The sequence below is a fragment of the Sphingomonas arabinosi genome, assembly GCF_036663715.1.
Lineage (GTDB): Bacteria > Pseudomonadota > Alphaproteobacteria > Sphingomonadales > Sphingomonadaceae > Sphingomonas.
Window position 1 is genome coordinate 57,672 of sequence record NZ_JAXOJN010000007.1, and the last position, 114,028, is coordinate 171,699.

101 protein-coding genes and 2 tRNA genes (2 of these 103 only partly in view) are annotated in these 114,028 nt (G+C 66.3%); 50 read left to right on the forward strand and 53 right to left on the reverse strand.

Annotated features, from left to right (window positions below):
- The 7 genes from U1708_RS12870 to eda all read left to right on the forward strand — a co-directional run.
- Positions 1-39, forward strand: the 3' portion of a protein-coding gene (locus U1708_RS12870; RefSeq protein WP_332746269.1) for an SH3 domain-containing protein. Its footprint begins 351 nt before the window's first position; only the last 39 of its 390 coding nucleotides appear in the window; its start codon lies off the left edge, out of view; its stop codon occupies positions 37-39.
- Positions 36-959 carry an N-acetyl-gamma-glutamyl-phosphate reductase gene (gene argC / locus U1708_RS12875; protein WP_332746270.1) on the forward strand — a complete coding sequence of 308 codons (924 nt, stop codon included), beginning with the start codon at positions 36-38 and terminating at the stop codon, positions 957-959. Before U1708_RS12870 ends, argC begins: the two co-directional genes overlap by 4 nt.
- A 23-nt stretch (positions 960-982) precedes the next feature.
- The gene (gene zwf, locus U1708_RS12880) at positions 983-2,446 is read left to right on the forward strand and encodes a glucose-6-phosphate dehydrogenase (RefSeq protein WP_332746271.1); all 1,464 of its coding nucleotides are present in this window, start codon (positions 983-985) and stop codon (positions 2,444-2,446) included.
- Positions 2,447-2,618: 172 nt separating this feature from the next.
- Positions 2,619-3,323: a 6-phosphogluconolactonase gene (gene pgl, locus U1708_RS12885; RefSeq protein WP_132739130.1), complete on the forward strand. Its 705-nt coding sequence runs from the start codon at positions 2,619-2,621 to the stop codon at positions 3,321-3,323.
- 2 nt (positions 3,324-3,325) lie between these two features.
- Entirely contained in the window at positions 3,326-5,140 is a 1,815-nt protein-coding gene (edd, locus tag U1708_RS12890) for a phosphogluconate dehydratase (RefSeq protein ID WP_332746272.1), read from the forward strand.
- 147 nt (positions 5,141-5,287) lie between these two features.
- Positions 5,288-6,256, forward strand: coding sequence for a glucokinase (gene glk, locus U1708_RS12895; protein ID WP_093399288.1), 969 nt, complete (start codon positions 5,288-5,290; stop codon positions 6,254-6,256).
- Positions 6,253-6,861: a bifunctional 4-hydroxy-2-oxoglutarate aldolase/2-dehydro-3-deoxy-phosphogluconate aldolase gene (eda, locus tag U1708_RS12900; protein ID WP_332746273.1), complete on the forward strand. Its 609-nt coding sequence runs from the start codon at positions 6,253-6,255 to the stop codon at positions 6,859-6,861. The genes glk and eda overlap by 4 nt, the downstream gene beginning before the upstream one ends.
- Before the next feature lie 163 nt (positions 6,862-7,024).
- On the opposite strand, the gene mltG is transcribed toward eda, so the two are convergent.
- The 6 genes from mltG to fabD all read right to left on the reverse strand — a co-directional run bounded on the left by mltG (position 7,025) and on the right by fabD (position 11,961).
- Positions 7,025-7,993: an endolytic transglycosylase MltG gene (gene mltG, locus U1708_RS12905; RefSeq protein ID WP_332746274.1), complete on the reverse strand. Its 969-nt coding sequence runs from the start codon at positions 7,991-7,993 to the stop codon at positions 7,025-7,027.
- A gap of 98 nt (positions 7,994-8,091) precedes the next feature.
- Entirely contained in the window at positions 8,092-9,354 is a 1,263-nt protein-coding gene (fabF, locus tag U1708_RS12910) for a beta-ketoacyl-ACP synthase II (protein ID WP_132739146.1), read from the reverse strand.
- 121 nt (positions 9,355-9,475) lie between these two features.
- A complete protein-coding gene (locus U1708_RS12915) occupies positions 9,476-9,712 on the reverse strand; it encodes an acyl carrier protein (RefSeq protein WP_031393971.1) in 237 nt (78 codons plus the stop codon).
- A gap of 77 nt (positions 9,713-9,789) precedes the next feature.
- Positions 9,790-10,530, reverse strand: a complete 741-nt coding sequence (gene fabG / locus U1708_RS12920; RefSeq protein WP_332746275.1) for a 3-oxoacyl-[acyl-carrier-protein] reductase — start codon at positions 10,528-10,530, stop codon at positions 9,790-9,792.
- Between the two features lie 14 nt (positions 10,531-10,544).
- On the reverse strand, positions 10,545-10,967 hold the full coding sequence (locus tag U1708_RS12925) for a GxxExxY protein (RefSeq protein WP_332746276.1): 423 nt from the start codon (positions 10,965-10,967) through the stop codon (positions 10,545-10,547).
- Positions 10,968-11,001: 34 nt separating this feature from the next.
- Positions 11,002-11,961: an ACP S-malonyltransferase gene (gene fabD, locus U1708_RS12930; RefSeq protein WP_332746277.1), complete on the reverse strand. Its 960-nt coding sequence runs from the start codon at positions 11,959-11,961 to the stop codon at positions 11,002-11,004.
- A 209-nt stretch (positions 11,962-12,170) separates the two neighbouring features.
- Between fabD and U1708_RS12935 the strand changes: the two genes are divergently transcribed.
- The 4 genes from U1708_RS12935 to rplI all read left to right on the forward strand — a co-directional run bounded on the left by U1708_RS12935 (position 12,171) and on the right by rplI (position 13,976).
- The gene (locus U1708_RS12935; protein ID WP_332746278.1) at positions 12,171-12,530 is read left to right on the forward strand and encodes an RcnB family protein; all 360 of its coding nucleotides are present in this window, start codon (positions 12,171-12,173) and stop codon (positions 12,528-12,530) included.
- Positions 12,531-12,705: 175 nt separating this feature from the next.
- A complete protein-coding gene (gene rpsF, locus U1708_RS12940; RefSeq protein ID WP_132739164.1) occupies positions 12,706-13,140 on the forward strand; it encodes a 30S ribosomal protein S6 in 435 nt (144 codons plus the stop codon).
- Positions 13,141-13,142: 2 nt separating this feature from the next.
- A complete protein-coding gene (gene rpsR / locus U1708_RS12945) occupies positions 13,143-13,367 on the forward strand; it encodes a 30S ribosomal protein S18 (RefSeq protein ID WP_031393978.1) in 225 nt (74 codons plus the stop codon).
- A gap of 12 nt (positions 13,368-13,379) precedes the next feature.
- Positions 13,380-13,976 carry a 50S ribosomal protein L9 gene (gene rplI / locus U1708_RS12950; protein WP_307084114.1) on the forward strand — a complete coding sequence of 199 codons (597 nt, stop codon included), beginning with the start codon at positions 13,380-13,382 and terminating at the stop codon, positions 13,974-13,976.
- Positions 13,977-14,378: 402 nt separating this feature from the next.
- On the opposite strand, the gene U1708_RS12955 is transcribed toward rplI, so the two are convergent.
- The 3 genes from U1708_RS12955 to recR all read right to left on the reverse strand — a co-directional run bounded on the left by U1708_RS12955 (position 14,379) and on the right by recR (position 17,426).
- Complete coding sequence (locus U1708_RS12955) at positions 14,379-15,821, reverse strand: DNA recombination protein RmuC (RefSeq protein ID WP_332746279.1); 1,443 nt, start codon at positions 15,819-15,821, stop codon at positions 14,379-14,381.
- 450 nt (positions 15,822-16,271) lie between these two features.
- The gene (gene def, locus U1708_RS12960) at positions 16,272-16,796 is read right to left on the reverse strand and encodes a peptide deformylase (RefSeq protein ID WP_332746280.1); all 525 of its coding nucleotides are present in this window, start codon (positions 16,794-16,796) and stop codon (positions 16,272-16,274) included.
- Between the two features lie 33 nt (positions 16,797-16,829).
- A complete protein-coding gene (gene recR, locus U1708_RS12965) occupies positions 16,830-17,426 on the reverse strand; it encodes a recombination mediator RecR (RefSeq protein WP_056420182.1) in 597 nt (198 codons plus the stop codon).
- Between the two features lie 54 nt (positions 17,427-17,480).
- Between recR and fmt the strand changes: the two genes are divergently transcribed.
- Both fmt and truA read left to right on the forward strand, forming a co-directional pair.
- A complete protein-coding gene (gene fmt, locus U1708_RS12970; protein ID WP_332746281.1) occupies positions 17,481-18,407 on the forward strand; it encodes a methionyl-tRNA formyltransferase in 927 nt (308 codons plus the stop codon).
- Positions 18,404-19,162, forward strand: coding sequence for a tRNA pseudouridine(38-40) synthase TruA (gene truA / locus U1708_RS12975; protein WP_332746282.1), 759 nt, complete (start codon positions 18,404-18,406; stop codon positions 19,160-19,162). Before fmt ends, truA begins: the two co-directional genes overlap by 4 nt.
- A gap of 55 nt (positions 19,163-19,217) precedes the next feature.
- On the opposite strand, the gene U1708_RS12980 is transcribed toward truA, so the two are convergent.
- The 11 genes from U1708_RS12980 to dapA all read right to left on the reverse strand — a co-directional run bounded on the left by U1708_RS12980 (position 19,218) and on the right by dapA (position 34,116).
- Positions 19,218-20,432 (reverse strand): class I SAM-dependent RNA methyltransferase, encoded by a 1,215-nt coding sequence (locus U1708_RS12980; RefSeq protein WP_332746283.1) that lies wholly within the window; start codon positions 20,430-20,432, stop codon positions 19,218-19,220.
- Positions 20,429-21,913: an NAD(P)H-hydrate dehydratase gene (locus U1708_RS12985; RefSeq protein WP_332746284.1), complete on the reverse strand. Its 1,485-nt coding sequence runs from the start codon at positions 21,911-21,913 to the stop codon at positions 20,429-20,431. Before U1708_RS12985 ends, U1708_RS12980 begins: the two co-directional genes overlap by 4 nt.
- A complete protein-coding gene (locus U1708_RS12990; protein WP_332746285.1) occupies positions 21,910-22,227 on the reverse strand; it encodes a hypothetical protein in 318 nt (105 codons plus the stop codon). The genes U1708_RS12985 and U1708_RS12990 overlap by 4 nt, the downstream gene beginning before the upstream one ends.
- Positions 22,228-22,246: 19 nt before the next feature.
- Positions 22,247-23,968: a dihydroxy-acid dehydratase gene (gene ilvD, locus U1708_RS12995; protein WP_332746286.1), complete on the reverse strand. Its 1,722-nt coding sequence runs from the start codon at positions 23,966-23,968 to the stop codon at positions 22,247-22,249.
- A 299-nt stretch (positions 23,969-24,267) separates the two neighbouring features.
- Positions 24,268-24,618 (reverse strand): response regulator, encoded by a 351-nt coding sequence (locus U1708_RS13000; protein ID WP_056062573.1) that lies wholly within the window; start codon positions 24,616-24,618, stop codon positions 24,268-24,270.
- Between the two features lie 59 nt (positions 24,619-24,677).
- Entirely contained in the window at positions 24,678-27,059 is a 2,382-nt protein-coding gene (locus U1708_RS13005) for a hybrid sensor histidine kinase/response regulator (RefSeq protein ID WP_332746287.1), read from the reverse strand.
- 490 nt (positions 27,060-27,549) lie between these two features.
- Positions 27,550-29,598, reverse strand: coding sequence for a M13 family metallopeptidase (locus U1708_RS13010; protein WP_332746288.1), 2,049 nt, complete (start codon positions 29,596-29,598; stop codon positions 27,550-27,552).
- 142 nt (positions 29,599-29,740) lie between these two features.
- The gene (locus U1708_RS13015; RefSeq protein ID WP_332746289.1) at positions 29,741-31,828 is read right to left on the reverse strand and encodes a M13 family metallopeptidase; all 2,088 of its coding nucleotides are present in this window, start codon (positions 31,826-31,828) and stop codon (positions 29,741-29,743) included.
- A gap of 93 nt (positions 31,829-31,921) precedes the next feature.
- Positions 31,922-32,461, reverse strand: coding sequence for a DUF2062 domain-containing protein (locus tag U1708_RS13020; RefSeq protein ID WP_443030050.1), 540 nt, complete (start codon positions 32,459-32,461; stop codon positions 31,922-31,924).
- A gap of 24 nt (positions 32,462-32,485) precedes the next feature.
- Entirely contained in the window at positions 32,486-32,968 is a 483-nt protein-coding gene (smpB, locus tag U1708_RS13025) for an SsrA-binding protein SmpB (RefSeq protein WP_055879372.1), read from the reverse strand.
- A gap of 263 nt (positions 32,969-33,231) precedes the next feature.
- Positions 33,232-34,116 (reverse strand): 4-hydroxy-tetrahydrodipicolinate synthase, encoded by an 885-nt coding sequence (dapA, locus tag U1708_RS13030; protein ID WP_332746290.1) that lies wholly within the window; start codon positions 34,114-34,116, stop codon positions 33,232-33,234.
- Positions 34,117-34,227: 111 nt separating this feature from the next.
- Between dapA and U1708_RS13035 the strand changes: the two genes are divergently transcribed.
- The 4 genes from U1708_RS13035 (at position 34,228) to U1708_RS13050 (ending at position 38,009) form a co-directional block, all read left to right on the forward strand.
- Positions 34,228-36,225, forward strand: coding sequence for a lytic transglycosylase domain-containing protein (locus U1708_RS13035; protein WP_332746291.1), 1,998 nt, complete (start codon positions 34,228-34,230; stop codon positions 36,223-36,225).
- A 24-nt stretch (positions 36,226-36,249) separates the two neighbouring features.
- On the forward strand, positions 36,250-36,726 hold the full coding sequence (gene greB, locus U1708_RS13040) for a transcription elongation factor GreB (protein WP_332746292.1): 477 nt from the start codon (positions 36,250-36,252) through the stop codon (positions 36,724-36,726).
- Between the two features lie 88 nt (positions 36,727-36,814).
- A complete protein-coding gene (locus tag U1708_RS13045; RefSeq protein ID WP_443030046.1) occupies positions 36,815-37,234 on the forward strand; it encodes a DoxX family protein in 420 nt (139 codons plus the stop codon).
- A gap of 10 nt (positions 37,235-37,244) precedes the next feature.
- Positions 37,245-38,009, forward strand: coding sequence for an NYN domain-containing protein (locus tag U1708_RS13050; RefSeq protein WP_332746293.1), 765 nt, complete (start codon positions 37,245-37,247; stop codon positions 38,007-38,009).
- 126 nt (positions 38,010-38,135) lie between these two features.
- On the opposite strand, the gene U1708_RS13055 is transcribed toward U1708_RS13050, so the two are convergent.
- The 6 genes from U1708_RS13055 to U1708_RS13080 form a co-directional block, all read right to left on the reverse strand.
- Positions 38,136-39,650, reverse strand: coding sequence for an MATE family efflux transporter (locus tag U1708_RS13055; protein ID WP_443030047.1), 1,515 nt, complete (start codon positions 39,648-39,650; stop codon positions 38,136-38,138).
- Positions 39,651-39,943: 293 nt separating this feature from the next.
- Positions 39,944-42,751: a valine--tRNA ligase gene (locus U1708_RS13060; protein WP_332746294.1), complete on the reverse strand. Its 2,808-nt coding sequence runs from the start codon at positions 42,749-42,751 to the stop codon at positions 39,944-39,946.
- Positions 42,752-42,887: 136 nt separating this feature from the next.
- Positions 42,888-43,463: a DUF2497 domain-containing protein gene (locus U1708_RS13065; RefSeq protein ID WP_332746295.1), complete on the reverse strand. Its 576-nt coding sequence runs from the start codon at positions 43,461-43,463 to the stop codon at positions 42,888-42,890.
- A 35-nt stretch (positions 43,464-43,498) separates the two neighbouring features.
- Entirely contained in the window at positions 43,499-45,028 is a 1,530-nt protein-coding gene (locus U1708_RS13070; protein ID WP_332746296.1) for a TolC family outer membrane protein, read from the reverse strand.
- Between the two features lie 8 nt (positions 45,029-45,036).
- The gene (locus U1708_RS13075) at positions 45,037-45,672 is read right to left on the reverse strand and encodes a protein-L-isoaspartate O-methyltransferase family protein (RefSeq protein ID WP_332746417.1); all 636 of its coding nucleotides are present in this window, start codon (positions 45,670-45,672) and stop codon (positions 45,037-45,039) included.
- A gap of 359 nt (positions 45,673-46,031) precedes the next feature.
- The gene (locus U1708_RS13080) at positions 46,032-47,069 is read right to left on the reverse strand and encodes a helix-turn-helix domain-containing protein (protein WP_332746297.1); all 1,038 of its coding nucleotides are present in this window, start codon (positions 47,067-47,069) and stop codon (positions 46,032-46,034) included.
- Between the two features lie 220 nt (positions 47,070-47,289).
- Here U1708_RS13080 and U1708_RS13085 point away from each other — a divergent pair.
- Positions 47,290-47,363, forward strand: a tRNA-Cys gene (locus U1708_RS13085).
- A 261-nt stretch (positions 47,364-47,624) separates the two neighbouring features.
- Here the strand turns inward: U1708_RS13085 and U1708_RS13090 are convergent.
- Positions 47,625-47,966, reverse strand: a complete 342-nt coding sequence (locus tag U1708_RS13090; protein ID WP_332746298.1) for a hypothetical protein — start codon at positions 47,964-47,966, stop codon at positions 47,625-47,627.
- A gap of 500 nt (positions 47,967-48,466) precedes the next feature.
- Between U1708_RS13090 and U1708_RS13095 the strand changes: the two genes are divergently transcribed.
- Positions 48,467-48,790: a hypothetical protein gene (locus U1708_RS13095; protein ID WP_307084071.1), complete on the forward strand. Its 324-nt coding sequence runs from the start codon at positions 48,467-48,469 to the stop codon at positions 48,788-48,790.
- A gap of 373 nt (positions 48,791-49,163) precedes the next feature.
- On the opposite strand, the gene U1708_RS13100 is transcribed toward U1708_RS13095, so the two are convergent.
- Positions 49,164-49,604, reverse strand: a complete 441-nt coding sequence (locus U1708_RS13100) for a (deoxy)nucleoside triphosphate pyrophosphohydrolase (RefSeq protein WP_332746299.1) — start codon at positions 49,602-49,604, stop codon at positions 49,164-49,166.
- 31 nt (positions 49,605-49,635) lie between these two features.
- On the opposite strand from U1708_RS13100, the gene U1708_RS13105 reads away from it, so the two are divergent.
- Both U1708_RS13105 and U1708_RS13110 read left to right on the forward strand, forming a co-directional pair.
- The gene (locus U1708_RS13105; RefSeq protein ID WP_332746300.1) at positions 49,636-49,842 is read left to right on the forward strand and encodes a Flp family type IVb pilin; all 207 of its coding nucleotides are present in this window, start codon (positions 49,636-49,638) and stop codon (positions 49,840-49,842) included.
- A gap of 126 nt (positions 49,843-49,968) precedes the next feature.
- Positions 49,969-50,142, forward strand: coding sequence for a Flp family type IVb pilin (locus U1708_RS13110; protein ID WP_332746301.1), 174 nt, complete (start codon positions 49,969-49,971; stop codon positions 50,140-50,142).
- A gap of 66 nt (positions 50,143-50,208) precedes the next feature.
- On the opposite strand, the gene U1708_RS13115 is transcribed toward U1708_RS13110, so the two are convergent.
- Genes U1708_RS13115 through U1708_RS13130 form a run of 4 tightly spaced genes read right to left on the reverse strand, consistent with a single transcriptional unit; the run spans position 50,209 to position 54,037 of the window.
- The gene (locus U1708_RS13115) at positions 50,209-51,156 is read right to left on the reverse strand and encodes an acetyl-CoA carboxylase carboxyltransferase subunit alpha (protein ID WP_332746302.1); all 948 of its coding nucleotides are present in this window, start codon (positions 51,154-51,156) and stop codon (positions 50,209-50,211) included.
- A gap of 31 nt (positions 51,157-51,187) precedes the next feature.
- Entirely contained in the window at positions 51,188-52,087 is a 900-nt protein-coding gene (locus tag U1708_RS13120) for a tyrosine-type recombinase/integrase (protein ID WP_332746303.1), read from the reverse strand.
- The gene (locus U1708_RS13125; protein WP_332746304.1) at positions 52,084-53,919 is read right to left on the reverse strand and encodes a hypothetical protein; all 1,836 of its coding nucleotides are present in this window, start codon (positions 53,917-53,919) and stop codon (positions 52,084-52,086) included. The genes U1708_RS13120 and U1708_RS13125 overlap by 4 nt, the downstream gene beginning before the upstream one ends.
- The gene (locus U1708_RS13130; RefSeq protein ID WP_267904487.1) at positions 53,903-54,037 is read right to left on the reverse strand and encodes a hypothetical protein; all 135 of its coding nucleotides are present in this window, start codon (positions 54,035-54,037) and stop codon (positions 53,903-53,905) included. Before U1708_RS13130 ends, U1708_RS13125 begins: the two co-directional genes overlap by 17 nt.
- Positions 54,038-54,117: 80 nt before the next feature.
- On the opposite strand from U1708_RS13130, the gene U1708_RS13135 reads away from it, so the two are divergent.
- From U1708_RS13135 to U1708_RS13145, 3 genes are read left to right on the forward strand one after another with little or no spacing between them, the layout of a single operon-like run.
- A complete protein-coding gene (locus tag U1708_RS13135) occupies positions 54,118-54,681 on the forward strand; it encodes a shikimate kinase (protein WP_332746305.1) in 564 nt (187 codons plus the stop codon).
- Complete coding sequence (gene aroB / locus U1708_RS13140; protein ID WP_332746306.1) at positions 54,678-55,778, forward strand: 3-dehydroquinate synthase; 1,101 nt, start codon at positions 54,678-54,680, stop codon at positions 55,776-55,778. Before U1708_RS13135 ends, aroB begins: the two co-directional genes overlap by 4 nt.
- A complete protein-coding gene (locus U1708_RS13145) occupies positions 55,778-55,918 on the forward strand; it encodes a DUF2256 domain-containing protein (RefSeq protein ID WP_082444318.1) in 141 nt (46 codons plus the stop codon). The genes aroB and U1708_RS13145 overlap by 1 nt, the downstream gene beginning before the upstream one ends.
- Positions 55,919-55,947: 29 nt before the next feature.
- Here the strand turns inward: U1708_RS13145 and U1708_RS13150 are convergent, their stop codons facing one another.
- From U1708_RS13150 to radA, 7 genes are all read right to left on the reverse strand, one after another.
- On the reverse strand, positions 55,948-56,277 hold the full coding sequence (locus U1708_RS13150; RefSeq protein ID WP_332746307.1) for a DUF423 domain-containing protein: 330 nt from the start codon (positions 56,275-56,277) through the stop codon (positions 55,948-55,950).
- Positions 56,274-58,037: a cation:proton antiporter domain-containing protein gene (locus U1708_RS13155; RefSeq protein ID WP_332746308.1), complete on the reverse strand. Its 1,764-nt coding sequence runs from the start codon at positions 58,035-58,037 to the stop codon at positions 56,274-56,276. Before U1708_RS13155 ends, U1708_RS13150 begins: the two co-directional genes overlap by 4 nt.
- A complete protein-coding gene (locus U1708_RS13160; RefSeq protein ID WP_332746309.1) occupies positions 58,037-58,468 on the reverse strand; it encodes an iron-sulfur cluster assembly scaffold protein in 432 nt (143 codons plus the stop codon). The genes U1708_RS13155 and U1708_RS13160 overlap by 1 nt, the downstream gene beginning before the upstream one ends.
- Positions 58,465-59,031 (reverse strand): CvpA family protein, encoded by a 567-nt coding sequence (locus tag U1708_RS13165; RefSeq protein ID WP_332746310.1) that lies wholly within the window; start codon positions 59,029-59,031, stop codon positions 58,465-58,467. Before U1708_RS13165 ends, U1708_RS13160 begins: the two co-directional genes overlap by 4 nt.
- 56 nt (positions 59,032-59,087) lie before the next feature.
- On the reverse strand, positions 59,088-59,648 hold the full coding sequence (locus tag U1708_RS13170; protein WP_332746418.1) for a YkgJ family cysteine cluster protein: 561 nt from the start codon (positions 59,646-59,648) through the stop codon (positions 59,088-59,090).
- 48 nt (positions 59,649-59,696) lie between these two features.
- Positions 59,697-60,017, reverse strand: coding sequence for a hypothetical protein (locus U1708_RS13175; protein WP_332746311.1), 321 nt, complete (start codon positions 60,015-60,017; stop codon positions 59,697-59,699).
- Positions 60,018-60,493: 476 nt separating this feature from the next.
- Positions 60,494-61,864: a DNA repair protein RadA gene (radA, locus tag U1708_RS13180; protein WP_307084044.1), complete on the reverse strand. Its 1,371-nt coding sequence runs from the start codon at positions 61,862-61,864 to the stop codon at positions 60,494-60,496.
- A 103-nt stretch (positions 61,865-61,967) separates the two neighbouring features.
- Here radA and U1708_RS13185 point away from each other — a divergent pair, with 103 nt between their 5' ends.
- Positions 61,968-63,119 carry a glycosyltransferase family 4 protein gene (locus U1708_RS13185; protein ID WP_332746419.1) on the forward strand — a complete coding sequence of 384 codons (1,152 nt, stop codon included), beginning with the start codon at positions 61,968-61,970 and terminating at the stop codon, positions 63,117-63,119.
- 132 nt (positions 63,120-63,251) lie between these two features.
- Here U1708_RS13185 and U1708_RS13190 read toward each other — a convergent pair whose 3' ends face one another.
- The gene (locus tag U1708_RS13190) at positions 63,252-63,542 is read right to left on the reverse strand and encodes a DUF2218 domain-containing protein (RefSeq protein ID WP_332746312.1); all 291 of its coding nucleotides are present in this window, start codon (positions 63,540-63,542) and stop codon (positions 63,252-63,254) included.
- Positions 63,539-64,123, reverse strand: coding sequence for a PadR family transcriptional regulator (locus tag U1708_RS13195; protein ID WP_332746313.1), 585 nt, complete (start codon positions 64,121-64,123; stop codon positions 63,539-63,541). The genes U1708_RS13190 and U1708_RS13195 overlap by 4 nt, the downstream gene beginning before the upstream one ends.
- 299 nt (positions 64,124-64,422) lie before the next feature.
- Here U1708_RS13195 and U1708_RS13200 point away from each other — a divergent pair, with 299 nt between their 5' ends.
- The 3 genes from U1708_RS13200 (at position 64,423) to U1708_RS13210 (ending at position 66,724) form a co-directional block, all read left to right on the forward strand.
- Positions 64,423-65,742 carry a replication-associated recombination protein A gene (locus U1708_RS13200; protein WP_332746314.1) on the forward strand — a complete coding sequence of 440 codons (1,320 nt, stop codon included), beginning with the start codon at positions 64,423-64,425 and terminating at the stop codon, positions 65,740-65,742.
- Complete coding sequence (locus U1708_RS13205; protein ID WP_332746315.1) at positions 65,735-66,607, forward strand: hypothetical protein; 873 nt, start codon at positions 65,735-65,737, stop codon at positions 66,605-66,607. Before U1708_RS13200 ends, U1708_RS13205 begins: the two co-directional genes overlap by 8 nt.
- 41 nt (positions 66,608-66,648) lie before the next feature.
- Positions 66,649-66,724, forward strand: a tRNA-Thr gene (locus U1708_RS13210).
- Between the two features lie 174 nt (positions 66,725-66,898).
- Here the strand turns inward: U1708_RS13210 and U1708_RS13215 are convergent.
- Complete coding sequence (locus U1708_RS13215; RefSeq protein WP_332746316.1) at positions 66,899-69,970, reverse strand: TonB-dependent receptor domain-containing protein; 3,072 nt, start codon at positions 69,968-69,970, stop codon at positions 66,899-66,901.
- A gap of 198 nt (positions 69,971-70,168) precedes the next feature.
- Between U1708_RS13215 and U1708_RS13220 the strand changes: the two genes are divergently transcribed.
- The 6 genes from U1708_RS13220 (at position 70,169) to nagE (ending at position 78,579) form a co-directional block, all read left to right on the forward strand.
- Positions 70,169-71,191, forward strand: a complete 1,023-nt coding sequence (locus U1708_RS13220) for a glycosylasparaginase (protein WP_332746317.1) — start codon at positions 70,169-70,171, stop codon at positions 71,189-71,191.
- Positions 71,188-71,988, forward strand: coding sequence for a copper homeostasis protein CutC (locus tag U1708_RS13225; RefSeq protein ID WP_332746318.1), 801 nt, complete (start codon positions 71,188-71,190; stop codon positions 71,986-71,988). Before U1708_RS13220 ends, U1708_RS13225 begins: the two co-directional genes overlap by 4 nt.
- A 141-nt stretch (positions 71,989-72,129) precedes the next feature.
- Positions 72,130-73,146 carry an SIS domain-containing protein gene (locus tag U1708_RS13230; RefSeq protein WP_332746319.1) on the forward strand — a complete coding sequence of 339 codons (1,017 nt, stop codon included), beginning with the start codon at positions 72,130-72,132 and terminating at the stop codon, positions 73,144-73,146.
- On the forward strand, positions 73,143-74,285 hold the full coding sequence (gene nagA / locus U1708_RS13235; RefSeq protein WP_443030048.1) for an N-acetylglucosamine-6-phosphate deacetylase: 1,143 nt from the start codon (positions 73,143-73,145) through the stop codon (positions 74,283-74,285). Before U1708_RS13230 ends, nagA begins: the two co-directional genes overlap by 4 nt.
- A 98-nt stretch (positions 74,286-74,383) precedes the next feature.
- A complete protein-coding gene (gene ptsP, locus U1708_RS13240; protein WP_332746321.1) occupies positions 74,384-76,879 on the forward strand; it encodes a phosphoenolpyruvate--protein phosphotransferase in 2,496 nt (831 codons plus the stop codon).
- Entirely contained in the window at positions 76,876-78,579 is a 1,704-nt protein-coding gene (gene nagE, locus U1708_RS13245) for an N-acetylglucosamine-specific PTS transporter subunit IIBC (protein ID WP_332746322.1), read from the forward strand. Before ptsP ends, nagE begins: the two co-directional genes overlap by 4 nt.
- A 48-nt stretch (positions 78,580-78,627) precedes the next feature.
- Here the strand turns inward: nagE and galA are convergent, their stop codons facing one another.
- Positions 78,628-81,540 carry a beta-galactosidase GalA gene (gene galA, locus U1708_RS13250; RefSeq protein WP_332746323.1) on the reverse strand — a complete coding sequence of 971 codons (2,913 nt, stop codon included), beginning with the start codon at positions 81,538-81,540 and terminating at the stop codon, positions 78,628-78,630.
- Between the two features lie 22 nt (positions 81,541-81,562).
- On the reverse strand, positions 81,563-82,300 hold the full coding sequence (locus tag U1708_RS13255) for a GntR family transcriptional regulator (protein WP_307084017.1): 738 nt from the start codon (positions 82,298-82,300) through the stop codon (positions 81,563-81,565).
- A gap of 251 nt (positions 82,301-82,551) precedes the next feature.
- On the opposite strand from U1708_RS13255, the gene U1708_RS13260 reads away from it, so the two are divergent.
- The 9 genes from U1708_RS13260 to U1708_RS13300 all read left to right on the forward strand — a co-directional run bounded on the left by U1708_RS13260 (position 82,552) and on the right by U1708_RS13300 (position 97,062).
- Positions 82,552-84,873, forward strand: coding sequence for a beta-N-acetylhexosaminidase (locus U1708_RS13260; RefSeq protein ID WP_332746324.1), 2,322 nt, complete (start codon positions 82,552-82,554; stop codon positions 84,871-84,873).
- Positions 84,873-87,458, forward strand: a complete 2,586-nt coding sequence (locus U1708_RS13265) for a beta-mannosidase (protein WP_332746325.1) — start codon at positions 84,873-84,875, stop codon at positions 87,456-87,458. The genes U1708_RS13260 and U1708_RS13265 overlap by 1 nt, the downstream gene beginning before the upstream one ends.
- A complete protein-coding gene (locus tag U1708_RS13270) occupies positions 87,455-89,989 on the forward strand; it encodes a glycoside hydrolase family 3 C-terminal domain-containing protein (protein ID WP_332746326.1) in 2,535 nt (844 codons plus the stop codon). The genes U1708_RS13265 and U1708_RS13270 overlap by 4 nt, the downstream gene beginning before the upstream one ends.
- An 11-nt stretch (positions 89,990-90,000) precedes the next feature.
- Positions 90,001-91,431 carry a glycoside hydrolase family 125 protein gene (locus tag U1708_RS13275; protein ID WP_332746420.1) on the forward strand — a complete coding sequence of 477 codons (1,431 nt, stop codon included), beginning with the start codon at positions 90,001-90,003 and terminating at the stop codon, positions 91,429-91,431.
- Complete coding sequence (locus tag U1708_RS13280) at positions 91,428-93,725, forward strand: GH92 family glycosyl hydrolase (RefSeq protein WP_332746327.1); 2,298 nt, start codon at positions 91,428-91,430, stop codon at positions 93,723-93,725. Before U1708_RS13275 ends, U1708_RS13280 begins: the two co-directional genes overlap by 4 nt.
- A gap of 19 nt (positions 93,726-93,744) precedes the next feature.
- Positions 93,745-95,667 carry an alpha-L-fucosidase gene (locus U1708_RS13285; RefSeq protein ID WP_332746328.1) on the forward strand — a complete coding sequence of 641 codons (1,923 nt, stop codon included), beginning with the start codon at positions 93,745-93,747 and terminating at the stop codon, positions 95,665-95,667.
- A 52-nt stretch (positions 95,668-95,719) separates the two neighbouring features.
- On the forward strand, positions 95,720-96,013 hold the full coding sequence (locus tag U1708_RS13290; protein ID WP_332746329.1) for a DUF1330 domain-containing protein: 294 nt from the start codon (positions 95,720-95,722) through the stop codon (positions 96,011-96,013).
- 128 nt (positions 96,014-96,141) lie between these two features.
- On the forward strand, positions 96,142-96,432 hold the full coding sequence (locus U1708_RS13295) for a hypothetical protein (RefSeq protein ID WP_332746330.1): 291 nt from the start codon (positions 96,142-96,144) through the stop codon (positions 96,430-96,432).
- Positions 96,433-96,510: 78 nt separating this feature from the next.
- Positions 96,511-97,062 carry a glycine zipper 2TM domain-containing protein gene (locus tag U1708_RS13300; protein ID WP_332746331.1) on the forward strand — a complete coding sequence of 184 codons (552 nt, stop codon included), beginning with the start codon at positions 96,511-96,513 and terminating at the stop codon, positions 97,060-97,062.
- Between the two features lie 111 nt (positions 97,063-97,173).
- Here the strand turns inward: U1708_RS13300 and U1708_RS13305 are convergent, their stop codons facing one another.
- On the reverse strand, positions 97,174-99,303 hold the full coding sequence (locus U1708_RS13305; RefSeq protein WP_332746332.1) for a prolyl oligopeptidase family serine peptidase: 2,130 nt from the start codon (positions 99,301-99,303) through the stop codon (positions 97,174-97,176).
- Between the two features lie 57 nt (positions 99,304-99,360).
- Between U1708_RS13305 and U1708_RS13310 the strand changes: the two genes are divergently transcribed.
- Positions 99,361-100,776, forward strand: coding sequence for an MFS transporter (locus U1708_RS13310; RefSeq protein WP_332746333.1), 1,416 nt, complete (start codon positions 99,361-99,363; stop codon positions 100,774-100,776).
- Positions 100,777-101,157: 381 nt separating this feature from the next.
- On the opposite strand, the gene U1708_RS13315 is transcribed toward U1708_RS13310, so the two are convergent.
- Positions 101,158-102,897: a DUF885 domain-containing protein gene (locus U1708_RS13315; RefSeq protein WP_332746334.1), complete on the reverse strand. Its 1,740-nt coding sequence runs from the start codon at positions 102,895-102,897 to the stop codon at positions 101,158-101,160.
- 125 nt (positions 102,898-103,022) lie between these two features.
- Here U1708_RS13315 and U1708_RS13320 point away from each other — a divergent pair, with 125 nt between their 5' ends.
- Positions 103,023-103,847: an alpha/beta fold hydrolase gene (locus tag U1708_RS13320; RefSeq protein WP_332746335.1), complete on the forward strand. Its 825-nt coding sequence runs from the start codon at positions 103,023-103,025 to the stop codon at positions 103,845-103,847.
- A gap of 177 nt (positions 103,848-104,024) precedes the next feature.
- On the opposite strand, the gene U1708_RS13325 is transcribed toward U1708_RS13320, so the two are convergent.
- Both U1708_RS13325 and eno read right to left on the reverse strand, forming a co-directional pair.
- A complete protein-coding gene (locus tag U1708_RS13325) occupies positions 104,025-104,309 on the reverse strand; it encodes an FtsB family cell division protein (protein ID WP_332746421.1) in 285 nt (94 codons plus the stop codon).
- A gap of 246 nt (positions 104,310-104,555) precedes the next feature.
- Positions 104,556-105,836 (reverse strand): phosphopyruvate hydratase, encoded by a 1,281-nt coding sequence (gene eno, locus U1708_RS13330; RefSeq protein ID WP_332746336.1) that lies wholly within the window; start codon positions 105,834-105,836, stop codon positions 104,556-104,558.
- Positions 105,837-106,023: 187 nt separating this feature from the next.
- On the opposite strand from eno, the gene U1708_RS13335 reads away from it, so the two are divergent.
- From U1708_RS13335 to U1708_RS13355, 5 genes are all read left to right on the forward strand, one after another.
- Positions 106,024-106,503: a hypothetical protein gene (locus U1708_RS13335; protein ID WP_332746337.1), complete on the forward strand. Its 480-nt coding sequence runs from the start codon at positions 106,024-106,026 to the stop codon at positions 106,501-106,503.
- A gap of 4 nt (positions 106,504-106,507) precedes the next feature.
- On the forward strand, positions 106,508-106,861 hold the full coding sequence (locus tag U1708_RS13340) for a phage holin family protein (RefSeq protein WP_332746338.1): 354 nt from the start codon (positions 106,508-106,510) through the stop codon (positions 106,859-106,861).
- A complete protein-coding gene (locus tag U1708_RS13345; RefSeq protein ID WP_332746339.1) occupies positions 106,858-107,130 on the forward strand; it encodes a phosphatase in 273 nt (90 codons plus the stop codon). The genes U1708_RS13340 and U1708_RS13345 overlap by 4 nt, the downstream gene beginning before the upstream one ends.
- Positions 107,131-107,197: 67 nt before the next feature.
- Positions 107,198-107,677, forward strand: a complete 480-nt coding sequence (locus tag U1708_RS13350) for a hypothetical protein (protein WP_332746340.1) — start codon at positions 107,198-107,200, stop codon at positions 107,675-107,677.
- An 81-nt stretch (positions 107,678-107,758) separates the two neighbouring features.
- Complete coding sequence (locus U1708_RS13355) at positions 107,759-107,989, forward strand: DUF4170 domain-containing protein (RefSeq protein WP_332746341.1); 231 nt, start codon at positions 107,759-107,761, stop codon at positions 107,987-107,989.
- A gap of 546 nt (positions 107,990-108,535) precedes the next feature.
- Here U1708_RS13355 and U1708_RS13360 read toward each other — a convergent pair.
- From U1708_RS13360 to U1708_RS13380, 5 genes are all read right to left on the reverse strand, one after another.
- Positions 108,536-109,186 carry a rhomboid family intramembrane serine protease gene (locus tag U1708_RS13360; protein WP_332746342.1) on the reverse strand — a complete coding sequence of 217 codons (651 nt, stop codon included), beginning with the start codon at positions 109,184-109,186 and terminating at the stop codon, positions 108,536-108,538.
- Positions 109,187-109,190: 4 nt separating this feature from the next.
- Positions 109,191-109,667, reverse strand: coding sequence for a transcription elongation factor GreA (gene greA / locus U1708_RS13365; protein ID WP_056052861.1), 477 nt, complete (start codon positions 109,665-109,667; stop codon positions 109,191-109,193).
- Positions 109,668-109,742: 75 nt separating this feature from the next.
- Positions 109,743-113,075, reverse strand: a complete 3,333-nt coding sequence (gene carB / locus U1708_RS13370) for a carbamoyl-phosphate synthase large subunit (protein ID WP_332746343.1) — start codon at positions 113,073-113,075, stop codon at positions 109,743-109,745.
- A complete protein-coding gene (locus tag U1708_RS13375) occupies positions 113,075-113,902 on the reverse strand; it encodes a hypothetical protein (RefSeq protein WP_332746344.1) in 828 nt (275 codons plus the stop codon). The genes carB and U1708_RS13375 overlap by 1 nt, the downstream gene beginning before the upstream one ends.
- On the reverse strand, positions 113,903-114,028 hold the final stretch of the coding sequence (locus U1708_RS13380) for a carbamoyl phosphate synthase small subunit (RefSeq protein WP_332746345.1). Its footprint extends 1,197 nt past the window's final position; the window shows 126 of its 1,323 coding nt (coding positions 1,198-1,323); its start codon lies beyond the right edge, outside the window; its stop codon occupies positions 113,903-113,905.

A 114,028-nucleotide genomic window follows, 5' to 3' on the forward strand; every position in this document is an offset into this window, starting at 1 on the left:
GCGGCGGCACTCGATCTTTCGACGACGGACGCAGCATGACCACGGTCTTCATCGATGGTGCGGTCGGCACCACCGGCCTCGAGATCCGGGACCGGCTTGCCGGTCGGACCGACATCACGCTGGCGTTGCTGCCGGAGGATCGGCGCAAGGATCCGGCAGCGCGGCGCGAGGCGCTGAACGACGCCGATTTCGTGATCCTATGCCTGCCCGACGACGCGTCGCGCGAGGCGGTGACCCTGATCGACAATGTCCGCACGCGAGTCATCGATGCCTCGAGCGCGCACCGCGTCGCCGCTGGCTGGACCTACGGCTTCCCCGAATTGCCAGGTCAGGCGGAGAAGGTGGCGACCGCGATGCGCGTTTCGAACCCAGGCTGCTACCCGACCGGCTTCCTCGCGCTCGTCGCGCCCTTGGTCAGCGCCGGGCTCATCCCCGCCGACCTCCCGCTCAGCGTCAACGCGACCTCGGGCTACTCAGGTGGCGGCAAGGCGATGATCGCCGCGTTCGAGAATGGCGAGCCCGCGACGGCCTTCCGCGCCTACGCGCTCGGCCTCGCGCACAAGCATATCGCCGAGATGACGCAGCATGCGGGCCTCGCCCACGCACCGATCTTCGCGCCCGCGGTGGCCAACGCCTATCGCGGCATGGTCGTCGAGGTGCCTCTGCATCTCCACGCCCTGCCCGGCCGCCCGACCCTCGCGGCGATCGAGGACGTCTTGCGCGCGGCGTTCGATGGCTCGACGCTCGTGACGGTGGCACCGGGCGACATTGGCGCGGTCGATATCGAGGAGAATGCGGGGACCGACCGGCTGACGCTGCGAGTCTGCGGCAACGATGCGGTCGGCCATGCACGGCTGGTCGCGACGCTCGACAATCTGGGCAAGGGTGCCGGCGGCGCCGCGGTCCAGAACCTCAACATCATGGCCGGGGTCGACCCGGTCGCCGGCCTGGTTTTCTGAACCGGCCAGTTCCAGGAGCTTTCATGCACCGTAATCCCGTAGCCAAGCTGCTCCTGTTCGGCGCGACCGGCGATCTCGCACAGCGCATGCTGCTGCCGTCGCTCTATGGCCTGCACGCCGATGGGTTGCTGCCCGAGGACCTGACGATCACCGGTGCTGCGCGTCACGAGCACGACGACAAGGATTACCGCAAGTTCGCAAAGAAGGCGCTCGACGAGTTCCTCCCTGAGGATCGCAAGGACGAGAGCGCGATCGGATCGTTCCTCGACCGGCTGTTCTATCAGGCGACCGACCTGTCGGACCCGGCCGCGTTCCAGCCGCTGGCGGACAAGATCGGCGATATCTCCGGCGGGCTGGCGATCTACCTCTCGACCGCACCGTCGCTGTTCGAATCGGCGATCGAGGGGCTGCACAAGGTTGGCCTCGCCGGCGAGACGGTCCGCGTAGGGCTGGAAAAGCCGCTCGGCTACGACCTGGACACCAGCCGCGAGATCAACGACGCGGTGGCGAAGGCCTTCCCCGAGGACCGGACCTATCGGATCGATCATTATCTCGGCAAGGAAACCGTCCAGAACATCCTCGCGCTGCGCTTCGGCAACTCGTTCTTCGAGCCGGTCTGGAATGCGCAGGGGATCGACAACGTCCAGATCACGATTTCGGAGACCGTCGGCCTGGAGGAGCGCGCAGGCTATTACGAGAGCGCCGGCGCGCTGCGCGACATGGTCCAGAACCATATGCTGCAACTGCTCGCGCTGATCGCGATGGAGCCGCCCGCGCGCTTCGAGGGCACCGACGTCCGCGACGAAAAGTCGAAGGTGTTCCGCTCGCTGCGCCTGATCAAGCCCGAGGAAGTGCCCAACGTCACGGTCACCGGCCAGTACGGCGAAGGCGCGGTGAAGGGGAAGTTCGTCAAGAGCTACTCCGCCGAACTCGGCGAGGCCTCGAACACCGAAACGTTCGTCGCGATCAAGGCGCATGTCGACAATTGGCGCTGGCGCGGCGTGCCGTTCTATCTGCGCACCGGCAAGCGCATGGCCGCGCGCCGCAGCGAGATCGCGATCCAGTTCAAGTCGGTGCCGCATTCGATGTTCGCCGGGCGCGGCGGGTTGTTGCAGCCCAACATGCTGATCATCCGCCTCCAGCCGGAGGAATATGTCCAGCTGCTGGTGATGGCGAAGGAGCCGGGTCTCGACCGCGACGGCGTCCGCCTGCGCGAAGTGCCGTTGAACCTCAGCATGGACGCCGAGTTCGCCGGCACGCGTCGCCGGATCGCGTATGAACGCCTGCTGCTTGACCTGATCGAGGGCGACCAGACCTTGTTCGTGCGCCGCGACGAGGTCGAGGCGCAATGGACCTGGATCGACGCGATCCGCGAGGGCTGGAAGGCCAATGCGATGAAGCCCAAGAGTTATGCCTCGGGTAGCTGGGGTCCGTCCGCGGCGATCGCGTTGACCGAGCGCGACGGCGTGACCTGGCAGGACGACTGAGTTTGTTTTCGTCCGTTCGTCCCGAGTAGCCTTCGAGCGAAGTCGAGAAGGCGTATCGAGGGATCGGCCCGATTGTGGCATTGTACCTCGATACGGGATCTCGACTTCGCTCGATCCCTACTCGGCACGAACGGCATTTTTTGACAGCAATTTTCTGAGTGAGTTCAAGTTTATGACCGAAATCGAATGGTGGGATTACGAGGATTCCGACGAGCTCGCCAACGCAGTCGCGGGTGATATCCAGTTCGTCATCGAGAGTGCGCTCGACGCGCGCGGCTCGGCGGTGATCGCGCTCGCGGGCGGCAAGACGCCGTTCGCCGCGTATGAAAAGCTCGCGCAGGCCAAGCTCGACTGGAAGAAGGTCACGATCATTCCCGGCGACGAGCGGATCGTGAAGCTCGGCGATCCGCTGTCCAACGTGACCGCGCTGGCGAAGATCTTCCTCCCCAAGGGCGCGCGCGTTAAGCCGATCGTTCCCGAGGCGATGTCGGACTACAAGGCGGCGGGTCGCTCGGCGGATGCGCTGATGCAGGACCTGCACTGGCCGCTCGACTTCTGCCTGCTCGGCATGGGCGGCGACGGGCATACCGCGTCGATCTTCCCAGGCCCCGATTACGACGAGGCGCTGAGCGGTCCCAAGGAGCGCCGTGCGCTTGGCGTGATGCCCGATCCGCTGCCGCCCGAAGCGCCGCTGGCGCGCGTGACGCTGTCGGCTGCCGCCATCGCTTCGTCGAAGGCGCTGATGATCATGATTACCGGCGACGCTAAGAAGAAGGTGCTCGAACAGGCGATCGAACAGGGGCCGTCCTCGTCCTACCCGATCGGCCGTGTGCTCGCCGAAGTCGAGCTGCCGGTCGACGTGCACTGGGCGCCGTGACGATGCTCAACGCCGTCGTCTCCGCGGTCACCGACCGGATCATCGAGCGGTCTCGCGACAGCCGCGCCGCCTACCTCGCGCTGATCGAGCGCGAGGCGGCGGCGCAGGTCCGACGTCCGGGTCTGGGCTGTGCGAACCTCGCGCATGCCTATGCCGGGACCGAGGAAGATCGCGACGCGATGAAGGCCGATGCCGGCATGAACATCGGCATCGTCACCGCGTATAACGACATGCTGTCGGCACACGCGGTCTATTATCGCTACCCGGAACTGATGAAGGTCTGGGCGCGCGAAGCGGGGGCAACCGCGCAGGTCGCGGGCGGCGTGCCGGCGATGTGCGACGGCGTGACGCAGGGCTATCCGGGGATGGAGTTGTCGCTGTTCAGCCGCGACACGATCGCGTTGAGCACGGCGATTGCGCTGAGCCACGGCACGTTCGAGGGCGCGGCGCTGCTCGGCATCTGTGACAAGATCGTCCCCGGCCTGCTGATGGGCGCGTTGCGCTTCGGCCATTTGCCGATGGTGCTGATCCCCGGCGGCCCGATGCCGACCGGCTTGCCCAACAAGGCCAAGGCCGCCGTCCGCGAGAAATTCGCGGAAGGGCTGGTCGGACGCGAGGAACTGCTCGAGGCCGAGATCGGCGCGTATCATTCGAAGGGCACGTGCACCTTTTACGGCACTGCCAACACCAACCAGATGATGATGGAGGTGATGGGCCTCCACATGCCGGGCGCGGCGTTCGTCAATCCGGGCACGAAGCTGCGCCAGGAATTGACGCGGGCAGCGGTGCACCGGCTGGCGAAGATCGGCGCGCGCGGCGATTCGTACCGGCCGCTCGGGCATTGCGTCGACGAGAAGGCGATCGTGAACGCCGCGGTCGGCCTGCTCGCGACGGGCGGCTCGACCAACCATCTGCTCCACGTTCCGGCGATCGCTCGCGCGGCAGGGATCATCATCGACTGGGAGGATTTCGACCGCCTCTCCTGCGCGGTCCCGCTGATCGCACGCGTGTATCCCAACGGCTCGGCCGACGTGAACGCGTTCGAAGCTGCCGGCGGCATGCCCTATGTGATCCGCGAACTGCTCGGCGAAGGCCTGTTGCACGGCGATATCATGACGATCGGCGGCGAGGACCTGTCGGCCTATGCGAAGACCGCGGTCGTCGAAGGCGACACGCTCGCCTGGCGCGATACGCCGGATAGCGGCGACGAGACGATCCTGCGCCCGGCCACCGCGCCGTTCTCGCCGGATGGGGGGATGCGGATTCTCGCCGGGAATATCGGTCGCGCCTGCATCAAGGTATCGGCGGTCGAGCGCGAGCGGTGGATCGTTGAGGCGCCTGCAGTGGTGTTCAATGACCAGTTGGACGTGATCGAGGCGTTCAAGCGGGGCGAGCTGGAGAAGGACGTCGTCGTCGTCGTCCGGTTCCAGGGGCCGCGCGCGAACGGGATGCCGGAACTGCACAAGCTCACGCCGCCTCTGGGGGTGTTGCAGAACCGCGGGTTCAAGGTGGCGCTGGTCACCGACGGGCGCATGTCGGGCGCGAGCGGGAAAGTGCCGTGCGCGATCCATTGCTCGCCAGAAGCGCTGCTCGATGGCGCAATCGGGTTGATCCGCGATGGCGACATGATCCGGGTGGATGCGGTCAACGGAACGCTGGAGGCGCTGGTCGATGCGGATGTATGGGCCACGCGCCAGATGGAGGCGACGCCGCCACCGGTGAGCGGCATGGGCCGTGAGCTGTTCGGGATGTTCCGCGGGCTTGCCGACGAGGCCGAGAAGGGTGCGTCGGCGATGCTGGCGGGCGCTGGGCTTTAGAACGTCACACACGCCGCCGTCACTTCGGCCACACCCCCGTCATCCCGGCGAAAGCCGGGACCTCGCGCCACGGGGACGGACTATGCGGCCTGAGATCCCAGCTTTCGCTGGGATGACGGGGGACAATAATAATAGACGGAGGATGACATGGAAATCGTAGCGGCAGATATCGGCGGGACGCACGCGCGCTTCGCGATCGCCGAGGTCGAGAATGGCCGCGTCGTGTCGCTCGGCGAGCCGGCGACGCTGAAGACCGCGGACCACGCGTCGCTCCAGACCGCGTATCAGGCGTTCGAGGCGGGGCTCGGTCGCCCCCTCCCCCGCGCGCTGGCGATCGCGGTGGCGTCGCCGGTCGCGAACGACGTCATCCGGCTCACCAACAACCCGTGGATCATCCGCAAGTCGTTGATCACCGAACGGTTGAAGGCGGACCAGTGGGTGGTCGTCAACGATTTCGGTGCGGTCGGCCATGCCGTCGCGCAGGTGCCGAGCAGCGACTTTATCCACCTCTGCGGCCCCGATACGCCGCTGCCCTCAGAGGGCATCACGACGATCTGCGGCCCTGGTACGGGGCTTGGCGTCGCGCAGTTGCTGCGGCGCAAGGACGGCTATCAGGTCCTCGAAACCGAGGGCGGGCATATGGACTTCGCCCCACTCGACGGGATCGAGGACGCGTTGCTCAAGCGTCTGCGCAAGACGTTCACGCGCGTCTCGGCGGAGCGAGTCGTCGCCGGGCCCGGCATCGTCGCGATCTACGAGACGCTTGCCGCGCTGGAGGGCCGCGCGGTTCCCAGCCATGACGACAAGACGATCTGGACCGAGGCGATCGACGGCACCGATTCGATCGCGCTCGCCGCGCTCGACCGGTTCTGCCTCGCGCTCGGCGCGGTCGCGGGCGATCTTGCGCTGGCGCAGGGCGCGAAGGCGGTCGTGATCGCCGGTGGCCTGGGCTTCCGGATCAAGGATCGGCTCATCCGCTCGGGCTTCGACCAACGGTTCGTCGCCAAGGGTCGCTTCCAGACGATGATGGCAGCGATGCCCGTCAAGCTCATCACCCATCCCCAGCCCGGCCTGTTCGGCGCCGCGGCCGCCTTCGCACAGGAACACACCCAATGACCGCAACCATCACAGACATCATGCAGACCAGCGCCGTCATCCCGGTGCTGGTGATCGAGGACGCGGCGCTCGCCCGCCCGCTTGCCGAGGCGCTCGTCGCCGGTGGCCTGCGCGTGCTCGAGGTGACGTTGCGCACCGGTGCCGCGCTCGAAGCCATCGCCGAGATGAAGAAGGTGCCGGGCGCGATCGTCGGCGCGGGTACCGTCGTCAACACGCAGCAGTTCGCACAGGTTCGCGACGCGGGGGCGGAATTCATCGTTTCGCCGGGGCTGACCGAACGCCTCGCCATGCCGATCATCGAGAGCGGCATTCCGTTCCTGCCGGGGATCGCGAATGCGGCGGATATCATGACCGGGCTCGACCTGGGGCTGACGCACTTCAAGTTCTTCCCGGCCGAGGCAAATGGCGGGTTGAAGGCGCTCAAGGCCCTGGCCGCGCCGTTCTATCAGTGCAGCTTCTGCCCGACCGGCGGGATCACCGAGGCGAGCGCACCCGAGTGGCTGGCGTTCAAGCCGGTGCTCTGTGTTGGCGGGAGCTGGGTAACCGGCGGGACGATGGCCGAGATCGAGATCAAGGCGCGCGCGGCGAACGCTTTGCGGGGGTAATTCCTCCCCGTTCCGGGGAGGGGGACCGCGACGCGTAGCGGCGGGGTGGAGGGGGAGTGCCACGAGCGTCCCGCCTGCGGGATCCCGCCCCACTGACGGTACGCTCGCGGTGAGCCCCCTCCACCATCCTGCGGATGGTCCCCCTTCCCCGTTCCGGGGAGGATTACATCTCGCCGCGGGCTTTGCGGATGGCGTACCATTTCTTCACGTTGGCGTTGTGTTCTTCCAGCGTGTTCGCGAACACGTGGCCGCCGGTGCCGTCCGCTACGAAATAGAGCGCCTGGGTCTGCGCCGGATCGAGCACCGCGTCGATCGAGGCACGGCCGGGATTGGCGATCGGGCCGACCGGCAGGCCCGCCTCGGCATAGGTGTTGTAGCCGTTCTTCGCGTGCAGTTCGGAGCGCAGGATACGGCGGCCTAGCGGGCGGCCCTTGGTGATCGGGTAGATCACGGTCGGGTCCGCCTGGAGCGGCATGCCGTTACGCAGGCGGTTGCCATAGACCGCGGCGACGGTGCGGCGTTCGGAGGGCTTGCCGGTTTCCTTCTCGACGATCGAGGCGAGGATGATCGCCTGTTCTGGCGAGCTCACCGCGATACCGGGTTTGCGCGCCGCCCAGGCCTTGGCGAGGTAAGTCTTCATCGCCGACTGCATCCGCACGACGACCGCCGCGCGCGTGTCGCCGCGCTCGAACGCATAGCTGTCGGGCAAGATCGAACCTTCTGCGGGGATCGGTACGGTGCCGGTGAGGCCTTCCGCCTTCATCAGAGCGTCGTGGACCAAGACAGAGGGATAGCCCTCGGGCACCACTACCAGCCGCTGGACGACCTTGCCGCCCTGCATGAGTTTTAGGATGTCGGACGGGCTGGCGTGTGCGGGGATCTGGTATTCGCCCGCCTTGATCGGGTCGCCCGAGCCGAACACGCGCGCGTAGAGGCGGAACCGGGTGGCGGACCCGATCGCGCCGGCCTTTTGGAGTTCGACCGCTGCGGCTGCCAAACTCGAACCTTGGGGAACCTGGACCGACAATGCGCGCGGCGCTGGCCCCGCGCCGCCCCAGCCTTGGACGATTAGGAACAGGGCAACGACCGCCACCAAGCCTAAGACGAGTCCGAAACAGCCGACCTTGCGCACTATAGTTCCCCGGCGGAGGCCGGGGCCCAGTTGGGCAGGCCCTCCGATAAATCACACCAATCACCCAACTGGACCCCGGCCTTCGCCGGGGAACAGGATTACTGGACCTTCGTCATCACCAGCGACGCATTCGTGCCGCCGAAGCCGAACGAGTTGTTCAGCACCGCGCGGACTTCACGCTTCTTGGCCACGTGCGGAACGAGGTCGACCCCCACGCAGCTGTCACTCGGATTGTCGAGGTTCAGCGTCGGGGGCACGATCTGGTCGCGCAGCGCGAGGATGCAGAAGATGCTCTCGACCGCGCCGGCACCGCCGAGCAAATGGCCGATCGCGGACTTGGTCGACGACATCGACAGCCCCGAGATCGCATCGCCGAACAGGCGGCGGACCGCACCGAGTTCGAGCTCGTCACCCAAAGGCGTCGAGGTGCCGTGCGCGTTGATGTAATCGATGTCCTCGAGCGCGAGGCCTGACTTCTTGATCGCCATCTGCATCGAGCGGAACGCGCCGTCGCCTTCGGGATGCGGCGCGGTCACGTGGTACGCGTCGCCCGAAAGGCCATAGCCGATCACTTCGGCATACATCTTCGCGCCGCGCGCCTTGGCGTGCTCATATTCCTCGAGCACCAGCACACCAGCGCCCTCGCCCATCACGAAGCCGTCGCGGTCCTTGTCGTAAGGGCGCGAGGCCTTCTCGGGCGAATCGTTGAAGTTGGTCGACAGCGCGCGCGCCTGAGCGAACCCGGCGATGCCGAGCGGGCAGACTGTGCCCTCCGCGCCGCCCGCGAGCATCACGTCGGCGTCGTCCATCGCGATCATCCGCGCGGCATCGCCGATCGCGTGCGCGCCGGTCGAGCAGGCGGTTACGACCGCGTGATTCGGACCGCGCAGGCCGTATTTGATCGAGACCTGACCCGAGATCAGGTTGATCAGCCGACCATGGACGAAGTGCGGCGAGACGCGACGCGGGCCCTTGGTATGGAGTACGATCGATTCGCTCTCGATCCCCGGAAGCCCGCCGATGCCCGAGCCGATCGATACGCCGGCACGCCAGCTCTCCTCGAGCGTCATCTCGGTCAGCCCGGCGTCTTCGAGCGCCTGACCGGCCGCGTCGATGCCATAGATGATGAACGGATCGACCTGGCGCTGGACCTTGTGGTCGACGCGCTTGCCGGGATCGAAGCCGTACTCGTGGTCGGCGGGCTTCACCTCGCAGGCGATGCGGCACACCTGATCCGACGCGTCGAAGCGCGTGATCGGGCCCGCGCCCGACTTGCCGGCGAGGATATTCGCCCAGGCCGTTTCAACATCCGCCCCCAGGGGGGTGACCAGGCCTAGCCCGGTTACGACGACACGCCGCATGGCTTCAAACTCCGTCTTCTCTCAAAACGAAACGGCTCCCCGCCCTCTTTGCCCAAGGACGGGGAGCCGCTCAAATCACACCCTTCAGGGCAGGTCCAAAGGTTTGAACCCTAGACCCTGATCAGGCCTTGTGCTCGTCGATATAGGTGATCGCATCCTTGACGGTTGCGATCTTCTCGGCGGCATCATCGGGGATCTCGACGCCGAATTCTTCCTCGAACGCCATGACGAGTTCGACAATGTCGAGGCTGTCTGCGCCCAGGTCGTCGATGAAGCTCGCGTCCTCGGTCACCTTGTCGGCTTCGACGCCGAGATGCTCGACGACGATCTTCTTCACGCGGTCAGCGGTCTCGCTCATGGTAGTTCCCTCTTCAAATCTGGGGGTTTTCGGTATTTCCTGAACGCACCTAGAACGCGGCAGTTCAGCGCGCAAGTTCAGATCATCGCCATCCCGCCGTTCACGTGCACGGTTTGTCCCGTGACGTAGCCGGCTTCACGGCTTGCGAGATACACGATCGCCGCACCGATGTCTGCGCCTTCGCCGAGGCGACCGGCGGGAATCTTCGCGGTGAGCGCGGTCTTCTGCGCGTCGGGCAACGCGTCGGTCATCGGCGACGTGATGAAGCCGGGCGCGACGCAGTTGACGGTGATGCCGCGGCTGGCGAGCTCCTGCGCCATCGATTTCGACATGCCGATCAGGCCGGCCTTCGACGCGGCGTAGTTCGCCTGGCCGGGATTGCCGGTGACGCCGACGATCGAGGTAACCGAGATCATCCGGCCGAACCTTGCCTTCATCATCGGCTTGGCGGCGGCGCGCATGAGACGGAACGCGGCTTCGAGATTGACGCGGATGACGCTGTCCCACTCGTCGTCCTTCATCCGCATCGCAAGGTTGTCGCGGGTGACGCCGGCGTTGTTGACGAGGATGTCGAGCTTGCCACCGAGCGCTTCGACGGCCTGGGGGACGAGTGCGTCGACGGCGGCTGCGTCGGAGAGGTTGCAGGGGAGCGCGACGTGGTCGCCTTTCAGGGTGGCGCGGAAGGCTTCGAGCTTGTCGGCGTTGGAGCCGGATACGGCGAGGCGCGCGCCTTGGGCGGCTAGGGCCTTGGCGATCTCGGACCCGATCCCGCCGGATGCCCCGGTGACGAGGGCGGTCATGCCTGTGAGGTCGAACATTTTGGTCTCCAGATTTAAGAAATTTGTTCGCGCAGAGGCGCGGAGGACGCGGAGGGGCGGTAGTTGTTGACGAGGCGGCGGACGCCCTCTTTCAGGGTGGCGCCGCCGAAATTGATGAGCAGCCCGACGGGCTGTTTGGTCAACCTGAGATAGGTCAGCAGTTGCTTGGCGTGGACGGGGAGAAGTCGCTCGACCGACTTGATCTCGACGACCAATCGGTCGTCAACAAGCAGATCGATCCGGAACGCTGCCTCGAAGCGCAAGCCTTCGAACTCGATATCGATCGGTCGCTGCCGCGCCACAGTGTAGCCCATTGCAACCAATCGACCGGCAAGGACCGCTTCATAAACGCTTTCCAGCAGCCCCGGCCCAAGATCTCGATGCAGTCGCAGAGCGACATCCAGGACGTCACCGCTGACCACATCGATATCTTTCATGGGCTCTGCGTCCTCAGCGCCTCTGCGCGAAAATCTACAGTACCTTAATCAACGCCTCGATGTCGTCCATCGTGATGACGCTGGTGGTCTCCACGTCGGGGGTGATGCGCTTGACCATGGGACTGAGGACCTTGCCGCCGAATTCGACGAAATGCTCGACGCCCGCAGCGTGCATCGCCAACACCGATTCGCGCCAGCGGACCATGCCGGTGACCTGTTGCACCAGCAGATGACGGATCGCGCCGGGGTCGGCGACGGCGGTGGCGTCTACGTTGGCGAAGACCGGGACCAAAGGCGCGCGGAGGTCGGCGTCCATGAGGGCGGCTTCCATCGCTTCGGCGGCCGGTTGCATCAGGGGGCAGTGGAAGGGGGCGGAGACGGGCAACAATACCGCGCGCTTGGCGCCTAGGTCCTTGGCTAGCGCGATCGCTTTTTCGATGGCGAGGCGGTGGCCGGAGATGACGACTTGCGAGGGGTCGTTGTCGTTGGCGACGGTGCAGATCAGTTCGGGGCCGCCTTCCGCGAGGATCGCGTCGACCGCTGCGCCGGCGATGACCTGCGCCTTTTCGAGGTCGGTGCCGAGCAGCGCGGCCATGGCACCCTCCCCTACCGGTACCGCGGCCTGCATCGCGCGACCGCGGAGTTTCAGGAGGCGGGCGGTGGTCGACAGGTCTAGCGCACCGGCGGCGCACAAGGCGGTGTATTCACCGAGGCTGTGGCCGGCGACATAATCGGCCTTGTCGGCGAGGCGGAGGCCGCCTTCCTTCTCGGCGACGCGCAAGGTGGCGATCGCGTTCGCCATGATCGCGGGCTGCGCGTTCTCGGTGAGGAGCAGGTCGTCCGCCGGACCTTCGCTCATCAGGCGGAACAGGTGCTGGCCGAGCGCCTCGTCGACTTCGGCGAAGACCTCGCGGGCGGCGGCACTGGCGTCGGCGAGCGCCTTGCCCATGCCGACAGACTGGCTCCCCTGACCGGGGAAGATGAACGCGCGCATGACCTCTCCTCTGTGTTCGGTCTTCGTTTGAGCGCGGGGCCTATAAAGGTGCGGGCTGAGTTGCAACTCCGCGAACCTGAACGAACCTGCCAGCTTTGCGACAAATGGCGACCATTTCGCGACCGATGCGACAAGCGCCTGCGACAATCCGGTCCCAGATTAGGGATGACGCCGCACAACGGCGCCGTGTTTCAAACGGGAGATTACCCATGAAGAAGTTCATCCTCAGCGCACTTGCCGCTACCCTCGTCGCCAGCCCGCTGCTCGCCGCAGCCCCCGCCGAGGCACAGCAGCGTCGCGAAGTGACCACCGTGCGCCAGAACAACAATGGCCGCACCGTCGTCACCAAGAAGACCGTCGTCCGCCCGAACCAGTATCGCAACTGGCGCGCCGGCCAGCGCTTCGATCGCCGCTATGCGCAGAACTACCGGGTGATCACGACGTATCGCAACTATCGCCTCGCCGCCCCGCCGCGTGGCAGCCAGTGGGTCCGCTCGGGCAACGATGCGCTCCTGATCAACGGTCGCGGCAACGTGGTCCAGGTTCGTGGCGGCGCTTTCCGCCGGTAACACCCACACCAACCTTGCCTTTGCCGGGTAATCGGCTAAGGCGCTCTGCAACCGGGGTGAGAGATTCGCGTCTCTCGCCCCTGTTTGCATTCTAGACGCCGTTTTCTAAGACGACAGCCGGAGGGGTGCACGCATGGGGCGTGTATCAGCGATCGGCCAAGACGAAGGACAAGACATGGCTCTTTACGAGCACGTGTTCCTTGCGCGCCAGGATCTGGCACAAGCGCAGGTGGACGCACTGGCGGAAATCGCCACCAAGATCGTGAACGACAACGAAGGTCGGGTCGTAAAGACCGAGAACTGGGGCCTGCGTTCGCTGGCGTACAAGATCGCCAAGAACCGCAAGGCGCACTATGTCATGCTCGAGATCGATGCCCCGGGCAGCGTGATCGCAGAGCTGGAACGCCAGACCCAGATCAACGAAGACATCATCCGTTACATGACGGTCAAGGTCGACACCCTCGAAGAGGGCCCGACCGTGATGATGCGCAAGCAAGATCGTGACCGCGAGCGTCGTGGCGACCGTGAGGGTGGCCGTGGCGACCGTCCGGATCGTGGCGATCGGCCCGATCGTGGCCCGCGCCGCGACCGTGAAGAGGGAGCAGAATAACCATGGCACGTCCATTCTTCCGCCGCCGCAAGAGCTGCCCGTTCTCTGCTAAAGACGCTCCCCGGATAGACTATAAGGACGTCCGGTTGCTGCAGGGCTTTGTGTCCGAGCGTGGCAAGATCGTCCCTTCGCGTATCACTTCGGTGGCCGCGAAGAAGCAGCGCGAACTGGCCCAGGCCATCAAGCGTGCGCGTCATCTGGGCCTGCTGCCCTACATCGTTAAGTAAGGAGGGCTCCCCATGGACGTCATTCTGCTGGAACGCGTCGAGAAGCTCGGCGCCATCGGCGACGTGGTTAAGGTCAAGGACGGCTATGCCCGTAACTTCCTTCTCCCGAACAAGAAGGCACTTCGTTCGAACGACGCGAACCGCAAGGTATTCGAGTCAAACCGTGCGAAGATCGAATCGGACAACGCATCGCGTCGCAGCGATGCCGAGACCGAAGCGAAGACCTTCAACGACGCGACCGTGACCCTGATCCGTCAGGCGTCGAACACCGGTCAGCTCTACGGTTCGGTCGCGGTTCGCGATCTGGTCGATGCGCTGGTGGCCGACGGTCACAAGGTCGGCAAGTCGGCGATCGTCCTCGATCGTCCGATCAAGGCGATCGGCGTGTATACCGTGAAGGTTGCTTTGCATCCTGAAGTGTCGGTGTCCGTCAAGGTCAACGTCGCACGCTCGCCTGAAGAGGCCGAGATGCAGGCTTCGGGCGTCGACGTGATGTCGTCGATGTTCGAGCGCGACGAGGCCGGCTTCGTCGAGGATTACGATCCGAACGCAGAGCCCGGCGCGACCGCCGAAGCACCGCGCGACCAGGAGGAAGAGGCGCAGGGTTAATCCCTTCGCTTCCCTTCTAGCCGATACAGAAAGGCCCGCCCGGAGCGATCCGGGCGGGCCTTTTCTTTTGTGCTTTCGAGACGGGGATCAGGGGCAGGTGACGCAGGCGCCGATCATGGCGGCGAAGGGGATCAGGGCGCAGAGGACGGGGAGTAGGGATTTCATGGCCGGGTGACTCTTCGAGGGGGTGTTGCCGAGGTTAATGCGCGGGGTCGGGAAAGGTTTCCGGGAGGTGAACGAATTTTGTACCGATCGGTTTTCGATGCTAAATAACGCTACTTCCCTACCACCCCGGCGGAGGCCGGGGCCCAATTGGGAAAGCTGGAGTGACGGATCGCAGCGTCCATCATTCGCGTCCTCCAATTGGGCCCCGGCCTTCGCCGGGGTGGTGATACTGGGAGGTCAGCTTTCGACGTTTTCCGGCTTCTCGATCAGCGCTGGCCCCTCGCCTAGCGCTAGCGCGTCCACCGACGATACGTCCTCCAAGTCCCTCGCGCCGGTCTCGATGTTCAGGTCGCGGAACTTCCGGCCGGTCACCATCAGGCGGCCGTTGAACGAGTTGGTGAAGCCGTTGAAGTTCTTCACCGCGCTGTTGAGGCCGACTCCAACCTTGCGCAGGTCGTCGGCGACCTTCGCGAGGCGATCGTGCATTTCCTTGCCGAGTTCGCCGATCTTGCGTGCTTCGTTGGCGAGCTTTTCCTGGCGCCAGACCGCGGCGACCGTGCGGACGATCGCGATCAGATTGGTCGGGGTTGCCAGCAGCACGCGCTTTTCGAACGCGAAATCCCAGAGTGTCGGGTCGTGTTCGAGCGCGGCTGACAGGAAATGCTCGCCGGGGACGAACATGATGACATAGTCGGGAGTGTCAGCGAACTGGCTCCAATAGGCCTTGTTGCCGAGGCCGTTGACGTGCGCGCGCATCGACGCCGCGTGGGCGGCTAGGCCGATCAAGCGTTCGGAATCGTCGACTGCGCCGAACGCGTCCTGGTACGCGTTGAGCGAGACCTTTGCGTCGATGACGAGCGCCCGGCCGCCGGGCACGCGGATGATCGCGTCGGGGCGGAGGCGGGCGCCGTCGTCGCCTACCGCGACCGAGACCTCCGTCTGGAAGTCGGTGTGTTCGCTGAGGCCGCAGGTTTCGAGGACGTTCTTGAGCTGCTGCTCGCCCCAGCGGCCGCGCGACTTGGGGGCGTTGCGCAAGGAATTGACGAGCTTTGCGGCTTCGGTGGAGACCTTCTCCTGGCCAAGGCGCATCTGTTCGATTTGCCCCTTGAGGTCGCCGAACGCGTCGCGGCGCTCGGCTTCGACCTTGGCGACGCCTTCCTCGTAGCGTTGCAGGCGGTCGCTGACCGGCTGGAGCATCGACTTCAGGTTGAGGCCGGCGGATTCCTCCGACTGGCGGAAGCGGGCGTCGGCGCGTTCGAGGAAGGTCTTCTGCGCGTCGCTGAGCAGCTTGTTGGCGACGTCGCCGAACTGCGCGGCCATGACGTCTTTCGCCTCGCGAAGACGTACTTCGAACGCTTCGCCTTGAGCCTTGAGAGTAGCATTCTCGGTGCGCGCCGCGTCACGATCTTTGCGAATAGCTTCCAAATCTAAGCGGAGGCGATCGGTGTCGGTGGCGCGCTCGGCGTTCTGCGCGCGGAGCGTGGCGAGGTCCTGCATCGCGGCGTTGCGTTCGCGTTCGACGGCGTCGCGCGCGGTGCGGATGATTTCGGCGTCGGCGACCTTGGTCTGCGCGACGGCGAGCTCGCTGGCTAGGGTTGCGGCGCGGCGGGAGGCCAGGAGCCAGCCGAGGAGGATGCCAGCGGCTAGCGCGAGGACGGCGATGATGGCGAACTCAGCCATTTTGCGCGGCCGGAATGGGAGTGAAGTATAGGAAGTATAGACGCTGGCGAAGCATTTCCTGGGGGGGAGATGGGCGCGTTAGCGAGCGGGTTTGGGAGGGGGATGGAGACGTCATGCGTGGAACATACGTCGAACGGTTGATGTAGGACAGGGGGTAAATACGCCGCCCGTTCTCCCGCGAAGGCGGGAGTCCAAGTTACGCGAGATGCGCTTGTGGTCCTGGGCCCCCGCCTTCGCGGGGGAACTAGAGGGGGCGGGTCGACAACTCTGGAGAGTTTGCACCTGCTCAAATAATACCACCCCGGCGAAGGCCGGGGCCCAATTGGAAAGGTCGCAGTAACGAGGGACTGCGCTCAGTTGGCGACGTCCCCCAATTGGGCCCCGGCCTTCGCCGGGGTGGTGCCTAGCTAAGCGCGCGGGTGGCTACACAATCGCATTACCCACGTCCCCTCACCCCAGCTTGCGCTGCTTCGCCAGTTTCTTCAGCACCATGTCGCGCTTGAGGCGGCTGATGTGGTCGATGAACAGCACGCCATCGAGATGGTCGATCTCGTGCTGCATGCACGTCGACAGCAACCCGTCGAAATCCTCCTCGTGCGCCGCACCGGTCTCGTCGAGCCACTTCACGCGGCAACGCGCCGGCCGCGCGACTTCCGCATATTGCTCGGGGATCGAGAGGCAGCCCTCGTTGTAGGTGGAGACTTCGTCGCTGACCGACAGGATCTCGGCGTTGATATACGCCTTAGGGTTCTTGATCGGCTTGTCTTCCTCGTCCTTCTCCTCCTGGAGATCGATGACGAGGACACGCTTCTGCACGCCGACCTGGGTCGCGGCGAGGCCGATGCCGTTGAAGTCGTACATCGTCTCGATCATGTCGGCGACGAGCGTGCGGATGGAGTCGTCGACCGTCTCCACCGGCTCGGCGACGAGGCGCAGGCGGGGATCGGGGACTTCGAGAACGGTCATGACGGTCATAGCGCGTCCGCTAAGGTACGCGTGCCGGGTGCGTCAAGCCATTGGCCTTCTGGCCCTTAGTGCCTGCGCCAGCGTGCCCTCGTCGAGATAGTCGAGTTCGCCGCCGACCGGCAGGCCGTGCGCGAGCTGCGTGACGCGGACGGGGAAGCGTTCGATGCGCTCGGCGATGTAATGCGCGGTGGTCTGGCCTTCGAGCGTGGCGTTCATCGCGAGGACGACCTCGTCGATGCCGCCGGCTTCGATGCGACGGACGAGGCTGTCGATGCTGAGGTCCTCGGGGCGAATACCTTCGAGCGCGGAAAGGCGCCCGCCGAGGACGTGGAAGCGGCCGGGGAACAGCCGCGAGCGGTCGAGTGCCCAGAGATCGGCGACTTCCTCGACCACGCAGAGCGAGCGCTGATCGCGGCGCGGGTCGGCGCAGATCGCGCAGGGGTTGGTGGTGTCGACGTTGCCGCAGGTGGTGCAGTTCTCCAGCCGCTCGTCGACCGCGGTCAGCGCCTCGCGAAGCGGACCCAGCGCCGCGTCGCGCTTCTTGAGCAGATGCAGCACGGCGCGACGTGCGGACCGGGGGCCGAGGCCGGGGAGCCGGGCCAGCGCCTGCGTCAGCGCCTCGATCTCGGGGGATGCCATACCGGAACAGATAGGGGGTTGCGTCGCTCCCCGCCAGCGTGTTCGAGAGGGGCCATGCGGATCATCTTCATGGGAACGCCGGACTTCGCGGTACCGGTGCTGGAGGCCCTCGTGGCGGCGGGGCATGACGTGGTGGCGGCGTATTGCCAGCCTGCCCGGCCGGGCGGGCGGCGCGGGCGCGAACTGGTGCCGTCGCCGGTGCAGGTTCGGGCGGAAGCGCTCGGGATCGAGATGCGGACGCCGGTGTCGTTCAAGGCATCTTTGCCGGAGGGGCTGGAGGCTCGTGAGGCATTTGCGGCGTTGGACGCGGATGTGGCGGTGGTTGCGGCGTATGGTCTTATTCTGCCGCGCGCGGTGCTGGTAGCGCCCCGGTTCGGGTGCCTCAACGTGCATGGTTCGCTGTTGCCGCGGTGGCGCGGGGCGGCGCCGGTGCAGCGGGCGATCCTCGCGGGCGATGCCGAGACGGGGGTCGGGATCATGCAGATGGAGGCCGGGCTGGATACCGGGCCGGTGCGGCTCGAGGGGCGGACACCTATCGTCGGCAAGACTGCGGGGGACCTGACCGCCGAGCTGTCGGCGATGGGCGCGCGGCTGATGGTCGAGGTGCTGGGCGATCTCGACGCCTACCCTGCCCGGCCGCAGCCCGAGGAGGGCGTCACCTATGCGGCCAAGATCGAGAAGGCGGAGGCACGGATCGATTTCGAGCGGTCGGCGGTCGAGGTCGAGCGGCTGGTGCGGGCGATGAACCCGGCGCCTGGGGCGTGGTTCGAGCATGCGGGCGAGCGCGTGAAGGTGCTGGCGGCTGACGTGTTGCCGTTCTCGTTTCTTGGGTGCGAGGGGCTGACGGTCAATGCCGAGCTGACGATCGGGTGTGGCGACGGGGCGATCCGGCCGACCTTGGTGCAGCGGGCGGGACGCGGCGTGACGTCGGCGGAGGAATTGCTGCGCGGGTTTCCGATCCGCTCGGGGACGCAGCTTTGACGCGGTTCGCGTTGACGGTGGAATTCGACGGGCGGCCGTTCATGGGCTGGCAGCGGCAGAAGCACGGGCCGAGCGTGCAGGCGGCGCTGGAGGCGGCGGTGCTGAAGATGACCGGCGAGACCGCGTCGGTGCAGGCGGCGGGGCGGACCGATGCGGGGGTCCATGGGATCGCGATGCGCGCGCATGTCGATATCGAAAAGCCGGTCGCGGCGTTTCGGTTGATGGAGGGGCTGAACGCGCTGGTGAAGCCGGCGCCGGTGTCGGTGCTGGCGTGCGAAATGGTCGACGACGATTGGCATGCGCGGTTTTCGTGTATCGGGCGGTCGTACGAGTACCGGATCGTCAACCGGCGCGCGCCGCTGACGTTCGAGGCGGGGCTGGCGTGGCAGGTTCCTCAGCCGTTGGATGCGGGGGCGATGACGGAGGCTGCGCGGGTGCTGATCGGGCGGCATGATTTTACGACGTTTCGCTCGGCGCATTGCCAGGCGGACAGTCCGGTACGGACTTTGGATCGGCTTGAGGTGGTGCGTGAGGGGGAGCGTCTGTTTGTTTATGCGGCGGCGCGATCGTTCCTGCATCATCAGGTGCGGTCGATGGTTGGGTGTCTTGCGCTGGTGGGTATGGGGCGCTGGGCGGTTGGCGATGTGGCGGCTGCGTTGGCGGCGAAGGATCGGGCGATGCTGGGGCTGAATGCGCCGCCGGATGGGTTGTTCTTCGTGAGTGCGGTTTACCCTTCTTCGTCATCCCGGACTTGATCCGGGACCCAGAGTAACGGGGCGCAGCGTTCGGTACCCTGGATCCTGACTTTCGTCAGGATGACGGTTGGGGAGTGTCGCGGACGAACTTCGCGGCGAGCTCGACATGCGTCGACCACCGGAACTGGCCGACCGGCTGGACCCAGTCGATCCGCCAGCCGGCATCGCACAGCTCCTTCGCATCACGCGCGAAGCTGGCCGGGTTGCAGGATACGTAGACGATCACCGGCACCTTGCACTCGGCGAGCGCGGTCGCCTGTTCGCGTGCCCCCGAGCGAGGCGGATCGACTACCACCGCGTCGAAGCGGTCGAGTTCAGCCACCGTCAGCGGGCGACGATAGAGATCGCGGTGCTCCGGGTAGACCGGGCGCTGGGTGCGGTGCGCAGCGGCTTTCAGCGAGCCGAGCGCGTCGCGGGCGCCTTCGGCCGCGTAGACCTTTGCGGGGATCGCGAGCGTGAAAGTGCCGAGGCCGGCGAACAGGTCGGCGACCGTCGCGGGCTTGCCGATCGCTTCGAGAACTGCGGCGGTGAGTGCGGCTTCACCATCCGGAGTAGCCTGCAGGAACGAGGCGGGCGGGAGCGGCACGGGAACGCCGCCCAAGGTGATCGTGACCGAGTCGGGCTCCCAGCGCGTCTCGGGGCCGAGACCGTCGTCGAACGCGACCCGGGCGATCTTGTGGTCCTCGCAAAATTTCGTGAGCGCTTCGGCGGCGGGGAGGCCTTCGGGGGCGAATCCCGTGATCAGGATGTCCGCGCCCTGGTCCGCGAGCGTCAGGTGGATGTCGGCGCGACGGCGGAAATTGAGGCGCTTGAGCAGCTGGCGCAAGGGCTGGACGAGCGCGAACAGGCGCGGATCGAGAATCCAGCATTCCTTGATGTCGACGATCGTGTGCGCCTTTTCGGCGGTGAAGCCGAGCGTGATCTTGCCCCCCTTGCCTTCGGCGTGGAGCGTCGCGCGGCGGCGGCTGCGTTCGGGCGAGATGTGCGGGGTGCGGATCGACGCGGACAGGTCCTGGCCGTCGAGCGCGGAGGCGATGCGGTCGGTGACGAACTCGGCATAGGCCTGGTCGTCGAGATGCTGGAGCTGGCAGCCGCCGCAGGTCGGGAAATGCACGCAGGGGGGCGTCTGGTGGTGCGGGCCGGGGATCACGGTGCCGTCGGCGGTAAGCGTGTCGCCCGGTGCGGCGAAGGCGGCGTGGCGTCCGTCGGCGGTCATGCCGTCGCCGCGGGCTGCGACGCGGATGATGGTGTTAGGTGTGTCGGAGGTCATAGCGCCCCTCTGGCGGACCGAAGCGCTTCCGCCAAGTCGTCGGCGATGAACGCGGGCCCCAATCGGCGGGCAGCGTCACCGTGGAGCCACACTCCGGCGCAGGCTGCATCGAGCGGATCGAGCTTTGCGGCGAGCATCGCGCCGATCGCGCCGGCGAGGACGTCGCCGGTGCCGGCGGTGGAGAGCCAGTCGCTGGCGTCTTGTGCGATGCGGACGCGACCGTCGGGCGCAGCGATGACGGTGTCCGCGCCCTTGAAGACTACGATGGCGTTGGCGCGGGAGGCGGCTTTGCGGGCGCGGGTGATCTTGTCGGCATCCGACTTGCCGAAGAGCGCGTCGAACTCGCCAGCGTGGGGGGTGAGGATGACGGGGACCTTCAGCGCCTTGATCCGATCGGGGTCGAGGAGGCGCAGTGCGTCGCCGTCGATGATCAGCGGGTGGCCGGAATTCAGCGCAGCTTCGAGGCGGACTTTGGCGAGGTCGTCGCGGCCGAGGCCGGGGCCGATCACGAGTGCGCCTATCCGGTCGTTGGCGAGGGCTTGGTCGGAGAATGGCGTGCGGACGAGCGCGTGCGGCGGGCCTTGGCTGTCGCCGAGCAGGGTCACGTAGCCGGCGCCGGCGCGCATCGCGGCGAGCGCGGCAAGGTCGGACGCGCCGGACATGGTGCCGGCGATGATCGCGACCATGCCGCGGGTGTATTTATGCGAGTCCGGGCCGGGGTTTGGGAGGCTCGGGGTTTTGATGACTTCGGCTTGGCTGGTGGTGGGGACGCCGATGTCGAGGAGGCGGATCTGGCCGCAGTAGCGGGTTGCGGGTTGGAGGAGGTGGGCGGGTTTTACCGCGCCGAGGGCTAAGGTGAGGTTGAATACTGGGGGTTGGCTGAGGGCTTGGCCGGAGTCGGTGGCGAGGCCACTTGGAAGGTCGACGGCGATGCTGAGCTGCGCGGCGTTGGCGAGGAAATGGAGGCGCCCGACAACAGACTGTTCCCCCGCGGACGCGGAGGCACAGAGTAAGCCGTCCGGAGAGCCCTTGGAACTCAGCTGGGCCCCCGCGTCCGCGGGGGAACGGCCTGGAGCTGGGGCGGGCTCGGCATCGAGCGGGCGCGTCAGGCCGGTGCCGAACAGCGCGTCCACTAGGATTGGGGTGGGCTTTGCCTCCGCCAGCGTTTCGATGGGGCCGGACCACCCTGCCCTTGCCGACTTTGCCGCGTTCGTCTTCGGTTCCGACAGCGCCGCGACGCGGACCGCCGCGCCCATCTCCGTCAGCACCCGTGCTGCGACGTACCCGTCGCCGCCGTTGTTGCCGGGGCCGCAGAGGATCAGCACCTCGTTCACACCCGCCAACCGGCGGACCGCGTGCGCGATCGCGGTGCCGGCGCGGTCCATCAGCGTTTCGACCGAGACGCCGCCGGCGATCACTGCGTCTTCCGCTGCGCGCATTTCGGCGGCGGTGAGGATGGGCTGGGCTTCGATGTCGATCATGACGTCTTGATGGTCGCGGGAAGGCGGTAGCGGCCGCCGCCCAGCGCGACCTCGGCGCCGTCCGCTGCGATCACTCCGCGACAGTCCTGCGTCACCAGCAACCGACGGAACGCACCGTCGGGATGGCGGACCGTCGAGACCAGGCCGTCGCTCCCTTGCGCCTGCTCGACCGTGCACATGGAAGCGAACGCGGCGTCCCCGTGTGCGCAGGCGATCCGGATGTCGCTCGTGATTTCGCTGCGTTGCTGCGTCTCGACCTGCTCGCTGTTCGGCTGCCCTACCCCACATGCTACCAGCGGGAGCGAGAGAAGCACGGCAAGCGTCAGTATTCGCTTAGATATCCGCGTAGACATGGGTTTCGGCTGCGGCTCCGGGGTGCGTGACGGCACCCTTGTAGGCCGGGCCGACGGTCTTCGCATAGCGCCACAATGCGCCTGAGCCATAATCGTTGGCGCGCGGCACCCACGCAGCACGGCGCGCCGCCATCACGTCCTCGGGAACGTCGAGGTCGATCGTGCCGGCCTCGGCGTCGATGTGGATGATGTCGCCATTCTCGACCAAGGCGATCGGGCCGCCGTCTGCCGCTTCGGGGCCGACATGGCCGATGCAGAAGCCGCGCGTGCCGCCCGAAAAGCGGCCGTCGGTGATCAGCGCGACGCTCTCGCCCATCCCGAGGCCGTAGAGCGCGGCCGTGGTCGACAGCATCTCGCGCATGCCGGGGCCGCCCTTGGGGCCCTCGTAGCGGATGACGATGACTTCGCCTTCGTTGATCTCGCGGTTTTCGACGGCGGCGAAGGTGTCCTCCTCGCAGTCGAACACGCGCGCTGGCCCTGAGAACTGAAGGCGGTGCATGCCCGCGACCTTCACGATCGCGCCGTCGGGGGCGAGACTGCCGCGCAGCCCGACGACGCCGCCGGTGGGGGTCAGCGGGGTCTTAATGTCGTAGATGACCTTCTGGTCGGGGTTCCACGTCACCTGGTCGATGTTCTCGCCGAGCGACTTACCGGTCACGGTGAGGCAATCGCCGTTCAAGAAACCGCCCGCGAGCATGGTCTTCATCAGCATGTAGACGCCGCCGGCCTCGTACATGTCCTTGGCGACGTACTTACCACCGGGTTTGAGGTCCGCGATGTAAGGCGTTGTCTTGAATATCTCGGCAACGTCGAACAGGTCGAACTCGATGCCGGCTTCGGACGCCATCGCAGGGAGATGCAGAGCGGCGTTGGTCGAGCCGCCGGTCGCGGCGACGACGCGCGCGGCGTTGATGAACGCTTCTCGCGTGCAGATGTCGCGCGGGCGGATGTTGTCGGCGAGGCACTCCATGACTTGCGCGCCGGCCGCCACGGCTATCTGTTCGCGCGTGGTGTAAGGTGCGGGCACCATGTTGCTGTTCGGGATCGACAAACCGATCGCCTCGGCGACGCAGGCCATCGTGTTGGCGGTGTATTGCCCGCCGCACGCGCCGTGACCGGGACAAGCGACCTTCTCGATCGCGTGGACTTCGGAGAGCGGGCATGCGCCGGCGGCGTATTTGCCGACGATCTCGAACACGTCGACGACGGTGACGTCGCGGTCCTGATAGCGGCCGGGGAGGATCGAGCCGCCATAGACGAACACCGACGGGATATTGAGGCGGAGCATCGCCATCATCATACCCGGGAGCGACTTGTCGCAACCGGCGAATCCGACGAGCGCGTCGTAGCAATGGCCGCGGACCGAGAGTTCGACCGAGTCGGCGATGACTTCGCGGCTGACGAGGCTTGCCTTCATCCCCTGATGGCCCATCGCGATGCCGTCGGTGACGGTGATCGTGTTGAACCGGCGCGGCATGCCGCCGCCCTGGATGACGCCGGCCTGCGCGGCGTCGGCCTGTGCATCGAGCGTGGTGTTGCAGGGCGCGGAGTTGTTGCCGGCAGAGGCGAGCGCGACGAACGGCCGCGCGATCTGCTCCTCGTCGAGGCCCATCGCATAGTAATAGCTGCGGTGCGGGGCGCGTTCGGGGCCGACGGAGACGTGGCGGCTCGGCAGGCGCGATTTATCGAATGTGCGGGTCATGGCGAACGCCTATGTCGCGGGAGAGGGTATTTGCGCAAGAGAGTTGCGTTTAATTTTGGGAGTGGGAGCGTCGCAATGAAGCGCATCCACGCGAAGGCAGGTATCCAGAAGGGCGATGGGCGGCGGTCTTGTCAGTGAGATCCGCCGGTATGGATTGTCACCTCCGCGGGAATGACTGGAGATGCTCCCCTCCCTGGAAGGGAGGGGTTTGGGGGTGGGTCGGCCTATTGGCTGACGTCATCCCCCCCAAGCGGCCGACCCACCCCCGGCCCCTCCCTTTCAGGGAGGGGGGGAAGAAGTCAGAGGCCTTCGAGGGCCTTTGCTACGCCGTCCATGGTGAAGGGCTTTTGCAGGCGCGGGCGGTCGCGGAATTCTGGTGCTACGCCGTCGTCGCCGCCGCCGGTGGCGAAGACGAACGGGACGCCCCTGGCGGCGAGCGCTTCGGCGACGGCCGTGCTCTTTTCACCGCCGCGCAGGTTCACGTCGAGGATCGCGCCGTCTACGCCGCCCTCCTCGATCCGCTTCAACGCGTCGGCCACGGTGTCGACGGAGCCCGCGACTCCCTTGTCCAATACCTCAAGAAAATCCTCGAGCATCATGGCGATCAACGGTTCGTCCTCGACGATGAGGATCTGCTGGGTAGCGGTCATGCCTCACGCATAGTCGGGATTGTTACGACTTGCCAACATCTTGTTCGAGTCCCCCTGGCCTAGTCTCGGCGCGCTGCCAGCACGTCTCGTGCCGCTTCGGCAAGTTCCTGAACCGAGAAGGGTTTGGGCAGGAACGCGACGTTGTCGAGGTCGATCGACTTGCGCAGTTGCTCCTCGGCATAGCCCGACATGAACAGGATCGGCAGGTCGGGGAATTTATCGCGCGCATGCCGCACCATCGTCGGGCCGTCCATATGCGGCATCACGACGTCGCTGATGAGCAGATCGGGGCGGCCGTGCCTCTCCAGCACGTCCAATGCGTTCTCGCCGTTTTCGGCCGTTAGCACCGTGTAGCCCTGGCGCGTGAGCGCACGTTCGGCGACGGCGCGGACCATGTCCTCGTCCTCGACCAGCAGGATCGTGCCCGTACCCCAGAGGTCGACGGGCTTCGGCGTCGGCTTGACGGCCAAGGGACGGGTCGCGGCGGGGGCCGAATGGACCGGCAGGTACATCGAGAAGGTCGCGCCCTGCCCCGGCTTGCTGTCCGCAAAGATGTAGCCGCCGGACTGTTTGACGATGCCGTAGACGGTCGAGAGGCCGAGCCCGGTGCCCTTGCCGAATTCCTTCGTCGTGAAGAACGGCTCGAAGATCTTGGGCAGGACGTCGGGCGGGATGCCGGTGCCGGTGTCCTGAACGATCAGCGCGGTATAGTCCGCGACGGGCAGGATATCGGACGCCATCTCGCGCACTTCGGATGCGGGCACCGCGCGGGTGGTGATCGTGAGCACGCCGCCGCCGCGCGCGTTCGCCGAGACGATCGCGTCGCGCGCATTGACCGCGAGGTTGACGACGACCTGCTCGAGCTGGCCGGGATCGGCACGGACGGGGCCCAGGTTGCGACCGTGCGTCATGTCGAGACGGACGTTCTCGCCCATCAGGCGTTTGAGAAGGTTCGAGACTTCGGAGACGACGTCGGGGAGCTGCAGTATCTGCGGGCGGAGCGTTTGCTGGCGCGAGAAGGCCAGCAACTGGCGTGTCAGGCTGGCGGCGCGGTTCGAATTGGTGCGGACCTGCTGGATGTCGTCGTAATCGCTGTCGCCGGGCGAATGGCGCATCAGCATCAGGTCGCAGTGGCCAATGATCGCGGTCAGGATGTTGTTGAAATCATGCGCGACACCGCCGGCGAGCTGGCCGACCGCCTGCATCTTGGTGGCCTGCGCGACCTCACGCTTGAGGCGGCTTTCCTCGCTGTTGTTCTTGAGGCTGAGCAGGACGGCCGCGTCGCCGAGCCCGCGCGCGCCGGCAATGGTGAGCGCGACCGGTTCGTCGGGGTGATCCTTGAGGCGGACCGCCATGTCGGCCGAGTGCGTCGCGCCGTTCGCGAACTTGCGGATCGCGTCGGCGACCGCTGCCTTGTCCTCGCGGACGACGAGATCGCCCGGATAGAGCGGCGGCGCGACCGAATTGACCCCCGCCGCGCGCAGGAACGAATCGTTCATCTGGAGGAAGCGGCCGTCGCGGTCGACCAACGCCATCCCGAACGGCATCATGCTGACCAGGCTGCGGACGTGTGCCGAAGCACTGGCGCCGAGCGCGGGGGCGTTCTCCTCCTCGTCGAGCAGCGCGATCAGCACGGGCGCGTCGTCGCCGTCGAGGAACGGGATCTGGAGAACGCGCAGCGGCGTGCCTTCGAGTCCTTCGCGTTCGAAGCGGACCAGGCCGCGGCTGTCGGTGATCAGGAAGCGCGCGAAGTCGCGGCCTTCGATCGAGTCGTATTCGTCGCCGCACGCCCTGGCGCGCAGCACGCGGTTGGCGGTGTGGATGCGGCCGTCGGGCGACAGCAACGCGGCCATGATGCCGCTGCCGCCGAGCCGGTCTCCGGTCGGGCCGGTCAGCAGCGCGGCGAGCGTCTCGGCGAGGTCGTGCTCCTGCGCTGTGCCGAAGCGCCAGACGAGCATGTCGGCATCGTCGCCGGCGCGGGCGATCTGCGCGGAGAGGCAGAGGTTGCGGGCGTTGAGGCGATCGACCTGCGCGCCGCCGTCGCGCCAGGCCGCGCGGCCGGCGTCGGCGAGTGCTGCGTTGCCGGCCTCGTCGAGCGGCAGGCCGGGGGGCGTGGGAAAGCCTTCGAACAGCGCTTCGTAGGCATCGTTGGCGCAGACGAGCCGCCCGGCGCGGTCGGTGATCGCGAGTGCGTCGGTACCGGCTTCGGCGACGGTGCGGGTGAGGTCCCAGTCGACAGGGCGGAGCACGTCCTTGGCGACGGGATTGAGCAGGCGCCAGGCGATCAGCGCGCCAATGACGATGACGGCGGCGGCGAAGAAACCGGCGGCGGCGATCCAGCTGCCGACGAGCAACAGCACGATCGCGGCGGCGGCGATCCCCGAGGTGGCGGCGACGAGTGCCGCGTTGCGGGCGGGGGCGGGTAAAGCGAACGATGCCATCGCGGAGGGTCATCCGCTGTTGTGGGGTTAGGCGTCAAGCGGGATGCGGTGGTGTTGGGGAGTGCGTCTGTCATTGCACCACCCCGGCGAAGGCCGGGGCCCAATTGGAAAGGTAGTCGTAACGAAGCGCCGTCCGTCCTCAGCAACGTCCCCCAACTGGGCCCCGACCTTCGCCGGGGTGGCTGGCTTCGATACGTGCACCTCACCCCCCTCCTGTTCCCCCGCGGAGGCGGGGGTCCAGGGTTACGGGCGATAGCGTTCGTGATTCCTGCCCCCCGCTTTCGCGGGGGAACCTAGGCGTCGGCGCTAAGCGATCCACTGCAAATTCTTCTGCTCCCCTCCCTGGAAGGGAGGGGTTGGGGGTGGGTCGGCTTGTTGGCGGACGTCGTGCTTCCCAAGCGGCCTACCCACCCCCTGCCCCTCCCTTTCAGGGAGGGGAGACCGTTGGGGTTGGGCGGACTTGGGCGCATTCCTCCAGTTCGCGAATGGTTTACCAGATCCGAACGCGTTGCTCCAGGGTAAGGTACAGCTTCTGCCCAGCGGTCGGCTTGTACGCCGCGTACCAGGGGTCGAGGTTCCGCACGACCCACGCGCGCTGCTGCGACGGGGAGTGAGGATCGGTCAGCAAGCGGTTGCGAAGGTTGGCTTCGCGGTAGTTGCGGCGCCAGACCTGCGCCCAGCCGAGGTAGAAGCGCTGGTCGCCGGTGAAGCCGTCGATCACCGGTGCCGCCTTGCCGCCGAGCGCGGTGTGGTACGCATCGTACGCCACCGTCAGACCCGCGAGATCGGCGATGTTCTCGCCCATCGTGAGCTGGCCCTTCACGTGCATGCCGGGGAGCGGTTCGTAGGCATCATATTGCGCGCCGAGCTTGCCGGTGAGTGCGTTGAAGCCGGCGATGTCCTTCACCGTCCACCAGTCGGTGAGCTGACCCTTGGCGTCGTATTTCGAGCCCTGGTCGTCGAAATGATGGCTCAGCTCGTGGCCGATCACCGCGCCGATACCGCCGTAATTGACCGCGTCGTCGGCCTTCGGATCGAAGAACGGCGGCTGAAGGATCGCGGCGGGGAAGACGATCTCGACCATGCCGAAATTGGCGTAGGCGTTCACCGTCATCGGTGTCATGCCCCATTCCCAGCGCTGCAACGGCTTGCCGAGCTTGGAAATATTGTCCTGGTGCTGCCATTCGTTCGCGCGCCATTCGTTGCCGAACGCATCGCCGCTCGTGATTTCCAGGCCTGAGAAATCCCTCCACTGGCTGGGATAGCCGATCTTGGGCGTGAACGCGGCGAGCTTGGCGTGCGCCTTGACCTTCGTCTCGGGCGCCATCCATTCGAGCTTGTCGATCCGGCGACCCATCGCGGCGAGCACGTTCTTGACCAGCGTGTCCGCCGCAGCCTTGGTCTCGGGCGGGAAATACTGCGCGACGTAGAGCTTGCTGACCTCATCATCGAGCGCGCCGCTGGTGAACTGCACGCCCCGCTTCCAGCGCGCCTCCTGCTCGGGCGTGCCGCCAAGGACGGTGCCGTAGAACGCGAACTGCTCGGCATCGAACGCCTTGGGGAGGACGTCGGCATAGCCGTCGAGCGAGCGCAGGATCAGCTGGTCCTTGAGCACACCGATCGGCGCGGTCGAGACGAGCTTGGCGATGCCGGTGATCGCCGAGGGCTGGGCGACGATGACGGTCGGGACGGGCGTGCCGATCCCCTTGAAATAGGCGACGAAATCGAAGCCGGGCGCGCGCTTGGCGAGATCGGCGACGGTCATCTTGTTGTAGGTTTTGGTGGCGTCGCGGCTGTCGACGCGGGTCCAGCTGACCTTGGCGATCTCGGTCTCGAATGCGAGCAAGGCGGTGGCGCGGGCCTCGGCATTGGGTTCGCCGGCGAGCGTCAGCATCTTGACGATGTGCGCGCGGTAGGCGTTCCGCGCCTCGACCAGTTTCGCGTCCGCGCTGAGGTAATAATCGCGGTCGGGGAGGCCGAGGCCGGACTGGCCTAGCGAGAGCGCGTATTGCTCAGGGGACTTGTCGTCCTGGCCGACGCCGCCGCCGAACGGACCGCGGATGCCGGCGCGGTCGGCTTCGGCGAGCAGCGACGGGTATTGCGCGCGGTTGGTCATCGCGGCGATCTTCTTGAGCCAGGGACGGATCGGCGCGAGACCCTTGGCCTCGATCGTGCCGGTGTCGAGATAGGTCGCGTAGGCGCGGCCGATCTTCGAGTTCGGGTCCTTGGCGGCGGTGTCGAGGATGCCGCGGGTGCGGCTCTCGGACAGGTCGGAGAGGAGGTTGAACGAGCCGTAGTTCGACTTGTCGGCAGGGATCGGGGTGGTCTTGGACCAGTTGCCGTTGGCGTAAGTGTAGAAGTCGTTGCCGGGCTGGACGGACTTGTCCATGCCCTTCTCGTCGAAGCCGAAGGTGCCGAATTGGGCGCCGGTCGAGCTGGCGGGCGCTGGCGGGGTCGGCTCAGCCGTTTGCGAGATGGCGGCGGTGACGCCGGTGATGGCGGTTGCGGCGAGAAGGCCGGCGACGATGAACGACTTCATGGGGTTCTCCGGGAGAAGCTTAGTCAAACACTATACCGTTCGCCGATGCCGTTCCCCTGCGAAAGCAGGGCCCCAGGGTCACGCACGGCGTCTTTCGTGACCCTAGGCTCCCGCTTTCGCGGGAGAACGGTAGGGGCGTCCGTTACCAGATACGGACTCGGTTGGCGGGGGCTAGGTAGCTGGCCTCGCCGGGCTTGGCGCCGAACGCGGCGTACCACGGGTCGAGGTTGCGGACCGTGAGGACGCGCTGGTGGCCCGGCGAATGCGGGTCGGACAACAAAGTCTGCTGGAGCGCGGCGTCGCGGAACTTGGTGCGCCAGACGCCGGCCCAGCCGTAATAGAAGCGCTGGTCGCCGGTCGTGCCGTCGATGATCGGTGCGGGCTTGCCGCCGAGCGACTTGTGATACGCGTCGTACGCCACCGTGAGGCCGGCGAGATCGGCGATGTTCTCGCCGAGCGTCAGGCCGCCCTGGATGTGCTGACCGGGCAGCGGTTCGTACGCGTCGTACTGCTTCACGAGCGCATCGGTGAACACCTTGAAGCGGGCGACGTCCTGCGGCGTCCACCAGTCGGTGAGCTTGCCGTTGAGGTCGTATTTGCGGCCTTGATCGTCGAAGTGGTGGCTGATCTCGTGACCGATCACCGCGCCGATGCCGCCGTAATTGACCGCCGGGTCGGCCTTCGGATCGAAGAACGGCGGCTGGAGGATCGCGGCCGGGAAGACGACCTCGTTCATCGTCGGGTTGGCGTAGGCGTTGATCGTCATCGGCGTCATGAACCATTCGCCGCGATCGATCGGCTGGCCGAGCTTCTTGAGGTCGCGATCATATTCGAATGCGTTGGCGCGCGACACGTTACCGACGAGATCGCCACGCTGGATCTGAAGCGCGTAATAATCGCGCCACTTGTCCGGATAACCGATCTTCGGGGTGAAGGCGGCCAGCTTGGCGAGCGCCTTGGTCTTGGTTTCGGGCGCCATCCATTCGAGGTTTTTGAGGCGCTCGCCCATCGCCGCGATGACGTTCTTGACGAGGTCGTCGGCGGCGGCCTTCGACGCTGGCGGGAAATACTTCGCGACGTATTGCTGGCCGATCGCCTCGCCCATCGCGCCCGACACGGTCGACACGCCACGCTTCCAGCGGACCTGCTGCTCGGGCGTGCCGGAAAGTGTGGTGCCGTAGAAGGCGAAGTTGGTCTTGTCGAAATCGCTCGACAGATACGGCGCGTACGACCGCAGCACCTTGAGCATCGCATAGTCCTGCAGGACGTTGATCGGCGTATCGGCGAACACCTTCGCCTCGCCGGTCAGCGCGCTCGGCTGTGCGACGAGGTAAAACGGACGGCCGGTGACGCCCATCGCGGTCATGTACTGCGCCCAAGGGAAGCCCGGTGCCTTCGCGGCGAAATCGGCGGCGGTCCACTTGTTGTAGGTCTTGTCGGCGTCGCGGCTCTCGATCCGGGTCCAGTGCGCGGTGGCGAGGCCCTTCTCCATATTGAAGACGGCAGCGGCGCGGGTTGCTGCGTTGGGCTCGCCGGCCAGCGTCAGCATCCGCGTCAGATACGCCTGATACGCGGTGCGGATCGTCGCGAGCTTCGCGTCGTCCTTCAGGTAATAATCGCGATCGGGGAGGCCGATGCCGCTCTGGCCGAGACCAACGACATAGGTGGTCGGGTCCTTGTCGTCCTGCTGCACGCCGACGCCGACGAGGCCGCCGACGCCCTGGCGCTGGAGCTTGGCGATCTCGGTGACGAGCGCGGTCTTATCCTTGGTCGCCTTGATCGCGGCGAGCATCGGCTTGACCGGCGTGGCGCCCTTCGCGTTCACCGCCGCCTCGTCCATGAAGCTGGTGTAGAACTCGCCGACCTTGTCGCCCGGGGTCTTCGCGGCGCCGTCGAGGATCGTGCGGGTGCGCTCGAGCGACAGGTCCTGGAGGACGTGGAACATCCCGTAGGACGAGCGATCGGCGGGGATCGGCGTGTTCTTCACCCAGCCGCCGTTGGCGTAATCGAAGAAGTCGGTGCCCGGCGTCACGCTGGTATCGCGGCCTGCCATGTCGAAGCCGAAATCGCCGATCTGCGGCTTGTTGGCATCCTTGGGCGCGACGGGGCCTTTGGCGGCCTTGGCCAGCGCCGGCGACGGGGCAGCTTGGTTCGGGCCGGTCTGATTGGTCTGGGCGATGGCCGAAGCGGCGGACGCGAGCAGGATCACGGTAACAATCGACTTACGCATCTAAAAAACCTCGGGAAGGACTTCAGGATGCCGCGTGTTCTACGCCGATAGGACGGTCCGTCAATTCCAAGCGGTGTCAAATGTTACGAAATACTATGCCGTACGATTATCGTGCCGATGCCGCCACTTGCGCGCGATCCATAGGCGCCAGCCGAGCGCGCTGAGCGCATAGCCACCGACCGAGCAGACGACCGTGATGACCAGCAGACCGAGGGCGGTGGCGGGGCCAGCCTGCATCAGCCACGGGATCCATTCGGTGCGTGCAGCAGCATCGGCGACCGGCTGGCCGGGAACGTGATCGTCGAGCCGCAGCAGCGACGATCCGATCCAATAGGCCGCGATCCACAGCGGTGGGGTGGTCAGCGGATTGGTGATGAAGGTGGTCAGCGCCGCGGTCGGCACATTGGCACGAAACGGCAGCGCGAAGATCGCCGCAACCGGCGTCTGCGCGACCGGGATCAGGATCCCCGCGACCATCCCGAGCGCGACGCCGCGGGGAACCGATCGCCGCGTGAAGCGCCAGAGTTCGGGCGCGAGGACGCGGTGCGCGACCGGCCGCAGCAGCCGGTTCCGCTCCATCGATTCGCGGGTCGGCAGGTTGCGATGCGACCACGCCGCGAGGCGTCCGAAGATACTGCCCGGCGCCTTCGACACAGGCTATCCGCGATCCCGCATGATCCGGCCCTGCTCGCGCTTCCAGTCCTGTTCCTTCACCGAATCGCGCTTGTCGTGGTTCTGCTTGCCCTTGGCGAGCGCGAGTTCGATCTTCGCACGGCCCTTCGAGTTGAAGTAGATCATCAGCGGGACCAGCGTCATGCCCTGGCGCGCGACCGCACCGAACATCTTGTTGATCTCGCGCTCGTGCAGCAGCAGTTTGCGCGGCCGCTTGGGCTCGTGGTTGAAGCGGTTGCCGTGGCTGAATTCGGGGATGTTCGAATTGACCAGGACGACGTTCTTGCCCTTCACCTCGGCATAGGCCTCGGCGATCGAGCCCTCGCCGCCACGCAGCGCCTTCACCTCGGTGCCGGTGAGCGCGATGCCCGCCTCGAACACCTGCTCGATGTAGTAATCATACCGCGCGCGCCGGTTCTCGGCGACGATCTTGGTCTTCTCGAAGGTCGGGGGTTTGGGACGTGCCATGGGACGCGCGATGTAGGAGGTCGCGAGGCTTAGGGGAAGCGGTGGTGGTGATGGCGATGGCGTTATTCCTGCGTGCCGTTCTCCGCATCTTCTTCGCCCCTCCCTGACAGGGAGGGGTTGGGGGTGGGTCGGGTTCCGCATATCCGAACCGTGGTGACTCGAGCCGGCCTACCCACCCCCTGCCCCTCCCTTCCAGGGAGGGGGGACCGTAGTGGCCTGTTCGAAGACCTGCCCGTCCCTTCCAGGGGGCCGTGGTGGTCTGGTCAGACCAGGTGCGCGTGCTCGAGCGCTGCATCGACCGCCGCGCGAGAAACCTCACCGGCGGGGGTCATCGGCAGGCGGAGGGTTTCGGGAAAGCCACCGCGTACCTTAGTCATCGCGTATTTCACCGGGCCCGGCGAAGCGTCTGTGAACAGCGCTTCGTGGAGCGGGTAAAGCTGGTCCTGATACGCCAGCGCTTTGACGAAATCGCCCGACTGGCACGCCGCCTGGAACTCCGCACAGAGCTTCGGCGCAACGTTGGCGGTCACCGAGATGCATCCGGTGCCACCCATGACGTTGAACGCCAGCGCCATGTCGTCATTCCCCGACAGCTGGCAAAAGTCCGGCCCACACGACGCGCGGTGCTGCGAGACGCGGGCGAGGACGCCACTGGCATCCTTCACGCCGACGAAGACGTCGGGGAATGCCTTCACGATCCGCGCGAGAGTCGCGGGCTGGATGTCCGTCACGGTCCGCGCGGGGACGTTGTAGAGGATGATCGGCAGCGGGGTCGTCTGCGCGAGCGCTTCGAAATGGCGGAAGATGCCCTCCTGCCCCGGCCGGTTGTAATAGGGTGGCACCATCAGAGCGGCATCGGCTCCGGCGTCCTTTGCGGCGCGCAGGTTGGCCGAAGCGACACGCGTATCGTTCGAACCTGCGCCGGCGATCACCGGCACGCGGCCCTTCGCCTGATCGACGCAAACGCGAACGACGTGGAAGTGTTCGTCATACGACAGCGTCGCCGCTTCCCCGGTGGTGCCGCACGCGACCAGCCCCGACGAGCCCTCCGCTATCTGCCACTCGATGAAGTCGCGATAGGCCGTTTCGTCGAAGCTGCCGTCGGCGGCGAACGGCGTGACGAGCGCCGGAATAGATCCTGAAAACATGCGGTAGCCTGCATCCATTCTAGAAGAAAAGTCTGGCCTGTTGCGCCAAATACCGGGCGAAATCCGGATTTCGTTCAGGACAGATACGGGTTCGATCCCTATGCTGTCCACATGGTAGCATCGATGTTTAAAACGAGCCTTCTTCTCGCAGCTGTGGCGGGGACGGTCGCCGCGTCCGGAGGCGGTCAGCAGACGCTGGATCGCTACAGCACGCAACTTGCCAATATGGGGCCGCAGGCTCAACCGATGGCGACGGACGGCGCGATCGCCTCAACGATCGCGCAATGGCGCGCGTTGCAGCAGACCGATGCGTTGCCGTTCGACAGTTACGCGGGGTTCCTGATGGCACATCCGGGCTGGCCGAACGAGGCCGCGAACCGGCGTGCGGCCGAGCGTAAGGCGGCCACCGGGTCGCCGACCAGCGTGGTCGCGTTCTTCCGTCGGTATCCGCCGCAATCGGCTTCGGGCGGGGTCGCCTATGCGCGGGCTTTGCAGGCGACGGGGGCGCGGGACCAGGCCTATGCGGCGGTGCGGACGGCGTGGCGCAGCAGCGGGCTGACGCCGACCGACGAGGCGATGGTGACGTCGGGCTTTCCCGGTGCGCTGACGCCGGAAGATCAGGACGCGAGGATGGATGCGCTGTTGTGGGCGGGCCAGACCGGCGCGGCGCAGCGGCAGATCGTTTGGACCAGCGCCGCGCGACGGCCGATATTCCAGGCGCGGCTGGCGTTCCGGACGAATGCGCCGAACGCGTCGGATATCTCGGCCTCGACGCAGAGCTTGTATGCGAACGACGCGGGCTATGTCGCGGACCGTGCGCAGTGGTTGCGCAATTCGGGTGCGAGCCCTTCGGCGCGGGCGTGGCTGGCGCGGCCTCGGTCGCTGACGACGCGGCCGGGCAATGCCGCGGAATGGTACGAGGTGCTCGTCACCAACGCGAACGGCGCGGCGAACGACGGGCAGTATCAGGTCGCTTACGACATCGCGCGGCAGATCGACGACGCGTATCCGTTCGGTACCGACGTCTCGACGAAATCCTATGCCGAGCGTGACGAATATACCAATCTCGCCTGGCTCGGCGGACGAGTGGCGATGAAGCAGCTCGGGCGGCCGGCCGATGCGATGACGCTATTCGACCGGTACGCGCGCGGCTCGCGCTCGCCTCAGGTGCGGTCGAAGGGCTATTACTGGGCGGGCCGTGCGGCGGAGGCGGCCGGGTTGGCACCTCAGGCGGCGGCGTTCTACGGCCAGGCGGCGGGATACCGCGATCAATATTACGGGCAGCTGGCGAACGAGCGGACCGGGCGCCCGCTGGTCGCACCGCCATCGGTCGCTTCGGTCGCCGTCGATCCGGCAGCGCGGGCGGCGTTCGACCGGCGCGAGACGGTGCGCGCGGTGAAGTTCCTGGGGCAGATCAACGACTGGCAGGACCAGACCGCGTTCGTCCGCCAAATCGCGGCGGACGCGACGACCGACACCGACCACCTGCTCGCTGCTGAGCTGTCGAAGAGCATCAACCGGCCCGATCTCGGCGTGATGGTCGGGCGGAGTGCGTTGACGAACGGGCTCAGCGATTACTCCGCGGTGGGCTTCCCGATGGTGTCGGTGCCGGCGGGGTATGAAAGCAACTGGACAATGATCCACGCGATCTCGCGGCAGGAAAGCCAGTTCGATCGCGCCGCGGTGTCGCATGCAGGGGCTCGTGGACTGATGCAGCTGATGCCGGCAACCGCGCGCGAACAGTCGGGGAAGATCGGCCTCGCCTATAACCAGGCTGCGCTGACGACCGATCCGAACATGTCGATCATGCTGGGGTCGAGCTACTTCCAGCGCGTGTATGCCAATTACGGCAGCTATCCGTTGGCGGTGGCGGCGTATAACGCGGGCGGCGGCAACGTGAACAAATGGCTCCGCGCGAACGGCGACCCGCGGACCGGCTCGGTCGATATCATCGATTGGGTCGAGGCTATCCCGTACCAGGAGACGCGCAACTACGTGCAGCGCGTGCTGGAGAATGCGGTGGTCTACGATCTGATGAACCCCGCGCGGGCGAAGAGCCGGGGGGCGGCACGGTTGTCGTGGTATCTGGGGAAGAACCGGCCGGGTTGATCGCTGAAGAGTATTGGCAAGCGCATGGATCGCCCGAACTACATCACCCCTGCCGGCTACACCGTCTTGCGCGAGGAGTACGAACACCTGCTTGCCGGCGAGCGACCGAAGCTGGTCGAGGTCATCTCCTGGGCGGCGGGAAACGGCGACCGGTCCGAGAACGGCGACTATATCTACGGCCGCAAACGGTTGCGCGAGATCGACCGGCGGCTGGGGTGGCTTTCGAAGCGGATGAAGGCGGCGAAGGTCGTCGATCCCGCCGCGCAGGAAGACCGCTCGCGTGTTTGGTTCGGGGCCTGCGTGACGGTTGCCGACGAGGACGACGTGGAGCGCGTGCTGACCTTGGTAGGCGACGACGAGACCGACGCGAGCAACGGGCGGATCGGCTGGAACTCGCCGTTCGCGCGCGCCCTGCGCGGGGCGGCGATCGGCGACGTGCGGCGGGTCGATCTCCCTGCGGGCGAACGCGAGCACGAGGTCGTCGCGATTGCGTATCCCTGATAGGTGATCCCTCGCAAGGCCGAGGATAGCGAGTTCGATGTGAACGGTCCGTTTCGGTTTCAGTTGATTGACCCGACCCCGCCCCCGTATGACGTTTCGCCAACGCAACGACACTGAGGACTCCGCCATGCCGATACCCGCCACCTGGTCCGCCCGCCTGCTGAGCGTCATGCGCATCGTCGTCGCGCTGGTGTTCTTCAGCCACGGCATCTCGAAGTTCTCCGGCCTGCCGCCCTTCCCGATGCCGATGAACCCGCTGCTCTACGTTGCGGGCGCACTCGAAGTCGTCGGCGGCGGCATGCTGATCATCGGCCTGTTCACGCGACCGGTGGCGTTCGTGCTGTCGGGCATGTCCGCGGTCGCGTATTTCATGGCGCACATGCCGAAGGGCCCCTTCCCGATCGCCAATGGCGGCGAGGCCGCGGTGCTGTACTGTTTCGTGTTCCTGTACCTCGCCGCAGCGGGTGGCGGCGCGTGGAGCGTGGACGCGCGGCGCACCCGCGGCTAACCTCGCGCGCATGATCGATACCACAACGCGCAACGTCGCCCTCCTGATCGACGCGGACAATGCCTCCGCCGCGACCCTCGACCCGGTGCTGACCGTCCTTGCCGAACTCGGCACGGTAAACGTCCGGCGGGTGTACGGCAACTGGTCCAAGCCCGCGCTGAAGGCGTGGAGCGACATGTCGATCAAGCACGGCATCGAGCCGCAGCAGCAGTTCGACCTGACCAAGGGCAAGAACGCGACCGACATGAAGATGACGATCGACGCGATGGACCTCTTGTTCCGCGGGCGCATTGACGGCTTCGGGATCATGTCGTCGGACAGCGACTTCATGCCGCTCGCGACGCGCATCCGCCAGGACGGCATCCCGGTGTATGGGTTCGGCACGAGCCGTACGCCGGAGGGATTTCGGCAGGCTTGCACGCGATTCATCGACGTCGGCGCGCTAAACGAGACATCTCAGGCGATGCCCGCGCCGGCCCCTGCCCCCGTTGCTGGCGAGAAGGCAGCGGCGCCGGCGCCGGTCGCTCGACCGAAGACCGCGCAGCCGATCGACGAGCAGGTCATCAAGCTGCTGATCGACGCGTACAACGCCGTGAAGCGCGACGAGAAGGGCTATGCCAGCGTCGCCGAACTCGGCCAGCTGGCGGGCAACCGATCGAGCTTCGATGCGCGGAATTACGGGTTCAACCGGCTGTCGGACCTGATCGAGACGATCCCGAACTTCCAGCATGAGCGGCGTGAGGGTGGCCGTTCGTTCGTGAAGCGGTTGCGATAGACTTCCCCCCTCCCTGGAAGGGAGGGGTCGGGGGTGGGTCGGCGTCCGCAAATCCGAACCGTGGGGACACAAGCTGGCCTACCCACCCCCAGCCCCTCCCTTCCAGGGAGGGGAGCGCGTTTCGCCTCAACCCGTCGGCTGCAACCGCCCGCCTGGCTCGCTCATACCGTGCGCCTGTTCCTCGCTATCATCCGGCACGACCAGCGCGCCCTTCCGCCAATTGCCGTAGCGATAATACCACGCGGCAATCGCCAGCGTCGCCAGCGACCCGAGCGGGAAGCTCCACCACAGCGCATCCGCCCCGAGCCAAGGCTTCGCCAGCAACGCAAAGCCGATCCGCACCGGATACAGCGCGACGATCAGCGCGATCAGCGGCGCGATCACCGCGCCGTTCGCGCGGACCGTCGAGAACAGCACCATCGTCATGCCGAACAGGATGAAGTTCCAGCTCGCGATCAGCTGGATATGCCGCGCGATCGGCAGCGCGGGGCTGTCGTTGCCGATGAACAACGTCATTACCGGCCGGTCGAACAGGATGACGACTCCGACCATCGCGCCGGTCAGCGCAACGTTGAACAGCAGGCCGTATTTGGTGATGTCGCCGACCCGGTCCCAGCGGCCCGCGCCGATATTCTGCGCCGCCATCGAACTGACCGCGGCGCCGATCGCGAGCGCGGGCATCTGGATGTAGGTCCACAGCTGTTGCGACACGGCATAGGCCGCCGCGGTATCGACGCCGAGTCGGTTGACCAGCCCGACCATCGCGAGGCCCGCGGTCGACATGACCAGCATCTGCGCACCCATCGGCAGGCCCTTCCGGACGATCGTCCCGGTCAGCGCGCGCTCGGGGATGAGGTAGCGGAGTTCGTTGCCGCGAAGCCTCAGCGGCAGGTCGCGTTTGTAGATATAGACGATCAGCCCGAGCAACGAGACGTGGCTGGCGACCAGCGTCGCGGTCGCCGAGCCGGCGATGCCCATCTGCGGAAACGGTCCGATACCGGCGATCAGCAACGGGTTGAGCGCGCTGTCCAGGATCGCGCTGAGCAGCATGAACCAGAGCGGCGTCATCGAATCCCCGGTGCCGCGGAGCCCCATCATCAGCAGCACCATCATCATCGACGCTGGCAGCCCGAGGAAAATCACGCGGAGGTAGGCGAGCGCGAGCGGCATCGCGTCGCCGGGGGTGGCGAGCAGGTGCAGGATCTCGGGCGCGAATATCCAGCCGAGCGCCGCAATGACGATCGCCCCGGCGAGGACCAGGCCGACGGCGGATCCGAACGCGCGGCGTGCGCCTTCGAGATCGTGGCGGCCGAAGCTCTGGCCGACCAGGATCGTCGCGGCCATGCCGAACCCGAACACCGCGCCGAAGGTGAGGAACATGATGATGTTGGCGTTCGAGGTCGCGGCGAGTGCGCCTTCGCCGAGGTAGCGCCCGACCCAGATCGCGTTGATCGAGCCGTTGAGGGATTGGAGGATGTTCGAGCCGAGCGTCGGGAGGGCGAACGCGAGGAGCGTGCGGCCGATGTGACCGGTGGTGAGATCGCGCTGGCCGGGTTTGCTGCGGGAATGGGTTTCGGTCTTGCCGCTGGACGGATCCCGATCGTCGGCGCGTGTCTCGACGTTGGATGGCAGGTCGCTCACACAGTCTCTCCGTCAGGCCGGTTTCCGGTGTCCACCGGCGGACGGTCGAGCGCCCTCTCAAGCTTCGTCCTAGCGGCGGAGTGAACGCTGGAACAAGCGGGTAGGTCCGCTGCTCCGAACAACTATGCCGCCCCGGCGAAGGCCGGGGTCCAATTGGAAGGTCATAGTAACGGAGCGCCGCCGCAGTTTGCAACGTCACCCAATTGGGCCCCGGCCTTCGCCGGGGGGGATATTGTTAGAGCGCGGCGGTCTTCAACCACGCATTCCCCTCCCGCTTGCGGGAGGGGAGCAGGTCAGCCTAGGCGTCCGAGTGCCGCGTGCAGCCGCGCGGCTTCGGCGGCCTTGTCGGCGTGGTCGGCCTTGGCCTTTTCCACCGCCTCGGGCTTGGCGCGTTCGACGAAGCTGGCGTTGCCGAGACGACCCGACAAAGCATCGCGCTCCTTCTCCGCTGCCGCGATCGCTTTGGTCAGGCGGGCGCGTTCGGAGTCTAAGTCGATGACGCCTTCGAGGGGGAGAACGAACGTCGCTTCGTCGACCACGACCTGTGCCGCGCCGCCGGTGGCTTCGCCCTCGGCATGCGTGACGCGGGCGAGACGGGCGAGCGCGGGGGCTTGGCGCTGAAGCCGCGCCAGCGTCGCCGCATTCGCATCGCGGACGTGGAGCGGCAGTCGCGCGCCCGGCGGCACGTTCAGTTCGTTGCGCGCGGTGCGGATTTCCTGAACCAGGCGGATCAGCCAGTCGACTTCCTTGCTCGCTTCCGGATCGAGCGAGCGCGCGTCCGCCATCGGCCACTGTGCGACGATCAGGTCGTGCTCGCGCGGGTGGGTGGGGTCGGCCATCGCGTGCCACAGCTCTTCGGTGATGAACGGCATGAACGGGTGGAGAATGACCAGGATCTGGTCGAGCACCCAGCCGGCGACGGCCTTCGATTCGTCGTCGATCTGGCCGCGCTCTTCGCCGACCATCTGCGGCTTGATCAGTTCGAGATACCAGTCGCAGAACCGGCTCCACGCGAATTGGTAAATCGCGTTGGCGGCGCCGTCGAAGCGGTAATCGGCGAGCGCGAGGTCGACCGTCTGCACGGTCGCGATCGTCTCGGCGATGATCCACTTGTTGACCGCGAGTTCCGCCCGCGGAGCCTCCAGCGTCGTGCTGGCGACGATGCCGTTGGCCTGTGCGAAGCGCGCGGCGTTCCACAGCTTGGTCGCGAAGTTGCGATAGCCTTCAACGCGCTTCTCATCCATCTTGATGTCGCGACCCTGGCTCTCCATCGCCGCCATGAAGAAGCGCAGCGCGTCGGCGCCGTATTTGTCGATCAGGCCCAGCGGGTTGACGACGTTGCCCTTGGACTTGGACATCTTCGCGCCGTCCGCCGCGCGGACCAGGCCGTGGAGGTAGAGCGTGCGGAACGGCACGTCCTTCATGAAGTGCAGCCCCTGCATCATCATCCGCGCGTTCCAGAAGAACAGGATGTCGAAGCCGGAAATGAGAACGTCGTTCGGGTAGCGCCCGTTAAGACTTCCTCCCCGCCCGCTTGCGGGAGGGGATTGAGGGGTGGGCTCGCGCTCACCTGCATCGGTGCCGCTCGAGGAGAGCGCGAGCCCACCCCCGGCCCCTCCCGCTTGCGGGAGGGGGGAAGAAGAGCCGTCCCAGCCGAGCGTCGCGAAGGGCCAGAGCGCGCTGGAGAACCACGTGTCGAGCACATCGGGATCGCGCGTTAGCGTCACGCCCTCACCCGCCAGAGCCTGCGCTCCGACCTCGGTTTCCGCCACATACGGCGTACCGTCCGGACCGAACCATGCCGGGATCTGGTGCCCCCACCAAAGCTGGCGCGACACGCACCAGGGCTGGACGTTGTCCATCCAGTTGAAGAACGTCTTCTCCCAGGTCTTCGGCACGATATCGATCGCGCCGGTCCGCACCGCCTCGATCGCCGGCTGCGCGAGAGTCTTCGCATCGACATACCATTGGTCGGTCAGCCACGGCTCGATCACCACGCCCGAGCGGTCGCCATATGGGGTCTGGATCGTGCGCGGTTCGGCGTCGTGCTCGACACCCTCCTTGTCGACATGCGCGATCAGGAAGCCTTCCTCCTTGAGCCGCGCAACGATGGCCTTGCGCGCCTCCGCGGTCGTAAGTCCAAGAAGGTCGTCCGGGATCAGCCCGTCCGACACCTGCACGACGCGCGCCTTCGCATCGAGCATGTTGAGCATCGACCCGGCAGCCATCCCTGCCCGCTTGCCGACCTCGAAATCGTTGAAGTCGTGGCCCGGCGTGATCTTCACCGCGCCCGAGCCGAGCTCCGGATCGGCATGGTCGTCGGCAATGATTGGGATCAGGCGTCCGGTGATCGGCAGCTTCACCTGCTTGCCGATCAGCGCGGTGTAGCGCTCGTCCGCGCCATTCACAGCCACCGCCATGTCGGCGAGCATCGTCTCGGGCCGCGTGGTCGCGACCTCGATGAAGCCCGATCCGTCTTCGAGCGGATAGCGCAGGTGCCAGAAGCTGCCCTTGATCTCGCGCGTCTCGACCTCGAGGTCGCTGATCGCGGTGCCGAGGCCGGGGTCCCAGTTCACGAGGCGCTTGTCGCGGTAGAGGAGACCCTGCGCGTGGAGGTCGACGAACACCTTGATGACGGCCTTCGAAAAGCCCTCGTCCATCGTGAAGCGTTCGTTCGCCCAGTCCATCGAGCACCCGAGCCGGCGGAGCTGCTGCGTGATCTCGCCGCCGCTCTCTTCCTTCCACGCCCAGACCTTCGCAACGAACTCTTCGCGCGTCAGGTCGGTGCGCTTCTGCGGCGGGGTCAGCGCGCCCATCTGGCGCTCGACGACCATCTGCGTGGCGATGCCGGCGTGATCGGTGCCGACCACCCACAAGGCATCCTTGCCCTTCAACCGCGCGTGGCGTGTGAGGATGTCCTGCAACGTGTTGTCGAGCGCGTGGCCGATGTGCAGCGAGCCCGTGACGTTGGGCGGCGGGTTGACGATCGTCCAGGGCTCGGCGTTCGGACGGTCGGGCCGGAACTGGCCGCTTGCCTCCCAATGCGCGTACCAGCGCGATTCGATGGAGGCCGGGTCGAAGGTTTTGGGAAGCTCGCTCATGCCCGAGCCTTAGCGGGCGTGTCGGGGCTAGGCCAGCCTTAGGGGAGCGTGTGGTTTGTTGGAATGTGCGTCGCCGCTCCACAACCGGCCGACCCACCCCCGGCCCCTCCCTTTCAGGGAGGGGAGCAGTCCAACGTCAGGGCTGCTGGTTCATGATCTTGGCGATCTCGCGCGAGACCATGTCCTCGACCATGTTGGGGAGGTTCGCATCGATCCATTCGCGCAGCATCGGGCGGAGCATCTCGCGGACCAACCCTTCGAGTGTGCCGTCATTGCCTGACTCGGGTTTTACCATCATCCGCGTCAACGCTTCGAGCGGCGCGCGCGTTGCAGCAGCGGTGTGGCGCGATACGATTGGCTCGGCCGTGGCATCGGTCGCCAGCTGTGGCTTTGCGCTCGGCGCGGCCTTTGGCGGTGTCACTTGGGGGGCCATCTGCGGAGCGGCGTGGCGTGGTTCGGACGGGGTATCGACGGAGGCAGGCACCGGGGACTTGGGCGAGCGCGGCGTACGATCGGGCATGGGGTCGCTCAGCTCGAGAATCTCGTCGTCGTCGTGATCGCCGTCGAGAAACGCAGGCTCGAAATCGACCGGCGCAGTCGTCGTACGCGAAGGCCGACGCGAACGGCCCGGCGTGTCGCCCTCTTCCGCGATGATGCGTTTGATCGACGAGAGGATTTCCTCCATCGACGGCTCGCCGTTGACATCCCCCATCCGGACCATCCCAAACCCCGTTGCCCCGCGCGCCCCTATTGGCGGCTCGGTGCATCCTTACCTGTCGTCAAGGCGGGGTTCCTGTCAACCGGCGTATCGAGCAACGGGTCGGCTTGTGGCGCGACCGTGGCGTCCTGTGCGGGCGATTGCGCCGTGCGGGTCGCGACCGGCACTGGCTCGCCGTCTCCGCCGAAATCCCAGATCTTGCGGCGGACGCGATTATAGTTCGCGACCGGGTCGTACAGCACACCGCCGTCGAGCCCCAGGTCGCGTGCCTCGGCCTGTCCCATTGCGGCCAACAGCGCGAAGCCCGCGACATACGCGTCGCGGCGCGCGGTCACGAGCGTCACCTGGCTGTTGAGCAATTCCTGCTCGGCGTTGAGGATGTCGAGGATCGTCCGCGTGCCAACGCTGTTCTCGGCACGGACACCTTCGAGGCTGAGCTTGTTCGCATTGACCGCGGTTTCGGACGACTGGATCACCTGCTCGGACGAACGCCACACGGCATAGGCGGAGCGCGCTTGCGCGATCACGTTGCGCTCGGTCGCGGTGACGTTCTCGATCGCGCGCGACTGGAACGCCTCGGCCTGGCGAACCTGCGCGGCGGGACGCCCGCCCTGGAACAGCGGCAGCGTCAGCGAAAGTCCGGCCTGCACCGCCTTGTTGGCGTTCGGAATACCGCTGACGCCGGCGGGCACCGCTGCGATCGAGCCGAGGTAATTGGTGTAGCTCGCGCCACCGACCGCGCTGATCTGCGGCAGGCGGCTCGCGCGGGCGACGCCGACGTCGTAGCGGCTCGCGTCCCGCTCCTTGGCCGCTGCGATCAGCACCGGATTATTGTCGATCGCGACGGTCACGGCCGAGGCCGGGCTGTCGGGCAGATGCGGCAGAGTCGGTGGGGTATCGAGCGTGCCCGGCGGGGTCCCGACGAACCGGATATAGCTTTCACGGCTCGAGATCAGATTGGCCTGCGCGGACTGGAGCTGGGCGCGGGCGAGCGCGAGGCGCGCCTCGGACTGCGCTACGTCCGTGCGGGTCAGGTCGCCGACCTGGAAACGATCGCGGCTGGCCTGGAGATTGACGTCGAGGACGCGGACGTTCTGCGTGTTCAAGCCGACGATCGCCTCGTCGCGGATCACGTCCATGTACGCCGCGACGACGTTCGTAAACAGATCGGCTTCGGTACCGCGCAGCGTCGCGCGGCCACCCTCGACGCGGGTCTTTGCCGCCGCAACCGAATTGCGGACCTGCCCGCCGAGGTACAACGGGACCGACACGTTTGCCCGCGCCACCGCCTGGCGAGGCGGCGCGACGAAGTTGTTCTGGCCGGTGACGAGGAATTCGGTGAGATCGCCGGTCGCGTTGGCCGACGGCAGCCCCGAAGCGCGCGCGATCGGCACGTTCTCGTCCGTCGCGCGCAGGGTGGCACGCTGGGCGGTGATCGTCGGGTTGGTGTTGTACGCCTTGACCAACGCCTCTCGCAGCGTTTCCGCCTGGAGTGGTGCAGCGCTATACGTCAGCGCAACACCGAGAAGCAGGCTACGGATATGCGCGGCGCGGGCCATGGCTTAACTCAGAACCGGAAGGGTTTGGGAGCGTCGAAGCCGGGAAGGCCAACGCATTCGACATCGACGAACGCCGCAAGCGCGAACCCGCCATCGGTCTTGCGCCCCGATGCGAGCCGGGTCAGTCCGCGCTCGGCGATGCCAGCGGTGACGCGACCGCCCGACTTGACCTGTGCGATCAACGCGTCGGGTACGGTCTCGATCGCGCCGTCGACGATCAGCACGTCATAAGGCGCGCCGGCGGCGTGGCCGTCCTGCATCGGAGCTTCGACGAGTTCGACGTTGCCGGTCCCGGTCCCGGCGAGTGCGCCTCGAGCGATCGCGAGCAAGGCGGGGTCGCTCTCGACCGCCACGACCGAGCCGACGATCTCGGCCAGCACCGCGGCGGTGTAGCCCGTCGCAGCCCCGATCAGGAGGACACGGTCCGTCGCGGTCAGATAGGCCTCGGTCAGCAACCGACCGGTCGCCATCGGTAGGTTGGCGTAGCGCCCGCCGCCCAGCGGGATCGTCGCATCGCGATATGCGAGCGCGCGAACGTCGGCGGGCATGAACGCCTCGCGCGGTACGCGCCCCATCGCCGCGACGACGCGCTGGTCGTTCACCGCGTTGGTGCGCAACTGGCTTGCCACCATCGCATGACGCATCGTGTCGAAGGTCGCGGGGGCTAAGGACACGGTGGTCCCGCCGATGTCATGGGTATCGGCTGCGAGCGAGGGGGTATCGAGAGTCGTCGTCGTCATGGCGCATCCTGTCGCACAACTGTTTTAGCCACGCAATACACTTGTTTCGGACCAATCCGATATCGCGCGGCCGGATATGACGCGTCTGTTACCGTGTGGGCGCGGCAACGCCAAGCATCGGTTGATCGGATTTCGCCACGTTTGGCGGCCGGAAACGGTATGGAAGACGCCCCGCCCGCCCGTGTGACACCGAGATGCCGCGGACGGGGCGCCGAGGGTGCACGCGAAATCGCCGGCAACACCTCTGCTGCGGGCTTAGCACCTTAGCTCGGACTCGTCGTGCGAAATGACCCGTCGTTGCGCGTTTCCGGACGAGTCGCGGGGGTGCCCCTCGCGGGGTCGCCGCGACCTGGGGCCTTCTCGATGTCGTGCAGCACCTGGGTCGGCGACCCCAGCACTGCGTTACGTGCGCGCAGGCTCGCCTCGAGAAAGGGTTTGGTAAGCGCCATGAACCGCCGCGGCGTCATGCCCAGGAACGTCGTCGCATCGCGCAGGAAATGCGACGCATCGAAATAGGAACGGTCGATCGAGCCATAGTCCGCCTCGCCACCAGCCATCATCAACCGGACGAACGAGCGCAGAAAGCGTGCGCGCAACAACAGCATCTTGGGCGGAAATCCGAAATGGCGCACCGACAATCGACGCAGCGCGTGCGTCGGCATGTCGAGCCGGGCGGCGGCCGACGCGATGTCGGTCGGACCGTCGGTCGCCAATACCTCCATCAGCCGCCTGATCTGCGGCGCATCGGCGTGCGGCGGCCCCAGCCGCGCGAGCAGCATCGCATCCAGAATAGGCGCGACCGCCGCATCGCTCGACGCCCCCTGCAACGCAGATACGAGATCGCGTGTGAAGGCCTTGCCCAACACGTCCTCCAGCGGAACGACCCGGTTGCGGAAATCGACCGCCGATCGGCGGAACAGTCGCGCCCACCCCAGCGCGCTGACGCCGAAGCCGATCATCACGCCACCGTGAGTCACGGCCTTCAACGCCTGACTGGTCGGCCCGAACAAGCTCGCCACCGGGAGGGGATCGTAGGTCCGCCGACCGATCGACACCGCGATCGGCCCGGCATCGATCGCGATCCGGACGTTGGCGGTCGCGGGGAGGAACCAGTCCACCTGCCCCGTCCCCGGCCCCGTGCCCCGATCGGCGTTGGAGCGATAGACGTGATACCCGGTGATATAGTCCGCCAGCGCCGCCGCAGGGCGGTCATACCGGATCGCCATGCCGAACGGCATCGCAAACACATCCTCGTCCACGCCCGTCGTATTCGTTCCGCCCGCAATCATTTCCGTCTTCAAGCGCCTGCCCCCAAGCCATTGCCGCAATTGCACTTAACCTTAGGCAAAGTCGCATAGCGGCGCGAGTCACCATCGCCGCGCCCGGCGCGACGTAACACGGCAGGTTTTAGCAAGGGCGACCGTGGCATCACCACCAGCACAGGATTATTCCGTCGCGAGCGACAACGGCGGTTGACCGCAGCCAAAAAACGAAGCATTTGCGCCGCCTTCACGCAATCGGGGCCCGATGGCGGAGTGGTGACGTAGAGGACTGCAAATCCTCGCACCCGGGTTCGATTCCCGGTCGGGCCTCCAAATTGTCGAACGTTATCTTTCAGACACTTAGTGTTGCCTGATTAGGTCTCGTCTCGGATTTCGTCGACCGTTGGCCGGCTGAACCGTCTGAAATGAGGAAGGCGTACGGGCAGCTTTGCGCACCGTAGACCTCCCCCCTCATCAGTGTGCCGGAGTGGCGGTATTGAAGCACCGCGCAAAGGAAGGCTCCCACGTCAGGATCAGCACGATAACTTTCGGATCCACCTTATGGAGTGGGACGTACTAGACGCCCCCCTTCAACTACATATTGCCGCTATTAGACTTGATCTGCGCCCATTTAGCCGCGGTTTCAGCCTTGGCGTAAAGACGGCGCGCTTCCGATAGATTGCTCGACGTCCATTTGTCGGGGGCCAACGCAATGAACCTGAGTGTTCTGTCGATCTGCTCCTGCCGCTGGCGGCGCATGGTCGGCGTGATGCTGTTGTCGAAAAGACCCAGGCTGCCACCTATCGGATTTATAGGAGGAAGCACGGCGCCGCGCGGCGACCCGGTGGTATAGTTCGCATTCGGGCCTGTAACGATGAACTGAGCAGGGGAAATGGTGGCGCAAGAGGCAAGACCCAATGCAGCAAGTATCCTCATCATAGAACATCTCCTAACACTACAACCAAAACTGACTGAAGCGACGATAGGTTGCAAGTGCGTATCGCTGCAGGTTCCGCTACTTCCCCCCGTCGCCCCCATTTCCCGGGAAGGTACATCTGCAGACAGCATAAGCGAAGTTGCCGACCTGACCGCTCCCCTATTAGTGTTGTCACAATAGGTGCCTGCTCGGACACGTCAGGGCGAAACGCAATTTCTCGCAGCACCAGTTCACCGGTTTTTGCCCATTTTCGCGGTGGTTCGACCTGAGCTGCAATACGGAACGCTCACGCAGTGCGACATCGACGCGGCGGCGGGTCGCGATTCAGCCAGACGTTTTGCAATCAATCCATCGCTTGCCACTCCAAACGCTCCAATCCAGTCTTGAGTACCGGCGGCGTCGCGGACGTCGGGGCTTTCGTATCGCGCCATGGCGCCGACGTCGGTTGTAGCACTGGCGCATCCTTGCATTCGATGCGGATCTCGGCTGTGGCTCGGACATGAATATTCCCGCGGCGTATCATTCGGTTATTATCTGGATTGGAGACGGCACCGGCCTTCCGGATGCGATTCTTCATATCCATGCCGGGCTCATCATTCTCATGCTCGTACGGCTCGTCAGCGGCCGGTCATTGGGCACGTTCATCCCCTTGTCGTTCGTGGTCCTTGCGGAACTTGGGAACGAGACGCTCGACTACCTGAACTACGGCATGCGCTGGGCCGACACGCTTTCCGATATCGGCAACACCATATTCTGGCCCCTGGTAATCAGCCTGGGCGTGAGATTGCGTCCCATGGTGCGACGAGATCGGATCGCGGACTGACAAGGCGGTCGGCGTCATCCCGAACGACGCGACAGCGCGGTTCGACTGGGTAGGTATCGGGCGTGACCGCTCGCGATGTCCCGTTACCGACGGAAACGGCTCGCTCGAGAAAAGGGAATAACGCGTGCGAGCCGCAGTCCGGATGGCCGGATACGGTCTTGGGACGTAACCAGCCAAAGAATTATGCACCCGCAAACGCCCGGGATCAAGCGCTTTTTCGAACACAGAGTATGCCGACACGCCTTGGTGACGAGCCAAAGAGTAATGGCGTGCCGACATACCCGCGCATCAACTACCGGACGGGCATGTCGGACGCATTATCGGGGTATTTGAATGCTTTGCGGCAGGATCGTCTACCGAAAAGACAAAAAGGTCAGATCAGGGCGTCGAGCAGGCCGATAAGCGGGCGATCGGCGGGCGGCATCGGTAGGTCGTGCATTTCGTTCGGCTTCACCCAGCGTAGCGCGGTCGCTTCGAGCGCACGCGGCACGCCGGTCCATTTGCGCGTGATGTAAAGCAACAGCAGCAGGTGGCGGTCGCCGAGCGGTGCGCTGGCGAAGGCGGCGGGCGCGAGGCAGGCGTGCGGCACCGCGATCGCCAACTCCTCCTCGAGTTCGCGGATCAGCGCCGCCTCGGGCGTTTCGCCGGGCTCGACCTTGCCGCCGGGAAACTCCCAGAGGCCCGCAAGCGACTTGCCCTCCGGACGCTGCCGGAGAAGCACGCGGCCTTCGAGATCGACCAGCGCAGCCGCTACGACGGGCAGCAGCAACGGTGCCGCGGGCATAGGTCCCGAGACGGACGGATCATTGGTCATTTCTTAATTTCCCCGCGATTACATCGCATTCATGAGCCCTATATCCGTCGCGACGCATGCCGTCATCCGAACGATCGTCCGCGTGCGACGCGACAAACGGGGCGCTACCGCGATCGAATACGGGCTGATCATCGCCGTCGTCGTAATCGCGATGATCGCGGGCCTCACCGCACTCGCCGATAGCACGACGGGCATATGGAGCGATGTCAGCACGAAGGTCGAGGCGGCGGTTCATTGAGCCGAACGGGAAAGGCGATCCGTTTTAAACCTTTGTCAACCAACCACTTGTATCGCTCGAACCGCTAATCCGGTCCGTCCGGTGCAGCCGGGTGACACTGATGCAATCGAAACGATGGAGACCGGAATGACGACGATCCGCAAGTTTTTTAAGGATTCCAAGGGTGCGACCGCAATCGAGTACGGCCTGATCGCCGCGCTGATCGCCGTTGCCGCAATCGCCGCAATGACGAACCTCGGTACTAGCGTGGGCGGAACGTTCAATAACGTCAGCACGAAGCTCAACACGTCGATCAAATAGTAAACGAACGATCTCCGGATCGAATAGGGCGGCGGAACCTCGGTTCCGTCGCCCTTTCTACGTGGGTCAGAGACGACCCATCTTGAGGAACTTGGCCTGACGGTCCTTGCGCAGTTCGGTCGGCGTGAGCGAGGTGAGGTCCCTCAGCGCAGACGACAGCGCATCGGCCAGAGACTCGATCGCGGCTGCACGGTCGCGGTGCGCGCCACCCAGGGGCTCGGGTACGATGTCGTCGATAACGCCGAACGACTTCAAGTCCTGTGCAGTGATCCGCATCGCCTCCGCCGCCTCGGGTGCCTTGTCGGCGGTGCGCCACAGGATCGAGGCACAGCCTTCGGGGCTGATCACCGAATAGACCGCGTGTTCGAACATCAGCACGCGGTTGCCCGCGGCGAGCGCGACCGCGCCCCCAGAGCCGCCCTCGCCGACGATCGCCGAGACGATCGGCACGCCGGCGTTGAGGCAGGCTTCGGTCGAACGGGCGATCGCCTCGGCCTGGCCGCGCTCTTCGGCTTGGATGCCGGGGAACGCGCCGGAGGTGTCGACCAAGGTCACGATCGGCAGGCCGAACCGGTCGGCGAGTTCGACGAGGCGGATCGCCTTGCGATAGCCCTCGGGCTTGCCCATGCCGAAATTGTGACGGAGGCGGCTGGCGGTGTCGTCGCCCTTCTCATGGCCGAGTACCATGATCTTTCGGCCCCGGAAGGTCGCGAAGCCGCCGATGATCGCCTGATCGTCGCCGAATGCGCGGTCGCCCGCGAGCGGCACGAACTCGTCGAACAGCGCGGCGACGTAATCCTTGAAGTGCGGGCGCTCGGGATGGCGCGCGACCTGCGTCTTCTGCCACGGGGTCAGGCGCGCGAAGGTGTCCTTCAGCAGCTTGTCGGACTTCGACTGCAAGCGGGCGATGTCGGCGGCGAGGTCGACGCTGCCTTCGGCAGCGGTGTCGCGGAGTTCGTCGATCCGGCCCTGGAGTTCGGCGATCGGTTTCTCGAAGTCGAGGAAGCTTGGCATAGGCGGCGGTTACGGCGCGGGCGCGTCCGCGTCAACGAGGTGGCAGGTCTGCCAGCGGATGGCGGGTGTTGACGAGTTCGACGAGACGGCTCGAATCGACGTGCGTGTAGATCTCGGTTGTGGCGATATCCGCGTGGCCGAGCATCGATTGCAGCGCGCGCAGGTCGGCGCCGCCTGCCAGCAGATGCGTGGCGAAGGCGTGCCGCAGGACGTGCGGGCTGACGCGATCGGGGGGAATGCCGGCTTCGGCGGCGATTGCCTTGACGAGCTGGTACAGGCGGATGCGGGACAAATGGCCCTTGCCCGAGGGGAAAAGCCAAAGCCGGTCGGTCGCGACATAGGTGCGCCATACCGCGACGGCAGCGCGCGCGCGGTCGGAGATGGGGACGAGGCGCTCGCGGCCGCCCTTGCCGCGCAGGATCAGGAACGGGCGATCGGGGTGGACCGCGTTGCGCGGCAGGCTGACGAGCTCGGTCGCGCGCAGGCCGGAGCCGTAGAGGAGTTCGAACAGGGCGGAGAGGCGGAGGTCGTTGGGATCCAGCGGATCGCGCGCGGCGCGTTCGGCGATCGCGGCGAACAGGCGGTCCACATCCGCGTGACTGAGAATCTTCGGCAAGGTGCGCGCGGTGCCGGGCCGGGGCAGCGCCTTGCCGGGGTCGTCGGTGCGGTGGCCTTCGTCGGCGAGGAACGCAAAGAAACGGCGGAGCGAGGCGGACTTTCGTCCCACGGTCGAGCGGGACAAGGCCGACCATCCGCTCGCCACCTTGGCCAGCGCATCCGCATCCGCCTCGACCAAGCCGCCTTCGAGCGCCTGCGAGGCAAGCGTCAGGTCGCTGCGATAGGCGGCGACGGTGTTAGGCGCCGCCCCTGCCTCCGCCGCCATCATCTCCAGGAACCGATCGATCAGCGCACGGTCGGTCGCGTGCGTCACGCCCGCGCGATCGCCTCGGCCGCGATCATACGCGCCTCGCCGTCGAGACCGACGCCGCGGAGTGCGCCGACGATGCGGTACAAGGCTTCCGGGGGAATGTCCTTCCAGCTCGCCGCTTGCATACCGACCGCCGCGAGCAGGACGACCGTCCCGGCTTGGCCGTCGCGTGCAGCACGATCGAGCGCGCGGGTCCATGCATTGTCCGCGCCGATACGGACGCCGAGCGACTGCGCCGCGCGTTCGATATCGCCTTGGCTGAGACGGCCGAGGCCTGCGAGACCCGCGAACAACATGCGCTGCTTCAACGCCGAATCACCTGCGCCGCCAGTGTAGGAGGCGAGGTCGGAATAGCTGAGGCGGCGGTATGCGTCGGGGTCGCTGAGCGCGATCATCGCCCAGGCGTCACTGCCGACGGGTACCGAGCCCAGCCAGCGAGCCGCGGTACGATCGAGCCCGGCGGACAGCATCGATGCCACCAAACGATCGGCTTCGGCCTTCGCGAGATTGGGGTTGAGCCGGGAAGCCGCGCGTGCGGTCAGGACGAGTCGCGCATAGCTCGGCCGGGCATTCGCGCCGCCCCACAACTGACGCAGGGCGTTTAGCCGGGAGTCCGGATTGCGATCGGCGTAGGCGGTCTGGAGATCGTTGGCGGTCGCGGTCGCAATGCTCTGCGCATCGTCGTCGGTCGCAGCGGCAGCATAGAGATCGACGAGCGCGGCGCTGGATAGCACCCCCTGCCCCGCCGCAGCTTCGGCCGGGGCCAATCGGTCGCCGAGCGCGACGGACGGCGACAGCGCCTGCCAGTATTTAACCTGCGGCCCCGCCGTGCCGTACAGCTCGTCCGGCACCGTGACTCCGGTCGCCATCGCCAGCCCGAACCGCCATGCGGTCAGCCGGTCGACGCCGTCCCATTCGATCGTCACGGCCTGACGCCCCTGCGCGCCGGCGCCGACGACCTTCTGCGCGAGCAGCAGATCGACGCCGCTGGCGACGTTGCGGCGCTTTGCGGTCGCGACCAGCGGGCTCGCCTGTGCGGGATTGCCCGACAGCCCGGCGCACATCGCCTGTGCCATCGTCCAGCCGCGTGCCGGAGCGTACCGCATCGCGCCTGTCACCAGCGGGCACAGGCCAGCCGGATCGCCGGTCGCCAGCGCGGTGTTCATCGCGACCTGATAGAGTTTGGGCGTATAATTATCGGTGTCGACGCTCTGCGCGACAGCCCGCGCGGCGACTGATTCGCCCATCCTTAGCAACAGCCACGCGCGCTCGGCGGCGAAGTCGGCGCCGTTGGTGCGACTGGGCGTATCGACATGCGACGCCAGCGCGCGGCGCAACAGGATCGACATCCAGCGCGACGGCAGCGGCGCACTGAGGCGGCGCATCAGCGTCTCGACATATTGGCCGTCCGCCTCACCGAACGCATCGGTATCGAGCCCGCCCTGGCTGGCCGTGACCGGCCCCACGGTGGCAAGCGAGCGACGCGCGAACTCCGGCATCTCGTACCGTGCCAGCACGGCCGGATCGATCGGCGCGGGCGTCGCGACGGGTGGCGCCAACGGCGCGTCGGTCGGTGTCGTCGGCGGCAACGGCTGGATCATCGCACCCGGCTGTGCGGGTGCCGGCGACGGGGCACTCGGCTGGGTCGTACCAGTCGGACGCGCAGGCTGCGTACCCGTCGGAGGCGTGGGTCGCGGTGCTGGCGCAGGGGTCGGCTCGCCGAATCCCGGTGGCAGGATCGATTCGGGACGATCCTGGCCGATGGCGGGCGCCAGCGCGACTAGAGCTCCGACGGCAACCGCCGCCGCAAGGGATGCCTTAAGAGAGGTTCGCAAGCGTCACGGCCTTCTCGACGCGGCTCTGCGGACGCTCGGTCGCGCGCCCGGCCAGCAGGAACAGGCCGCCGACCACCACGACAAGAACGACGACGACCGAGACGATGAAACGGGACATACGACGTAACCTTGTAGTGGACAAAACAGGCGCCAAGAGCTTTTGCCCTCGCGCGGAGCCGCTGTATAGCGCGGGCTACGATGTTGCAAAGCCACAACCCTTCCGGCGGGCCTTCAGGCGGTCGCCGCCCTGCCCCGATCGATCGCCCGATCGTGCTCGTCGGGTTGATGGGCGTTGGCAAGACCACCGTCGGCCGCCGCCTCGCGCTGCGGATGAACCTGCCGTTCGTCGATGCCGACCATGAGATCGAGGCAGCGTCGGGCATGACGGTCGCCGAGATCTTCGCCAAATACGGCGAGGACTATTTCCGCGACGGCGAGCGCCGCGTGATCGCGCGGCTGATCGACGGCACGCCGAAGGTCATCGCAACCGGCGGCGGCGCGTTCATAAACGATGACACGCGCGAGCTGATCCTGCGCGATGCGGTGTCGGTGTGGCTGAGTGCGCATCCCGACATACTGGTCGAGCGCGTCGGACGGCGCGACACGCGACCGCTGCTGCGCAACCGCGATCCGGGCAAAGTGCTCGCCGAGCTGGCGCGCGTCCGCAACCCGATCTACGCGCAGGCGCACATCCATATTGTCAGCAACAAGACGCCGCACGAAGCGACCGTCGCCGCTATCCTGAAGGCGCTAGGCCGATGAAGACCGTTACCGTCGAACTGGGTGCGCGGACCTATCCGATCCATATCGAAGCGGGGATTCTCAAGCGGGCCGGCGAGTTCCTTGCGCCGCCCGCGAAGGGTCGCCGCGTGGCGATCGTAACCGACGAGAATCTAGCGGTCCACCTGGCGACGTTGCAGACGTCGCTGACCGCAGCGGGGATTGCGTCCGAGGCGATCGTCCTGGCGCCGGGCGAAGGCAGCAAGAGCTGGGCGACGCTGGAGATGCTGTGCGACCGGCTGCTCGAACTGGGCGTCGAGCGCGGCGATCACGTCGTCGCGCTGGGCGGCGGCGTGATGGGGGACCTCGTCGGGTTCGCGTGTTCGATCCTGAAGCGTGGCTGCAACTTCGTGCAGATCCCGACGAGCCTGCTGGCACAGGTCGACAGCTCGGTCGGCGGCAAGACCGCGATCAATACGAAGGCCGGCAAGAACCTGATCGGCGCGTTCCACCAGCCGGTGATGGTGCTGATCGACCCGCAGGTACTCGACACACTGCCGATCCGCGAGTTACGTGCGGGGTATGCCGAGGTCGTGAAATACGGACTGATCGACGACTTCGCGTTCTTCGAATGGTGTGAGGCGAACGGGGCTGCGTTGCTGCGCGGCGATCTGGCACTGCGCGAATACGCGATCGCGCACAGCGTTTCGGCCAAGGCACGGATCGTCGCGGCGGACGAGCATGAGACGAACGGGACGCGCGCATTGCTCAATCTCGGACATACGTTCGGACATGCACTGGAGGCGGAGACCGGGTTCTCGCAGGCGCTGATCCACGGCGAAGGTGTCGCGGCAGGCTGTTCGCTGGCCTTCGCGTTTTCCGCATCGCAGGGGATTTGTTCGGGCCAGGATGCGGAACGTGTCGCGGCGCATTGGCGTGATGCGGGTCTGCCGGACGGTCTCGCCGCGGCAGGTATCAGCGCGAGCGGTGCGCGGCTCGTCGATCACATGCGCCACGACAAGAAGATGGCGGCGGGGACGCTGCCCTTCCTGCTAGCGCGCGGGATCGGGCAGACGTATCTCGACAAGACCGTCGACCTTCGGGACGTCGAGACATTCCTCGACGCGCAGCCCCGCTGATGCCCAACGGTGTCGCCAAGCAGAACCTGCCGACCAAGGTGTGCCCGGCGTGCGAGCGGCCTTTCACGTGGCGGAAGAAATGGGCTCGAGATTGGGACAGCGTGATCTACTGCTCCGACGCTTGTCGGAAGAAGCGCTGACGTTGAACTAGTCAAGTTGAACAAGAAGGTCAGGGTCGCGCCGCACTCCAAGCCAGCCAAAGCCAGCCGCCGATCAGCAGCGCCCCGCCAATCGGCGTAATCGCCCCGAACCAACGCGGTGCGCCCAGCGCCATCGCATACAACGTCAGTGCAAAAATCGCCGCCCCAACCACGAACAGCCACGCCGGCCCCCGCGCGTCCATCCGGACCGCCAGCAGCGCCGCAACCACGTGCACAAGCTGATACTGCGCTCCGGTCTTCAGCCACTCCGCCGCCGATCCGCTCGCGCCATGCGCCCCGAACGCCCCCGCCGCGACCGCGACCGCGCCCGACAAGGCTGCGAGAACAACGATGATCATTGCGAATCATTCCCCCACGGAAAGCGCTTGGCGGTCTCGGCACGTGCCGCCCGCATGTCGCCCGAATCGATCTGGAGCTGCAACCGCTCCTTGTCGCGCGCGCGGTACATTTCCTCCGCACGATCGATATCGGCAGGCGCGATCTCCAGCCCGCGCATCACCAGGCGCGCCATCTTCACCGCCGATTCGAGCACCTCGCGCACCACCGCGGTCGCGGACGTGTTCTTGAGCTTCACCAGCGCGCGGCGATCGAACGCACGCACGTAGATCGCGGCGTTCGGAAACGCCTCGTGCACACCCTCGATCGTGTCCGGATCGAGCTGGTCGCCGTCCATGCAGAAGCAGATGATCTCCGCCTCGGCCGCACCCGCCTGCCGCAACAGGTCGAGCCGTGTGCCGTCGCCATAATAGACCTTCGCACCGAACTCGCCGGCTATGTCGATCATCTCGATATCGGTGTCGATCAGCGTTACCGGGATATCCTGTGCGAGCAGCATCTGGCCGACCGTCTGGCCGAACCGTCCATAGCCAACGATGATCGCATTCGCGCCGTCCACCTTGGGGCCGTCGCGCTCCTGCCCCTCGGCGATCGGCTCGGTCCGGAAGCGCTTGGTTATCCCCATCAGGAACGGCGTCGTCGCCATCGACAGCGTGATGATCGCGCCGAACAGGCTCGCCGCCTGCGGTTCGATCAGCAGCCCCGCCTGCGCCTGCGCGAACAGCACGAAGCCGAACTCGCCGCCTTGGCTCAGCAGCAGGCCTAGCGCGAAGGCCTGCCGCCACGTCATCTTGAACGCCATGCCGATCAGCATGATCACGCTCGTCTTGGTCAGGATCAGCGCCGCCGCCATCGCCATCACGAAGACAGGGCGTTCGGCGATCGCGTTCAGGTCGAGCACCATGCCGACCGCGAGGAAGAACAGGCCCAGCAGGATCGAGCGGAACGGCTCGACATCGGCCTCCAGTTCATGGCGATACGGACTGTCGGCCAGCATCACCCCGGCGATGAACGCGCCGAGCGCGGTCGACAGCCCGAGCCATTCCATGATCGCTGCGCTGGCGATGACGGTGAAGAGGCCGGCGAAGACGAACATCTCGCGCTCGCCAAGATTGCCGATCAGCCGGAAGAACGGGCGGAGCAGGAAGCGCCCCGCTACGACGAGACCGACGACCGCGAGCACGGTGTAGATCGCCAGCAGCCAGCCGGGAGGCGCGTTGGCGTCGGCGGGGTTGCGACTCATCGCCGCGACGATCGTGATCAACGGCACGATCGAGAGGTCCTGGAACAACAGGATCGAGAAGGCGCGCTCGCCGAACGGGGTCCGCATCCGGCCCGAGGACCGCAGCATCGGCAAGACCTGCGCGGTCGACGACAGCGCGAGCGGGAGTCCGAGCGCGAGCGCTGCGGGGAGCGAGAACTTCGCACCGATCCAGACGATCGCCGTGATCGCGAGTCCGCAGATCACGACCTGGAGCAGGCCGAGACCGAAGATCTCCTCCTTCATCTTCCACAGCCGTGACGGGTTCAGCTCGAGCCCGACGATGAACAGCAGGAGCGTAATGCCGAGTTCGGCGAACCCGAGCTTCGACTCCGCATCGCCGACCAGCCCCAGCACATGCGGCCCGACGACCGCGCCCGCGACCAGATACCCCAGCGTCGCGCCGAGCCCGAGCCGCCGGAACAACAGCACGAACATCAGTCCAAAACCGAGCAGTACGACGCCGTCGCGAAGCAGCGACGGTGCCGTGCCCTCAGCCATCAGACTTTCGCCTTTGCAGCGGTATCGGCAGCCTCGGCCGCGGCTTCGAACGCAAGCCGGATCGAGGGGTGACGCGCAGTGTAGTCAAGCGCGGGGGTGAAGATATCCATCCCCGGCCAATCGGGCGCATCGCCCTCGCGCGCAAGCCATGCGGTCAACGCATCGCGCGTCGCGACGAGTTCGGCGGGGGTGCGGCCCAGAATGTTGGACGCCAACAACGACGACGACGCCTGCCCGAGCGCACACGCGCGGACCAACAGGCCGACCTCGCTGACGCGGCCCGAATCGTCCACCGCGACGTCGATCGTCACCCGGCTACCGCAGATCGGCGAGCGCTTCTCGGCGGTCGCCATCGGCTCGGACAGGCGTTCGTGGTGCGGGATCGTTGCGGCGAGGCGCAGGATCTCGGCATTGTAGAGGGGCGCGCTCATGGTTTCGGCTCGCTTGCATTATCGGAAGAGGAAGGCGGTGTATTGGCGCCGAAGACGGGTTTGCCGCGACGGCGGCGGTCGACGAAATCGGCGATGCTCGCGCTGGTCGCGTTGAGCAGCGGGTAGGTGCGCGACGTCGTCATCCAGCCGGGCCGGCGCGAGGCTCCGCCGCCCATCGTGTCGATGACGAGCGTCGCGAGCAGGAAGACGAGGCTGGCGAGGATCAGGCCTTTCAGCGCGCCGAACCCGAAACCCAGCGCCCGGTCGACCGGGCCGAGGATCGACGTCCGCGTCCGCGCGCCGATCGCGTTGGCGACCAGCCGTCCGCCGATATAGGTGACGCCGGTGATGATCGCGAACGCGAGCACCGCGGCGCCGCCAACGGTGCCGACCATCGGCGACAGCGCGGCGGCGAGCGGGATGTGGAACAGCTTCAACATCGCGACCATCGCCACCCAGGCGAACATCGACAGCACTTCGGTCACGAACCCGCGCACGAGCCCCAACACCGCGGAGCCGGCGACGGCGATCAGGACGACGATGTCTAGGGCAGTGAGGTTCATCCGCTCTGGAATAGGGACGCGGGCGGCGAACCGCTAGTGCATGCCGAAACCAGGGCTTAGCCGTTCGCCCCGAAAACACCGTAGCGTTCGCGCCATGCGGCGACTTCGTCCTGCAAATGCGGGGGAGCAGCCTCTTCGGACAGAACGAAGCGAGCGACGTCGTTGTCGGGATGCATCAGCATTTTCTTCGACCCGTCGCTGAACCAGACCGGGACCAGCTGGTCACAAACGCTGTCGAGTACGGTCGCCGCCATGCCATTCGCAATCGCGTCGCTGCCGGCGAGCACGCGGACGTTGATCGATACGCCTTCCAGGCAATTTTGCGGTTGGCTAACGAAATTGAGCGAGACGAGCAGGCCGGACCGGTCGGGCCGCGCCTCGTCGGGCAGGCTCGCGACCCGTCGCCAGGCACAGAACCAGGTTCGGCAGATGCGCGGCCGGACGGCATGGATACCGCAGCCCTGTTCGCAGAGGTGAATACACGGCGTTCCCGCGGGTTTGGCGAACTCGGGCGTATCTACCGTCAGTTCGGTGCAGCACGCGGTGCAATCCCCGCACTCCCGATCAGGCAGGATCGGCCCCAGCAGCGTGGTTTCCAGATCGGTGTAGGACTGCATCTGCGCGCGCGTGTCCGTCGGGGTCGGGGTGTCACGCCGATCCACGGTTCAATTCCCTTCGGAATCCACCGTGAAGACCATCGGCTTGCCGCGCGACATCGGCTCCCACCCCGCAGCCAACGCCGCCCGCACGCCGCGCGCGATCGTCGCGTCGTCGATCTGGAGCCGCCCGCGCGGCAGGCCCTTCAACAGGCGTTTCGGCGCGGGGAACTCGAGCAGGGCTTCGCGTTTGGCATCGTCCTGCAACAGCGAGATCGTCATGCCCTTCCAGCCATCGGCATCCGTGTGTTGCGGCTCACGCTGGAGGTGCCAGTCGTATCGGGTGCCGTCGACCTCGACGGTACCGGTATTGCTTTTGGTGTTCGACATGCTGGCGCCATAGCATGGCTGGCGTGCGAGGCCATGCGTTCGGGTTGTCGCGATTTGCAGGCTGAGATGCCGTCACGCGCTTGATCGAGCGGTGCCTGACGAACGCAATCAGTACACCACCCCGGTACCGCACCACCCCGGCGGAGGCCGGGGCCCAGTTGGAAAGGTCGTGGCAATTAAGCGCAGCGGTCGCCAGCAACGTCCCCCAACTGGGCCCCGGCCTCCGCCGGGGAAGTTCGTTTCTTTTCGTATCCGTGCCAATCACGTCCGCGATGATGCGGTACGCTGGTTTGGAACGCATCTATTCGGATCGGAAATGTACCCGAAGCTCAACACAGTCACGACCGCCCCCCTGTTCTCCCGCGAAGGCGGGAGCCCAGTCTGGATCCCCGCCTTCGCGGGGAAACAAACTTTGCGCATAGAATAGGGTGTCCGCTCCAAGAATACCTGTGCCACGCCGCCGCTGACGCCCCCGCCTACCCACGCCCCATCATGTGATCGACGAACGACGCCAGCGTCTTGAACCCCGAGAGTTTCATCCCGCTCTTCTCCCCCGTCATCGACGCCGGCACCAGCGCGCGTTCGAAGCCGAGCTTGCTCGCCTCTTTCAACCGCAGCGGGCCATGTGCCACCGGACGGATCTCGCCCGACAGCGCGACCTCGCCGAACGCCACCGCGTCGACTGGCACCGGGCGCTCCGACATCGCCGAGATCAGCGCCGCCGCCACCGCGAGGTCCGCCGCAGGGTCCTGGACGCGGTAGCCGCCCGCGATGTTGAGATACACTTCGGCATTGGAGAAGCTAAGCCCGCACCGCGCTTCCAGCACCGCGAGAATCATCGCCAGCCGCCCGGAATCCCAACCGACCACCGCGCGCCTCGGCGTAGCGCCCGACGCGAGCCGTACGGTCAGCGCCTGGATCTCGACCAGCACCGGCCGCGTGCCCTCCAGTGCCGGGAACACCGTCGCACCGGTCATCGCGTCGTCGCGGTGCGTCAGGAACAACGACGACGGGTTGCCGACCTCCGCCAGTCCTTCGGTCTGCATCGAGAAGACGCCGATCTCGTCGGTCCCGCCGAAGCGGTTCTTGATCGCCCGGAGGATGCGGTATTGATGGCTACGCTCGCCCTCAAACGACAGCACCGTGTCTACCATATGCTCCAGCACGCGAGGGCCGGCAATCGAGCCGTCCTTCGTCACGTGGCCGACCAGCACCACCGCCGTGCCGCGCTCCTTGGCGAACCGGATCAGCTCCTGCGCTGACGCTCGCACCTGGCTGACCGTCCCCGGCGCACCCTCGATCAGGTCGGAGTGCATCGTCTGGATCGAATCGATCACCAGCATCGCCGGCGGCTTCGTCTGCAAGGTCGTCAGGATGTCGCGCGTCGAGGTCGCCGCCGCCAACTGCACCGGCGCGTTGCCCAGCCCAAGCCTTCGCGCACGCAAACGAACTTGATCCGCCGCTTCTTCACCCGAGACGTACGCGACCGACTGCCCCGCCAACGCCATCTTCGCCGCAGCCTGCAACAGCAGCGTCGACTTGCCGATCCCCGGATCGCCGCCGATCAGCGTTGCCGAGCCCTCGACGAAGCCGCCACCCAGCGCGCGGTCGAGTTCGGCGATGCCGGTCGCCATCCGGTCGGGCAGCTTGATCTCCGCATCGAGCCCGACGAGCTGGATCGCGCGGCCGCCGGTCTGGAGGTTGTGCTTCGAATGGAACGGCGTGGCGGCGGTGTTCGCCTCCTCGACCATCGTGTTCCACTCGTTGCAATCGGCGCACTGCCCCGCCCAGCGGTGCGACACCGATCCGCAGGACTGACACACGTAACGTTTCTGGGGTTTCGCCATGCGTCCGATGTACGAGAACGATACGGGAACATCAATGGCAGCCGGCCGGGCTATGTTACAGATTCAGTGGCGCTTGACGGCACACCGCGTTATCCGCGCGACGATGCACGCCACCGACCTGCGCATCGCCCTGTTCAGCGGCAACTATAATTACGTTCGCGATGGCGCAAACCAGGCGTTGAATCTGCTCGTCGGTCATCTGCTGTCGAAGGGCGTGACGGTGCGGGTCTATTCGCCGACCAACGCCAAGCCGGCCTTCCCGCCGACCGGCGATCTGGTCGCGGTGCCATCACTACCGCTGCCGGCGGGGCGTGGCGAATACAAGCTGGCGCGCGGGTTACCGGCGGCGATCCGGCGCGATCTCGATGCGTTCGCACCGAACATCGTCCATGTGTCGGCGCCTGATTTCCTCGGGCACCGCGCGATCAGCTATGGTCGACGCAACGGCATCGCCACGGTCGCGTCGTTGCACACGCGGTTCGAGACGTATTTCCGCTATTACAAGATGGCGTTCTTCGAGCCGATCATGGTGAAAATCCTCACGCGCTTCTACAACCGCGTCGACGAAGTGCTGGTGCCGGGGCGCGGCATGGCGGAGATCGTCCGCGACTGGGGCGTGACGACGCCGACTGCGATCTGGTCGCGCGGCGTGAACCACGATCGCTTCACGCCGACGCGTCGCGACCTGGCGTGGCGACGCGCGCGCGGGATTGCCGATGGCGAGGTTGCGGTCGGGTTTCTCGGCCGGCTGGTGAAAGAGAAGGGTCTCGACGTCTTCGCCGACGTGATCCGGACGCTGGAGCAGCGCGGCGTGCCGCACAAGGTGCTAGTGATCGGCGAAGGCCCCGCGCGCGACTGGTTCGCCGCCCGCGTGCCCGGCGCGGTGTTCGCAGGGTTCCAGTCGGGCGACGATCTAGGCCGCGCGGTCGCGTCGATGGACGTGTTCTTCAACCCGAGCGTGACCGAGACGTTCGGCAACGTGACACTGGAGGCGATGGCGGCAGGTGTTCCCGTCGTCGCGGCGCGCGCGTCTGGCGCGGTCGGGCTGGTCGACGACGGGGTGACCGGGTTTCTGGTGCCGCCGACCGATATCGCCGGATATGCGGATGCGATCGGGCGGATCGTTTCCGAGCCGGGGCTGCGTGAGACGATGGGTTGGGCCGGGCACGACAAGGCGGCCGGGTATTTGTGGGATACGATCAACCAGACGGTGCTGGACACGTATCTGGAGGTTATGGCGCGGCGGGGGGGCTAAGGGCGGCTTCGCCCCTCCCTGGAAGGGAGCGGTCGGGGGTGGGTCGGGTTCCGCGAGTTCGACGCTTGGTGGCTCAAACCGGCCTACCCACCCCCAGCCCCTCCCTTTCAGGGAGGGGAGCAGGTTGCGCGCTTAGACGGTCGCCCAATCGAACGTCAGCGGCGCCTCCGGAAATGCGAACCGGTCGAGGTGGCTCGACACCACGCCGCGCATCCGGTCGACGTCCTCGCTCTCCGGCACGGTCAGCGCGACGTCGAGCGTTTCGCTGTCGGCACGCATCTCCAGCACCGCGCCGTTCGGAAAGGCGATGCGGCCCTCTTCCTCCGAGAAGGTGACCTCCATCTTGTGGCTCCAGTGATTGGCGAGCTGCTGGAGATACTTGCTCGCCGAATGCGTCGGCACGCGTGCGACCGAGACGCTCACTTGAGGCGCTCGATCTTCTGCGCGGCTTCGTCGAGCAGCGCGGCGACGTCGTGCAGCGTGTCCTCGTTAACGTCCTCGCGCATCAGCCGGTGCTGGAGCACCTGGCGCAGATTGCCCATCGCCCGCCGGATCGGCGCGCCATCGGTCCGCTCGGACTCCGCCCCGACCGCCGCCAGCCGCGCGAACAGGCCGTCCACCACGGCCGCGTTCCCGGCCAGGTGCGCGCGGCCCTCGTCGCTCGCCGCAAAACGCTTTTTCGCGCCTTCCGACTGCTGCTCCTCGATCAGGCCCATTTCGTCGAGCATGCTGAGCGTCGGATAGACGACGCCCGGGCTCGGCGCATAGCCACCCCCGGTCAGCCCCTCGATCTCGCGGATCAGGTCGTAACCGTGGCGCGGCGCATCCGCGATCAGCTTCAACATGACGAGCTTCAATTCGCCGCCGTCGAACAGCCGACGCCGACCACCGGGGCCGCCGCGATGGCCGTGGCGACCATGACCTTCGTGGCTTCCCCTGCCGCGGCCTTCACCGTCGGCGCGCGGGCCGCCGGTCCAGGCTCCATATCCCATACCAAAACGCATTTGAGTGTTCTCCGATATATCTTGGCTTATAGTTGACGATATATCGCAGACTGTTTCGGGTTCAAGGGGGCGGGCGCGAAAACATCCGCCTGCTTGAGTCCGTCATCCCCGCGGAGGCGGGAACCCAGACCCCCGGACCGAGCAAACTGGCATTGCCGTCAGCCAGTATGGATACCCGCCTGGGCGGGGATAACGGCTGGTTCAGGGTGACGACACGATTACGAGGCGTGGGAGGATGACGAGCGCGCGTGGAGTGCGGACGGATGGGCAAACCGGCCCCCCGCCCCTATCTTCCACGCATGGCCGATCTCTTCGCGGGCTTCGAACCCGCTGCCCCCACCGAAACGCATCCCGAAAACGCGCCGCTCGCCGACCGCCTGCGCCCGCGCACGCTGGACGAGGTGGTCGGGCAGGATCACATCACCGGCCCCGAAGGCGCGATCGGCAGAATGGTGTCCGCGGGACGATTGTCCTCGATCATCCTCTGGGGCCCGCCCGGCACCGGCAAGACGACGATCGCGCGCCTGCTCGCCGACGCGGTCGACCTGCGGTTCGTTGCGATCTCGGCGGTGTTCTCCGGCGTCGCCGACCTCAAGAAGTCGTTCGCCGAAGCGCGCGAGCACGCCAAGATCGGCAAGCGCACCTTGTTGTTCGTGGACGAGATCCACCGCTTCAACCGCGCGCAGCAGGACGGCTTCTTGCCCTATGTCGAGGACGGCACCGTCACGCTGGTCGGCGCGACCACCGAGAACCCGTCGTTCGAACTCAACGCCGCACTGCTCAGCCGCGCGCAGGTCCTGATCCTCGAACGCCTCGGCCGCGGTGCGCTCGAACAGCTGCTCGACCGTGCCGAGACGGAGACGAAGCGCCCCCTTCCCCTCACTCCGCCTGCCAAGGACGCGCTGATCGCCAGCGCCGATGGCGACGGTCGGTTCCTGCTCAACCAGGCGGAGACGCTGTTCTCGGTCAACCTGCCCGAACCGCTCGATCCCGCAGGCCTGTCGAACTTCCTCCAACGTCGCGTCGCGGTGTACGATAAGGATCGCGAGGGGCATTACAACCTGATCTCCGCGCTCCACAAATCGATTCGCGGGAGCGATCCACAGGCTGCGCTCTATTATCTCGCGCGGATGCTGACGGCGGGCGAGGAACCGCTGTTCCTGCTCCGTCGGCTGACGCGTGCCGCGGTCGAGGATATCGGGCTCGCCGACCCGCAGGCGCTGGTCCAGTGCATCGCCGCCAAGGACACCTACGACTTTCTCGGCAGCCCCGAAGGCGAACTCGCGATCGCGCAGGCGTGCGTGTATCTCGCGACCGCACCCAAATCGAACGCGGTCTACAAGGCGCAGAAGGCGGCGTGGAAATCGGCGCGCGAGACCGGTTCTCTGATGCCGCCCGCGTCGATCCGCAACGCGCCGACCAAGCTCATGCGCGATATCGGCTACGGCAAGGGATACGCGTACGATCACGATACGGAGGATGCCTTCTCTGGCTCTGATTACTGGCCAGACGAGATGACCCCGCAAACATTCTACACCCCGACCGAACGCGGCTTCGAAAAGCGGCTATCCGAACGGCTCGCCTATTGGGACGGCCTGCGCGCCGAGAAGAATGGCTGAGCCACGATTTACGCAGTTTGCGGCGATCGATTGGTCCGGCGCGCAGGGGCATCGTCACAAGGGCATAGCGGTCGCGGTTTGTGCGACGGGCGACGCCGCGCCGACTTTGGTCGCGCGACCAGGCGCCAGCGCATGGTCGCGCGACGACGTCCTGGACTGGTTGCTCTGTCAGGATACGCCGACGCTGATCGGGCTCGACCTCTCCCCCGCCTTCCCGTTCGTAGACCAGGACGGGTACTTCCCCGGCGCGCCCGACAGTCCGCCCGACGCCCGTGCGCTATGGAAGATGGTCGACGATGCCTCGGCCGCCGATCCGCATCTCGCCGTCTCCAGCCTGCTGACCGACCCGGAAATCCGCCGCCATTTCCGCCAGCATCGCGATTGCGGCGACCTGTTCCCCGGCGGCGCAGGCAGAATGCGTGTTTGCGAGCACGGCCAGCGCGCAATGGGCCTGTCCCCGACGAGCTGCTTCAACCTCGTCGGCGCGGCGCAGGTCGGCAAGTCGAGCCTCACCGGCATGCGCGTACTGCACCGCCTCGCCGGCCGCGTGCCCGTCTGGCCATTCGATCCGCTGCCCCAACAAGGTCCGGTAATCGTCGAAATCTACACCACGATCGCCGCCCGCGCTGCCGGCATCCGCAAGGGCCTCAGCAAGATGCGCGACGCGGTGTCGCTCGATACGGCGCTCGCCAACCTCGCCAGCCAACCGCACCGGCCGCTCGCCCGCTACGACGATCATGCCACCGACGCGATCCTCACCGCCGCCTGGCTCCGTGCCAATGCCGATCGCGCCGAACTCTGGTGCCCGAAGGCGATGACACCGCATATTGCCCGAACCGAGGGCTGGACCTTCGGCGTTTCTTGAAGCATTGGGGCGCGACGCACCGGGCAGCGCCCGACGCAAGGGCCGGTTTAGCTCAGTTGGTAGAGCGCCAGTTTTGTAAACTGGATGTCGCGGGTTCGATTCCTGCAACCGGCACCATTTCCGATACATGACGCAGCACGACCGCTACCGCGCGTAGCCGAACGCCTTCGTGTCCAAGCCCTAACGCCAATACCGCCAGGCACGAAAAATCCCCCGCGCCCGGAGGCACGGAGGATCTTCATTCGACGCCCGTGGCCCGTGTCGATCGACACGGGCCGTGTCACGCAAGCATCAGAACCGAACGGTCGCACCGACCGCGAGGTTGCGGCCCAGCGAGTCGTAGCGCTGCGGGATCGTGTTCGTGCGCGCGAGGGCGACGTTGTACGAGTCCGGAACGATCGGCGCGCTCTTGTCGAGCAGGTTGTTGGCGATCAGGCGCAGCGAGAACTGCTTGTCGATCGCGAAGTTCAGCGCGAGGTCGAAGTAGCTCTTCGGCGAAACCCGGTAGTAGCTGGTCCGCTCCCGCTCAGGCGTGCCACCGATCGCCGGATTACCCGAATTGTCCGCGTTGGTCAGCGAGCCGACATAACGCCAGTTGAACGAGGCGCTGAAGCCGCGGTCGACCGTCGTGTAGGTCGCGCGCAGGCCGTGCGACCATTTCGGGAGCAACTGACCGCAACCGTTGCCATAGTATCCGGCGCAGTTGCGTTCCGGCTGGACCGGCGAGTCCTGGCCACCGGCGAAGGTCGCCAGCGACCCGTTGAAGTTCCAGTCGATCTTGCCGGCGCCGGCGAGGTCGAGCGTGTACTGCGCCTGGAAATCATAGCCGCGCGCGATCGACGTGTAGTAGTTCGTCGTGCCCTGGCGGATGAAGCCGGTGGTCGGGTTGCTTCCGGCGGTCGAATACAGCGTACCGGTGCCGGGATTGCGGACGATGCCCTGGCAGAAGAACGCATCGCCGTTCGAACGCTGGCAGCCATCGGTGTAATAGCTGAAGTCGTTATAACCGAGCGAGTCGTTGATCTTGATCTGGTAGCGATCGACCGAGAACACCAGCCCCCGCACGAACCGCGGCTTCACGATCAGGCCGTAAGTCTGCGTGTAGGCGGTCTCCGGATCGGCGGTGAAGCCACCCGAACGTACCGTGCACGCCGCCGAGCCGTTCGGGGTGGTGCCGTTGCTGCACAGCAGGGTCTGGCTGCCGTAGAGCGCATCGGACAGGCCGGTTGCACGACACACTTCACGCGACGCGATCGGCGCGCCGTAGGTTACGCCGTTCGCGCCATTGACGACGGTCGGTGCGCAGAAATCGTTGAACGTGCCTGCACCGCCGGATGCGAAGTCGACATTGGTCGCCTGCCGGATTTCGGTCACCGTCGGTGCGCGCTGCGCCTTGTTGAACGAGGCGCGGAACGTCAGGTCGCTGATGGGTGCGTAGATGCCCTCGACCTTCCACGTGTTGAACGTGCTCGAATTGCTGCTGTACTTCGACACGCGGTAGCCGCCGTTCACCTGCAACAGGTCGGCAAAGCGCTTGTGCTCGACGAGCGGCGCCTGAACCTCGATATTGGCTTCCCAGACGTCCTGCTTCAGATAGCTGTCGGTGCCGCCAAGGCCTGCGCGATACACGCTGTCGGCCGTCGATTTGAGCGTGTCCTTGCGATATTCCGTACCCAGCGCGATCGCGACGCCCTGCTCAGCGAACGGCGAGGTGATGCCGTATTTGCCGAGGTCCCCGGTGATGTTGGCCTGCACGTCGTACAGCGTGCCGGTGGTCGCCGACGTGCCCTGGTCATACAGATAGTCGATGAGCGCGGGGTTGGTGTTGCCTGCGCTGAACGCGTCGAAGGGAACGCAGGCCGCGTCCGTGGTCGTTGCGCAGGTCGGTGCGGCGCGCGTGCCACCGACGTTGATCGAGTTGCGCAGGTTGGCCGCGTTGACGAAGCTCGGCGTGTAATCCTGGTGGTTGCGCGCATAGACGCCGCCGACATCATAGGTCCACGCGCTGCCGACCTTGCCGCGGACGCCGCCGGTCAGACGAACGCCGGTGTTCAGATACGCGTCCGGCTGATCGTTCCCCTCACCCAGGCGATAGCGCAGGTCGATCGGTGCCGTCGCTGCCGTGCCAGCCGCAGCGCCGCAGATCGCGGTTGCCTGCGCACCCGACAGGAATGGGTTGTTGCAGTTTACCTGGACGGAGCCGCCGGCGACCGCCGGATAGTTGTTGTACGACTTGTCGCGGAACCAGATGCCCGAGGCATACAGCTCTGCGTCAGGTGCGATATCGAGGCTGACGAAACCGCCAGCGTTCACACGCTCCGATGGACGCTGGTATGCATAGTTGCTGAAATAGTTCGAGGCGTTGCCAGCACCCGGACCGAACGGAACGAATTCGCGCGTGCCGTTGGGGTTGTTGACATACTGCGCGTTGGCGTTCGCGCCGCTGAGCGGCGTGATGAGGCCGCTCGTCGAGCTGCTCGGGGTCAGGCCGCACGCCAGCGGCGCGTTCAGGCTGGTCTGCGTCAGGTAGCAGCCCGAGTTCGAGCGCTCCGACAACAGCACCGGATCGGTGTGCTTGTAGTTGACGAAGCCGTTGATCCGCAGCGCGCCGTCGAACAGCTTCTTGCCCGCGGTCACCGTGACGTCGGCACGACCACCGTCGTTGGTGAGGCCGCGCGGGCTGTTGAAGCCCGACGCGCGTGCCAGCGAGGACACCACCGTGTCCTTGTTGTTATGGTTGTAGAAATTGTAGTTGCCATCGATCTGAACGCCTTCGAAATCCTTCTTCAGGACGAAGTTGACGACGCCAGCGACCGCGTCCGACCCGTAGACCGACGATGCGCCGCCGGTCAGCACGTCGACACGCTCGAGCAGCGACGGCGGGATGATGCCGACGTCCTGGCCGTTCTGCGTGCCGAGGCGCTTGCCGTCGATCAGGACCAGCGTGCGCTCGAACCCGAGGCTGCGCAGCTTGATGCGCTGGCGGCCGTCGGAGTCGTTATAGGTCTGCTGGCTGTCCGGCGCGATCTGCGGCAGGCGGTTCAGCACGTCCTCGACATTGACCGCAGCCTGCGCGCGAATGTCCTGCGCGGTGACCGAGGTGATCGGCGCGGCCGACGTCATGTTCGGACGCTGGATGCGCGATCCGGTGACGACGATCGTGTCGTCCGTCGGCGTGTTGCGATCGACGGCGGTGGTTGCGGTGGTCACATCCGCCTCGACCTTGGCTTCCGCGGGCGTGCTCGCGGCAGCCTGGGCGGGCGTCACGGCCTGCGCGGGCACATCCTGTGCGAACGCCGTGGTAGCGGAAAACACGAGAGATCCGACGAGCGCGATCCGCGAAACAGAATGGCCGAAGTTCATACCTACCCCTAAAAAAGCTCGGTTGCGTGATAGCGCTATACCGGTTGCCCGTACTGGTTTGGTCAAAATGCGCCGTCAGTCAATGCCGAAGCAATACCGGTCTAGAACATTTGCGTCGGAATGTTGCAAATCGGCGTCACTACTGGCGGTCGCCATCTCCTTGCGATAGCGTGCGTACAAGAACGCAAGGGGGATCTGATGGAGAACACGCGACGGTCGTTGCTCGCCGGCTTGGGCGGCCTGGGCATGATACCATTCGTAACGACTCGGGCGCATGCCCGATCGGGCGCCGCCGCGGGCGCTTCGGCGACCGGTGCAGTGGTCCTGTCGACATGGGACTTCGGCGCCGCCGCCAACGCGGTGGCCTTCGCGCAACTCGCCAAGGGTGGATCGTTGATCGACGCGGTCGAGGCCGGCGCGATGGTACCCGAAGCCGACCCTACCAATCATAGCGTCGGCTATTCCGGCTATCCCGACCGCGACGGCCACGTCACGCTCGACGCGGTCATCATGGACGATGTCGGCGGTGTCGGCGCCGTTGCCGCGCTTGAGAACACGGTGCATGCGATCTCCGTCGCGCGCCGCGTGATGGAGCGGACGCCACACACTTTCCTCGTCGGCGAAGGCGCAACGCGGTTCGCGCGCGACCAGGGCTTCCCGCAACAATCGCTGCTGACCCCGGAATCGGAAAAGGCATGGCGCGAGTGGCTCAAGACCGCGAAATACCAACCCGAAGCCAATAGCGAGAACCGCATCACCCGTACGCCGGGCGGCGCGCTCGACCACGATACCATCGGCCTGCTCGCACGCACCGCCGACGGGCGGATGGCCGGCGCCTGCACGACATCGGGCATGGCGTTCAAGATGCGCGGGCGCGTCGGCGATTCGCCGCAGGTCGGATCGGGGCTGTACGTCGAGGCTGGTGTCGGCGGTGCTACCTCGACCGGGTTGGGCGAAGAAGTGACCCGTGTCGCCGGCTCGGCGCGCGTCGTCACGTCGATGCGCGGCGGGTCGACGCCGCAACAGGCCTGCGAAGAGGTCGTCCGGCATATCGCCAAGCTGCGCGGCGATGCGATCCGCGGCGTCCAGGTCGGCTTCCTCGCGCTGGATGCCAAGGGCAATGTCGGCGCGTTCTGCCTGCTGCCCGGCTTCACCTATGCGGTCACCGACGCGCGCGGCAAGACGACGGTGCTGAAGGCGCGGTCGCTGTTCCAGGCGTGAGCGGTCCGGAAGACATGGCGCGCGGCACACGACCGATTCTCGAAGTCTGCGTCGAGGACCTCCAAGGTGTCGACGCGGCGATCGCCGGCGGCGCGGATCGCATCGAATTGTGCGCAGCGCTCTCAGTCGGCGGACTCACGCCGCCCGCGTCCCTGATCCGGGCCGCGGCGTCGGCGTCGGACGCTTCGGCCGTACCCGTCCACCTTCTGGCGCGACCACGCGAAGGTGGCTTCGTCTATACACCACGCGAGCAGGCGCTGATCGCCGACGACATCCGCACCGCGGCCGACGCCGGATTGGCAGGGATCGTCATCGGTGCGCTCGATGCCGACCACCGGCTCGACCTGCCCGCACTCGCCGGCTGGGCGGCGCACGCCAAGTCGTTGGGCGATGCTCGCGGACGTCCGCTATCGCTGACGCTGCACCGCGCCTTCGACCTATGTCGCGACATGCCCGAAGCACTCGAGTCCGCCGTCACGCTCGGCTTCGACCGGATCCTGACCTCGGGCGGCACACCCAAGGCGATCGACGGGGTGGAGATGCTGGCGGCACTGCACCGACAAGCCGCCGATCGAATCATCGTGCTCGCAGGCAGCGGCGTCTCCCCGGAAACGTTGCCCACAATCCTCGCAACCGGTGTCCGCGAAGTCCACGCCTCTTGTCGCGCGCCCATCACGACCCCCGCCGATCCAGCCGAACTACGCTTCGGCTTCGCATCGGCGGGGCGGGCAGCGACGGATCGCGACGCGGTAGAGCGACTGGCGAACATGGTAGCCGGACATCCAACGCTTGAATAATACCAATCCATAACTTACTCAAACCGGTCTGGGTCGGGGTGCCTTTCGCTCCTCGCCGAACGCCAATCGAAGCGAGCCGCTATGCACGAAGCCTCCCCGCCTCCGATCACACCCCCGCCGATTGCGGAAGCGGCAACGTTGATGTTCCGCGAAGCTGCGGAATCGTCCGAAGCAGTCGCGCGGATGCTCGCTACCAACGCGGCGGCGTTCGCAGCGCTCGGTGCACGCCTCCGCGCCGCACCGCCTGCGGTCATCGTGACCTGCGCGCGCGGCTCGTCGGATCATTCGGCGGTCTACGGCAAATACCTGATCTGGACCAAGACCGGCATCCCGGTCGCCGCAGCAGCGCCATCGGTCGTGTCGATCTACGACGCACCGCTCGGCGCGCGGAACACGCTGTGCATCGCAGTGTCGCAGAGCGGGCGCAGTCCCGACCTGCTCGCCGCGGTCGCCGCGCAGAAGGCCGCCGGCGCGCATGTCGTCGCGTTCGTGAACGACGAGACCTCGCCGCTTGCCGAAACCGCCGACACGCTCATCCCGCTGTGCGCCGGACCGGAAAAGTCGGTCGCGGCGACCAAATCCTATATCTGCTCGCTCGCCGCCTTCGCCGCACTGACCGCCGAATGGGCCGACGACGATGCGCTGCGTAGCGCGGTCGCAGCGCTTCCCGCCGATCTCGCCCGCGCCTGGGCGCTCGACTGGTCGGACGCCGTCGCACCGCTGCGGACCGCGACCAATCTGTTCGTGATCGCGCGCGGCATGGGCTTCGGCATCGCCAACGAGGCAGCGCTGAAGATGAAGGAAACCTGCGCGCTGCATGCCGAATCGTTCAGTTCGGCCGAAGTCCGCCACGGCCCGATGCAGCTGGTCGAGGACGGCTTCCCGCTACTGGCGCTCGCGACCTCCGACGCGGCCGGCAACGGCGTGCGCGACGCGGCCCGCGAGTTCGCCGAGCGTGGCGCGGCGGTGTTGCTCGCCGATGCCGGGCTCGACGGCAGCAGCGACGACGGCGTCCTGCCTGCGCTGAAGGCCCATCCGGCGATCGAGCCGATCCTGATGATCCAGAGCTTCTATCGCATGGTCAACGCCCTCTCACTCGCGCGCGGGTTCAACCCCGACGCACCGTCGCATCTCAGCAAGGTGACGCGCACGCTATGACGATCTTCCGGTTTTCGAATGGCCATGTGGTCACTCCCACGGGCGTGCTGAACGACGCGACGATCGTCGTCGAGCACGGGCGCATCGCCCGGATCGGTGCGTCCGACAGCCAGGATTCGTCCGCCACGGCGATCGATCTCGACGGCGGCTGGCTGATGCCGGGCTTCGTCGATACGCAGGTCAACGGCGGCGGCGGCGTGCTGTTCAACGATACACCCACAGTCGAGGGCATCGCCGCAATCGGCGCGGCGCATCGTCCGTTCGGCACCACCGCTTTCCTGCCGACGCTGATCAGCGACACGCCCGACGTGATCGCGCTCGCGCTCGATGCGGTCGACGCGGCGATCCTCGCGGGCGTCCCCGGCGTGCTCGGCATCCATATCGAGGGCCCGGTGATCAGCCCCGCGCGCAAGGGCATCCACGACCCCACGCGCTTCCAGGATCTCGACGACGAGCTGCTCGCGCTGCTGACCCGCCCGCGTCTCGGCCGGGTCATGGTCACGCTCGCACCCGAACGCGTGACCGCGGCACAGATCGCGACGCTGACCGCGGCGGGCGTGCTCATCAGCATCGGCCATAGCGATGCTGACCACGCCACCGCGAGTGCCGGCATGGCCGCTGGCATCACCGGCGTGACGCATCTGTTCAACGCCATGTCACCGCTGGTCCACCGCGCCCCGGGCGTAGTCGGCGCGGTGCTCGACGATCAGGCGGTGTATTGCGGGATCATCGTCGACGGCTTCCATGTCGACGACGCCGTGCTGCGGATCGCGTTGCGCGCACGGCCGCACGACCGGTTCATGCTGGTATCCGACGCGATGCCGTGTGTCGGCGCGGCGGAGAAGTCGTTCGTGCTCCAGGGCCGCGAGATTTACGTCGAGGGTGGCCGCTGCGTCGGTGCCGACGGCACGCTGGCGGGCTCCGATCTCGACATGGCAGGCGCGGTCCGCAACACCGTCGACCGCCTGGGCGTCGCGCCCGAGATCGCGGCAGCGATGGCGGCGACCTATCCCGCGGCGTTCCTGCGGCTGTCGCAGGAGCGCGGCACGTTGCAGGTCGGCCGTACCGCCGACTGGGTCGTGCTCACGCGCGATCTGCATCCGGTCGGCACATGGATCGGCGGGGCGAGCGCGGCCTGACCGGTCGCGCCCAACCCATTCCCGCGCCCACTCCTTCCGGCATCGAGCCCATCCCTTCTGGTATCGAGCCCATCCCTTCTGGTATCGAGAACGCACCCATGGCCTCCATCCTCCTGACCTCGCCGATGCAGGGCTGGGCAACGCCGATCGACGAAGTGCCCGACGCGGTGTTTTCGGAGCGGATGCTGGGGGACGGCGTCGCGATCGATCCAACCGGCGACTGCCTCTACGCGCCCTGCGCCGCCACCGTGCTGACTTTGTTGCCGAGCGGCCACGCGATCACGCTCGCCACCCCAGAGGGGGCGGAGATCCTGATCCATATCGGCCTCGACACGGTCGCGCTCGGCGGACGCGGGTTCAGCCCGTGCGTCGCGGTCGGCGACACGGTCGAGCGCGGCGCGCCGCTGATCCGCCTCGATCTAGATTTGCTGGTGCAAGAGGCCCGTGCGGTCGTCACGCCGATCGTCGTCGTGAACCCCGACCGGTTCAGGATCGTCCATGCAGTCTCCAGCGAACTTGTCGCGATCGGCGATCCGCTGATGACGCTCGAACCCAGCGATGCGGTCGTACCCCGCGAGACGAGCCAGGACGGCACGACGCACGAACGCGCGGTCGTCGTTCCCCTGCCCCATGGCATCCACGCCCGCCCGGCCGCGCGCCTTGCCGCGACCGCCAAGCGCTTCGACGCCGACGTAACGCTCGCATGCGGCGACAAGACCGCCAACGTCCGCAGCCCGATCGCCCTGCTCGCACTCGCGATCCGCCGCGACGATACGATCGTCGTGACCGCAGTGGGCGCCGACGCCGCCACCGCACTCGCCGCCATCTGCGACCTGATCGAAAGCGGCATGGACGAGCCCGCCGAGGCTCCCGTCCGCGCGCCCACCGTCGCTCCCATGCCGCCCCGCCCAGCGGTCGACGGCGCGCTCACTGGCGTCACCGCGGCACCCGGCCTGGCAATCGGCCGAGCACGCTGGTTCCGTCCCGCCGATATCGTCGTCCCCGAACAGGGCGAAGGCATCGCCGTCGAGGAGGCACGCTTCGATGCGGCCGTCACCACGCTGTCGACCCGGTTCGCAGACCGCGCCCGCACGGCGACCGGTCCCGAGCGCGCGATCGTCGAGGCGCATGCGGCGATGCTCGAAGACCCCATGCTCCACGATACGACGCGCGGCGGCATCGCTCGCGGCGAGAGCGCAGGTCATGCCTGGCGCGCTGCGATCCGCCCACAGGCCGACGTGTTGCGCACCAGTACCGATCCGCGGCTTGCCGAGCGCGCCGACGACATGCTCGATCTCGAACGCCAGTTGCTCGCGCTGATCGCTGGCGTCGAGACCACGCCGCTGTCGTTCCCGCCCGACACGATCCTGCTCGCGGACGACCTGCTGCCGTCGCACGTCCTCTCGCTCGACCGCGCGAACATCGTCGGCTTCTGCGTCGAGCGCGGCGGCCCGACCTCGCACGTCGCGATCCTCGCCGCGACGATGGGCCTCCCCGCGTTGGTCGCGATCGGATCGCAATTGAACACCGTCGCCGACGACACGTCCGTAATCCTGGACGCCAGCGAAGGCCTGTTGCGGATCGATCCCGACGCCGACACGCTCGTCGCCACGCAGGTCCGGATCGTCCAGGCGCAGGTCCGCCGCACCGAAGCCCTCGCGCGGGCCGGCGAACCCTGCCGCATGGCCGACGGCACCCGGATCGAGGCGTTCGCGAATCTCGGCGCGCTTGGCGACGCGCACCTCGCGGTCGAGAACGGTGCGGAAGGCTCGGGCCTGTTGCGCACCGAATTCCTGTTCCTCGAACGCGATGCCGCGCCGACGGTCGCCGAACAGACCGCCGATTACCAGGCGATCGCCGACGCGCTCGACGGCCGCCCGCTGATCGTCCGCCTGCTCGACATCGGTGGAGACAAGCCCGCGCCGTATCTGCCGATGGCGCCGGAGGAAAACCCCGCACTAGGCTTGCGCGGCATTCGCGTCGGCCTCGCGCACCCGCAGATCCTGGAGGACCAGGTCCGTGCGATCCTGTCGGTAAAACCCGCCGGGCGGTGCCGGATCATGGTCCCGATGATCGCCAGCCTCGACGAACTGCGCGCCGTCCGCGCGGTGGTCGACCGCATCGCAGCCGAGATCGGCGTCGGCGACCGCGTCCCCGTCGGCGTGATGATCGAGACGCCCGCCGCCGCCGTCACCGCCGATTTGATTGCTGCGGAGGCCGATTTCCTGTCGGTCGGCACCAACGACCTCACGCAGTACACGCTGGCGATGGACCGCGGCAACGCAGCGGTCGCGAGCGGGATCGACGGGTTGCACCCCGCCGTCCTCCGGCTGATCGCGCAGACCTGCAAGGGCGGTGCGGTGCATGGCCGCTGGACCGGCGTGTGCGGCGGGCTGGCCTCCGACCCGCTCGCCGTTCCCATCCTGATCGGGCTCGGCGTCACCGAACTCTCGTCCGCACCCGCGCTCGTGCCCGAGATCAAGGCGCTGGTCGCCACGCTGACGATGGAGGCGTGCCGCGCGCATGCCGCCGCCGCGCTGCAGTGCGGGTCCGCCGCCGACGTCCGCTCGCTCGCTCGGGAGTTCACCGCATGAAATCGATCCTCGAAGCCCTCCAGCCGCTCGGCCGCGCGCTGATGCTGCCGATTGCGGTGCTGCCGATCGCCGGCCTGCTGCTCCGCCTCGGCCAGCCCGACCTGCTCGACATCGCCTTCGTCAGCGCGGCGGGCGACGCGATCTTCTCGCATCTCGGGCTGCTGTTCGCGATCGGCGTCGCCACCGGGTTCGCGCGCGACGGCAACGGTGCCGCGTGCCTTGCCGGCGTCGTATGCTTCCTGGTCGCGACGGAGGCGGGCAAAGTCCTGATCACCGTCGCGCCCGAAGTATCGGCAGGGCTGACCGGCGTCTCAGCCGACCTCGCGATCGCGGCGTGGAAGGCCAAGGCGATGGCGCGGCTCGACGTGCCGATCGGCATCCTGTCGGGGCTCGCGGGCGGGACGCTCTACAATCGCTATTCGACGATCAAGCTACCCGAATATCTCGCCTTCTTCGGCGGGCGCCGGTTCGTACCCATCGTCAGCGGCGTGGCGGGTCTCGTGCTCGCGGCCGTGTTCGGCTTCGGCTTCACGCTGCTGAGTCAGGGCGTCGACCTATTGAGCGTCGCGATCACCGGCAGCGGCGCGATCGGCGTGTTCGTATTCGGGCTGCTCAACCGCCTGCTGCTCGTCACCGGGCTGCATCATCTGCTCAACAACATCGTCTGGTTCGTCGCCGGCGATTACCAGGGCACCTCGGGCGACCTTCGCCGGTTCTTCGCAGGCGATCCCACGGCCGGAATCTTCATGGCCGGGTTCTTCCCGGTGATGATGTTCGGCCTGCCCGCCGCGTGCCTCGCCATGTACCACGCCGCGAAGCCCGAGCGGCGCAAAGCAGTAGGCGGCATGTTGCTCAGCCTCGCGCTCACCTCCGCGCTGACCGGCGTGACCGAGCCGATCGAGTTCAGCTTCATGTTCCTCGCGCCCGTGCTGTACGCGGTTCACGCGGTGCTGACCGGCCTGTCGATGGCGTTGATGGACCTGCTCGGCGTCAAGATGGGCTTCGGCTTCTCGGCGGGACTGCTCGACTATGTCCTGAACTTCGGCAAGGCGACGCGACCGCTCGTCCTGCTGCCGGTCGGCGCGGTGTATTTCGTGCTGTACTACGGGCTGTTCCGCTTCTTCATTCGCAAGTTCGACCTCGCGACGCCCGGACGTGAAGCCGAGACCGTCGCTGCGGTAGCGCCTCCCGCGGCAGGCGGCCGTGGTGCGGCGTTCGCGGAGGCGCTCGGCGGCCAGGCGAATCTGACGACGGTGAGCGCCTGCACGACGCGGTTGCGGCTGATCGTGGTCGACCAGTCCGCGGTCGACGACGCCGCGCTCAAGGCACTCGGCGCACGCGGCATCCTGCGCCCGTCGAACTCCGCGCTTCAGGTCGTGCTCGGGCCGATCGCAGACGTCGTCTCGATGGAAATTCGCGATGCTTTGGCGCTGGGTGGCGATGTGGCGATCAAGCCTGCCGCGGCTGTCGCGGAGGATACGATCAGTCTTTCCTCGGCAACCGAGAATGCGCTGGGAGGGGCGACGAATGTCCTGGCCGCTAGCCGCCATACCGGGCGACTGCGCGTCGAACTGGGCGATATCGCGCTGGCGGACGAGGCGGCGCTTGTGAAGCTCGGTATCCGCGCAATCGCCCGGCCCACGCCCGGCCAGCTTCATATGCTGGCGACCGACGCAGTCCTGACGACGCTGGCCCGATAATCCGCTGATCCTCCCCCGCCAGGGGGAGGATTGAGCGTTTAGCGATATTCAGCGCGCTAACGGCTCCATCGCAACCCCACCGAGAATCCCCGAAGCCCCGTCCGCGGCGGCTTCCACCACAAGCACGATCTGGCGCACCCCGCCGCCCGCCGGCAACGCCGCCTCGAGCGGCCCCGCCTCCACCCCAGTCTTCGACGCAAGCCGCCGGCCATCGACCCACAACTCGGCCTTCCCCGCGATCGAAGCGAAACGGATCGTGCCGCCCTCCGCACCGATCCGCCGCCACGGCGTCACGCTCGCGCGATACAGCCGCCAACGCCCCTCCGCCGCCGCCTGCACCGGCGTGCCGCTCCGCACGAACGCCCAGCTGTTATTGTCCCCATCGATCGGCGCCAGCGAAGGATCCGGCCGCGCTGCGAACGCCGGAGAGCGCCGCCACTCGCGGATCGCCTGCCCACCATAGGTCGCAGGCACCTGCGCACGCGGTACGATCGCAGCCCGGTCGATCACCAGACGCGCAGGCTTGAGCCCCGGCGCGGTCGCGGTCATCACGATCCGCCCTCGCCCTGCCCCCGCCTGCACGATCACCTGCGCCAGCCCGTTGAACAACGACCGCGCATTGCCCTTCTCCGGCTCATGGCTATTCGGATCGCCATTGCCGACCCCGATGATCGCCGCGCCATCGACCGAGAACCGCGTCGGCAGATTGGCGGTCGGAACATGCCGCCCCGCAGCATCGATCGCATCGATCGTCACCGGCTGCGTATCCTCGTCGTCGCCCGCCATCACGGTCCGCGCCGGGGTCAGTCGCAGCGCGACCGGCTTGCCCACAGTCTCGTGCGACGCCGTCGCGACGACCTTGCCGCCGCGCATCGCGACAACCTTGATCCGCCCCGCTGCGTAAGGCACGCTGAACTCGTTCCCCATGATCCGGTCGACCGCCTGCTCGCCGACCTTCCGATCGTTCAACCGCAACTCGACCCGCTCGGCATTGCTCATCACCAGCACGACGACCGGCTGCCCCTCACGCCCCGGCCACGTCCAGTGCGGCGTCAGGCTCACGACCGGCACATCATCCACCCAGTGCGCACGGTGGATATCGAACGCAGTCTTCGGGAACCCACACAGGTCGAGGATGCCAAAGAAACTGGAGATCGTGGGCCATTCATGCGGCGTCGGTTCGCCGTGATAATCGAACCCGGTCCACACGAAACCACCCGCGACGAACGGGCGGTCGGCGATCTTCTTCCACGTCGCGCGGTGCGTATCGCCCCAGCTCGCCGCCTCGACGTCGTAGGACGACTGGACATGCGCCGCCGGATCGCTCGCGAACGCGCCGCGCGTTTCATACGCACTGGTATCCTCCGAGCTCGTCATCGGCTTGGTCGGATTGAGCTTGTGGAAGCGATCGTAGTCGCCCTGGTAATAATTGAACCCGACGACGTCGAAAATGCTCGACACGTTGATCGGATCGAAGAACGCGCCGTTCATCGCACCCGTCACCGGCCGGCTGTCGTCGAGCGCATGCGCCGCGTGCGCCATTCGCCGGAGCATCTCGACGCCCGCCTCGGTGCCCTGCATCGGCTCCTCGTTGAACACCGACCACAGGATGACGCTCGGGTGGTTGCGGTCGCGGCGCACCATCCATTCGAGCTGAGCCATGTAATCCGGCGCAGGATTGAACTGGCGGTTCTCGTCCATCACGACGAATCCCATCTCGTCGCACAGGTCGAGCAGTTCGGCGGCAGGCGCATTGTGCGAACAACGGATCGCGTTGCAGCCCATCGCCTTCAACCGCTCCAACCGCCAGCGCAGTAGTGCATCGGGGATCGCGGTGCCGACGCCGGCATGATCCTGATGCAGGCACACGCCCTTCAGCTTCACCGACTTGTCGTTGAGCAGGAAGCCCTTGTCGGCATCGAACCGGATCGTACGGAAGCCGACCGGGATGCGCCGCTCATCGACGATCGCCCCGTCGCGCAGGACGTGCGTCACGACGGTAAAGAGCGTCGGCGTCTCGATCGACCAAAGGCGCGGTGCAGGCACGGCGAGCGTCAGCGTCGCGGTCGCGCGCTCGAGCGACAGGACCGTCGCGGTTGCCTGCGCCCCCACCACGCGCTTGCCGTCGGGATCGAGCAGCGCGACGTCCACCGTCACGCCGACCGACGCACGATCGATGCTGCCGAGCGTCACCGCCACCGGCACGCTCCAAGCGCCGTCAGCACCCCGCCTCGGATCGCAGTGCACGCCGTCCGTCACGATCGCCACGGCCGCACGTCGGATCAGCCACGCATGGCGATAGATCCCCGCGCCTTCGTACCACCAGCCCTCCATCGCCTGCGCGTCGACACGCACCGCGATGACGTTCAGGTCGTCGCCGAACCGCGCGAACGGCGTCAGGTCGATCTCGAGGCTGTTATACGCCGACCAATTATGCGCGACGATGCTGCCGTTGACCCAGACCGTCGCGTTGGTCGCGATCCCGTCGAACTGCAGCCCGATCGTCTTGCCACGGTCCGCTGGGTCGAGCCTAAGCGTCCGCCGGTACCAGCCGATGCCCCTCGCGCGATAGCCTTGCGAAATGTTGGCGGTCTTCACGAACGGCTGCGCGGACGCCCAGTCGTGCGGCAGGCGAACCGACTGCCAGTCCGAATCGTCATACGCCATCGCCGCCGCACCCAGCGCATTGCCCGCCTTCACGCTCAGATACGTCGCGTTATGACCGTCGGGCGCGGGCGCGATCACATCCCCTTCGTGGAACAGCCACCCCCGCTCGATCAGCGTCCGCGACGGATCCTGCACCAGCGCGAGCGACGGCAAGGTCCGCGACGGCTGCGGCATCGGCAGCGCACCAGCCGATCCCTGCGCCTTGACGCTGGCCGCAAACCCGGTCTCGATCGGCCCCACGACCAAAGAAGCACCCGCACCCGCCGTGCCAACAAGAAGCTCACGTCGGTTCATCGAATGCTCTCGGTATTGAAGGTCAGATATCGGCGAGTTCGGCGACGAAGTCATACGCATCGCCGCGGTAATAGGAGCGCGTGAACTCCGCAGCCCGGCCATCGCGCAGGAACCCGCGACGCTCGATCAACAGACCGGCATGGCCCGCGTCGACGCCCAGCATGCGCGCATGTTCGCTTCCGAAAGGGACCGCCCTCAACCGTTGCAACGCGCGTACCGGACGACTGCCCGCAGTCTCGAGCGCGGTGTAGAGCGAGTCGTCGACCACTTCGATCGACGGCAGGCAATATCCCGCGATCGTCGAGAATTCGAGCGCCATCGCCTCTTCGTCGGCATAGCGGATGCGGTTGAAGCGGAACACCGCGGCGCCCGGCGACAACCCCAGCGCCATCGCTTCCTCCGGGTTCACCTGCCCCGCCGAGCGCGAGATCCAGCTGCTGCTCGACGTTCGCCCGCGCGCCGCCATGTCCTCGCTGAACGACGACAGTTTCGAGAAGCTCTTCTCGACGCGCCCGGCGACGAACGTCCCTGCGCCACGCCTGCGCGTGAGAAGCCCCTCCTCGACCAGCCCGCCGATCGCTTTGCGCACGGTGATCCGCGATACGTCGTACTCGATCGCCAGATCGCGCTCGGCCGGGATCGCATTGCCTTGTACCAACAGCTTCTCGCCGATCGCGTTGCGGATCAGTTCCTGCAACTGGAGGTATAGCGGCGATGGATTTCCCTTGCGAAAGCGTCCGATGTCATCGGAAAACGCCATGTATTCCCCCTCCGACCGGCAGCTCAAAGCGAGCCTTGCCGTGTCCCTTACGGCAGCCTAGCCAAGGACCACGCGCTGGGCAACCAGACTAAATCCATGGGCCATATTGGTACGTCTCAGGACTGCGTCGACTGCGATCTTCAGTCAGAGCAGGACAACCTAGCTGTCAAATGACGGGGTTGTGTCTGGACTTATATTGGTTACATTCCTCGACCAGCGGCCGTCAGGAGCCGATACAGGGAGCAGTCGACATGCGTGCAACCGCGAACCGAAATGCCGGGCGCTTGCTGGCGGCGACGGCGCTGCTTCCCGCCTTTCTCTGCGCGACCCCGGCCCAGGCGCAGGACCGCCTGCCACTGGTACCGCAACCATCGGCAATCACGCGCACCGCCGGCAGCTTCACGATCGCCAACGGCGCGACGATCGCGGCGGATGCGTCCGACAAGGGTGCCACCGCAGCCGCGCGCCTGCTCATCGCCCATGTGAAGACCGAGCGCGGGCTTGCTCTCCAGACGTCGCCGAACGGCACGATCCGTTTCGTCCGCGATGCCGCGATCAAGGGCGCCGAAGCGTACCGGCTGACCGTCGACGCGTCCGGCGCGAAGATCACGGCATCGGGCGACGCCGGGCTTCTCTACGGCGCGATGACGCTCGCCCAGCTCATCAGTCCCGATCGCGCGTTCGGCCAGCCGGTCCGCATCCCGGCGGTCACGATCGACGACGCCCCGCGCTTCGGCTGGCGCGGGCTGATGGTCGACACCGCGCGGCATTTCCAGTCGCTGCCCTCGATCTACGCGATCGTCGACCAGATGGCGTCGGTGAAGCTCAACACGCTGCACCTCCATCTGTCGGACGATCAGGGCTGGCGCTTCGAAGTGAAGGCCTATCCCAAGCTCACCGAGATCGGCAGCATCCGCACCAGCCCCTCGACCGGCGAAAAGCCCGGCACGCGCGTCGGCGGTTTCTATACGCAGGACGAACTGCGCAAGCTCGTCGCCTACGCCGCCGAACGCGGGATCGTGATCGTCCCCGAGATCGACCTCCCCGGTCATGCTCAGGCGCTCGTCGCGGCCTATCCAGACCTCGGCGTGATCGGCGACACGCCCGAGGTCAGCAACGCATGGGGCGTGAACCCCTACCTCTTCAATCCCGGCCCCAAGGGCATCGCCTTCGTCAAGACGGTGCTCGACGAACTCATGGCGGTGTTCCCGGGCACCTATATCCACCTCGGCGGCGACGAGGCGGTCAAGGACCAATGGGAACGCAGCCCCGAGGTGCAGGCGCAGATGGCGAAGCTCGGCATCAAGGACGAGAACGGCCTGCAAAGCTGGATGATCGACCAGTTCGGCACCTATCTGGCCAGCAAGAAGCGTCGCCTGATCGGCTGGGACGAGATCCTCGAGGGCGGCCTGCCCGCGTCTGCCTCGGTGATGTCGTGGCGCGGCGAGAAGGGCGCGGTGGAGGCCGCGAACCAGAACCACGACGTCGTGCTGTCGCCCGCACCGACGCTGTATTTCGACAGCCTGCAAAGCGACCGGCGCGACGAACCGCCCGGCCGCCTCTCGATCCAGTCGCTCGCAACGGTCTATAACTACGAGCCGATGCCGGCGGGGATCGGCCCGAACAAGGCGCAGCACGTGCTCGGTGCGCAGGCCAATCTGTGGAGCGAATACATCGTCACGCCGTACCAGATGCAGCACCTGATCTTCCCGCGCGCCGCTGCGCTCGCGGAGATCACCTGGTCGGGCAAGGACAAGCGCGATTTTGCCGGCTTCCTCGACCGGGTACAGCCGCAGATCCAGCGCTGGCGCGAGTCCGGGCTAGAGGTCGCGGACAGTGCGTTCGCGGTCGGCTACACGCTCGACGGCACGCGCGGCGATGCGCTCCGCACCAACCGCGCGAAAGTCGTCCTCGCCACGCAGGCCCCCTACGGCACGATCCGCTACACGCTCGACGGCAAGGTGCCGACCGCACGCTCGCCCGCCTACACCGCGCCGCTCTCGGTGAAGCCCGGCGTGTCGATCCGCGCCGCCGCGTTCGATGCGAGTGGCCAGCCGGTCGCCGAACCCCGCCTGTTCGAGACCGGGCGCCAGGCGCTGCTGACCCGCACCGCGTCCGACATGATCGCATGCCCCGAGGGATCTCTCGGCCTGCGCTTGCCGTTGACGTCCGAAGCGCAAGGCAATGCCCCGGTGTTCAACGCCGACATCTTCGACACCTGCACCGCCTACCCCGCCGCGCCGCTGGATGTCGCAAAGGGGTTCACGATCGATATCGCCCGCCTGCCGCGAAACTGGGGCCTAGCGCACGACTTCAAAAAGGTCCGCCAACATTACAACGTGACGCCGCACGGCGAGCTGCTCGTGCTGGTCGGCTGCACCGTAAAGGGCGCGAAACCGGTGATCGCGGGCACCTTCCCGCTGCCTGATCCGAAGACCGCGCCGACCCGCTTCACCGTGAAGGGCGCGCTTCCGGCGATCACCGGAGACCGTGACATCTGCCTCCAACTCACCTCCCCCACGTCCGACCCGTTCTACGCGGTCGAACGCATGACCCTGTCGGAGACACGCTGATGCGTCGCTGGTTCGTCCTTCCCCTGATCGCCCTCGCCGCGCCTGCGCTCGCATCGCCCAAGACCGTCGTCCCGCTCGACGGCGCGTGGCAGGTGCGGATCGATCCGACCGACACCGCCGCGACCGCCGCACACAAGCGCGAGGCCAAGTGGCTGACGGCGACCGTCCCCGGCTCGGTGCAGCAGGACCTGATCGCGGCGCACCGCGTGCCCGATCCGTTCAAGGGCACCAACGAGGCGGCGATCCAGTGGGCCGGGCTGACCAAGTGGCAGTTCCGCCGCGTGCTCGACGTCACCCCGGCGATGCTCGAGCGCAATCACCTCGACCTCGTGTTTGACGGGCTCGACACGTTCGCGACGGTTAGCGTCAACGGCAAGGCGCTGCTCATCACCGACAACGCGCACCGGCGCTGGCGCGTGGATGCGAAGTCCGCGCTGAAGGCCGGCCGCAACGAGGTGCTCGTGACGATCGCCTCGCCGATCCGCACGCTCCAGCCGATGGTGCTCGCGCAGAAGAACACGCTGCCCGGTGAATATGACAGTGCGTTCGGCGACGAGCCGAAGGGCAAGCAGACCTCGCCCTATATCCGCAAACCCAAATATCATTACGGCTGGGACTGGGGTCCCCGCATCGTCAACACGGGTATCTGGCGGCCGGTCCGCCTGGAGATCTGGGACGACGCGCGGATCGACACGCTGCGCGTCGACCAGGAAGCACTGACACCGACCGAGGCACGACTGACGGCCAAGCTCGACGTCGCCGTCGAGACGCCCGGTGTTGCGACGATCCGCGCCGCGGTCACCGGGCCGGACGGCAAGACGGTTTCGGTCGACCGGACGGTGACGCTCGCGGCTGGCAACAACGTGGTGACGATCCCGCTGACGATCGCCGATCCCAAGCGCTGGCAGCCGATCGGCTACGGCGCGCAGCCGCTCTATACCGTCACCGCATCGCTCGGCGGCGCGGCGCCGACGCCCGAGGACAGCGTGACGAAGCGGATCGGCCTGCGCACCGTAGAGCTGATCCGCAAGGACGGCAGCTTCGGGTTCAAGGTCAACGGCACGCCCATTTTCGCCAAGGGCGCGAACATCATTCCGTTCGACAGTTTCCCGTCGCGCGTGACGCCCGCCTATATGGAGATGATCCTGAAGGGCGCGCGCGACGCCAACATGAACATGGTCCGCATCTGGGGCGGCGGCTATTATCTCGACGACGCGTTCTACGACATCGCCGACCGGATGGGCCTGATGGTGTGGCAGGACTTCATGTTCGGCGGCTCCGTCACGCCGCCGGACGCCGCCTTCCGCGAGAACGTCCGGGTCGAGGCCGAGGAACAGGTCGCGCGGCTGCAGGCGCATCCGTCGATCGTGCTGTGGGCGGGCAACAACGAAGTGCAGGCCGGCTGGGACAACTGGTCCGATCGGAAAGCGTTCAAGAAGGCGGTCGGCCCCGACGAGCAGGAGCGGATCGGCACCGGCATGACCGTGTTGTTCGACCGCGTGCTGCGCGATGCGGTCCTGAAGAAGTCGCCGGGCACGCCCTATTGGCCAGGCTCGCCGTCGAGCGACTACGAGGGGCCGACCGACACCGACAAGGACGGCGACCGCCATTTCTGGGACGTCTGGTCGGGCTCCAAGCCGGTCGAGCGCTATCTCGACAGCTGCCCGCGCTTCATGTCCGAATACGGCTTCCAGTCGATGCCCGACCTGTCGACGATCCGCGAATTCGCCGGCAAGGGCGCACTCGCCGCCGACAGCCCGGTGATGAAGGCACACCAGAAGTTCCTCGCCGGCGAAGGCAACGAACGGCTGATGATGTACCTGCGCGATCGGTTGCGCCCCGCGCGCGACTTCGCCGATCTCGTCTACCTGACGCAGGTCAACCAGGCCGAGGCGATCCGCATCGCAGCCTCGCATCACCGCGCCTGTCGCCCGGTGACGATGGGCTCGCTCTACTGGCAGTTGAACGACGTCTGGCCCTCGATCAGCTGGGCCAGCATCGATCACGCCGGCCGCTGGAAGCTGCTCAACTATGCCGCCCGGCGGTTCTTCGCGCCGCAAGCGATCGTCGCCGAGCATAAGGACGGCGCGACCCGCATCTCGCTGATCTCCGACGCGACGACGCCGACCGACGCGCACTGGCGGGTGCGGACGATGGCGATGGACGGCACCGTGTCGAAGGACACCAATGCCGCCCTGTCGCTACCGCCGCTATCCTCGACCCTGGCCGCGACGCTGTCCGACGACGCCCTGTTCGGTGCCGCGCCGCCGGCCGCAAGCTATGCGGTCGCCGAACTGCTCGTCGGCGATACGGTCGCCAGCCGCGCGATCATCGAACGCGCGCTCCCGAAGGACATGGCCTATCCAGATCCGGGCCTGAGCGTCCGCTGGACCGGTAACGACGTGCAGATCACCGCAAAGAACTTTGCCCGCGCGGTCATGCTCGATTTCGGCGCGGTCGCAGCCCAGCCCTCCGACGACGGCTTCGACCTGCTGCCGGGCGAGAGCGTCACCATCCATGTCGTCTCCGACGCCTCCGCCGCCACCTTACGGAAGGCGCTTACCCTGAGGACCCTCGCCCGATGATCTGGCTCCTGCTCGCATCCGCCGATCCCGTCGCCACCGCCGTCGCGCAAATGTCGCTCGAACAAAAGGCGGCGCAGTTGCAGAGCACCGCGCCCGCCGATCCGAAGGCCGGCCTGCCCGCATACGACTGGTGGAACGAAGGGCTCCACGGCCTCGCGCGCAACGGCCACGCGACCGTCTTCCCGCAGGCGATCGGCATGGCCGCGACCTGGGACACCGCGCTCGTTGCGAAGATCGGCGACGTCGTCGCGACCGAAGCGCGCGCACGCTTCAACGCGCAGGACGTCGGCGCGAACCGGAAAATCTACGAGGGGCTGACGATCTGGTCGCCCAACATCAACATCTTCCGCGACCCACGCTGGGGCCGCGGGCAGGAGACCTATGGCGAGGACCCGTACCTCACCGGCCGGCTGGGCGTCGCGTTCATCGGCGGGTTGCAAGGCCCCGACCCGCTCCACCCCAAGGTCATCGCCACCCCCAAGCACTTCGCGGTGCACAGCGGCCCCGAAGCCGGGCGCGACAGCTTCGACGTCGATCCCAGCCCGTACGATCTGGAAGCGACCTACTTCCCCGCATTCCGGCTCGCCGTTACAGAGGGCAAGGCGCAGTCGCTGATGTGCGCGTACAACTCGATCCACGGCGTCCCCGCCTGCGCCTCCGCACCGCTGATGATCGACCGGCTCCGGCGCGATTGGGGGTTCAAGGGCTTCACCGTGTCGGATTGCGACGCGGTCGCCAACATCCACCTCTACCATCACTACCGCCTCGACGGCCCAGCCGCCGCCGCCGCCGCGATCAAGGGCGGAACCGACCTGAATTGCGGTAACGCCTATGCCGGCCTCCCCGCCGCGGTCCGCCAGGGCCTCGTCACCGAAGCCGAAGTCGACACCGCACTGATCCGCTCGCTCGAAGCGCGCCGCGCGCTCGGCACCGTGTTCGGCGCGGCCAATCCGTGGCGCAGCATCGGCACCGACCAGGTCGACACCCCCGCGCACCGTGCGCTGGCGCTGGACGCGGCACGGAAATCGATCGTCCTGCTCAAGAACGACGTTAACCGCCTGCCGTTGAAGCCCGGCAGCCGGATCGCGGTGATCGGTGCTGACGCCGACGATCTCGGCGTGCTGCAAGGCAATTACCACGGCACCGCAGTCGCGCCCGTTACCCCGCTGGAGGGCATCCGCAAGCAGTTCGGCGCCGCCAACGTCCGGTACGCGCAAGGCTCTTCGCTCGCCGACGGTGCGGCCGTACCCGTCCCCGAGACCGTCTTCGCCGGCGGTCTGAAGACCGAGTATTTCGCGGCACAAGCCGGCGTCGGCGCCCCGACGCTGACGCGCACCGACCGCCACATCGACATCGACCACAACCGCTCGAGCCCCGACCCCGGTCTCGCCAAGACGTTCGGCGTGCGCTGGACCGGCACCTTCACGCCCCCCGCCGCCGGCACCTATCCGCTGGTCGTCGATGTCCCCGCCTGCTGGAAGGATTGCTCGACGCACGACGCGGTCCGGCTCTGGATCGGCGACCGCCAGCTCTCCGCCGGCGAGGTCAAGAAGGGCCGCGTCGAGGTCACGCTGACCAGCGACGGCAAGCCCGTCCCGTTCCGCCTCGAACTCGATCACCGCAGCGACGACGAAGGCATCCGTCTGCTCTGGAGCCCACCCGCACAGCCGTTGCTCGACCAGGCCGTAGCGACCGCCCGCGACGCCGACGTGATCGTCGCCGTGATGGGCCTGTCGCCCGATCTCGAAGGCGAAGCGCTCTCGGTCAGCGTCCCCGGCTTCGTCGGCGGCGACCGCACCGACATCGGCCTGCCGCTCGCGCAAGTCCGCCTGCTCGAAGCGCTGAAGGCCACCGGCAAGCCCGTCGTCCTCGTCCTCACCAGCGGCAGCGCGGTCGCGGTCGACCCGGCATCGGCCGACGCAATCCTCGCCGCCTGGTATCCCGGCCAGTCCGGCGGCACTGCGATCGCCGAGACGCTGGCGGGGCTCAACAACCCGTCCGGCCGCCTCCCCGTCACCTTCTACAAAACCACCAGCGACCTGCCCGCGTTCACCGATTACACCATGAAGGAGCGCACCTATCGCTACTTCACCGGTACACCGCTCTGGGGCTTCGGCCACGGCCTGAGCTACACCAACTTCGCCTACACCGCGACGAAACCCAAGCTCAGCGTCGCCGCCGGACAACCGCTGACCGTCACCGCCAAGCTGTCGAACTCGCGCAACCGCGCCGGCGAGGAAGTGGTCCAGGCCTATCTCATAGCGCCCGCCGCGAAGCCCGGCGGATCGACCACCCCCGTCCTCCAGCGCCAGCTCGTCGGCTTCGGCCGCGTCGCGCTCAAGCCCGGCCAGTCGCGCACCCTGCCGATCACGATCGATCCCCGATCGATGAGCAGCGTCGCGCGCGACGGCACGCGGACGATCGTCCCCGGCGCCTACCGTCTCTACATCGGTGGCGGCCAGCCCGGCGACGGCGCCGGCCAGTGGAGCGACCTGACGATCACCGGCGCGACGGTGGAGCTGCCCAAGTGAGCGCCTCGAATATGGACCGCCGCACCGTCATGGCCGGCGGCGTCGCCGGGGGCCTAGCGCTCGTCGGCACGCCCGCCTTCGCCGCCCGCCCCTCACTCCCCAGCAAGCGCCCCGCGCTCGCCGACCGCAACTTCACCAGCCGCTCGGTCGAACGCGAGATCGCGCGCGTTTCCGCTCGTATCGGCGACCCGAAGCTCCGCTGGATGTTCGGCAACTGCTACCCGAACACGCTCGATACCACCGTCCGCATGTCGACGATCGGCGGCGCGCCCGATGCGTTCGTCATCACCGGTGACATCCCCTGCCTCTGGCTCCGCGACTCCTCCGCGCAAGTCCGCCCCTATTTGCATCTCGTCCGTGACGACCCCGCGCTGCGCACGCTGTTCCGCGGCCTGATCGCGCGCCAGTCGCGCTCGATCCTGATCGACCCCTACGCCAACGCGTTCATGGAAAGCCCGACGGCGAAGACCGATCTCAGCTGGGCCCTCAAGGACCAGACCGAGATGAAACCCGGCGTGGCAGAGCGCAAATGGGAGATCGACTCGCTCTGCTATCCGATGCGCCTCGCCTATGGCTATTGGCAGGCGACCCGCGATGCGACTCCGTTCGACGCCACCTGGGCCGAGGCGGCACGCGCGAGCATCCGCACCTACCGCGAGCAGCAGCGCAAGGACGATCGCGGCCCTTACAGCTTCCTCCGATGCTCGAATCGCAACACCGAGACGATGGCGCTCGAAGGCTGGGGCAATCCCGCCAAGCCCAACGGCCTGATCCAGTGCGGCTTCCGCCCCTCGGACGATTCCTGCGTCTACCCGTATCTGATCCCGTCCAACCTGTTCGCGGTCACCACCCTGCGCGAACTCGCGGTCGTCGCCAACGAAGCGCGCCACGACACAGCCCTCGCCGCAGACGCGACCGCGCTTGCGAACGAAGTCGAAGCGGCCTTAGTCGCACACGGCCGCATGCGCTTGCGTGACGGCAGCGAGGTCTGGGCGTACGAGGTCGACGGCTTCGGCAACGCGGTCTTCATGGACGATGCCAACGTGCCCTCGCTCTCCGCGCTCGCCTATATGGGCTGCGTCCCCGCCACCGATCCGCTTTGGCGCCGCACCGCGCAAGCCGCCTGGGGCGACGCGAACCCGTATTTCTTCAAGGGCGCCAAGGCCGAGGGGATCGGCGGACCGCATGTCGGGCTCGGCCAGATCTGGCCGATGTCGCTGATCGTCCGCGCGCTGGCGGGTGCCGACGACGCAACCGTCCGCGCGTGCCTGCGAATGCTGCGCGACACCGACGCCGACACCGGCTTCATCCACGAGGCGTTCGACAAGGACGATCCCGCCAAGTTCACGCGCTCCTGGTTCGCCTGGGCGAACGGGTTGTTCGGGGAACTGATCGTTCAACTTGCCAACACCCGCCCTGCACTACTGGCGAGCACTATATGAAGATCACGCGACGCGCCCTGCTCGGCTCCAGCGGTGCGCTGGCGATCGCCGGCGCGGTCCCTGCCGCCGCGCGTTCCGCAAAGGCCGAACCCAATCTGTGGATCGGCACCGGCGGCGACGGCCACACCTATCCCGGCGCGACGATGCCGTTCGGGATGGTCCAGGTCAGCCCCGATACCGATACCGAGAATTGGGCGAACTGCTCGGGCTATCATCACGGCGACCCGACCATGATGGGCTTCTCGCACACGCATCTGTCAGGCACCGGCATCGCCGACCTGATGGACGTGCTGGTCGTCCCCGGTCGCGGCGCGGTGAAGCTGTTGCCCGGCGCACCCGACAAGCCCGGCGAAGGCTATCGGCAAACCTACACGCAGGAAGTCACCGAGCCCGGCTATTACGCCGTCACGCTCGGCAACGGCGTCCGCTCCGAACTGACCGCGGAGACGCGCGTCGGCTGGCAGCGTCACCACTTCCCCGCCGGCCCCGGCCACCTCCTGGTCGATCTCGGCAACTACCGCGACAGCCGCCCGGGCGAAGGTCCGCTGATCGACGAGAGCCGGATCGAACTCGACACCGACGGCACGCTCACCGGCAGCCGCCGGACGTTCCGCTGGGCGAAGGGCCGCCGCATCCATTTCGCGATGCACGTGTCGCCCAAGCCCGACCGGATCACGCTCTACGCCGACACGCAAAGCGTCAACGGCGCGATCGTCACCGCCGACCGCGTCCGCGCGGTGCTGCATTACGACAATGCCGGCGCCGCGCCGATCGTCGTCCGCACCGCCGTCTCCGCGGTCGACATGGCCGGGGCGCGCACCAACCTCGCCGCGTCCTATTTCCGCGACTTCGACGTCTCGCGACGCCAGGCGATCCGCAACTGGGCCGACTCGCTAAAGGTCGTGAAGGTCGAGGGCGGCAGCGACGATGCCCGCGTCATCATGACCACCGCGCTCTATCACGCGATGATCGCGCCGACGCTCTTCTCCGACGTCGACGGCCGCTATATCGGGCTCGATCGCGAGGTCCACAGCGTCCCCGCCGGCGAACAGGCGTACAGCACCTATTCGACCTGGGACACGTATCGCACGCTCCACCCGCTGCTGACGCTGGTCGCGCCGGACCGCGCGAAGTCGCTGGTCCGCGACCTGATCCGCCAGACGCAGCAAAGCGCATACGGCCCGCCCTGCTGGCCGCTCCAGGGGGTTGAGACCGGCACGATGATCGGCTGGCACTCGGTCGCGATCATGGCAGATGCCGCCGCCAAAGGAATCGACGCGGACTATGCCGCGGCATGGCCCGCGATCCGAACCCGCGCATTCGATCCCGCCGCACCCGACCTCGTCAACAGCCGCGGGCGCGGCACGTATATCGAGCGCGGTTACCTCCCCGCGGACACGGTCGACGAGTCGGTCAGCCGAACCCAGGAATACGCCTATGACGATTGGGCGATGGCGACGCTCGCGCAGAAGGCGGGCGCGAAAGACGACGCCGACCGCCTGCGTCTCCGCAGCCGCAACTACCGCAACGTGCTCGATCCCACGATCGGCTTAGCGCGGCCCAAGCTCGCCGACGGCAGTTGGCTGACGCCCTACGACCCGATCCAGCTCAGCCACACCAAGCGCTACCGCGACTTCACCGAGGCGAATGGCTGGCAGACCACGTTCCTGAACCAGCACGACCTCTACGGCCAGATCGCGCATTTCGGCGGCGACGCGAAATTCGCTGCACGGCTCGACGCGCTGTTCGCCGCACCATCGACTCTGCCGAAGGACGCCCCGCCCGATATCTCCGGCCTACTCGGCCAGTACGCGCACGGCAACGAACCCGACCAGCACGTGCCGTATCTCTACGCCTATGTCGGCCAGCCGTGGAAGACGCAGGCGCTGGTCCGCAAGCTGCTCGACACGATGTACCGCAACGCGCCCGACGGAATCATCGGCAACGACGATTGCGGCCAGATGAGCGCGTGGTTCGTGATGTCGGCGCTCGGCTTCTACCCGGTCGATCCGGTCGCGGCGGTCTACGTGTTCGGCTCGCCGCTGTTCACCCGCGCCGAGGTCCGCGTCGGCAAGAGTCGCAAGCTGGTCGTCGAAGCACCCGGCAACCGCGCCGACACGCCCTATGTCGCGGCGGTCCAGTGGAACGGCAAGCCCTGGACGAAAAGCTGGATATCGCACGCCGATCTCGCAGCCGGCGGCACGCTGCGCTTCACGATGTCCGCCACGCCGAACCCAGCATTCGGCGCGAAGCTCGCCGACCGACCGCCCTCGTTCGGCCAGCCCGCTGCCTGATCCTCTCCCGGAGACGATGATGACCGAAGTTTCCCGCCGCCTGCTGCTCGCCTCGGGCCTTGCCGCCGCTGCCACGCCAGCGATCGGTGCCGGCCTCGAAACCGCGCCGAAGCCCTGGGGTGCGACACCCTCGAAACGCCAACTTGCCTGGCATGCGCGCGAGCAATACGCGTTCGTCCATTTCTCGATCAACACCTTCACCGATCGCGAATGGGGCTATGGCGACGAGGATCCGAAGCTCTTCGACCCCACCGACTTCTCGCCAGACCAGATCGTCGCCGCGGCAAAGGCGGGCGGCATGCGCGGCATCATCCTGACCGCCAAGCATCACGACGGCTTCTGCCTCTGGCCGACGATGCTGACCGAGCACTGCATCCGCAACAGCCCCTACAAGGACGGCAAGGGCGACGTCGTCGGCGAAATGGAACGCGCCGCCCGCCGCGCCGGCCTTGATTTCGGCCTGTATCTCTCGCCCTGGGATCGCAATCACGCCGACTATGGCCGCCCGGCCTATGTCGAGTATTTCCGCAAGCAGGTGGTCGAACTCTGCACCCGCTACGGCACGCTGTTCGAATTCTGGTTCGACGGCGCGAACGGCGGCGATGGCTATTACGGCGGCGCGCGCGACACGCGGAAGATCGACGCGCCGAAATATTACAACTGGCCGTCGATCGTCGCGCTGGTGCATCAGCATCAGCCGATGGCCTGCACCTTCGACCCGCTCGGCGCAGACCTGCGTTGGGTCGGCAACGAGGACGGCGTCGCCGGCGATCCGTGCTGGCCGACGATGCCGAACCACCCCTATGTCCAGTCCGAGGGCAATTCGGGCGTGCGCGGCGCGCCGCTCTGGTGGCCCGCGGAGACCGACGTCTCGATCCGGCCCGGTTGGTTCTATCACGCCGACGAGGATTCGAAGGTCAAGACGCCCGCGCGCCTCATCAAGCTCCACGACGAGTCGGTCGGTCGCGGCACCAACCTCAACCTCAACCTGCCGCCCGACCGTCGCGGTCGCCTCGCCGACATCGACGTCGAGACGCTGAAGTCGTTCGGCACCGCGCAGGCCGCGACCTTCGCCACCGATCTCGCAAAGGGTGCGGTCGCATCGGCAACTCACGTCCGCGGGAAGACCTATGCGGCGAGCACGGTACTAGACGGCAACCGTGAAACCTACTGGTCGACGCCCGACGCCGTCACCACGCCGACCCTGACCCTCGACCTCCCGCCGGGCCGATCGTTCGACCTTATCCGCCTCCGCGAGTATCTCCCGCTCGGCATCCGCGTCACCCGCTTCGCGATCGATGCGGAGATCAACGGGCGATGGGAAAAACTCGCCGAGCATTCAGGCATCGGCTCCCAGCGCATCGTCCGCCTGGACACGCCGATCGCCCCCCGCCGCCTCCGCCTCCGCATCCTCGAGGGCACAGCCTGCCCCGCGATCAGCGAAGTCGCGCTCTTCCGCCAGGTCGCACCCGCTCCCGTAGCGCCAGTCCGCAACACCGACACGACCACCGTCGTCACGAGTCGCTGGTCGATCGTCACCGCCACCGCACCGGGTGCCAAGGCGCTGCTCGACGACGACAGCGCGACGGCCTGGGCCATGCCCGCGCCTGCGCCCGGCACGCCCGCCGCGGTCACGATCGACCTCGGCGCCACCGAGACGCTCGCCGGGTTCGTCCTCATCCCGTCCCGCGCCGTGATGGCGAAGACCGCCCCGCCCAAGGGCTACCGGGTCGAGGCGAGCGCCGACGGCAAGACCTGGCAGGACATAGCCAAGGGCGAACTCCCCAACATCGCCTACGCGCTCGCGGCCCAGCGCATCGCCTTCCCCCGCCCCGCCGCCGCGCGTTTCCTGCGGTTCTCGTTCGCCGAGACCGCCATCCCCGCGCAACGCCTCGCGATCGCAGGCCTCGGCGCGTTCAGGCCGAAACCAGGCGCATTGTGACGGGCATAGGCTATATCCGCTGCCACCCTGCCGCCGCAGAAGGAGAATCCAGATGACCGCCTATGTCGTATTCGTGCGCAACGAGATCACCGATGCCGCCGAGATGAAGCAGTATCAGGCCAAGGCACCCCTGGCCCGCGAAGGCCGCACGCTGACCCCGCTGGCGTTCTACGGCGCGGTCGAAACGCTCGAAGGTTCGACCGTCGACGGCGCCGTGATCCTCGAATTCCCCGACGTGGCCGAGGCGCACGCCTGGTACGACAGCCCCGCCTATCAGGACGCATTGCAGCACCGTCTCAAGGGCGCCGATTACCGGGTGTTCGTGATCGAGGGCCTCCCCGGCTAATATAGGGCCAATCGATCCCCGGCTGGCGCACCCAACCTGTACGCCAGCCAACAACCCCGTTCAGGAACGATGTCTCTCGATAGCCGTACAACGGCGCATCCCGATCGTCGGGTTCGAGAGGACATCTCATGAAGTTTACACATCTCATCGCCGCCGGGTTGGCCTTCGCAACGCTCGGCCTCGGCGCCGCCGCTCCCGCAGAAGCGCAGCGCGGGTACAGCCAGCAATATCGCGACAACGACCACCGCGGCGATCATCGTGGCGACCGCCGCGACTATCGCCGGAGCGATCACCGCGGCGATCGCCACGACAACCGCCGCTATCGTGGCCGCGACAACGACCGTCGCAACTGGAACAACAACAATCGCCGCTGCCGCACCGAATGGCGCCACAACCGCCGCGTGCAGATCTGCCGCTGATAAGTCTTGAAATCGAGTGGGCGGTGGCGCGATGCTGCCGCCCACTCTCGTTGTGACTCCCCCAGAAGGATCCGGATCATGAAGCGTTTTCTCGGTACGGCCGCACTGATCGCCGCTACCTGCCTCTCCGCCGCCACTCCCGCGCTCGCCCAGTCGCAAGCCGACGACGCGCGTTTCGCCGCCGCCCAGTCGCGCCTCGACAGCGAATTGCAGATCTTCCGCCAGGAATTCGATCGCTACCAGTCGGTCCGCGGCAATCGCGGCGGCTATCCGCCACAGGGCGGCTACCGCACCGCGCCCGATCGCAGCGGCGGCTATCAAGAAGCCTATCCGGACGAGCGCGACGAAGGCAATTACGACCCCTCGCGTTATTACCGCGCAGGCCCGAACTACCAGGAACGCACGCTGGCAACCAACGACCGCGTCTACGCGGGCCAGGACGGCCAATATTACTGCAAGCGCAACGACGGCACGACCGGGCTGATCGTCGGTGCAGCGGGCGGCGGCATCCTCGGCAACGTCATCGACGGCGGCCGTTCGCGCATCGTCGGTTCGCTGCTCGGTGCAGCAGCGGGCGGCCTGGCGGGGCGGGCGGTGGAGCAGAGCAACAACCAGGTCCGCTGCCGCTGATGCGTACCCCGTCATCCTGACGAAAGTCAGGATCCAGAGCCAAAAAGCGTCACGCTTCGGGGCTCTGGATCCTGGATCGAGTCCAGGATGACGGGGTTATTCGGGCAGCCCCTACTTCGCCGGCCCGACCAGCTTCTGCGTAAAATACGTCATCTGCAAAGCCTGCAACCGAGCCCCCTGCTCGATATCCGCATCGCCCGAATGCCCGCCCGCCGTGTCCTCATAGTAAAGATACGGCAGCCCATATTCGTTCAACCGCGCCGCGAACTTCCGCGCATGCTGCGGCCCGACCCGGTCGTCCTTGGTCGTCGTCCAGATATACGGCTCCGGATACGCGACGCCCTTCTTGATGTTCTGATACGGCGAGATCCTTTCGAGGAACGCCTTCTCCTCCGGCACCGTCACCGAGCCATATTCGTCGACCCACGACGCGCCAGCCGCGATCCCCTCATACCGGATCATATCGAGCAACGGCACCTGGATCGTCACCGCCTTCCACAGGTCCGGATGCTGGTTGAACTCGACCCCCATCAACAGGCCGCCGTTCGACCCGCCATAAATGCCAAGCTTGGCCGGGCTCGTCAGCTTCCGCGCAAACAGGTCCTTCGCCACCGCGGCGAAGTCGTCATAGATCACCTGCCGCTTCGTCTTCCGCCCGGCATCATGCCACTTAGGCCCGAACTCGCCGCCGCCGCGGATGTTGGCGAGCACATAAGACCCGCCCCGCTCCAGCCACAGCTTGCCGGTGCTCCCCGAATAGCTCGGCGTCATCGACACCTGGAAGCCGCCATACGCCGTCATGATCGTCGGCGTGGTCCCGTCGAGCGTGATGCCCTTCTTGTGCACCACGAAATACGGCACCTTCGTCCCGTCGGTCGAGGTCGCCTCGAACTGCTCGACCACGTCGTTCGACGCATCGAATTTCGGCGGCAACGTCTTGATGGGCCTCGGCGCAGCACCCGTGGCCGCATCCAGCGAATAGAGCGACGTCGGCGTCAGGAACCCCGTCACCGTCAGATACGCATCGTCGCTTCGATCGGTCGTACTAGCGACATCGATCGAGGCATTGTCCGGCAACGCGATCGGCTTGGCAGTCCAGCCCCCTGCCCCATGCGTATAGACCGACGCACGACCGCGAACGTTGTCCGACACCACAAGCAACAGCTTCGATTTGGTCAACGCCATCCCGTCGACCGACTGGCGCGGCCCCGGCGCGAACACGATCGTCGGGTTGATCGTGCCCTTCTCCACCTCGGCGAGCGGCGCGGAGGCAACCGCCCCCTCGGGAATCTTGCCCCAGGGATCGCTGGTCGAGAAGATCACCTGCCCATCGATCATCCCGGCCGGAAACGTCCGATCCGGCAGCGCGAGTGGCCGCGTCCCCGCCGGCGTCCACACCAGCTTGTCCGCACCGAAGAACGTCTTCCGCCGCTGGATCACGACCAGCCGGTTGCCCTTCTCGTCGGTCAGCACGTCGGCGCCGGTCGGCCCCTGGTCGGTCGCCGCGCCGCGGTACACCTCGGTCGCGGCGGTCAGCGGCTGGCCGCGCTTCACCTGCTTCAGCACGAACGCATAGCCCGACTGCGTCGTCGTCCCCGCGCCCCAATCGCGCGCGACCAGCAGCGTGTCCTTGTCGACCCAGCTCGCATCCTGCTTCGACTTCGGCAGCATGAAGCCGTTGGCAACGAACGCGCCGGTCGACAGGTCGAACTCACGGTACGTCACCGCGTCCTCGCCACCCTCCGACAGCGCGACAAGGCACAGTCGCTCCTCGGGCTGGAGGCAGGTCGAGCCCTTCCAGACCCACTGCTTGCCCTCGGCCTTGCCCAGCGCATCGAGATCGAGCGCGGTCGTCCATTTCGGCGTCGCCGACGCGTAATCCGCTGCACTCGTCCAGCGCCAAAGCCCATGCGGATGCTCGGCATCGCGCCAGAAATTATAGATCCGTCCGAACATCTGGTTCGGCATCGGAATGCGATCCTTCGCCGACGCGATCGCCAGCGCCTCGGCATAGAAGGTCTTGTAGCGCGGATCGTTCTGCAGCCGCGGTAGAGTCTTCGCATTCTCCGCCTCGACCCAGGCGAGCGGCTTGGCGCCATCCTTGTCCTCGAGCCAGATATACGGGTCGGCGGCTGTATTGGTTTTGGTCATCGGCGCGACTTGGGCAAGCGCAGCGGCGCCTGCAAGGCCGGTCGTCCCGCTCAATATCGTCGCAGCAAGCATCGAAGCCAGAACCCGCATACCGTATCTCCCTGAATTGCTTGGCGAGCTTCATGCCGGGGTCTATCGCCGTCCGCAATGCAACCGGACCAGATATCGACGGCCGACGGCCTGCCCAAACCCCGCCGCTTCATCGCGATTGCCGCGATCTCGGCGGGTACCGCGCTCACCATAATCGACGGCGGCATCGCCACCGTCGCGCTGCCGACGATCGCGCGCGACCTCGACGTCGGCAGCAGCGCGGTGGTGACCGTCGTCACGGTCTACCAGCTGATCCTGGCGATGGCGCTGCTCCCGTTCTCCGGGCTCGGCGACCGCATCGGGCTGAAGCGGATGTACCAATACGGCCAGTTGCTGTTCACGGTCGCGACGTTGCTGTGCTTCTTCGCGAAGAGCCTCCCGTTCCTGCTGGTGGTGCGCGCCGCGCAGGCCTTGGGTGCCGCGGCCGCGCTCAGCGTCTCGTCGGCGCTGATCCGCTCGATCTACCCCGCCAAGCAGCTTGGCCGCGGGCTCGGCATCAACTCGGTGGTCGTGTCTAGCTCGGCGGCGCTGGCGCCGACAATCGGCGGACTGGTTCTCGCGATCGCCCCGTGGCCGTGGGTGTTCGCCAGCGCGGTGCCGTTCGCGATCGCCAGCCTCGTGCTCGGCCGCGCACTCCCCGAACCGCAACGCCGCGACGAGCCGTTCGACGTGCTCGGTGCGGTGATGTGCGCGGCGATGATCGGCCTCGTCATCGGCGGCGCCGAAAGCGCGGTGCACGGCGACAGCCCTATCGTCTCCGCCGCGATCGTGCTGACCGGCGCGGTGATCGGCTGGTTCTTCGTGAAGCGCGAACAGGGCGAGACCAAGCCGATCCTGCCGATCGACCTACTCGCCCGCCCCGTCCTCGCGCTGTCGGCGATCGGTGCCTACACCGCGTTCATCGCGCAGATGACGTTGCTGCTGTCGACGCCGTTCCGGCTGACGCATGCTTACGGGTTCAGCGCGGCGGAAGTCGGCGCGGCGATCGCACCATGGCCGCTGGCCAACATGTTCGTCGCGCCGCTCTCGGGCTGGTTATCGGATCGCTACCCAGCCGGGCTGCTCGGCGGCATCGGCATGGGCGTCTCGATCTGCGCGCTGCTGCTGATCGCGTACATGCCGGCGGACCCCAGCTATTTCGACATCGCGTGGCGAATGGCTATGTGCGGGTCGGGCTTCGGCATGTTCATGGCCCCGAACGCACGCCTCATCATCGGCAGCGCCCCCCGCGAACGCGCCGCGGCAGCGGGCGGCCTCGTCTCCACGGTCCGCCTGGTAGGCCAGACCACCGGCGCCACCTTGGTCGCCGCCCTGCTGGCCATGGGCGTAGGCGCCGGCATGACCCCGCCGCTGGTAGCCGCAGGCCTCGCCCTGGTAGCAGGCCTGTGCAGCCTAAGCCGCCTCAGCCCCTCGATCCGCAACCCGCCGACCGAGGAAACCCAAGACGTTCAACCCGCGCAACAAACGCGGTAACTCCTACTCCCTCTTCCCTCCGGGGAGAGGGTCGGGGAGAGGGGCAGCCCAGCAATGCTCCCCCCGGAACAACACCTCACCCCAGCCCTCTCCTCAAAGGGGAGAGGGAGCCGAAAGAAGAATGTTCACCCGCGAAGGCGGGTGCCCAGCCTGGGTCCCCGCCTTCGCGGGGACACAGCTTCTGGGGAAGCGCAACGACCACCCGAAAAGCACCACCACCCCGGCGAAGACCGGGGCCCAATTGGGGGACGGTAGTAACGAAGGGCAGCGCGTCGTCATTGCCACCTTTCCAATTGGGCCCCGGCCTTCGCCGGGGTGGTATAGGAGACGGGATGGTATTGAGGCTCGTAGTCGTGCCGGAGGGAACGCCGCCCCCTCCCCTCAAAACGCCGCGCTAGCCTCAACCTCCCCCATCATAGCCTTCCGCACCAACGGAATCGGCGGCCCCCCATAGCTCAGGAACTGGTCATGGAACGCCTTCCAAGCCTTCCGCCCACCCCGCGTCGCAGTCCAATCCGCCCGCAGTTTCCGGATCATCAGCTTGCCCATCGTATAGTTCAGATACGCCGGATCATACGTCCCCCGCGCCGCCTGCTGCTTCGCATTCCCCTCGTCTTGGTAACACTCGTCGACAAACATCCGGAAAGACTGCTCCTGCGTCATCCCCTTGGCGTGCATCCGGATCGCCGAAAGATACCGGCAATCCCGTAGCAGAGCGTTCGAGATCTGCCCGACATGCGTCTCGGGATCACCGCCGTTAAGCCCCGCCTCGAACATCATCTCCTCGGCATAATGCGCCCAGCCCTCGGCAAACGCATATCCCACGAACAGCCGCCCGAAGAGCGACGGCGAGCGGTTCGCATGCAGGAACTGGACGAAATGCCCCGGCATCACCTCGTGCACCGACGTGAACAGCAGGTCGTTCTTGCCCGGCACGAACGCGTCCTGCACCGCCTTGGTCCAGCTCGGGTCGGGCGGCGAGATGTAATAGACCGACGGCACGCCCTTCTCGAACGGTCCCGGCGGATCGATATATGCCGAGTTCTGCCGGTTGTACGGCGGCGATTCCTCGACCAGCGCCTGCTCGGTACCCGGGATCGTCAGCAGGTCGTGATCCACGACGAACTTCCGTAACGTCGGGATCTGCCGCCGAGCCTCCGCGACCGGTCCGCCAACCGGCTTGTTCGCATTCATCTTGTCCATGCAGGCCGTGATCGATAGCCCCTTGGCGAACACCCCGCACGCCTGCGCCAGCGCCGCCTGGTTGCGTTTCAGATCGGCGACACCCGCCGCCTCAAGCTGATCGAGCGGCGTATTGACGCCCTCGGTCATCGCCACCATCCGCGCGAACTTGTCCGCCCCCAGCGCGAAATCCTGCGTCGCGGTCGCCCGCTGGCCCTCGGTCCACGTTCCCAGATCGCGCATCGCCGCCGCCGCCGCCGTCGCCGCATCGGTCAGCTGCTTCTGCGCCGCCGCGTCCTTTACGCCCGCAAACGCCTTCACCGCATCGCCGCTGTAATAATCCGCAAAGCCGTTGAACGCCGCCGCCCCGAAATTGACGTAGCTCAGCGGCATCGGCGCCTTGAGGTTCGCCTTGATATTGCCCGCCGCCGCCGGGATCTTCTGGAAGAACGCGGTCAGCGCCTTCATCCGCGTCGGCGCATCGGCATAGTTGCGCGCGATATAGACGTTCGGATCGAGCCCCGCACCGACATACCAGGACGGGTTGTGATGCGGCTGGTCGGCGTCCTCCAGCCAGAACAGCTTCCCCTTGGCGACCTGCACCAGATAGTCTCGCTCGAACGCCTCGGCCGGCTCGAGGTCCTTGAACGCCCCCGCCTTGTCGATCGCGCCGTGGAGGAAGTCCGCCTGCCGCTTCAGCCCCGCAGCGCTCCAGTCGCCTAAGCCGCCATCATACTCGTGCTTGCCCTGATACACCGCGTTCGCCGGATCGATCTTGAACCACCCGTCGATGAAGCCATCTCGAAACCCCGCCCAGTCGCTCGTCGCGGCGGTCGTAGGCGCAGCGGGTGCCTGCGTATTGGAAGGCGCCTGCGCGGGGCCGCACGCGCTCAAGGCGAGGACCGCGCCTAGCGCCGTCGTCAAAAGTCCGATCCGCATCCTGTCTCCGATTCCGATTCGTCTGGTGCCATGCTGCCAGTCGAAGCCTCGGTACGCCAGCGTGCGGAACGGCGCGTACGATGAGCCGTTGAACCGTCACCTCCCTCGAGAGACTGGATAGCTTCATGCCCTACGTAAAAACCCGCGACGGTACAGACATTTACGTCAAGGAGTGGGGCACGGGTCGCCCGGTGATCCTGACGCACGGCTGGCCGCTCAACGCCGACAGCTGGGACGCGCAGGCGATGGCGCTCGCGAATGCGGGCTTCCGTGCGATCGCCTACGACCGCCGCGGGTTCGGCCGCTCGGGCCAGCCCTGGACCGGCTATAACTACGATACGCTGACCGACGATCTGGCCGACGTGATGGAAGCCACCGGCGCGCAGAACGACGCGACGATCGTCGGCTTCTCGATGGGCGGCGGCGAGATCGCACGCTACATGAGCCGCTACGACGGCAAGGGCGTAGTCGCCGCCGGACTGATCTCGTCGGTGGTACCGTACATGCTCAAGACCGACGACAACCCCGATGGCGTCGACGAGGAGACGCTCGCCAGCATCGGCGCGGGTATCGAGGAAGACCGCCCGGCGTTCTTCAAGAGGTTCCTCCAGCAGTTCTTCGGGGTCGGGTTCATCACCTCGCCGGTCAGCGACGAAGTCGTCGACTGGGCCTGGAGCCTTGCGATGCAAGCCGGCCTGCACCCGACTCTGGAATGCGCCAAGGCATTCGGCCACACCGATTTCCGCGCCGACCTAGCCGCCTTCCGCGTACCGACGTTGGTCGTCCACGGGACGAGCGACAAGACGGTCCCGATCGACGCCACCGGCCGCGCCGCCGCAAAGGGTATCGCTGGCTCGCAACTGGTAGAATATGACGGCGCCCCGCACGGCCTGACGATCACGGAGAGCGATCGCTTCACCAACGACCTGCTGACCTTCCTGGGTCGGTAAACACTTGATCGGAAGCCGACCACACTTCTTGCCCCTCCCTGGAAGGGAGGGGTCGGGGGTGGGTCGGCTTCCGCATATTCCAACGGTCGTGGCCAAAGCCGGCCAACCCACCCCCAACCCCTCCCTTTCAGGGCGGGGAGCAAAAGATCCCCTCAGTTGAAAAGGGGGTGCAGAAGCTCAATTCCCCAGCGGAACGATCACCTCGTCCGGGTGCGCCACGTTAAGCTCCCGCCGGACCATCTCGTCGACCATGTCCGGGTTCGCATGATCCGGGTTCAGCAACGCCACCCGGTTCTTCAACACCTCGCGCTTGCGATCGAGCACGGCATAGTCCCGCTCCCGCTTCGCAAGCTGGCGTTTGTAATCGCCATAGGCGAACATCCCGTTCGGCCCGAGCACGGCATACGCGCCGAAGAACGCCATCAGCGTCAGCCCCAGCGCCGGCCACGCGGCCTTGCGCATCGTCTTCCGCAATTTGCTGGTCTTCGTCGTCACGCGTGCCATGTCGTCCTCCGGTACCTCGGTCGCAATCCGTTCGTCATCACCGACTGATTAGGCGCTTATACCCGGCAAACACCCACCCGTCATTCCCGCGCCGGCAGGAACCCATACTGGCTGGCCTTGCAGCAGGAACACTGCCGTTCAAGACTATGGGTCCCCGCCTCCGCGGGGATGACGAGAGGGACTTACCGAAGCGGCTGGACCTAATCAGCCGCCGATCAGGATGTCGCGACCCGCGTACCGCGCCGCATCGCCCAGCTCTTCCTCGATCCGGATCAGCTGGTTGTACTTCGCCAACCGGTCCGACCGCGCGAGGCTGCCCGTTTTGATCTGACCGCAGTTGGTCGCGACCGCCAGATCGGCGATCGTCGAATCCTCGGTCTCGCCCGAGCGATGCGACATCACGGCCGTATACTTCGCGCGCTGCGCCATCGAAACGGCTTCGAGCGTCTCGGTCAGCGTGCCGATCTGGTTGACCTTCACCAGCAGCGAATTCGCATAGCCGCCGTCGATCCCGCGCTTCAGGCGCTTCGGGTTGGTCACGAACAGATCGTCGCCGACCAGCTGGACCTTGTCGCCGATCAGGTCGGTGAGCGTCTTCCAGCCCTCCCAATCGTCCTCGCCCATGCCGTCCTCGATCGAGAAGATCGGGTAGCGGCGCGTCAGGTCTGCCAGATACTCCGCCATCTCGCCGCTATCGAGGATCTTGCCCTCGCCCGAGATGTCGTACTTGCCGTTCTTGTAGAACTCGGTCGCCGCGCAATCGAGCGCGAGCATCACGTCCTCGCCGGGCTTGTACCCAGCCTTCTCGATGCTCGACATGATGAAGTCCAAGGCCTCGGTCGTGCTGCCGATGTTCGGTGCGAAACCGCCCTCGTCGCCGACGCTGGTTGACAGGCCCTTCTCGCTCAGGCCCTTTTTCAGCGTGTGGAAGATCTCCGAACCGCAACGCACGGCTTCGAGGATGTTCGACGCGCCGACCGGCACGATCATGAATTCCTGGAAATCGATCGGGTTGTCGGCATGCTCGCCGCCGTTGATGATGTTCATCATCGGCACCGGCAGCAGATGCGCCTGCACGCCGCCGATATAGCGATACAGCGGCAACCCACGCGCTTCGGCCGCAGCCTTGGCGACAGCGAGGCTGACGCCCAGGATCGCGTTCGCGCCCAGCCGGCCCTTGTTCTCGGTGCCATCGAGTTCGATCATCGCGCGATCGAGGTCCGACTGGTCCTCCGCGTCCATGCCCAGCACGGTGTCGGTGATCTCGTCGTTGACCGCGTCGATCGCGCCATCGACGCCCTTGCCGCCCCAGCGAGCCTTGTCGCCGTCGCGCTTCTCGACCGCCTCGTGCGCGCCGGTCGACGCGCCCGACGGGACTGCGGCACGGCCGAAGCTGCCGTCTTCGAGCAGCACGTCGACCTCGACGGTCGGATTGCCGCGGCTGTCGAGGATCTGACGTGCATGAAGGTCAATGATTGCGGTCACGTAACGATGCTCCTACCATTTCCGGGTACCGTTCCGGGGACTGGGCCTCGGAACGTTCGCGATGCCTCTATCGTCTCGCGTCATAACGGGCAATCGCACCAGTTATCGGGAACCGCGCTTCGGCGGCGGTGTTGAGAGCGTAACAATTTCGAAAGGGATGGCCATGGCCGACACGAACGCAACACCGATGAGCGATGCAGATGTTTCGAACGCTGCCGATCTGAACCCGTCGGAACCCCTGAAGGGCGCGACCATCGGCGGCACGACCGACACTGTCGGTGAGAAGGCCACGGACGCCAAGCAGTTGATCAAGGACAATGCCGGCAAATACACCGCGCAGGCAACCGACAAGGTCCGCACCTTCGCCGAAGACGGCAAGGCACGCGCAAGCGGTGCCCTGGAGCAGGTAGCCCAGTTGCTGACCGACGCTGCCGGCCAGGTCGATGAAAAGCTCGGCTCGCAATATGGCGGCTATGCCCGCAGCGCCGCCGACACCGTCTCGGGTTTCGCCGACCAGGTAAAGGCCAAGGACATCGACGAGCTGTTCGACGACGCGCGCGAACTCGTCCGCAAGTCGCCGGCTATTGCCGTCGGTGCCGCTGCCGCGGTCGGCTTCGTCGTTGCACGACTGGTTCAGTCGGGCGTTGACGCCAACTCGAAGGGCTGACGCGTTGTCCGAGCCACTGACGTTCGCGGCCGCGGACGATGAGAGCCTCGTCTCGATCGTCGGTCGTTTGGCGACCGAGACGAAGAGCCTCGCGACGGCGGAAGTCGCTGTCTACAAGGCGAAGTTCGGCGAGACGGCGACGGCGTACAAGTCGGCCGCGATGTTCTTCGCGGTCGCCGGCGTACTGGCTCTCGCCGCGCTGATCGCACTGCTGGTCGGTGCGATCTTGACGGTGGCGACGCTGGTGGGGCCAGGATGGGCGACCGCCATCGTCGTGGTGGCCGTCCTCGCAGTGGCGGCAATCCTGGCGATGATCGGCAAGTCGAAGCTTCAGACGAAGAGCGAGCCCGTATCATGACATCCGCCAAAGTCGCCGCCGCCGAGATCGAATCGGCCCTCGCTCGCCAGCGCGTCATGATGACGCTCGGGCAATTGCAAGACCGGCTCAACCCGCGGAAGCTCGCGCTGAACGCAAGCCGCGACGTCGCCGATGTCGGCACCGCCGCACTCAATGCCAGCGTAGAGACGGTGAAGCGCAATCCGGGGCCAACCGCAGGGTTTGCCGCGGTCGCCGGATTGTTTCTCGCGCGGCACCGGATCGTCGGACTGTTTCGCCGCGGCCGCTAATCCTTGAAACCTTGAAGTCCCGGCTCGCGTTGAACGACGAGCAGCTTGCCATCAGAAGGACCGTTCCATGACCGACGCAAAGACCACCGCAAACGAAACCGCGCACGAGACCGAGAGCCGTCTGCGCGAGGGCCTCGACACCGTCCGCGAGACCGCATCGAAGGTCTATCACGACGCCGGCGACAAGGCTTCCGAGGTTCTCGAAGTCTCGCGCGAGAAGACCAAGCGCGTCGTGAACAACCTCGAGTCCAACCCGCTCGGCATCCTCGTCGGCGGCCTCGCCGTCGGTGCGCTCGCCGGTGCGCTGATCCCGCGCTCGGCCCGCGAGAAGGAATTGCTGGCCCCCGTCGGCAAGCGTCTCAGCGAGACGCTCGTTGCAGCCACCGCAGCGGCTAAGGACGCAGGCCGCTCGGAACTGGGCGAACTGGGCCTGACCAAGGACAATGCGCGCGATCAGGCCAAGGGCTTGCTTGAGGGCATCGTCAAGGCCGCCACGACGGCTGGTACCGCAGGTGCGAAGGCCGCTTCGCAAAAGCCTGTAGTTTGAGAAGATAGGGCGTCTAAGGGTTCAAACCGCGGGTCGAACACGCTAGGGAGGCGGCAACCCCCTCCCTAGGAAAGCAAGCGCATGAGCAAGCTCCACCTCGTATTCGGCGGCCGCGTCAGCGACCCGCGCACCCTGGATTTCAACGATCTGAGCAAGATCGAATTCGTCGGCGTGTTCCCCGACTATGCCAGCGCCGAGAAGGCTTGGCGTGCTGCCGCGCAGCGCACGGTTGACGATGCCGAGATGAAGTTCGTCGTGGTGCACCTGCACCGCATGCTCGAGCCGAACCTGACGGGTTCGCCGGCTGCCTGACCCGACCACCACTAACGCCGTCATTCCCGCGGAGGCGGGAACCCATACAGGCTACCGTCGCGGTCTAATCGCAGCGACATAGACTATGGATCCCCGCCTTCACGGGGATGACGGTTTTGAGCGACAGCACATCTGCCTTCGTCGACATGAGCTTGTGCTCAAGAACGAGCCAAACCGGCATAGCGCAAACAACTTGCCCTCACCCTTCCCACGGCAAAGCAGCCACAGGCCCCTTCCCTCTCCCGTCGGGAGAGGGAGAGACGCCAAAGGCGGCGATGGGTGAGGGCACGCCAAGCAGTGCTGCGGTACCCACCGCGCCGGCTCGATGAATTGCCCACTGTAGCGCCCGACTTTTCCCCACCCGTTCGTGCTGAGTAGAGACCGAATAGGCTCGAAGAGCCGTGTCGAGGGCTCGTATCGAAGCACAGATCCCAAGCGCCAACCCATCCTTCGATACGCAGCTTCGACAAGCTCAGCAGCTACTCAGGATGAACGGTGTAGATATGGGTGTGGAGTAGCGTGGGACGGAACGAGCAAACCAGAAGATCAAGCCGCCCGGTAATGCCAAAGCAACAGTGGCCGAGCCAAAACCAACCCCGCCAAAAACCCGCCGATATGTGCACCAATAGCGATCGGCCCACTAGCCCCAACCGAAGCCCCGAACCCGGCCAGCCCCATCAGCAACTGGATCCCGATCCAAGCCGCCGCCAGCCAGACCACGTGGACGACCCCAGCCGGCACCGGCCCGATCGCCTGCGCCCGTCGCTCGCCATACAACAGCGCATAGGCCCCAACGACCGCCGAAATCGCACCCGAGGCGCCAATCATCGGCGCGGTGGAGTCAGGCCCGAACACCCAATGCCCCGCCGCCGCCGCATATGCGCCCAGCACGTACAGAACGACCAGCCCGACCGTCCCCAGCGCCTTCTCGACGAACTGCCCGCAATACACCAGCATCACGAGGTTCAGCGCGATATGCGCCCAGCCGCCGTGGATCAGAGTCGCGGTCAGCGGAGTCGCCCAGGACGGCACGACGAACATATGGTCGCTGGGAATACCGAGATCGGTCATCCGCAACGGAATGAACCCGGCGTTCACCGCCCAGTACCCGAGCGACCCGCTCAGCACCAGAAATCCCGAGACGATGACCGTCACGATCGTGATGATCGCCGTCGCCCGCGTCTCGAAAAACTTCATGGGATCAAATGAACTCGATCTTGGAAACGACGTAATACCGCTCGCCCGCCGGCACCGTGACCTCGACCTCTTCGTCGAGCTTGCGCCCGATCAGCCCGCGGCCCAGCGGCGAATTATACGAAATCCGCCCCGTCTTCGCGTTAGCCTCGGTCTGGCCGACGATCTGATACTTCACCGGCTTGTCGTTCTCGTCCAGCAACGTCACCGTCGCGCCGAACACGACCTTGTCGCCCGACAAATCCTTCGGGTCGATGATCTGCGCGCGCGACAGCTTGTCCTCGATGTCGGAGATCGATGCCTCAACCTGGCCCTGGCGCTCCTTCGCGGCATGATATTCCGCGTTCTCGCTCAGGTCGCCATGCGCGCGTGCTTCCTCGATCGCGTCGACGATCGTCGGACGTTCGGCCTTCAGGCGCTTGAGATCCGCGCTAAGCGTCTCATAGCCTTCCTGCAGCATCGGCATCTTTTCGACGGTCGCCATCATCTCGTCCCCAAATTCATTTCCCCGCGCGGGGCGCCATAACGGCCCCGCCCACACATCACGCTTATGTCGGGATCAGTTGTGCGACTGCGAATAATAGGATTGCAGGGGCCGTACTTCAAGGCTGTGCGTCGAAAGCTTGGCAATCGCCTTTGCCGCCTCGAGCGAAGCGGGTGCGGTCGTGAAGTACGGAATGCGTTGCCCCAGCGCCGACGCGCGGATCGGCTGCGAGTCCTTCAGGCTCTGCCACCCCTCGGTGGTGTTGAAGATCAGCGCGATATCGCCGTCCTTGATCCGGTCGACGATATGCGGCCGCCCCTGCGCCACCTTGTTGACCTTCTCCACCGGCAGCCCGGCGCGAGCCAAGTGATCCGCGGTGCCCCCCGTAGCGACGATCGAGAAGCCGGTGTCGACCAACGCCTTGACCGCCTCGACGATCATCGCCTTGTCGCCATCCTTGACGCTGACGAAGACATTGCCCTTGGTCGGCAGGATCGTCCCCGCGCCAAGCTGAGCCTTCGCAAACGCGATCGTGAAATCGGGATCGATTCCCATGACTTCGCCGGTCGACTTCATTTCCGGTGACAGGACCGGATCGACGCCCGGGAACTTGTTGAAGGGGAACACCGCCTCCTTCACCGCATAATAGTCGATATGCCGGTCGATCTTCGGCAGGTCGACCAGCTTCTCGCCCGCCATCACGCGCGCGGCGATCTTGGCGATCGGCGCACCGATCGCCTTGGCGACGAACGGCACGGTGCGCGACGCACGTGGGTTGACCTCGATGAGGTAGACCAGCCCGTCCTTCACCGCGAACTGGATGTTCATCAGGCCGACCACCGACAGGGCATGCGCGAGCGCCACCGTCTGCCGCTCGATCTCGGCGATGATCTCCGCCGACAGCGAATAAGGCGGGATCGAGCACGCCGAGTCGCCCGAATGGACGCCCGCCTCCTCGATATGCTGCAACACGCCCGCGACCACCACGTCGGTGCCGTCGCAGATCGCGTCGACATCGACCTCGATCGCATCGCGCAGATACTGGTCTATCAACACCGGCGAGTCGCCCGACACCTGCACCGCGGTCGCGATGTAATGCTCGAGCTGCCCCAGCGTATCGACGATCTCCATCGCCCGTCCACCGAGCACATAGGACGGCCGCATCAGCACCGGATAGCCGATCCGCTCCGCCGCCGCGACCGCCTCGTCCCGGCTCCGCGCCAGGCCATTGGCCGGCTGCAGCAGCCCGAGCTTGGTGATCAGCGCCGCGAACCGCTCGCGGTCCTCCGCCAGATCGATCGCGTCCGGCGTCGTTCCCAGGATCGGAATCCCCGCAGCCTCAAGCGAGCGCGCAAGGTTCAGCGGCGTCTGCCCACCAAACTGCACGATCACGCCCACCAGCTCACCCTTAGACGCCTCGACATGCAGGATCTCCAGCACGTCCTCGGCCGTCAGCGGCTCGAAATACAGCCGGTCCGACGTGTCGTAATCGGTCGACACCGTCTCCGGGTTGCAGTTGACCATGATCGTCTCATAGCCCGCATCCGCCAGCGCGAAGCACGCATGGCAGCAGCAATAATCGAACTCGATCCCCTGCCCGATCCGGTTCGGCCCGCCGCCCAGGATCACGATCTTCTTCCGATCCGTAGGCTCGGACTCGTTCTCGGGCTCACCGAAGCTCGGCGCCTCGTAGGTCGAATACATATACGGCGTCTTGGCATCGAATTCGGCCGCGCACGTATCGATCCGCTTGAACACCGGCCGCACGCCGAGCTTCAGGCGATGCTGGCGCACCTCCTCCTCGGTCACGCCGCCGGTCATCGCCTTGACGACCTCGTGAATCAGCCCCGACCCACGCGCGATCCCGCGGTTCATGCCGCGCAGATTGGCGGATTGCAGCGCCAGCCACGCCAGCCGCTTGTCGCTGAACCCCATGCTCTTCAGCCGCCGCATGCCGGGCGCGTCGATCGGCAGGCCGTCCTTCATCACCTCGGCCTCGGCCGCGATGATCTCGGCGATCCGCTCCAGGAACCACGGATCATACTTCGCGATCGCATGCACCTCGGCAACCGTGAAGCCCTCGCGCAGCGCCTGCGCCGCCACCAGCAACCGATCCGGCGTCGCAACGGCCAATGCCGCCTCGATCTCCGCACGCGGCGCGCCGACCAGATGATCGACTTGGTTGAAGCCCGACAAGCCCGTCTCGAGCCCGCGCAACGCCTTCTGCATCGACTCGTGGATGTTGCGGCCGATCGCCATCACCTCGCCGACCGACTTCATCGCGGTGCCGAGCGTGCTCGACGCACCCTTGAACTTCTCGAACGCGAAACGCGGGATCTTGGTCACGACGTAATCGATCGTCGGCTCGAACGACGCGGGCGTGGCACCCGTGATGTCGTTGGTGATCTCGTCGAGCGTATAGCCGACCGCCAGCTTGGCTGCGACCTTAGCGATCGGGAAGCCGGTAGCCTTCGATGCCAGCGCGGACGAGCGCGACACGCGTGGGTTCATCTCGATGACGACCAGCCGGCCGTCCTTCGGATTCACTGCGAACTGGACGTTAGAACCGCCTGTTTCGACACCGATCTCCCGCAACACCGCGATCGATGCGTTGCGCATGATCTGATATTCCTTGTCCGTCAGCGTCAGCGCCGGCGCGACGGTGATCGAGTCGCCGGTATGGACGCCCATCGGATCGACGTTCTCGATCGAGCAGATGATGATCGCGTTGTCGTTGCGATCGCGCACCACCTCCATCTCGTATTCTTTCCAGCCGAGCAGCGATTCCTCGATCAGCACCTCGGTGGTCGGCGACAGATCGAGCCCGTTGCGGACGATCGCGATGAATTCCTCGCGGTTATACGCGATGCCGCCGCCCGAGCCGCCCATCGTGAAGCTCGGCCGGATGATCGACGGAAGCCCCGTCTTCTCAAGCCCTTCGAGCGCTTCCTCGACAGTATGTGCGATCGCCGAGCGCGCGCTTTCCAGCCCGATCCGGTCCATCGCGTCGCGGAACTTCAGCCGGTCCTCCGCCATGTCGATCGCATCGGCATCCGCCCCGATCATCGTCACGCCGTACTTCTCCAGCGTACCGTCATGGAACAGCGCCAACGCCGTGTTCAGCGCGGTCTGCCCGCCCATCGTCGGCAGGATCGCGTCGGGGCGCTCCTTCTCGATGATCTTGGCGACGATCGCCGGCGTGATCGGCTCGACATATGTCGCGTCGGCCAGCTCCGGATCGGTCATGATCGTGGCGGGGTTCGAATTGACGAGGACGATACGATAGCCCTCCTCCTTCAACGCCTTGATCGCCTGCGTGCCCGAATAATCGAACTCGCACGCCTGGCCGATGACGATGGGTCCTGCGCCGATGACGAGGATCGAGGAGATGTCGGTGCGTTTTGGCATTATGCTTCAATTCCAATATGCTTCAGCAAGGCCGCGATAAGCGTAGAGGCCAGTCCACCGATCGCCTCTTTTTCGTATCTTTTCGCTAGCATTCTAAGCGTTTCAATTAGCGTCAATTCAAGGAAATACAGGCGAAAGCTTCCAGCTCGGAGCAACTCTCGACCTGCCTTGAGCTGGCCCAAAACAAGCTCTCTTAATCCGGGAACGCCATCGATCTGATTTTGAGCAGAAACAGCATCGATAACCGCAGTCGCCTTTTCGTCGAGCTCCGTAATTTGGTTATCGGAGAACGTGACCACTCGATCTGAGGCCGGTGCCGGCAAAGTTTCACCCCTGGCCTGCCCAATTACTGCATCTAACGAACCCAACTCTTCAACTTGCTTCCGCAAGCCATCGAGTGCTCGATTCAGCCAAACCGATCCCAGTTCGTCATAGTCCTCAAACAGCTCATGCTTTCGTAACGCCGACGCATTGGGATAATCAGAGGGTTTGGTGATTATCTCACGTTCACCGCCCTCTTCGATGGCCCGATTAATGTCAGCCTTTGCATTTTCAACAAATTGATCAAGACCAGTTACTTTAACTTTGATAAACGTGCCTGAAAAATGATCATCTGTTACTCGAATGAGTTGGCAGTCAGCTAAAGTCCTAATTACCTGCTGCAGAACATAATCAGAAATACCAAAGCCTAATATTTCTTCAGCCTTGACCTTAATCTGGTCGATGTCACCGCTAAAATCTGTTGGTCTGTCGGAAAAGTATCCACGCTCGGTGCGCAAATCCGCCACCAGAGCCAAGGCTACATAATCCGAAACGTCACGGCCCATCTACAGCGATCCAACAAACCGTTCGAACAGATACAGGCTGTCCTGCGGCCCCGGGCTCGCCTCCGGATGATACTGCACGGAGAACGCCGGCTTGTCGGTCAGTTCCAGCCCGGCATTCGACCCGTC

Excerpts from the sequence above, each read along its gene's own strand:
- U1708_RS13170 (WP_332746418.1), bottom strand. The coding sequence starts at position 59,648 with ATGCAGTCCTACACCGATCTGGAAACCACGCTGCTGGGGCCGATCCTG.
- pgl (WP_132739130.1), top strand. The coding sequence starts at position 2,619 with ATGACCGAAATCGAATGGTGGGATTACGAGGATTCCGACGAGCTCGCC.
- recR (WP_056420182.1), bottom strand. The coding sequence starts at position 17,426 with ATGGCATCCCCCGAGATCGAGGCGCTGACGCAGGCGCTGGCCCGGCTC.
- def (WP_332746280.1), bottom strand. The coding sequence starts at position 16,796 with ATGACCGTCATGACCGTTCTCGAAGTCCCCGATCCCCGCCTGCGCCTC.
- U1708_RS13185 (WP_332746419.1), top strand. The coding sequence starts at position 61,968 with ATGCACGCCACCGACCTGCGCATCGCCCTGTTCAGCGGCAACTATAAT.
- U1708_RS13150 (WP_332746307.1), bottom strand. The coding sequence starts at position 56,277 with ATGATCATCGTTGTTCTCGCAGCCTTGTCGGGCGCGGTCGCGGTCGCG.
- U1708_RS12915 (WP_031393971.1), bottom strand. The coding sequence starts at position 9,712 with ATGAGCGAGACCGCTGACCGCGTGAAGAAGATCGTCGTCGAGCATCTC.
- U1708_RS13315 (WP_332746334.1), bottom strand. The coding sequence starts at position 102,897 with ATGCGGATCGGACTTTTGACGACGGCGCTAGGCGCGGTCCTCGCCTTG.
- U1708_RS12985 (WP_332746284.1), bottom strand. The coding sequence starts at position 21,913 with ATGATCGACATCGAAGCCCAGCCCATCCTCACCGCCGCCGAAATGCGC.
- U1708_RS13115 (WP_332746302.1), bottom strand. The coding sequence starts at position 51,156 with ATGCCAAGCTTCCTCGACTTCGAGAAACCGATCGCCGAACTCCAGGGC.
- U1708_RS13065 (WP_332746295.1), bottom strand. The coding sequence starts at position 43,463 with ATGGGGGATGTCAACGGCGAGCCGTCGATGGAGGAAATCCTCTCGTCG.
- U1708_RS13200 (WP_332746314.1), top strand. The coding sequence starts at position 64,423 with ATGGCCGATCTCTTCGCGGGCTTCGAACCCGCTGCCCCCACCGAAACG.
- U1708_RS13305 (WP_332746332.1), bottom strand. The coding sequence starts at position 99,303 with ATGCGGGTTCTGGCTTCGATGCTTGCTGCGACGATATTGAGCGGGACG.
- U1708_RS13255 (WP_307084017.1), bottom strand. The coding sequence starts at position 82,300 with ATGGCGTTTTCCGATGACATCGGACGCTTTCGCAAGGGAAATCCATCG.
- U1708_RS13275 (WP_332746420.1), top strand. The coding sequence starts at position 90,001 with ATGGACCGCCGCACCGTCATGGCCGGCGGCGTCGCCGGGGGCCTAGCG.
- fabG (WP_332746275.1), bottom strand. The coding sequence starts at position 10,530 with ATGTTCGACCTCACAGGCATGACCGCCCTCGTCACCGGGGCATCCGGC.
- U1708_RS13015 (WP_332746289.1), bottom strand. The coding sequence starts at position 31,828 with ATGCGTAAGTCGATTGTTACCGTGATCCTGCTCGCGTCCGCCGCTTCG.
- U1708_RS13360 (WP_332746342.1), bottom strand. The coding sequence starts at position 109,186 with ATGAAGTTTTTCGAGACGCGGGCGACGGCGATCATCACGATCGTGACG.
- U1708_RS13090 (WP_332746298.1), bottom strand. The coding sequence starts at position 47,966 with ATGAGGATACTTGCTGCATTGGGTCTTGCCTCTTGCGCCACCATTTCC.
- aroB (WP_332746306.1), top strand. The coding sequence starts at position 54,678 with ATGAAGACCGTTACCGTCGAACTGGGTGCGCGGACCTATCCGATCCAT.
- fabF (WP_132739146.1), bottom strand. The coding sequence starts at position 9,354 with ATGCGGCGTGTCGTCGTAACCGGGCTAGGCCTGGTCACCCCCCTGGGG.
- U1708_RS13205 (WP_332746315.1), top strand. The coding sequence starts at position 65,735 with ATGGCTGAGCCACGATTTACGCAGTTTGCGGCGATCGATTGGTCCGGC.
- eda (WP_332746273.1), top strand. The coding sequence starts at position 6,253 with ATGACCGCAACCATCACAGACATCATGCAGACCAGCGCCGTCATCCCG.
- rpsF (WP_132739164.1), top strand. The coding sequence starts at position 12,706 with ATGGCTCTTTACGAGCACGTGTTCCTTGCGCGCCAGGATCTGGCACAA.
- U1708_RS13230 (WP_332746319.1), top strand. The coding sequence starts at position 72,130 with ATGTTCCGCGAAGCTGCGGAATCGTCCGAAGCAGTCGCGCGGATGCTC.
- U1708_RS13130 (WP_267904487.1), bottom strand. The coding sequence starts at position 54,037 with ATGTCCCGTTTCATCGTCTCGGTCGTCGTCGTTCTTGTCGTGGTGGTC.
- U1708_RS13160 (WP_332746309.1), bottom strand. The coding sequence starts at position 58,468 with ATGAGCGCGCCCCTCTACAATGCCGAGATCCTGCGCCTCGCCGCAACG.
- U1708_RS13350 (WP_332746340.1), top strand. The coding sequence starts at position 107,198 with ATGACCGACGCAAAGACCACCGCAAACGAAACCGCGCACGAGACCGAG.
- U1708_RS13195 (WP_332746313.1), bottom strand. The coding sequence starts at position 64,123 with ATGCGTTTTGGTATGGGATATGGAGCCTGGACCGGCGGCCCGCGCGCC.
- U1708_RS13010 (WP_332746288.1), bottom strand. The coding sequence starts at position 29,598 with ATGAAGTCGTTCATCGTCGCCGGCCTTCTCGCCGCAACCGCCATCACC.
- U1708_RS13345 (WP_332746339.1), top strand. The coding sequence starts at position 106,858 with ATGACATCCGCCAAAGTCGCCGCCGCCGAGATCGAATCGGCCCTCGCT.
- glk (WP_093399288.1), top strand. The coding sequence starts at position 5,288 with ATGGAAATCGTAGCGGCAGATATCGGCGGGACGCACGCGCGCTTCGCG.
- U1708_RS13375 (WP_332746344.1), bottom strand. The coding sequence starts at position 113,902 with ATGGGCCGTGACGTTTCGGATTATGTAGCCTTGGCTCTGGTGGCGGAT.
- U1708_RS13175 (WP_332746311.1), bottom strand. The coding sequence starts at position 60,017 with ATGTCGAACACCAAAAGCAATACCGGTACCGTCGAGGTCGACGGCACC.
- ilvD (WP_332746286.1), bottom strand. The coding sequence starts at position 23,968 with ATGACCCGCACATTCGATAAATCGCGCCTGCCGAGCCGCCACGTCTCC.
- rplI (WP_307084114.1), top strand. The coding sequence starts at position 13,380 with ATGGACGTCATTCTGCTGGAACGCGTCGAGAAGCTCGGCGCCATCGGC.
- nagE (WP_332746322.1), top strand. The coding sequence starts at position 76,876 with ATGAAATCGATCCTCGAAGCCCTCCAGCCGCTCGGCCGCGCGCTGATG.
- U1708_RS13105 (WP_332746300.1), top strand. The coding sequence starts at position 49,636 with ATGAGCCCTATATCCGTCGCGACGCATGCCGTCATCCGAACGATCGTC.
- U1708_RS13355 (WP_332746341.1), top strand. The coding sequence starts at position 107,759 with ATGAGCAAGCTCCACCTCGTATTCGGCGGCCGCGTCAGCGACCCGCGC.
- U1708_RS13260 (WP_332746324.1), top strand. The coding sequence starts at position 82,552 with ATGCGTGCAACCGCGAACCGAAATGCCGGGCGCTTGCTGGCGGCGACG.
- zwf (WP_332746271.1), top strand. The coding sequence starts at position 983 with ATGCACCGTAATCCCGTAGCCAAGCTGCTCCTGTTCGGCGCGACCGGC.
- U1708_RS13300 (WP_332746331.1), top strand. The coding sequence starts at position 96,511 with ATGAAGCGTTTTCTCGGTACGGCCGCACTGATCGCCGCTACCTGCCTC.
- greA (WP_056052861.1), bottom strand. The coding sequence starts at position 109,667 with ATGGCGACCGTCGAAAAGATGCCGATGCTGCAGGAAGGCTATGAGACG.
- U1708_RS13060 (WP_332746294.1), bottom strand. The coding sequence starts at position 42,751 with ATGAGCGAGCTTCCCAAAACCTTCGACCCGGCCTCCATCGAATCGCGC.
- U1708_RS12980 (WP_332746283.1), bottom strand. The coding sequence starts at position 20,432 with ATGACCTCCGACACACCTAACACCATCATCCGCGTCGCAGCCCGCGGC.
- rpsR (WP_031393978.1), top strand. The coding sequence starts at position 13,143 with ATGGCACGTCCATTCTTCCGCCGCCGCAAGAGCTGCCCGTTCTCTGCT.
- U1708_RS13285 (WP_332746328.1), top strand. The coding sequence starts at position 93,745 with ATGACCGAAGTTTCCCGCCGCCTGCTGCTCGCCTCGGGCCTTGCCGCC.
- greB (WP_332746292.1), top strand. The coding sequence starts at position 36,250 with ATGGATCGCCCGAACTACATCACCCCTGCCGGCTACACCGTCTTGCGC.
- U1708_RS12925 (WP_332746276.1), bottom strand. The coding sequence starts at position 10,967 with ATGAAAGATATCGATGTGGTCAGCGGTGACGTCCTGGATGTCGCTCTG.
- U1708_RS12935 (WP_332746278.1), top strand. The coding sequence starts at position 12,171 with ATGAAGAAGTTCATCCTCAGCGCACTTGCCGCTACCCTCGTCGCCAGC.
- U1708_RS13045 (WP_443030046.1), top strand. The coding sequence starts at position 36,815 with ATGACGTTTCGCCAACGCAACGACACTGAGGACTCCGCCATGCCGATA.
- U1708_RS13075 (WP_332746417.1), bottom strand. The coding sequence starts at position 45,672 with ATGCGTCATGCGATGGTGGCAAGCCAGTTGCGCACCAACGCGGTGAAC.
- edd (WP_332746272.1), top strand. The coding sequence starts at position 3,326 with ATGCTCAACGCCGTCGTCTCCGCGGTCACCGACCGGATCATCGAGCGG.
- U1708_RS13145 (WP_082444318.1), top strand. The coding sequence starts at position 55,778 with ATGCCCAACGGTGTCGCCAAGCAGAACCTGCCGACCAAGGTGTGCCCG.
- U1708_RS13290 (WP_332746329.1), top strand. The coding sequence starts at position 95,720 with ATGACCGCCTATGTCGTATTCGTGCGCAACGAGATCACCGATGCCGCC.
- carB (WP_332746343.1), bottom strand. The coding sequence starts at position 113,075 with ATGCCAAAACGCACCGACATCTCCTCGATCCTCGTCATCGGCGCAGGA.
- U1708_RS13165 (WP_332746310.1), bottom strand. The coding sequence starts at position 59,031 with ATGAACCTCACTGCCCTAGACATCGTCGTCCTGATCGCCGTCGCCGGC.
- dapA (WP_332746290.1), bottom strand. The coding sequence starts at position 34,116 with ATGTTTTCAGGATCTATTCCGGCGCTCGTCACGCCGTTCGCCGCCGAC.
- U1708_RS13295 (WP_332746330.1), top strand. The coding sequence starts at position 96,142 with ATGAAGTTTACACATCTCATCGCCGCCGGGTTGGCCTTCGCAACGCTC.
- U1708_RS13325 (WP_332746421.1), bottom strand. The coding sequence starts at position 104,309 with ATGCGCAAGGCCGCGTGGCCGGCGCTGGGGCTGACGCTGATGGCGTTC.
- U1708_RS13100 (WP_332746299.1), bottom strand. The coding sequence starts at position 49,604 with ATGACCAATGATCCGTCCGTCTCGGGACCTATGCCCGCGGCACCGTTG.
- U1708_RS13320 (WP_332746335.1), top strand. The coding sequence starts at position 103,023 with ATGCCCTACGTAAAAACCCGCGACGGTACAGACATTTACGTCAAGGAG.
- U1708_RS13110 (WP_332746301.1), top strand. The coding sequence starts at position 49,969 with ATGACGACGATCCGCAAGTTTTTTAAGGATTCCAAGGGTGCGACCGCA.
- radA (WP_307084044.1), bottom strand. The coding sequence starts at position 61,864 with ATGGCGAAACCCCAGAAACGTTACGTGTGTCAGTCCTGCGGATCGGTG.
- ptsP (WP_332746321.1), top strand. The coding sequence starts at position 74,384 with ATGGCCTCCATCCTCCTGACCTCGCCGATGCAGGGCTGGGCAACGCCG.
- U1708_RS13220 (WP_332746317.1), top strand. The coding sequence starts at position 70,169 with ATGGAGAACACGCGACGGTCGTTGCTCGCCGGCTTGGGCGGCCTGGGC.
- U1708_RS13035 (WP_332746291.1), top strand. The coding sequence starts at position 34,228 with ATGGTAGCATCGATGTTTAAAACGAGCCTTCTTCTCGCAGCTGTGGCG.
- fabD (WP_332746277.1), bottom strand. The coding sequence starts at position 11,961 with ATGCGCGCGTTCATCTTCCCCGGTCAGGGGAGCCAGTCTGTCGGCATG.
- U1708_RS13005 (WP_332746287.1), bottom strand. The coding sequence starts at position 27,059 with ATGGCATCGTTCGCTTTACCCGCCCCCGCCCGCAACGCGGCACTCGTC.
- U1708_RS13070 (WP_332746296.1), bottom strand. The coding sequence starts at position 45,028 with ATGGCCCGCGCCGCGCATATCCGTAGCCTGCTTCTCGGTGTTGCGCTG.
- U1708_RS13000 (WP_056062573.1), bottom strand. The coding sequence starts at position 24,618 with ATGACCGCTACCCAGCAGATCCTCATCGTCGAGGACGAACCGTTGATC.
- U1708_RS13280 (WP_332746327.1), top strand. The coding sequence starts at position 91,428 with ATGAAGATCACGCGACGCGCCCTGCTCGGCTCCAGCGGTGCGCTGGCG.
- U1708_RS13155 (WP_332746308.1), bottom strand. The coding sequence starts at position 58,037 with ATGGCTGAGGGCACGGCACCGTCGCTGCTTCGCGACGGCGTCGTACTG.
- U1708_RS13310 (WP_332746333.1), top strand. The coding sequence starts at position 99,361 with ATGCAACCGGACCAGATATCGACGGCCGACGGCCTGCCCAAACCCCGC.
- nagA (WP_443030048.1), top strand. The coding sequence starts at position 73,143 with ATGACGATCTTCCGGTTTTCGAATGGCCATGTGGTCACTCCCACGGGC.
- smpB (WP_055879372.1), bottom strand. The coding sequence starts at position 32,968 with ATGGCACGTCCCAAACCCCCGACCTTCGAGAAGACCAAGATCGTCGCC.
- U1708_RS13265 (WP_332746325.1), top strand. The coding sequence starts at position 84,873 with ATGCGTCGCTGGTTCGTCCTTCCCCTGATCGCCCTCGCCGCGCCTGCG.
- U1708_RS13335 (WP_332746337.1), top strand. The coding sequence starts at position 106,024 with ATGAGCGATGCAGATGTTTCGAACGCTGCCGATCTGAACCCGTCGGAA.
- galA (WP_332746323.1), bottom strand. The coding sequence starts at position 81,540 with ATGAACCGACGTGAGCTTCTTGTTGGCACGGCGGGTGCGGGTGCTTCT.
- U1708_RS13270 (WP_332746326.1), top strand. The coding sequence starts at position 87,455 with ATGATCTGGCTCCTGCTCGCATCCGCCGATCCCGTCGCCACCGCCGTC.
- U1708_RS13095 (WP_307084071.1), top strand. The coding sequence starts at position 48,467 with ATGAATATTCCCGCGGCGTATCATTCGGTTATTATCTGGATTGGAGAC.
- argC (WP_332746270.1), top strand. The coding sequence starts at position 36 with ATGACCACGGTCTTCATCGATGGTGCGGTCGGCACCACCGGCCTCGAG.
- U1708_RS13215 (WP_332746316.1), bottom strand. The coding sequence starts at position 69,970 with ATGAACTTCGGCCATTCTGTTTCGCGGATCGCGCTCGTCGGATCTCTC.
- fmt (WP_332746281.1), top strand. The coding sequence starts at position 17,481 with ATGCGGATCATCTTCATGGGAACGCCGGACTTCGCGGTACCGGTGCTG.
- U1708_RS12955 (WP_332746279.1), bottom strand. The coding sequence starts at position 15,821 with ATGGCTGAGTTCGCCATCATCGCCGTCCTCGCGCTAGCCGCTGGCATC.
- U1708_RS13050 (WP_332746293.1), top strand. The coding sequence starts at position 37,245 with ATGATCGATACCACAACGCGCAACGTCGCCCTCCTGATCGACGCGGAC.
- U1708_RS13135 (WP_332746305.1), top strand. The coding sequence starts at position 54,118 with ATGTTGCAAAGCCACAACCCTTCCGGCGGGCCTTCAGGCGGTCGCCGC.